The following is a 113,117-nucleotide window of genomic DNA, read 5'->3' on the forward strand; positions in this document are numbered from 1 at the left end:
AAAGTCTATGGTGCCAACGATCCTGCATTGACTTTCAAGGCAACTGGTTTTGTAAACGAAGATGATGAATCTATCATTTCGGGAACCTTGACCAGAGCAGCCGGAGAAGATGTTGGCGCTTATGCCATCAATCAGGGAACACTTTCAGCTGGTGACAACTACAGCATCGAATTCACAGGGGCTGATTTCAATATCACTACCAAAACTTTGACCGTGATGGCCAATCCAGATCAGAGCAAAGTCTACGGTGCCAACGATCCTGCATTGACTTTCAAGGCAACTGGTTTTGTAAACGAAGATGATGAATCTATCATTTCGGGAACCTTGACCAGGGCAGCCGGAGAAGATGTTGGTGTTTATGCCATCAATCAGGGAACACTTTCAGCTGGTGACAACTACAGCATCGAATTCACAGGTGATGATTTTGTCATCACCCAAAAGGAATTGGCTATAACAGCTGCGGACATTACGAAAACCTACGGTGAAACCATCAATTTCGTAGGAACCGAATTCACTGTTGAAGGGCTTGAGTTTAAAGATGAGGTAAGCAACCTCACCTTGAGTTCAGCAGGTGCGGTAGCCACCGCCCCAATTGGAACCTATCCAATTGTCGGCTCAAATGCCGAGGGTACCGGAATTTCCAATTATAACATCACCTATAAAGATGGACAACTGAATGTTGGCAAAAAGACGCTTGTCATCACTGCCAACAACGGTTCGAAAATTTACGGAGACAGTTATTCATTCAACGGAACTGAATTCACCGTAAGTGGTCTGGTCAATAAAGATGTTGTTACCTCAGCAAGCCTCACTTCAACAGGGGCAGCAGCAACAGCCGGAGCAGGTGTTTATGAAATAGAGTTATACGATGCAGAAGGCTCAGGACTTTATAATTATACTTTGGAATATATCAAAGGCAGTCTTGAAGTAAATCAGAAAGCCATTACAATTTCTGCAGACAACAAATCCAAAGTCTATGGAGAAGTAAATCCAACTTTGACCTTTACATATTCAGGGTTGGTAAACGGAGACAATTCGGTGAGCACCTCTCCTACCCTCACTACAGAAGCAGATTCAGGTTCTGATATAGGTACTTATGCAATTCAAATCTCGGGAGCAGCCGATAACAATTATGACATAGCTTTCGAGAATGGCACTTTGGAAATCACTCCTGCGGATCTGACCATCAAAGCCGACAACAAGCAAAAAGTGTATGGGGAAGAAAACCCTCCCCTCACATTCAGCTTTATCGGACTTGTGAACGGTGATACTGAAACAACTATCACTGCTTCTATCAGCACGGATGCCGCTGCAAACTCCGCAGTTGGGAACTATGACATAAATGTGTCAGGTGCTACGGATTCAAATTATACCATCAGCTTCGAAAACGGGAATCTGGAAATCATTCCGGCTCAATTGATTGTCAGGGCTGAAAACAAAGCCAAAGTCTACGGTGATCCGAATCCTGAATTGACATTTGTCTACACAGGCTTGGTAAATGGAGATCTAGTATCTTCCCAAGCACCTAACATCACGACAATTGCCTCTGAAGATTCCGCTGTAGGATCATATCCTATACTTGTCACAGGTGCTTCCGACACCAACTACGATATCTCTTTTGAGAACGGAATCATGGAGGTCAATCCTGCCACACTCACCATAGTTGCCAACTCAGACCAGTCCAAAATCTTTGGAACTGAAGACCCTACATTGGTATTCCAAGCAAGCGGATTTAAACTGAGTGATGGATTGGAATTGATTGCAGGAGCACTGGAAAGAGAAAAAGGAGAAGCTGTCGGAAAGTATGCCATCAACTCGGGAACGGTGAAGGCTAATGACAATTACATAGTCGAATTCCAGGGAAATGAATTTGAAATCATCCCTGCGAAGATTGAAGCTGTCATCAGTCCGGCTGATGTGGAGACTGCTTGGAACATTGATCCAGAATTGCCTAAAACAATCACTGTAATGACTGAAGACGGAAGGTTTCTGGAACTTGAAGTCATCTGGGATTTGACAAACCTGAATATCCTTGCCCGAGGCGAATATGAAATCAACGGGACAGTTGTCCTGCCTGACGGAATACTCAACGAAGAAAGCCACAAGGGTTCACTTATCGTCAAGGTAATGCCTAAGCCGGCACCTTCAGATGTCATACTCAGCAACAACACCTTCGAAGGTTCCGCAACAGAATTCTTCATCTATGTCGGCGGGATAAGCGTGGTCGATGCTTTCGATGATATCCATGAAATTTCTCTCAAAGGAGCTGAGGGTGACAATAAATACTTCGAAATCATAGACAGAATGCTCTTTTGGAGCAGTGCCGAACAAGTCGAAGGACGTGACATATTCCTTGTGACAGTATCTGTTGCTGATAGAGACGGCAACATCTCCGATAAAGTATTTGAAGTCAAAAGGCTAAGAAAGTCAATATCAGATATCGAAGTGTTTAACAGCTTTACACCAAACGGTGACGGAGTCAATGATGATTGGGGAATCCCGGACTTGAGGTTCTATCATGGTGTTACGATCAGGGTATTTGAAAGAAGCGGTTTCCAGGTCTTTGTCACAAATGATCCTGACCTAAGGTGGGATGGAACTTATAACGGCAAAGAGTTGCCTGTAGGCACATATTATTGGGTACTTGAAATCCAGGAAACAGGGGAAACAAGAAGAGGACTTCTGAACCTTCTAAGAAAATAGTAAGCCAATTACAGAGGGGGAGGAATCCACTCCCTCTTTTCATAAAATCCAACTTGAATTAAAATTTCAACATATACCAACATGGCAAATTTTACCAAAACAATCCTTTTTCTTGCTCTTTCAGTACTCCTCAATTTTGGGGTGACTGCCCAGACCAGAAAATATGTCAGCCAGTTCAGTCTTCTGCAAAACTACTACAACCCTGCCTTGACAGGATATGAAGGCTCCAGTTTCAGGGGTTTCGTCAGAGACCAATGGGCAGGTTTTGAGGGGGCTCCAAAAACCTACTTTGCCTCTGCCGAATTTGACCTGGCAGACTTCAACTCCGCACCTGACCCTATGTCAGCGGGAAAAAACGCAGTGGGTTTCAACCTGATGCATGACAGGTATGGGGCTTTTGTGGATACCGAACTGATGCTGAGCTATGCCTCCAGAATTCAGATTGGCGAAAAAACACATATCCGATTGGGAGCAGGTGTCAATTACAACACTGTCCGACTTGACGGCAGCAACATGACCACAGAGCAGTCAAATGACCCCACCATTTCACAGTATATCCATGGCTTTGCCAACATGCAGGTTCTTGATTTCAATATCGGCATGGCATTGACACACCCCAAGTACTATGTTTCTTATGCCATGCACAATGTCAACCAGGGAGCTCTCAATTCAGGAGATGTATTTATGGACAGAAAAGCTCCTGTATCAGTCGTGCAGGCCGGCTACAGAAGCATGGTGACGGATAATTTCGGAATTGCATCCAACTTTATGTTCCGCTCGCAAAGTGACTTGCCCGATAATATTGAATTCAACCTAAAGGCCATTTTGATGGACAAAATCTGGGTCGGAGCCGGACACAGGGTTGATTATGCCAACAACTTTCAATTTGGCCTGATTCTGCCGGCAGTCCGGATTGGATACGTGTACGAAATGCCAAGCGTCGGGGCCTATCTCCTTCCAAATACCACCCACGAATTCTTGGCCGTTTTCCCAATTTTCAGGAAAAATGTAAGGACATCAAAAGATGAGGTTTTGATCTGGTAATATGGAAATCCAAGTTTTAGATAAAATCTATAGAGCTATAGAAGAAGATAAAATTTATAAGCAGGTTGACCTTAACTTATATGAATTTGCCAAATATCTGCAATTGCCTCAAAGAAAAGTATCTAATCTGATCAATAGGCATTTCAGTACGGGGTTCCCTGCTTTGATTCAGAAACATAGGTTAAAAGAAGCTTTAAGGCGGATTTCGGAAAACCCAAAGGAACTGACCTTAGAAAAAATTGCCCGTGAGTCTGGTTTTTCATCTAGAATTACGTTCTTCAAAACATTCAAAAAAGAAATGGGAATATCGCCAAGTGAATATGTCCAAAAACAAAAAAATCTTACACAAGTCAAAAATAAAAACCCGTAGCTAATCGCCACGGGTTTTTTATGCATAAGTAAACCTTGTTTACTTGGACCTGTCGACTTTGACTTCATCCAATCCACGTTTTTTCAGCAAGGCATCAATTTTCGGTTCAGCACCTCGGAAGTTGACATACATCTTCATCGGATCGTCGGTCCCTCCTCTTTCCAGAATTTCTTTTCTGAATGCCTGTGCTTTGTCTTGATTAAACAACTCTGTTTCTTTGAAAGCTTGGAAAGCGTCTGTATCCAATACTCCTGACCAGATGTAACTGTAGTATCCTGCCGAATATCCACCCGCAAAAATATGCTGAAAATAAGGACTTCTATATCTTGGGATTATTTCATCAATCAAGCCAATCTTATCCATAGAAGCTTCTTCAAACTCATCCGCCCCCTTAGAAATAGCTTCTTTTTGAGTATGGTAATCCATATCCAATAGAGAAGCCGCCAAATATTCTGTTGTTCCGAAACCTTGCCCAAAAGTACCCGACTTTTGAAGTTTTTCGATCAATGCATCAGGGATCACTTCTCCTGTTTCATAATGGAAGGCATACTCTTTCAATACAGATGGCTCAGTAGCCCAGTTTTCCATGATCTGAGAAGGCAATTCCACAAAATCTCTAGGTACAGAAGTACCAGCTAGACTTCTGTACTGCACATTAGACATCAAACCGTGTAAAGCATGTCCAAACTCATGGAAAAAGGTAGTCACTTCGTCAAATGTCAACAAAGCAGGAGCATCTCCCGCTGGTCTTGAAAAATTACAAACAATGGAAATAACCGGTGCTTTTCTTTCTCCTCCTTCCATTTCCTGTCCTCTGTATGATGTCATCCAAGCACCTCCCCTTTTAGAAGCTCTTGGGTGAAAATCCATATACAAGACACCCAAGTGGGTACCATCAGCTTCTTTTACTTCATAGGCTTTGGCATCTGGGTGATAGACAGGGATATTTTCAATCGGCTGGAAAGTAAGTCCCCAAAGTTTGTTTACTACCATAAAGACACCTTCTTGCACTTTGCCAAGAGAAAAATAAGGTTTTACCTCCTGTTCATCCAATTCAAATTTCTGCATTTTCAGCTTTTCCTCATAGTATCTCCAATCCCATGGTTCCAAGTCAAAACTTTCGCCGGAAGCATTGATCATGGCTTGCATTTCAGCACCCTCAGCTTTGGCCTTAGCTAAAGCCGGTGCCCATAGTTGGTTGAGAAGGTTGTAGACATTTTCGGCATTTTTAGCCATTGTCTCTTCCAAGACATAATCAGCATGGGTATCAAAGCCTAACAAATTGGCCTTTTCTCTTCTGAGATTTGCGATATCAATCAGGATTTTTTTGTTGTCGTACTCATTTCCTTGGTCAGCCCTATTTTTATATGCTTCCCAAATTTTCTTTCTCAATTCCCTATTGTCTGCATATTGCAGAAAAGGCATTACGCTTGGATTCTGGAGTGTGAAAAGCCATTTCCCTTCCATATCGGCAGCTTTTGCATCTTCCGCAGCTGTTGATCTCAAAGAGGAAGGCAATCCAGACAAATCAGATTCGTTGTCAATTACCAGTTGGAAATTATTTGTTTCAGCCAATAAATTTTGACCAAACTGAAGTCCTAAAGTAGAAAGTTTACCATTGATTTCTCTTAGCTTTTCTTTATCAGTCTCACTCAAGTTTGCACCATTTCGGACAAAAGCCTTGTACCTTTTTTCCAATAGTTTGTGCTGCTCTTCATTGAGTCCAAGACCATCTTTTTGATCCCAAATTGCTTTTACTCGTTCGAAGAGTTTTTCATTTAAATTGATGTTATCACTGTGCTTTGAGAGTTCAGGCGCCATTTCTCTGGCTATAGCCTGTATTTCATCATTGGTATTTGCCGAATTGAGGTTGTAGAAAACGGTGCTGGTTCGTGCCAACAAGTCCCCAGACCTTTCCATTACTTCAATGGTGTTTTCAAAAGTCGGCTCATCGGAATTTTGGACGATGGCATCTATTTCAGCCTGTTGCTGCTTGATGCCCTCTCTTAAGGCTGGTGCAAAATGCTCGTTTTTGATTTTGTCAAAAGGAGGTACTTCAAATGGGGTGTTGTAAGGTTCGAAGAAAGGGTTCATAGAAGTGGATTCTTCATCTGATTGGCTGCATGAAAAGAGGATACTACCTGCTGCTGCCAAGGTTAAAATTGATTTTCGCATAGATTTAGAATATTTGGGTTTTAGCCCTCAAATATAATGATAATTCATTGTATCAAATAAAACGCCTGCGGAAGGGCTGAGATAACATAGACATCGATCCCAATTCTAAAATATTAAATCTAAAATCTAAAATTAAATTTCAACCATCAATCCAAAACCTCCACAATTACCCTTTGATACCTAGTAAGGACGGGGTAACCATTATCGGAAACCTGGAAAATCACGTGGATAGTTTCTCCCGGACTGGCTTCGTCAGGGACTACAAATGAGGCTTTGGATGTATTTTGGTCCTGAATCTGGATCACTCCATTCATACTTCCTGCCTCCAAATAATGCCACCATACATATTCCAATTCATCACCATCGGGATCTTTTGCTCCTCCTGACAGCTCAACTGTCTCGCCTACCTGGGCTTTGACATTATGGTCATGGTCCAACCATACTTCTGGGGCATGGTTTGCTTCATCATAACTCTTCACTGACCAAGCCGCTCTCGCTGCAAAGTCATGCTGAATTTCTTTGATCCATCGGGTTTGTGGATAGGTAGCATCTGATTCTTCTGAATAAGGGTTAAAATCCGTCACATGCTTGCCATCTTCCCAGCGATTGGGGTTCGACTTGGATTGGACAAACCTACCACCCCACCCTCCATAGGCTGGATTTTCATGACTGCGCAAGCCCACATCCAAGAGGTAGAAAAAAGCCGGGGAATCACCCTCAGAAATAAAATCATATTGCTTTCTGCCAAACTTTTCCATGACTTCAAGATCTCCATGATCATGTTCATCGTCATTCTCAATTTGACGTCCATCACCCCATGTATAATACGCTCCTGCCAAAGGTCCTCTGTCAAAAAGGATATGCTCTTTGAAAAAATCTCCCGAAAGATATTGTCTCAGTTCTTCAGGAACTCTTGTGACCCAAGGATAGGCAAAACACCAAAATTGGTCTGAATTGTAAATCACTTTTACCTCAGGCCAATTGGGTGCAATGTACTTTTCATAAGTGGCATCTTGATCCAAAACGGTATACAAAACGGCCTTGTTTGATACCTTTTGATACACTTCATCCCAATTTTCTTCACCCTTAAATTCCTCTTCTATGGATTTCAGCGCCCTAGCTGCGGTATTGGTTCCACCCCAAATTTGAATATACACTTGTCTGTCATCATCATCCAAAAGCACTTTTTTGATCCAATCAGACCCTTCTGTATCCTTGGCCATTTCTCCTTCAAAGTCTATATTTCCGACCTTTATCAAGTCCATAAGCGCAGTGGGTGAAGGGTATCCGTCAGCATGTTGTTTTAGATTTTCATATACTTCCCCATATTTTCCGATCAAATCCTGCATCCATGTTGTTCCCGGCCACCGCAACTCTGTTCTTTCTCCATACCGCTCAGCAGTAGATGACATCTCTGAGGTAAAGGTTGTGCCCTGACCATCGCCTTTATAATGCCACTGAGAGCTACTGTAGATAAGTCCTTCAACATCAAACTCATTGGTGTAAAACAAAAACCTGATAAAAGAATCAACATCATCTACTTCACCATCTGTAGTAACAATGGTTCTGGGTTTTTCTATTTGGCTTTTTGAAACTTCTTGTTCTTGATTTCCGCAGGCAAACAGTAAAATAGCGATGATCAAAAAACTGAATTGAATATTCTTCATGGCAAGGATTGGTTTAGGGTTGTGGATGAAATCAAATATTAGGATGATAAACAGACCCTCAATATAATACTTCTTCGTAAAATTGATCTTCTACAACAGCTTTTCGATTTTAGATACATACTCAAAATTATGCAGTTCATTATATTTTTATAACCAAAAATACTCTATTAACACTTCTATAAAATTTTTATTCTATCCGATATTTATCTATAAGTCAAAATAAAACAGAAATCTTTTACATTTTAAGCCAAACAAAGTTTCGTACAATGTGTTGATCATAAGTACCAACAAACTAAACCCATGGAAAATTTAGGAAATGCCACCTTTGAAAACTACATCGGTTTTCAAGATGGATTTAACGAAATGGCTTACCAAATGGTAGCTCACGTGTTGACGCTCGGATATGCAGTAATGCTTGCCGGGCTATTTTATTTTGTGTTGACCATCAAAACTGTAGCTCCCAAATACCGGACTTCATCAGTACTTTCAGTGGTGGTAATGGTCTCCGCATTTTTGCTTTTATATGTGCAAGCGAATAATTGGACGGATAGCTTTGTTTTTGATACCGAAAAAGGCAAATACTTCCTAGGTGAGGGGAATGATCTATTCAACAATGGATACAGATACCTCAACTGGTTGATTGATGTTCCAATGTTGCTATTCCAAATCTTATTTGTAGTCACTTTAACCAAATCCAATTTTGGAAGTATTAGAAATCAATTTTGGTTTTCTGGCACAGGAATGATTGTGACAGGTTACATCGGGCAATTTTACGAAGTTACTGATCTTACCATGTTTGCGGTGTGGGGTGCTATTTCTACTATATTCTTCTTTCACATCCTTTGGTTGATGAAAAAGGTGATAGACGAAGGAAAAGAAGGTATCCCATTGAAAGCCCAACAGACGCTACAGTCTATTTGGGTGTTGTTTTTGGTGAGTTGGATGCTTTATCCAGGTGCATATTTGATGCCTCACCTCGCTGGAATCGAAGGTTTATTCTTCAGTGAAATCGGTGTAGTGGCAAGGCAGATTACTTATACCATTGCAGATGTCAGTTCTAAAGTAATTTATGGTATTCTATTGACCAATGTTGCACAGATTATGAGTAAGGAAGAAGGATATATTGAGCATGCCGCTTAAAAGATTTCCCTTATTTTTTAGAATAAAACCACTTTCGAAAGAGAGTGGTTTTTTTTTATAAAAAGCACTCTGTTGATTAAAAATCCATGCTTTACCTAAAATTATATCAATTGAGCAATCCTTCTCACTTTTTCAAAAGCTTAAGTTCTTCTTCATTTTCAATAACAAGCTCATTGTACTGAAGCGTCCAACCAAGGGATTTGGTCAAAATGAAAATATTCGCAAGTTCTGCCATTAAGCGTTCTTGGCTATTTTCCATCATATTGGATTGATCAACTTTTTGACGGATACGCTGGTTTACCGTCGATTTGATTTTGTTATAATCAGCAGCACCAAACTGGTTGAAATATTCTTGAGTAACGTCATAATACTGAATATCAGGATAAATATTGACTACTGGTTCAGGGATTCGCTTTAGGATTACTGTTTTATTTTCTATGTCCAATTCAGTTTCCAACTGCCTGAGATCATATTCAACAGTGACTTTTGCATTGGCCACAACAAGCGCTTTTTTGTCAGACTTAAGGATATTGAGGAAAAGGTTTTGAGAGTTTTTAAAAGTAAAAACCTGTGAAAAATTTCCTTCCGTCACAATCAATTTCCCGACTTGCTCAATTTGCTGTTGGATCAAAGCTGAGCTTTCATCAAGCTCTTCTTTACTTTCTTTTTGACTGAAAAGTACCCAAACTCCAACCAAAACTAAAGCAGCAACTAAGAAGCCAGCAAGAAATCTACTCATAAATAAATGTTGTGATGAAATTTAATAATGTTGAAATGTATAATCCGACCTAAGTATCTGCCTCCAACTGTAGGCCACTTGTCTTTTAAACCGATTTAAAACAAAGTAGTTGGGTTATCCCGACTATTTCTGTAACCATTCGACAACTTTATCCATCCATTTGATTTCTGAAGCTGCATTGTGCAATCCAAAGCCATGTCCACCTGATTCGTAATAGAGTGTCTGAACGCTCACACTATGCTGATTCAAAGCTTTTTCAAAAACATAAGAATTTTGAATGCTTACGCCATCATCTTTAGCATGGATCAAATAAGTAGGTGGAGTATCGCTTGTTACCTGTTTTTCATTGGAGAATTTATCCAAAAGTTCGTTTGGCGGATTTTCTCCCAACAGGTTTTTAACCGAACCACTGTGTCCTACTTCCGGATCAAAACTGATCACAGGATAGACCAAGATCATAAAATCAGGCCTAAGACTAATCTTTTCGGGATTTGGAATAATTTCATCTCCATATCTGACACCAGCAGTAGAAGCCAAATGACCTCCTGCAGAGAAACCTAGAATACCTATCTGATCTGATTTTACATGCCATTCATTAGCATTTTCCCGAACCATTTGAATGGCTCTTTGGGCATCTTGAAGAGGACCTATGGTTTTGTCCTTCATAATTTCATCACTTGGCAAACGGTACTTGAGAACAAAAGCGGCTATCCCTTTTTCCACGAATGCTTCCGCTACATCTGTTCCCTCATGTCCTGCTGCCAAAATCCAATATCCTCCTCCGGGACAAATGATCACTGCTTGTCCTGTAGCTTTTTCCTTCGATGGCAGATATGCGGTCAGAGTAGGAGTGGAAACTTTGCTGATTCTTAAAACGCCGTCTTCACCTATTTCTGATTTTTCCTCATCTGTCCCATCTATAGAATTAGGAATGGACTGGGTTTCGTAAAGTAGATATGAGGTTTGACAAAAGGTGTTTAAAGAAAGTAAACAAAGCAGAACTAATAAAAGAGAATGATTCATCTTGGAATATAATTGAATATGATTGTCCGCAATCATGCCACTAATCAATTAAACGAGGATTTATTGGCAAACGGATACTAATAGATATTGGATATTTATAGATATTGGTTCGAAATCACAGGTTAATTCTATTATTTAGATTTTACTGGTATGAAAGCGGATATATATATAATTGAATTTTGAAAACATCAATATGAAACTATTTGGGAGAATAAAGATTGCAGACCTTCAAGGGCAGTATAGATTTGGAGCTTGACTTGGACCTATTAAGAGTAGAAAATAATGTCCGTGTTTAAAGTCTTGGTGGATAGTCCGGTTTGGATAGATTTTTTAAATATTAGTCTCAATTATTCCTCAACACTACTCTTCTATAACTTGTCAAACTTGGAACTCCATTGTCCTCCACTTCCAAAATGATATGCAACTCCTGACCGGAATTGAGTTGAGGCATCTCAAAAATCAACTCTTCTCCGTAAGGATTGTGAAAATCAAGTTGCCCTGAAAAACCACCCGCTTCACGATATACCCACCACTTATAGCGCAATTGGTCTCCATCAGGATCATGTGAACCTTTTGCAGATATACGAACTGTGTCCCCTGCCTCTGCGGCACCGGTGCCCAGAGCTTTTCCTTCATTTCCATTCAAAACAAGTACCGGATTGTGATTGGCTTCCCTGTAAGTATCCGTAATATTCCAGTCCATTCTAGCCGCAAAATCATGTTGAAAGGCTTTTCGCCATCTCCAAATCGTAGCTTGATTAGAGGTCTCCTTTTTCCCGTCAGGTAAGATGACTTCATCTTGGGTATCTATCGTGGATGTCCAGATTTCAGCTACTTCACCATAGGACTTCAATAGTGAATACCTTCCAGCCCAGCCACCCCATGCGGGGGTTTTGTACCAAGCCAAGCCATTTTGAATCAATCCTAGAAAAGAGGGAGTATCCCCTTCCATGATATATTCCACAGGGAGGTAATGCTCTCCCAAAGGCCCGTGATCATCCCTTATATTTTTCATCAGCCAAGGATTATCTACCAAATCATAATGCAGCATTGGCCCGTTTTTGTACCATTTATCGCCAGCTATCCCTGTCCAAGTAGCCTTGTAATACTCCTTCCAACTGTCTCCTGCACTGGCATCGACAATGTAGAATATTCCCGGGAAATTGTGACGGATCCATTGTCCTGAAAAATCCTGATCTGATATGGCATATACCCGCAACTTGTCTACAAATTTCTTCACCTCATCTTCTGAACGGGTATCTTGCACCTTCCATAGGGCTTGTGCCAGACAGTTGGCTCCTCCCCAGACAGATATCCAAAGAGGTCTCTCATCCGCTTTATCTACCGCCTTGATCAACATTTCTGAACCTGGAGAATCCTTACCTTCCCCTACTCCATCCATACTAAATAAAGGCAAATGCTCAGACACGACGTTCATCAGTTGTTCAACATCCGGATAGTCTTTTGCATGAAGATCAAGCTTGTGTTTGACTTGACCATAGCTGGCAACGAGGGCTTCTATTTTATCTTTTCGCGTCTTATTCCTTAAATGGGTGGAAGTCGTGGCCACGATCCCTTCAATATCATATTCATTGGCATACACCAAAAAACGGACAAGGGACTGTTGGTCATCTGGCTCATTGGTAATGTCAGTCAGGACAAAAACCCGCTGCTTGACAGGCTCTTCAAATTGCAAAGGTGTTTGCGCCAACAATCCTCCTGACAAAATCAAGAGGGTAAAAACTAACAGGGTCTTCATGTTCGTAGGTTATTTTGAGAACATTCAAGTTAATATGATTTTAGCCAAAAAGAAAAATAAGTCAACACCTTCAAAAAGCAAAAATTATTGATTTGTAATACTTTATGGAGAATTTATTAAAACCTATTCATAAAAATCAAGTTTTAAATTGAGTAATAACATAAAACTCCTTAGATTTCTCCGCTCAAAAAACACAAATATTGTTCTTTTGATGATTGACTGTTTAAAAAAATGCCCACAAGGGGCTCTTATCTCAATTTTACTTAAATGAAAAGAAAGTTAACATTTACATTATTTTGTCTGATGGTTTTCTTAGGAGTACATGCCCAAGAAATCACTCCAAATGACAGTACCATCTCCAGCAAAAAGGAGATGAAGGTTGGTATTCGCCTTTCACCATCTCTAAACTTTTTTGATTATGGGGACCTGTCCTTCGCTCAGGTAGCTTCTGACAATAAGGTAGGCTTTGGAGCAGGTGTTGTCTTTGATTGGAAAATATCCGAATACAACCGTGCAAGGCTTGAACCTTATTTTGAAATACAAAATGTGGTCAACGAATCCATAAATCCCAATATTGATGCAGTTACTTCTTTCAACAATTTAGTTTTTGGTTTGGACGTGATTCCATTGGTAATCACTTACGGCGGAAAAATCAAGCCTCAATTGTCATTTGGTGGTTTCGCGAAATACTACCTCACCACATCCCAGGAAACCACCTTCAACGGCAACACTGTCAGCAATTTTGAACCCAACACGAGTAGTCTCCAGTATGGATTCAATTACGGTATCGGTGCTTACATCGGTAAAAGATTAGTGGAATTCAGGTATTACCAATCCCTGAATGATTTTGTGGAAAGCTCCGCAGTACCCAATAGTATCAATCAAGTACAATTAATTCTGGTCTATTAATGAAACGTCTAAAAGCAATTTCCCCGATTATTGCCTTGTTCGTCAGCTTTTCCTGCATGACAGAGAGGGAAGAAGACAACTCTTTTTACTTGAATCAAATCTCAAGAATTCAGGTCAATACTGCCCAGCAGATTTTCTTTTCTGAAAACGTAGAAACGTCCTTGAACTTGGATGTACGTTATTTTGATGAAAGTAACAGGCCTTTATTTGCCAATCAGAACATACCTTATGAGCTGTTTTTGACAGATTCTCTGATTGACTCACCGACTTTGAATCTTTCCCGTCCAGGTAATTATACGCTGAAGGCTGCATTCCCGACCAGAGAGAGGACTTTCAGCAATGGCGTGGAAATCCAAGTCGTGGGTCCGGAGTATATTCAGGAAGTAAGACTGGACTATTCCAATGAAACCAGAAATAGCTTTGCAGTAGCAGAAAACAACACCCTGGATTTCACAGTGAAAGTCTTTGGTCCAGAGGGTGAAATCACCGGGTTGGAGGATCAGATATTTAGAAACCTGGAAATCCAATTGGGCAATCAGTCATTAAACAGATTGGACAATATCAGGATTAGAGAAACCGGATCCTTAGACGTGGTTGCGAAAATATTCGGTGTAGAAAGCAATACGCTAAAAATCGAGTCCAGAGAAGATATCGTTTACCCTATAAAGGAAATGCCTATCATTTTTCATGTATTCTCAAATGGCCCAAATATCAATGCAGCCCAGATGAATGCTGAAATCAATAAACTGAATGCAAATTTTTCTAATGCAACCAGAACAAGCTTCCGAAGCAATGTCAATGCAGTGAATGGTTATTTCAGGTTTAGACTTGCAGACAGAGATCCGGAAGGCAATACACTTTCAACGATAGGATATAATAGAATCGAGGTTTCGTCGGATTTTTCTGATGATAGCCCAGAGTACTTGCAGACAAAGTTTGACGAAATGTGGGACCCTAACCGCTACATCAATGTATTTATAGAAAACATTGGTTTTGCAGCTGGCTATGCCTACTTGCCTACTTTAAGTCAGCCAGCAGTCCCAGGCTTAGCAGTCAATTCAGATGCTGAACCTACTATCAACTACCCTTATTCCATTTCGTTGGATTACCGATTTGCCATAGAACAAAGTAATCCAAACCCGTATGTGCTTGGGCACGAAATGGGTCATTATCTTGGACTTTATCACACTTTTAACGACTGCAATTCCGGTGATTTTGTAGATGACACCAACCCTCACAGTTTGAGCGGTCTCAGCCCCGTTCAAGTTTTCAACAATAACAGAACAAGTTGTCTTGGGGAAAATTTCATTTCTACCAATTTCATGGATTATGTGATAGATGTGGATCATTTCACCTTTGACCAAAGGGAAAGAATGAATGCTGTATACGAGAATGGACTCTTCATCCCAAGGCAAGAAAACCAATCTGCCAGAATGTTACCGCTCCAAAAAGGGATATTGGACAGTAGCATCAAACCTATAATATGTGAATTCTAGGATTGAAGACACGCTTAAAAAGCCTTGCAAATATGAATTGCGAGGCTTTTTCTTATTTTAGGGGATCACTTGAGAAGGCAATGCAAAAATTTATCTTTCGTAGAAGCGGATTTTGGTTGGCTATTTTCTCAGCTTTCGCATTATTTGGATTTTGGCGTTCCTATTTTTCTGTATTGGAAAAAGGACATGACTTTTTTCAGCATTTTCATGGGATCAGCATGAGTATTTGGTGCTTGATGCTCGTGTCACAAGCCCTGCTGATTCGATACAAAAAAAACCAAATTCACCGATACATGGGAAGGGCTTCTTTTATAGTTTTCCCTATAATGATTCTTTCCACATTTCTGATTACTCACCATAGCCTATCCGATACGAATTCATCAGATATGCGCAGCCTATATCAATTGGCCTTGATGTTTAATGCCACTGTAGCGCTTATAGCCATTTATACTATGGGAATCTGGAATAGAAAAAGCCCCCAACTACATGGTAGGTATATGTTCTGCACCATTTTCCCCATGTTCACACCCATTACCGATCGGATTATTTTCAATTACTTAAAACCTTTGGTTCCTTACGCCCCTACCATAGATGGTGGTCCTGTTGTTCCTTTTTATGGTTTTCTACTCGCAGACCTATTGGTGATAGTCTTGGCGATTTGGGATTATAAAAAAACGGGTCGAAAAGATGCTTTTCTTATTGTACTCGGGATTTTAATGCTTTACCATATTTCAGTCTTTACCTTTTACAGGTTTTCCTTTTGGGAAGGTTTCAGTAAGTGGTTTTTGCAATTATAATATTTATCCCAGGTCAAGGTTAAACAAAAACGACAAACTTAATTTAGTTTAATTTTAAATTATTGTTTATCAGTATATTACTGTAACAATATCATCCTACACGGGTATAACTATAGGAAAACCAAAAGTAAACAACCATGAAACAAGTATGTTCGAATTGCAATTATTGGGAGCCTCAGGCGCCAATCGTTGCCAAAAAAGAAAATTACGGAGAGTGCAATAAATTGAGTCACGTCGAATCGAAAATGGACCCTGATTATATCATTCCGGTTTTGAATGATGGAAAACCCTTGGATCCTAACACCAAAAATATAGAATTTATCACTGGTGCTAATTTTGGTTGCAATCAGTTTGCAAGCGCTTAAAGTTTTAACACAACCTACACTCAAAAAAGCCCGGCAATCACCGGGATTTTCTTATTCTTCAAAGTTAAAATCAGTTCCTTTTTTCAGGGTCATGATAATTACGCCGTTTTTACCCTCTTCACCATATTCATCAACAGCAGTAGAACCTTTCAATACCTGCATGCTTTCTATGGAATTGGGGTCTATATCGCTGACGCTAAAAACCTTCTTCTTCTTCCCGTCTTGCTTGATGATATAAATTGGTTGCGCTACACCTGAAGTAGTCACAGATACAACCCCTTTTTTTCCGTCTCCAAAACTATAACCATTAAGTCCTTGGACGCCTGTGACACCTCTTAAGCGAGTCACTGAACCTTTCACCTGATTTAATTCTATTTGCTGACTTTCGGTAAGTTCATTTTTGATTGCCACCAAAGTAGTAAGCTGCTTTTTTTTCAGTTGGTTTTCCAAAGAAAGCACGAGATCCATTTGTTTTTGAACAGCTTCCTGTTCTATTTTTTTGGCTGACAGCATAGTTTTCAGTTTGGAATTGGCGTTTTCCAGATCCCATTTGAGTGTACTGAAATCTCCAGCATTTTGACTATGGATATTTTTAATTTTTTCAGCCTGTTGGTCTGTCAGAGAAATCTTATCTCTGTTTTTCATCACCAAATCCGCAGAGTAAAGGGATTCCTGAAACAAATCCTGGGCATTGCCTTGGGCAATGATCAGAAAGAGACAAATTGAGAGCAATTTTTTCATGGTATATAATAGTTGGTTTAAAATTCCGTCAATAATGAACTGCTGGGAGCTTCCCAAACATCCAAGCTGGATTTGGTTTCGATGACAAAACGCTGTTCCTGATTTTCATCTTCCACAAGGGTGATGATGACCATATCACTTTCAAGTGCATATTCAGTTTCATTGGAAGTCATCAGCCAAAACCCCATCAAGAATGCAGCGGCAATGCCCACAGGTAGCCATTTCCAAATGTTTGAATTGGTTTTCCTTTTATATTTAAACTCAGGGATTTCAAGCCTTTTGTCTTTTTCTTTCCATTCTGAAAAAAACAGCTCCAACTCCTTTTCTTCTATATTATCCCGCTTGTTCATGAGCTTTTTTATTTAGAATCAATGTTTTAAGGTTTTTCTTAGCCCTGTCGTAATGGGTCCTCACTGTACCGATGTGAATCCCCATTACTTCAGCAGATTTTTCCAATGTCAAGCCATGGTAAAACACCAATAGCATTACCTCTCTCTGTTTTTCAGGAAGCATTTGGATTAATTTTTCATGACTACCAACTGTTTCTTCCGGCTCCTCTTCAATTATCAAATCCATACTTTCTTCCAAAGGAAATAAGTGGTTTTCTTTTTTGAAGTTTTCGATTGCAGTATAGCGAATCACTGCAAACAACCATGTCTTGGTACTGGACTGTCCATTAAATCTGGCTTTACCTTCCAGAATCTTCAAGTAGACCTGTTGGAGAATATCCTCCGCCAGGCACGCATCAAAATTACAGCACTGTCTGGCCCAGATATAGGCTTCTGCATGCAGTTCTTTGATAACGTTTTCCAGTTGGTTTGGCTTCATATACACCCATTAGTGTCAAAATTCAGAGGATATATGACAAGAAAGCAAAATATTTTGTACAAAAATAAATAATGTGCTAATCCCAACCTCAGGTAGTATCCCAACTCCATAATTTTTGGGATTTTGTTCAGGTTTTGGTTCATGATTTCGGGATTCACTATACCAGCTAGTGACAATATACCCAAAGCCCCTAAAACCACTGGAGGGTCATAAAGGTAAATTTCATTTTCATGGGCTTCAGGTTGGATAGCAATTGGAAGATATATCCCGTCTTTGATTCTCTTTGGAAGAAAAGAAGATTTGAGACTTTTACTTGAATATGTATTAGTATTTCAAATTAGAGACGGAAACCCTATTAGGTAATTCGAATTCAATTTTTCTGAAATACTTTGCTGATCAATAAATATAAAACACCACAGGCAAGCCATGCCGGAAGGGTAAAAAAGGACAAAAACACCCCATAGTACCAAGCCAATCCAAAGAAGACTGCCATCGGAATCAACCAAGCCAACAATACGGCCCAATTGAATTGAACCTTAAATAAAGCTGCATAATTTTTTTTCAACCCAAATTTTTCTGCCAAATAGTGCTCAAAGAAAATCACTGCACCGACCGGTGCCAATATAAAACCATACACTGCTACAAAATCAAGTAATTTCATGGCAAAGGCGGGAAATAAGCCTGCTATGGTTGCAATCCCACCAGTAACCAAAGTTACCTTGACTGTTGAGCTTTTAGGAAAAATGGCCTGAAAAGCCAACCCAGCCCGGTAAATGGTTGGGTTGGCTGTAGTCCATCCTGCCACTAAAACACAGAGCAAACCTGCCACACCTACCACTTCATAAGCCAAGGGACCGGGGGCAACTGGAGGAACTCCTCCACTTGCAATAATGGCCGCAGCCTCTGGGCTCTTTAAGTAAAGTGCAAACATCAAACACGCCGAAATCCAAGCCATAAAATGACCTACATACATACCTGCTGCTGTCGTCCATCCTACTGAATTTTTATCTGCATAACGCAAAACGGAAAGGTCAGACATCCCCAAATGCATGGCAGCATTACAAAACCAGGCAAAAAAAAGGACATGCCAGAAAGTGAATTTGATCTGCCCTGGAAAAGGCTCTGAACCTTCCCCCCATACAGCCCAAAGACTACTCCAAGAATCTACTCCCAACCGACTGGCTGCTACAATTCCCGCTATGAGAAAAACCGCAATCATAAATGGAGCAGCCCAATTGGAAAATTTCGCCACCGTATCATACCCTCTGGCGGCGACTACCGAGATTACTGCACCTACTCCCAACACTACCAGGACCCAGGACATACTTGTTGGAATCGTATCGGTCAAAGCGGGCATGGGCATATCAAAGGGAATCCCCACCGCTGTGGCAGATACGGTAATCATGGCTCCAGCCAAAAAACAGAATAGCAGTCCATTGGCCAGGTTGTAACCTGTCACCAGTTTCTTACCTGCGATTTTTTCCAATTTATAATATAGCGTCAACCGCTCGGCTGTTGCAATAGGCGTGGTCACATACCTCCAAGTCAGTACAGCCAAAAAATTCCCCAAAAGCAATCCAACAATCAGGTCAAAAGCAGAAACTCCCGCTGTCAGAAACAAGGGGCCAATTACAAACTCTGTCCCCGCTGCATGCTCCCCCGCATACATGCCAAGAAATCTTTTCCAGCTTTTATGATGACTGGAAGGGACAGGTTGGCGTTCAAATTCACCGGAAGTATTTGATACCTCCTGCATAATGGCTTTTTCCATAGGTTGAATTGGGATTGAGTTGAAAAATACAAAAAATCCTTTTGGAAAGGTATCCTGTGTTATCCTGTAAACAGCAAATGAAACAATAGAGAAATCCCTGTTAAATCTGCAACACTCCGTAAAAACCAACACAGATTTATCTTCATTTACGAATAAACTGCTTTTCAATCGCTTCAAGCGTTTTACCTTTGGTTTCTGGCAAGACCATTTTCAAAACAACAAACCCAAGCAAGCAAATTAAACCATATAGCCAAAAATTATTGGCCCATCCCAAGCTTTCCTTGATGGTTGGAAAACTGAAGATCAAGGTGAAATTACCTACCCAATGTGCTAAAGCTGCAATAGACATTGCCGCTCCTCTCACTCTTGCCGGAAAAATTTCTGACAGCACCACCCAAAGCAAAGGAGCCAGGGTGAAAGAATAAAACATCACATTGGCCAATACTAAAAACACCACCACAAAACCCCCTATCTCATGATAAAAGGTCAGCCCAATCAATAGGTACAAAAAAGCCATGGAAGATGTCCCTATCAATAATAACTTCTTTCTTCCAAATTTATCAACGGTAAAAATGGTAATGAATACTGAGAGCACCATGACAGAACCTACGACCACAATATTTAACATCATTTGCTTAAGGCTATAACCCGCAGCCTGAAAAATATCAGCCGCATAGTAAATGACCACATTTACCCCGCTCCATTGTTGTAGAAAGGAAAGAAACACGCCAATACCGATGATTTTCAGGATGTTTTTATGGAACAAGTCCTTAAAATTTACCCGTGAAAGTTTTTCCTTTGAAAGGGTGGTATTTATTTCAGAAATTGATAATTCTGCATAAAACTCTCCACCTATCTTGGTCAATACTTTTTTGGCTTTTTGGACTTCTTTGTTCTTTACCAACCACCTGGCACTTTCAGGTACAAAAAACATCAGGACAAAAAAGAAGAAGGCTGGAATAAACTCTGCTGCAAACATCCACCTCCAAGCATAATTGCCAGCCCAACTTGACGCTATCTGATCAAATGTAGCACTATCCGGTAGCTCTTTATCAATCAAAGAAATCTGCCAGTTGATCACTTGGGCCAATAAAACCCCAATCATCACCAACAACTGGTTGAAAGTAACCAGCATGCCTCTCTTTTCCGGAGGGGCAATCTCAGCTATGTAAAGCGGGGAAAGGTTGAGTGCTATACCCATTGCCACACCTCCCATTATCCTATGAAAATTAAACCACCAAAAACTGTCTGACCATGCCGTGCCAAGCGCAGAGATAGAAAAAAGTAAACCGGAAAAAATCAAAAGTTTTTTCCTACCTAACTTGTCGCTAAGCCAAATGCATAATGTTGCACCTATCATGCAGCCAATTAAGGCAGAACTTGTTCCCCAACCCTGTTGGCTAGGAAGCGTGATGTTAAAATAGGGCTCATAGAAAGGCTTAGCACCTCCGATGACTACCCAATCATACCCGAATAGAAACCCACCCAGGGCAGCGGTCAAACTAATTAACCAAATGTATCTTTGATTGTACTTGATGTCGGTGCCCACAAATCAGAAGTCTAAGCTTAAATTACGTTTTGAGGAATTAATAATTTGGCAGTTTGAAATTAAAGTAATGGTTTTAGAAATTTTTAAGGAAATTATTGGTACAAAATATTTTTATTATCTAGCTTTTAAAAATAATTGGAAAAATATTATTTACAACAGCCTTTTTAAAATATGAAGGACATTCCCACCCATCAACCAAAATATTTACAGAAACTCATTTTTCTCCTGGTCAAACCCTTACTCAGTTTATCCCTTTTTGCTTTGATTGGGTTCAATTGCATTGCACAGGAAGGAGTGACGTGGTTACGATTTGTAGGCTTATCAGGTCCAGGAAAAGATAAACATATTGTCTTGATCAGCGGTGATGATGAATACCGTTCAGAGGAAGGCATGCCCATGCTTGCCAAACTACTTTCCCAACATTATGGATTTACCTGCACTGTCCTATTTCCTATAGATCCTGAAACAGGCCATATTATCCCCTCCTATCAGAATAACATTCCTGGTTTGGAAAATCTTGAAACTGCTGATTTAATGATTTTGCTTACCAGATTTAGAGAATTGCCAGATGAGCAAACCCGATTTTTCCACAATTACCTTATGGCAGGAAAGCCCATTATAGGTTTGCGAACTGCTACTCATGCCTTTCATTATGAAAAAAACAAAAACAGCCCTTACGCAAAATATCATTGGATGGGTAAAGAAGCAGGTTGGGAAGGTGGTTTCGGACAGAAAATTCTTGGAGAAACATGGGTCGCCCATCATGGTGACCATGGTACAGAAGGGGCCAGAGCGCTGATAGATGGACTTTCCCAACAAGAAAAGCATCCCATCCTGAGAGGAATTAAAGATATCTGGGTAGCCTCTGACGTTTATACGGTAAAGAATCTTCCTAAAGAAGCAGAGGTGTTGATTTATGGTGTACCTACTTCGGGAATGACACCAGAATCTCCTATTAACTGGGAGAAGTCTATCATGCCTATGGCCTGGACCAAAGATTACCAGATTGACGGCGGTAAAAAGGGAAGAGTTTTCACCACTACAATGGGAGCTTCGGTAGACCTGATCAATGCTGATTTGAGAAAACTTATCGTAAATGCTGTTTTCTGGGGACTGGATATGCCAGAGAAAATTACAGAGGATATGAATGTATCGATAGTAGGCAAATATGAACCGTCTATGTTCGGTTTCGGAACTTTCCGTGAAGGAATGAAAGTGGAAGATTTTAAGTGATTTAAAGGAGAACTGCGTCATGCTGATCCCGATTCGGGGAAAGCCAATAAATGATAGATTTTAACAGAAATAGAACCCCAAGAGATCCCTCTTGCCTCGGGATGGCAAGAACTCGAAATGAAGAATATACTCATCATGCTTCTCCCGATAGCCATTGGGAGAAGCATCTCTAAAGGTGCAGGAAATGATAGATCTATCCATAAATGGTTCCACTTGAAATCCTTCGTGTCTACCAATGACGGGTTTGTAGGGTAAGTCACACTGAGTGAAGCGAAGAGTCTCCGTCCTTTGACAGTAGGAGATCCTTCACTACGTTCAGGATGACGTTCACCAACTGTCATTCCCTTTCTGTAAATGGCTAATTTTAATTACTCCAGATGACAAAAACTAAGGGTATCGGAATATATAAAAAATTAACAAACCAAAAACAACAATGAACAAAATCGGATTCAATGTCTTGGCTTGGTCGGCAAGCATGTCAGAGGACCTCAAACCAATCTTGGACAGACTGAAAAAGATCGGCTATGATGGGGCTGAATTTTTTGTCGGCTCAGATGATGTAGCAGCTTATAAGCGCATCGGAAAGCATTGCGAAAATATCGGACTGGAAGTCACTACTGTATGCGTGCTTAGCCCTGAGGAAAACCTGGTCAGTCCCGAACTTGACATTCGCCAAAAAGGCCTAGAAAAAATCAAATGGATTATAGACCGTTCCCACGACCTTGGGTCGCAGGTTTTGTGTGGTCCTTTTCATTCGGCATTTGCCACTTTTTCAAAGGCTGCCCCACAGGATATTGAATATGCCCGAAGTGCAGAAATCCTCCACCAAGCAGGTGATTATGCTAAAGAGGCTGGTATCTTATTGACTCCAGAAGCCCTCAACCGGTTTGAATGCTACCTTTGCAATACCATGGAACAACTTTCCCATTTGTTGAAAAACACTAATCATCCCAATGTGAAGGCCATGTTTGATACCCACCATGCGAATATGGAGGAAAAGAAAATGGGAGATGCCATACGCAAGATAGCACCCTACCTTTCCCACTTTCATATCAGTGAAAATGATAGAGGGACACCCGGATCAGGGCATATTCCTTGGGACGAAACTTTTGCCGCTCTGGCTGCCATCAAGTACAAAGGCTGGTTGACCATTGAGGGTTTTACCCGTAACGATCCGGATTTCGCCAATTCTATAGGGGTCTGGAGACAGTTTTCAGAACCATGGGAGATGGCAGAAAATGGATATAAGTTTATAAAGGAAATGGGAGAAAAGCATGGGCTTTAAATTCAAAACATGATCAACCCTGACTTTCCAACCAATCCCTCACTCTCTCATTAAAATCCTCCAGGTTTTCCCAATGAAAAGCATGACCGCTTTCCGGGTAGATATGTAATTTGGAATTGGTGATGGCTGCGGCAACTTCCTTGGTCATCCACAGAGGTGTAAAGACATCTTCCTCTCCACCTAAAACAAAAGTCGGACAAGTAATTTCATTTAACTCCTCAAGCACAGAATGTCCCATACAAGCTTCTGCTTGAGCTTCCAGACCGATCAATGGCTGGGGATTGGGATCCAAGGCTGCATTTTTACGGTCTTCTAGCAGACCGGCATGAATATCCTTATTATCCCAAGAGCGTTTGGAAAAAATCAACAATTGAATGTAAAGGCTGAATTCCTCAGGTTTCAGCCTTGCATACTTTCATGTGTTGAAAAATAGCTTTAGCCGTATTGTCACATCGAGCCCAAGGACACATCAGCACCAACGCTTTAATCCTGCTTGAAAAATGAATTGCCAACTGTTGGGCGATGATACTACCCATTGAGACGCCCACCACCTTTACAACCCCCAAACCAAGGTGATCCAAAACCTCTATGCAATCCTGTGCCATCTGAAGAGAAGTATAGGGCCCAGCAGGTTTATCGGATTTCCCAACTCCCCTGTTGTCTACCAAAATACAGCGAAAGGATTTTGCCCAATGGTCTACATGCTTCTCCCAAACTGATCCCGGTGCAGTGATTCCCATAATCAAGAGCAAAGGTTCTCCTGAGCCTCTTTCTTCAAAGTAGATGTTGATTCCGTTGGTGTTTATTGTTGGCATGTTTTTGTATATTTTTATCTAATTCAAATAATGCGTCTGAGAACTAAAGACTTCGATATTCGAAATTCATCATTCCTTATTCGAAATTAAGAGATGAGTACTACTAATAACATTTAAATCTATAATAACTTTGCCTTGTCACTTCGATCCCGATGGGAGAGAGGTCTGTAGCCCACCTTCATGTCATTCCCCTTTTGTAAATGCCAATTTTCTCCACTTAGAATGACGGCAAACCAAGTTTTGTCCCTCAAAAACATCAATCATCTCACATTTCTCCATATAATATCTCTCCTATACTCTGGGCAGTCTTTGATTCTTGATTTTTACACCTAGTCAGATGTCTCCTGACGTCGACATGACAAGGAGAAGTCTCTTTCATTCTTTTAACTTTTCTGAATACAAACAGCTTTATAGGTGTTGGTTCTTTTTTCTTGGCTCTTGGTTCTTTTTTCTTGGCTCTTGGTTCTTGGTTCTTGGTTCTTGTCTCTCCCTTTTTGCCTCTTGTTTCTAGGTTCTTGGCTCTTGGCTCTCGCCTCTCGCTTCTAAACCAGCCCCGGCACCAAAACCTTATTCACCCACTTCCCATCATGTAGCGTAACAAAATCCGGGTCTTCAAGTGCTTCCTGACCTTCATCCTCGCAGATAATCCAGCCTCCAAACCCAATATCTTTGAGCCATTGGGTAATTCCGAGTAAATCCACTTTTCCATTTCCCATCAGCGTAAACTCAGGATTTCCGTCCCAGTCTTTGTAATGCACATGGTTGATAATAGACTGGTATTCCTTCATTTTGGCAAGAGGATCCATGCCTCCGTTGATGATATGACCCACATCAGGACACCAACCGGTAACGGAAAGATCTAAACTTTCCAGAATCACTTTATAATCTTCCTCTGTTCTGGTAATGGAGGTATGTGGGGAATTGGGATGGAAACTACTTTCGACTCCTTTTTCCTTTGCCCTGCGGGAAACAGTGTTCACTATATCCGTCAGGCTTTTTCTCCTTTGAACCAAGTCATGACGACCCGTTGGAATCTGAACAGTACACAGCACTGAACCCGGAAATCTCTTGAGCAAATCAATGGCATTGTCAGCTACTTTCCGCTCTTCTTCTGTCTCATCTTTCCCATTCCAGTCCAAAGCCAGTGCAACAGCAGCCAATTCAATCCCTTGTTCTTTAAGTTTTTCCTCCAACAAAACCGGATCAGAAAGTTTGCCCATCCATGAAAAAATAGGCTGAATTCCTGTAAAACCTGCTTTGGAAATGATCTCGATCATATGCCCCAATTGATCCTTATAGGTCTCTCCGTTGTTGTTCATATACCAAGTATAAACTTCAGCGCCGAATTTGAATGGAAGGTTTTTCATTTTATGTTTTAAGTTTTTTGCAATTATTTTTTTACCAAGGTTGGCAATAGTCTTTGCACACTTGGATTGATAGTCAAGACCCTTTTTAATGGTGGGAGAGTCGCCCATGTTCGTGTCTTCACGAACATGGATTTACAGTAAGAACAGGTTTTTCATTTCAACTCCTCATCCGGAACAGCCATGGTATGATTGGCCAAGAGCACATACTTCCCTTTCACTTTGGAATATGTTCGCATAAAATGATACGTCACCGGACTTGGTCCTCTGTCCACTACCGTAAATCCACTTACAACTCCTGTTTTTCCCAAAATCACTACAGTTTGGTCACGGGAAACTCTGCCCTTGGTATTATCAGTCTCTCCATCCTGAATCCGCTTTGCCCTGGCTATCACAGCCTCCTTTCCGTCAATCAGACTGGCATGGTTGTGAACCCATATAAAATCCTCAGCCAACAGATTCTCCAAAAACCCCATATTTGACTCCAAAAGTGCTTTTTCCCAGTCAAGATCCAATTCTAAAAGTTTCTGATGGTCAGGTGTCTGTGCTACAGATATGAATGTCAGTAAGCAAAGTATAAAAGAGGTTACGATTGATTTTTTCATGGTTTTTCCCTCATTTAATTATGTATATCCTTATATCGCCGAAGGCATATATCTATTTTATATCGCAAAGCATATATCATTATTATTTCTCCATAGGATGTTCCTTCAACAACTCAGCCGGTGAATAAAACCCCTTCCTATCAGCCACCTTAGCCCTTACTTCTTTTACTTTTTCAGGACTGATAGCAGAGGCCTGATTACCAAAGGAATTTCTCACATAAGTCAATACCGCGGCAATCTCATTATCATTAAGCATTCCCTCATAAGGTGTCATGGGTACTTGACCGGGATATTCCCTACCCAAGACTTCAATAGGCCCCATTAAACCTTTTAACACCAATTTGATAAGCCGTTCCTCACTTCCTAAAACCCATGAAGTACCAACTATTGGGGGGAATAATGATGCCGAAAGTCCCCTTCCATCAGGTTGATGACAGGTACCGCAAAATCCATCTCTATTGTATATTTCTTTGCCGATGTTAAACAACTCCAGGTCTCCACCTGCTAAATTGGATTTAATAGCTTCCTCTTTTTTCTCCCTGACAGTTAAGCCATTGATATGGGCAACCGCAGCCTCGTGGGCGTGAACCATCCAACCATCCAAAGGCATTTTTTCAGCCTCAGACAAAATAGGCAAAGCTTTCTCCCTCTGTAGCCAGGATGCCGCTACGATGGCTTCAAGTCTTACCCTACCGTGTTCGTCTTTAACAGCCTCCATTAATAATTGATCCTGATCTTTGACTTGATGGCCAGTATACCTCAATACCCTCACCGCAGCTGACCTAGCCCTGTAATCCTTGGCTTGAAGTAATTGTCGAAGCAAATCCTGATCGACTTTATTCAATCCCCAAGTCACCCACAATGCTTCTGTCAAATAGTGTTCATACTGGGTATCACTTTGATCCAGATTGGTAGTCCATTTTTTAATAGCTGATGTAACCTCATCAGCATTCCTTCCCCTCAATTCTCTTCTTGTTCTATACCGCGTTCTGAATTCCGGCAGCTTCAAATTACCCAATAGTTCCGGGATACTGGCCTTATCAATTTTGGCTGGAGTTACCAAAGGTCTAGAGGGATAGGTAATCCTGTAAACCCTGCCATGTACGTGGTCACGAAGTGGGTCTCTTGCATTGTGCTGCATGTGACCGATAAGGACATTGTGCCAGTCGATAAAATACAAAGACCCATCAGGAGCAAATTCCATATCCACTGGCCTGAAATTCCTATCTGTCCCTTTTACAATGTCATGTCTGAACTTGGTGGTGAAACCTGTTCCTTCATCTATCATTTGATGTTGTTTCATACCTAAAAATCCGATGGTATTGGCAATCAACATATCGCCTTGCACTTCATCTGGAAAATGCCTGCTGGACACAAATTCCAATCCTGAAGTTGGGCGCACCCTTTGGGATTCTTCTATCAGGTTCTCGGATTTATGAGTGGCTTCCCCATACCTTGGCAAAACAGAACCCGGCATCATCCACCTCACATCAGGACCAGAAGTTTCTGCATAGAAATTCTGACCCCAATCATCAAACGCTATACCCCATGGATTTGGAATTGCCAGTTGTGCGGTTCTTTCCAAATGACTTCTGATAGGATTAAATCTGTAAAAACCCCCGTTGGTTGCCCTTACAGGTCCATAAGAGGTTTCCACATTTGTATGCAAAAACACCCCCTCTCCCATATAAATGGCACCAGACGGATCTGCTGCAAAAGCCGAAATTACATGATGGGTATCATGGTCATCGAAACCGCTAAATATTATTTCAACCTTATCCGCTTTGTCATCACCATCAGAATCTATCAAAATTTTTAAATTTGTGCCTTGTGAAACATACACCCCTTCAGGGGCAATCTCAAAGCCCATAGGCAAATGAAGGCCTTCCGCAAAGATCGTTTGTTTGTCTGCTTTGCCGTCTCCATTTGTATCTTCCAGAATAATGATTTTATCATTTGGTTTACTGTCACCAGGCTTGTAATGCGGGTAACTTGGACAAGTGGCAACCCAAAGCCGTCCCTTATTGTCAAAACTCATCTGAACAGGATTTGCCATATCCGGAAATTCAACCTCAGAAGCAAAAAGCTCTATTTTATATCCTTCAGCAATAGTCAAGGTATTTAGGGCGTCTTCTCCATAAAGATATTCCAAACTCCCATTTTGTTGGGGGTTGAAATTGGTCTGAACGGGAGGTAGCTCTCTTGTATTTTTATCCGCAGCAAGCAAATCCATTTCCTCACCTTTGGCAGCCTTCCATATAGCCTCATCTCTAATTTCAGTCATCTGCCGAATTTTCTCCAATTCAGCAGGGTAGTTGTCAGGCCCAAAAGGCTTATAACGTCTTCCATACACATGGACACCATTTGGCGATTTGTAATCACTGTGCCACATCCAGTTTTTTTCATTGACCATTTTATGAATCAATTGCCGATGCTCCTCAGCATGTGTTTTTACTTTACCAAAAACTTCATCTGCCAATAAAACAGCCAGTTTTTTATATCCTTCCTCATTCATCTGTGAACCATCGATGGTCAAAGGTTCTTTAGATGATTCGTACCATTTTTTAGAAGGTTCAAAAGCATCTACGAAAAGAACTTCATTCTTTTCTGACACTTCTTTAATCGCTTTTGTGTAAAGTGCCAGATTTTCATTTTCCATTTTGCCATCTGGTAAATCCTTCAAAGCAGACAGATTTTCAAAAGCTACAGGTGAAATGATGGCTAGTTTAGGTGAATACTTCCCGTTATATTGTTGGTGAAGTGTGTGTTTGATAAATGCATCCAACTCAGCTTTGAAATTTTCCAGCCCGTCTTTTCCTTGGAAGGACTCATTGTATCCAAAAAATGCCAATATGATATCTGCCTTATGCCTGGTTAACCATTCATCCGGGGATTCAAAATGCCCTTGGCTGTCCGAAAAATTGGCCAGCTCAGTCTGAAACTCTTCAGCTCCTGGAAAAGCCCAAGGAGATTCTCTGCCAGAATGAGGACGGAAACCTGGGGTATTGCCTCCATCACACATGTTGCGGATATACAATAAACTATCCGGATATCTGACATGCAATTCCGTTTCAAAAAGTCCATAATTCATCATTCTTGATCCCAGATTATTCCCTACAAGCATGATGTGGTTCTCTTTACTAAAGTCGATTGTATCTCTTTGGCTGCACTGAAAGAAAATGATGGAAATAACAATGCTCACCAGAATGGTCAGTAATCTGTTTACAGAGTATCTGAAGGTATTCTTCATTATTTTGGGTTAGAAAGTAAGGCTTTGGTATAATTTCACTATTGACGACGCCATATTCATTAAATATTGCTCTTAATCTTCATATGACCCATCCTGTAGTATACTGCATGAGCTGCAATCAATTGGTTTTGGAATTTAAGTAGAAACCATTAAATCGAAAAGACATTGAGGGCTAAGGGTTAAAAAAAGAGCTGTAAGGACTCTTGATGCTATATAATGCTATAGCTTAAACACTATTTTATTTCAACCTTCAAATAAAGAATTTATAGATGAATAGAAACAGCACAGGTATGTACAGGATAGTTATTTACAGAAATCTTATGATTATTAAGTAATTAATCAATTATCTCCTCCCCCCTAAAATGGACTTAAATAACCGATAATGTTAGAAAATTTCTGGTTTTGGCAATTCCTCGGTAGACTTCATCCAATGGTGGTCCACTTTCCGATTGGACTATTGATTTTTGCTGCTTTGCTGGAGCTTTTTACTATTGGAAAATATGATTCCAAACTCAGGCCTGGAATCAACGCACTTATTCTTGGGGGTACCCTTTCAGCATTAATTGCAGCATTTTTTGGATGGCAACTTGCAACTAACGAGAATATTTCAGGAGAATTATTGGAAAAACACCAACTTTTTGGTTTTACCACTGTGGTAATTAGTTTGTTTTTACTTTGGATTTGGAGCCGAATAGAACTGAAAAACAAACAACAGAACATCAAATTCTATCGGATAATCCTTTTTGTCAGCACTTTGGGTATTGTGATCACCGGACACTTAGGGGCTTCCCTGACACATGGAGAAGATTTCCTAAGCAGTACCTTACCTTGGAATATGGATAATTCTCCCTACCAACCTGGAAATTTTGATTTGGCCCATTATGATTTGGAAGAAGGTTTACTTCGTCCAGATGCTGAATTGAAATTAATCGGCGAAGTAAGGACCATTTTTGCGCATAACTGTTACAAATGCCATAGTGGTGCTAAGACCGAAGGAGATTTAAGGTTAGATACCAAAGATCATGTATTTAAAGGAGGAGAATCAGGGGAGGTTATCCTTGTTGGGAGCCCTCAAGAAAGTGAGTTGATAAGAAGGATTACACTACCACAAAACCATAAAGATATAATGCCCGCCAAAGGCAGGCCCCTAAGTAATGAAGAAATTGCAATTCTCACTCTTTGGGTAGAAAAAGGAGCTCCCTGGCCGGAAAATGCAAGCATCCCAAGTATTTACAGGGTAGCTGAGCTAGCGCCTAGAAAACCCAAATTACCCAAAAACTCGATTGGACTGGAAAATCCAGTTGATTTATTTGTAGATGATTATTTTCAAAAAAAAGGTCTAGAATGGCCCCAAAGCATCGATGATAGAACATTTCTAAGAAGGGTATATTTTGACCTTGTTGGGTTAATACCTACCCAAGAAGACTCTGAAAAATTTTTAAAAGAACAAATACCGGAAAAACGATTGGCAGTCATCGAAGACCTTCTGCATAGAAATGATGATTATGCCATGCACTGGCTTACCTTTTGGAATGATATTTTAAGAAATGATTATACCGGAACAGGATACATTACAAACGGCAGGTATAATATCACAGATTGGCTCTACCAATCCCTTCATAAAAACAAACCTTATGATGTTTTTGTCAAAGAGCTGCTCAATCCTGATGAAAAGTCCAAAGGATTTATTGAAGGCATTCGCTGGCGTGGTACTGTCAATGCCAGTCAAAGAACAGAAATGCAGGCTGCACAAAATGTAGGTCAGGTAATATTGGGGCTTAACCTCAAATGTGCCTCCTGTCATGATAGTTTTATTTCAGATTGGAAACTGGATCAGGCCTATGCTTTCGCCAATATTTTTGCTGATACAACTTTGGAGGTGAGTCGGTGTGAACAGCCAACCGGGGAATTTGCTTCCACCAAAATTCTTTGGGAAGAGTTGGGAGAAATTGACAGTCTGGGTACCCGAGCGGAGAAACTCAGACAACTTTCTGAAAACCTTGTTCAGCCAGCCAATGGCAGAATGTACAGGACCATAGTCAACCGTATCTGGAAACAAATGATGGGAAGGGGAATCGTGGAACCTGTAGACGAGATGGACAATCTCCCTTGGAGTCAAGACTTATTGGACTGGTTGGCTTCTGAGTTTGTGGATAGTGGTTATGATGTCAAAGCATTGATTCACCAAATTGCCACTTCCAAAATATACCAGTCGGCTTCTTCAGGAATAAAAAGCCCTGATTTACTCCAATCTGAGGATTACGTATTTACAGGAATGACCAGAAGAAGGTTGACAGCAGAGCAGTTTTCAGATGCTGTTAGTCAGGTAATCCATCCTGTATTTGATAAGCAAGAACAAAAATACAACCCTTTTGAATTGGCTAAAATTGAGCAAGCCAAACCAGGATTTGTACGGGCTTCTTTGGTAGCCAACAATGGATTCCTTACCGCCCTTGGAAGACCCAATAGGGAAATTGTGGCTACAAGTAGAGATTCTCAGGCAAACTTACTCCAAGCCCTTGAATTGACCAACGGAGAAAAACTGTTCGAAGTACTTGAAAAAGGGGCCATTCTTTGGAAAGAAAAACATGTCCGAGGAGATATCATCTCAGAGGAATTTTACAAGGAAATACTCTTAAGAAAGCCTTCCCAGAAAGAATTGCAAATAGCCAAAGCAGCATTGGGTGAAACACCAACGACAGAACAAATTCAGGATTTTTTTTGGGCGGTATTATTACTTCCGGAATTTCAGATAATTTACTAAACGAAAAATCAACCATCTAAAGCCACATGATACATCAGTTGAAAAGGAGGGATTTTTTAAAGAAAACAAGTGCCGCTGCGATGGCAACCATGGCAATGGGAGCTCCTTTTTCAGGGCTGCTATCATCCTGTCAATCAAATCACAGCCTTCCTTCAACAGCAGACACTGTCATATTGCTTTTTATGGCAGGTGGAATGGCTCATACAGAAACCTTTGATCCAAAAAAACACACACCCTTCCGGAAAGGGATGAACTCGAGTGAAATACTCTCTACTTTCCCATCTGTGCCCACAATACTAGACGACATAAATTTCTCCCAAGGCTTGGAATCTATCGGCAAAATCATGGACCGAGGCACATTGATAAGGTCTTACATAGCAGCAGATTTGGGTCATATCCTACATACCAGACATCAATATCATTGGCATACCTGCTATGAACCACCCCAATCGGTAGTTGTCCCTCACATCGGGTCTTGGATAGCCAAAGAATTAGGCGCACTAAACCCTGTAATTCCTCCTTTTATCAATATAGGGCAAAGGTTTACTGTTGGAGAAGGAGAAGAACTTAAAGCTTTCCACAGTGCCGGTTTTCTAGGTTCTGAATTTGGTCCGTTTCTGATACCCGATCCCACATCAGGCCTGGAAAGTGTTCGTCCTCCTGTCGGCATGTCATTGGAGCGTTTTGAATCCAGAAACCAACTTTACCAAAATTTAATAGAGGGAAGTGCCATGGGAGAATATGGGAGCGATTACCAGAAAGAATCTCTCAAAAGATCTATGGAGCAAGCTTATATCCTTTTGAATTCTCCAGAAGCAAAAGCTTTTGACTTAAGCCAGGAACCCAAAGAAAGTTATGATATTTATAACACGGGAAAATTTGGATTAGGCTGCCTTTTAGCAAAAAGATTGACCGAACAGGGAGCTAGGTTTATCAGTGTCACCACCGAATACGAGCCATTTTTTGGCTGGGACACCCATGACAATGGCCATACGAGATTGAAAGACATGAAAAAATTAATAGATGCCCCTATTGCTCAATTGATCAAGGATTTGGATGAAAGTGGCAGACTGGAGAGGACGCTAGTGATTGTTGCCAGTGAATTCAGCAGGGATATGCTGACCGAAGGGAGACCTGATCTTAAAGTTCTGGATCAGGTAGATGTTCCGGAAATCGTAGAGGATATGAAAAACTATGGTATGCATAGGCATTTTACTGATGGTTGTTCTATCCTGATGTTTGGAGGAGGAATAAAAAGAGGACATGTATATGGTAAAACAGCTGACGAAAGACCTTGTAAAACAATAGAGAAACCAATCAAAATAGACAGTATTCATCAAACCATTTATCATGCTCTAGGAATTCCATCAGACACCCATTATATGATAGAAAAAAGGCCATTTTATACTACACCAGATGGAATTGGCAAGGTGGAACATGAACTATTGAAAACCTGAACAATCATCTAAATTCAACCTAACAATATCCAGACAACCTAAAAACGATGTTACCCAAAAACTTTAATTTAAAACCAATTATCCTCTTGCTGACTTTAAGCTTTCTTTTTTCATGTGAAAAAAAGCAAGCAGACAGCACTGCTATCAATCCAAAAATAGCAAAACTTAAACTACCGGCAGGCTTTGAAGCTGAGCACTTGTATAGTCCTGGAGAAAACGAACAGGGTTCCTGGGTGGGTGTAACTTTTGACGACAAAGGTCGGATGATCGCAACAGACCAATATGGAGCACTTTATAGACTTGAGATCCCCGAAATAGGTGCTGATGAAATCAAGCCAAAAGTAGAAAAACTCAAGGTAGGGACGGATGAATCAAAACTGGGAATGGGTTATGCTCAGGGTGTATTATTTGCGTTCAACAGTCTGTATGTAATGGTCAATCACAATGCTAATGAAGCTTTTGATAAAGGCACAGGGCTTTACCGTCTTCAGGATACCAATGGGGATGATCAATATGACAAAATCACCTTGATTAAATCTCTAAAAGGAGAACCAGGTGAGCACGGTCCTCACAGTATGGTGCTATCGCCTGACAAACAATCAATATACCTAGTGGCTGGAAATCATGTGGATGTACCTGAAATGGATGCCTATAGACTTCCCCGGGTATGGGAAGAAGACAACATTTTTCCCCTGATCAAGGATCCAAGAGGCCATGCTAACAACCGGATGGCACCTGGCGGCTGGATCGCCAAGATCGACCCCGAAGGAAAAGAATGGGAATTAATCAGTGCTGGTTTTAGAAATGCTTATGATATAGCGTTTAACGAGGCCGGTGATTTATTTACCTATGATTCAGACATGGAATGGGATTTTGGTATGCCTTGGTACAGACCTACACGGATTTGTCATGTCGTCAGTGGCAGTGAATTTGGATGGAGAACAGGAAATCAAAAGTGGTCTCCAGAATATCCTGACAATTTACCCGCAATATTGAATATTGGTCAGGGTTCGCCCACCAATGTAATGTTTGGGACAGGATCTGATTTCCCGGAAAAATACAGAAAAGCCCTTTTTGCTTTTGATTGGAGTTTTGGAATTATATACGCTGTTTTTCTGGAGCCTTCAGGAGCTACTTATTCAGCTACTGCAGAGGAATTTTTATCAGGTTCACCGCTCCCGCTTACCGACGGGGCTATTGGACCTGATGGAGCCATGTATTTTATGACTGGCGGAAGAAGATTGGAATCTGATGTATATAGGATTTATTACACTGGAAAAACAGATGATGATCAATCCATCGGCAATGCATCAGCTTTACCGGAAGCCCATCAGATAAGAAGAACACTGGAAACATACCACAGCGGTGGGCCAAGAGAAGGGGCTGTAGAAACAGCTTGGTCTTTTCTGAATCATGAAGATAGATTTATTCAATATGCTGCCAGAATCGCTTTAGAGCACCAACCTGTAAAAGAATGGCAAGAAAGGGCACTAAATGAAAAAGTGCCAAGTACACTGATACAATCTATGATTGCCCTTATCCGCCATGGAGAAAAAAATCTTCAACCCAGAATTTTGGAAGCACTCGTGTCCGTGGATTTTAAGCAACTTTCTTCTTCAGATCAATTGAATCTTGTAAGGGCCGTTGAACTGAGTCTATTCAGACAGGGTATGCCTTCCAATTCCATGAAGGATCAATTGGCAGGGCTTTTAAATCCCAGTTTTCCATCTGGAGATAACAATCTAGACAGGTCTTTGAGTAAGGTCCTAGTCCATATAGACGCTCCCGAAGCGGTTGAAAAGATCGTGGCTCAACTTAGGTCAGCCAAGGATGATTTGGAATACCAAAAGGCTTTTACTTCTTCCTCTGACCTGATCTTAAGAAATCCACAATATGGCCTTGACATTGCGGACATGTTGGCCAACGTGCCTCCTGCACAACAATCGTATTATGCCACTGTCTTAGGTGCTGCCAAAGTAGGTTGGACTCCGGAATTAAGAGAAGAGTATTTCACCTGGATTCATGATGCATTTCAATACAAAGGCGGAAGGAGTTATGTGGGATTCATCGACAGAGCAAGAAAAATGGCTTTGAATAAAGTCAGCTCTTCTGATTTTGATTTATATAATGAAATGTCAGGTGCCGGCTTGCTATCAGGCAGTGGAAATGAATTGGTAGTTTCAGATGTTCAGCCACAGGGACCGGGAAGGAATTGGAAAGTTGAGGAGGCTTTGTCTTTAATGGATGATCTCAAAGGCAGAGATCTTGTTCAAGGTAAAGCCATGTATGCTGCTACCTTATGTCAATCATGCCATACCATGAAAGGAGAAGGAGGTATAGTAGGCCCAGATTTGACACAATTGGGCACCCGCTTTTCTATAAAAGACATTTTGGAATCGGCCATCAACCCCAATGCTGTAATCAGCGACCAATATGCTGCTACCATATTTTACATATCTGATGGCAGTTCCATTTTGGGAAAACTGACCAGTGAAGACAAGGAAAAATACTACATCTCACAAAACCCTTTTGACCCCCAAACCATCCGGGAAATTCCCAAAAAAGAGGTGACTGGCAAAAAACTTTCAGATATTTCTGTTATGATGCCTGGATTAATCAACCGACTCAATGAAGAAGAATTGAAAGACCTGATGGCTTACCTGATCTCAGGAGGTAATCCTGGTCATGAGGTTTATCAGGATTAACGAAGATTGGAGAAAAAAGCAAATAATTGACTTTATGAAAAAGATCAAATCTTTTAAAACCATATCCATTGCTCTTCTCATCGGAATTGTTGGATGTGTGAAAAACCAAGATTCAGAAGAAACTTATTCCAAAGCTGAGCTTCCAGAGGACAATGGGTTTGTGTCCATTTTTGATGGTAAAACCCTTGACGGATGGGAAGGAGATGCAGACATTTGGAGGGTTGAGGATGGATTTCTTGTTGGCGAATTGACTCCTGAATCTAACTTAGAATCAAATACCTTTTTGATTTGGAAAGGCGGAGAACCTGAGAATTTTGAGCTGAAGACTGATTTCAAAATCACCATTGATGGGAACTCCGGAATCAACTATAGGAGTGATAGACTGGAAAACATTCCTTTTGCACTGAGAGGCTATCAAGCTGATATTGATGGCAAAAACACCTATACCGGACAGAATTATGAAGAAAGGAAAAGGACAACTCTTGCATACAGAGGTCAAGGGACGACCATTAACCCACAAGAACCTCCAGGAGAAATCAGGGATTTTGTCGAAAAAAATGCATGGCGTGGTCTTGAGCTGACGGAAGAGTTGGGTGATCGGGATTCTTTGAGGATGCTTATTCGCTCAGAGGACTGGAATCAAATGCACCTCGTCATAGAAGGAAATGTTCTCAAACACTATGTCAATGGGGTTTTGATGAGCGTAGTCACAGATAAAGATCAAATCAACAGAGAAACAAAAGGACTATTAGGACTACAGGTGCATGTTGGCCCACCAATGAAAGTGATGTTTAAAAATATTGAATTGAAAAGTCTTTAAAATCAATAAACAACAAACCATTAACCAAAATAACCAGCTACATGAGTGAGGCAAAAAAGGCATTAGAACAAGGAGAGGGAATACTAAGATTGGCCCCGGCATGGGTACCCAGGTCTTTTTGTGTCCCCGGCAGAAGAATAAAATTGCACCCAGATGATTATTATGTTTTGGGAGGTGAGAGAGGAGGCATTGACGAAAGATGGCTTTCCTCTACTACTCCGGCCCAAAATGGCCCCTTGACCGGAAAAAATGAAGGTTTAAGTCATATCGTGTTTCAAAATGGCTCAGAAGAAAAACTGTTTTTATTAAAAGATGCTATCGAAGAATTACAGGGCGAAATTATCGGCGAAAGGATTTGGAACACATACAAAAGCTGGCCCATGTATTCTAAATTTTTTGACAATATGGGTCCTCTCCCCCACCATATCCATCACAGTGATGAATATGCAGCAATGACCGGACAGAAAGGAAAACCTGAAGCTTATTATTTCCCTCCACAACTCAATAATCATGGAGGAGATTTTCCTTACACTTTTTTTGGTATCGCTCCAGGAACTACCAAAGAACAGATCAAAGAATGTCTCTTGAATTTCAATAAAGGAGATAACAAAATCACGAATTTTTCACAGGCCTTTAAATTGGAACCTGGAACGGGATGGGATGTGCCTCCTGGTATGCTCCATGCGCCGGGAAGTCTGTGCACTTACGAACCCCAAAAAGCATCTGACATTTTTGCCATGTACCAATCATTAGTGAATGAAGCCATTATACCGGAAGAATTATTATGGAATGGCACCCCCGAGGACCGCAAAGGTGATTTTGATTTGCTGGTGGAAGTGATCGATTGGGAACTTAACACCAACCCAAACATTCTCGAAACCAGGTTTATGGCGCCGAAACCAGTCACTGGAATAGAAAAGATGAAAGCTGAAGGATACCTTGAGAATTGGATTTGTTATCGGTCTGATGACTTCAGCGCCAAGGAACTGACCATCCTACCTGGTCAAACCGTCACCATCACAGACAATGCTGCCTACGGAATGATCATGATGCAGGGTCATGGCAAAATGGGGGTATGGGATGTAGAAACACCAGCATTGATCCGTTATGGACAACTCACCTATGATGAGTTCTTCGTTTCAGAAAAAGCAGCTAAAGCTGGAGTAACCATAAGCAATCATTCCAAAACAGACCCTATCGTCATGTTGAAGCACTTCGGACCAAATAATCCGGATTTGGAAGTAGAAAAATAGAAATGAGAAACGAGAAACGAGACGATAGATTCAAGAGACAAGAATCAAGAGGAGTTGAATAGGGTGAAAACAAGGTGTTTCTTGCGCAAAAATGCCGCAGGCATGACCGAAATAATAGCCCAGCAATTTATTGCCGGGGTTAAAGATCAAAAGTGAGTTTCTAAAGTGCCATCGGCACGGACGATATCAGACAATCAAAAAGTGTCAATAGTAGATTTTAGAATTGGGTCAAGGAGGAAGGGATATAGAAGGAAGGTTTTTGTATAAATTATGGTCAATTCCATGACCAATATCCCAGTATCTAAATATCCAAATATCACAATGAAGGCCTTTTACCAATTAACTAATAACTCAATAACCAAAAACAACCATGTCAACAAACAATTTTCCCAAAATTCATAATGCAACCTGGCCTGGAATTGTAGGCAAAGGTCCTGATTCTGAACCTGTCATTCCTTTCGATACTCTATTGGAAATGACCGCTGCGGCCGAAGTAAATGGCGTGAAATTCGACGGTGTAGATATTGGGTTGCTTGACCCGCATATCAACATTGACATGTCAGATGACGATATCAAAAAATTAGCCGATAAGGTCAGTAAATACAAGCTAAAAATAGGCTCTCTTGTAGCTCCCATTTGGGCAGGATCAGCTATGGGTAGTGCAGAACAAAGAAAGACTTTTGTAGATATGGTAAAGAAATCCTGCGCCATTGGTAAGCGGCTGAATGAACTAGGGGTCCGTGACTATGGAATCGTACGAATCGATTCAGCTTCCGGAGTTTCGGACTGGTCAAAAGATCCAGTAGGTAATAGCAAAATAATTGCCCAGACATTTCAGGAAGCATGCGATGTGGCAGCAGACTTCGGAGAAAGACTGGCTGCTGAAGGTGAAATTTGCTGGGGAGGCATGCATAGCTGGAAACATATGGTGCAACTCTTAGAAATGGTCGATAGAAAAAACATTGGTTTTCAAGCCGACATGTCACATACTTTCCTATACACTATGGGATATAATGCCCCTGAGCATAGGATACTTCCAGCGGATTTTGACCATAATGACAGAGAAGCCATCAAATCTGCCCTGAAGACCGTTACCGACGCACTTCGCCCATGGACCATTGATTTTCACGTTGCCCAAAATGATGGTTCTGTTTTTGGGTCCGGTTCCCATGACAAAACAGGACGTCATTGTCAAGCCTCTGACCCTAACGGACTACTAGATATATCCCATGACGCCGGTTATTGGCTGAGGGATGAAAAGGGCAACCTTACCAAAGCCATGAACCACATTTGCTGGGATGGCTGCATGTTTCCCAATGCTGTCATGGAAAAGCAAGAAACCTGGAATGAAATCCTTGCTGCTTTGATCAAGGTGCGTGATGCACATGGATGGGAAATTTAGTAGGAAGCCAGAAGTTGGAAGTATGAAGTTCTGAAGCCAAAGCTTGTCTCTATGAATATCGGGGAATTTAGCCCACCTAGGGTACCTGAGAATAGAGCCAAGAAAAATGGTAAAACTACTTATCTCGTCTCATATATCAAGTTTGCCTGCCAAAATGCAGGTCTGAAATCTTAAGTCTAAAATCTTAAATTTAAAATTTAACCATGAGCAATAAAAAACAAATACGAATCGGACTGATAGGTACTGGTCTGATGGGGAGAATCCATACCAATGCCTACAAAAGAATACCGGATTTTTTTCCTGAGTTTGAATACACCCCAGTCCTACAAGCTGTTTGCGCCCGGAGGGAAGACAAAGTCAAAGCTTTTAAAGACCAATGGGGTTATGCTTCCTTTGAGACAGATTGGAAAAAACTCATAGCAAGAGACGATATTGACGCTGTGGACATCTGCACGCCTAATGATACCCATGCTGAGATTGCTATTGCTGCTGCCGAATCTGGAAAAATGATTTTATGTGAGAAACCCCTTTCCAGAACATTAGAAGAAGGTGAGGCAATGCTCAAAGCTGTAGAAAAAGCAGGTGTGAAAAACACAGTCTGGTACAATTATAGGAGAATGCCAGCTGTCACCCTCGCCAAGCAACTCATAGATTCAGGAAAATTGGGAAAAATCTTCCATTACAGGGCCAATTTCCTTCAAGATTGGACCATCAATCCTGATCTTCCGCAAGGTGGCGACGCGCTTTGGAGATTAGACGTGGATGCGGCAGGATCCGGTGTCACAGGAGATTTACTTGCTCATTGCATTGATACCGCCATGTGGATTAATGGGGGCATCAGGGACGTTTCCGCCATGACAGAAACTTTTATCAAGGAAAGGGTCCATCAGGGAAGTGGAAAAGTGCAGAAAGTGGGTATTGATGACGCATGCCTTTTCCATTGCCATTTCGATAATGGTTCATTGGGCCTCTTTGAGGCTACCAGATATGCACGGGGACATAAAGCATTATATACCTTTGAAATCAATGGAGAACATGCCTCCATTCGATGGGACCTACACGACATGAATTGGCTGGAAATTTTTGAACACAAAGATGAATCACAGGTAAGAGGGTGGAGAAAAGTTCATATTACCGAAGGAGAACAACCTTATATGAACAGATGGTGGATACCGGGAACCTCCATTGGATATGAACATTCATTTATTCACCAGGCAGCTGATTTTTTCCTAAGTTTACAAACTGGAGCCCCTTGTGCACCTACCTTTCAGGATGCTTTCGAAACCCAAAAAGTATGTCAAGCAGTACTTGATTCAGCAGCATCAAGAAGCTGGAAAGATACAGGTGTAAATTGGGAAAAATAAAGTTGATTAATATTTAAAGCAACCTCCTGGCAGTAGGTTGCTTTAAATATTATAAATAACCGCTGCTTTGCCAGAAGGACCAATTCACAAATCAATTAACTGTTTGTGAACAATGCTTACAAGTAACTAAATGACAAGAAAAAGAAGATAATATGCTTAGTGATAAAAATGTATGATGTTTTTTATAAAGATTCCCTCACAATTACCTGAAATTCGTTTTTGATATTTCTCCCCTCTTTATTCAGGATCATCTTTGCACAGAGTTTCCCCATCGCACTAAAATCTGTACTCATTACTGTAATTCCCTTTTGCAGAACCTCCTTAAGCGGGGTTTCATTATAAGAAAGAATGCCTAAATTCTTTCCAATCTCAAGATTGGTAGCCTGTCTGGCTTTTTTGATCAAATTCACCAAATCACTTTCCTCAATAATCACATAGGCTTCCTCTTCTTTTAAATTGAGATCCGGACCAATTTCAGAGATGATTTGAAATTCAAAACCTTCCTCCACTGCAAATTTTTTAAAACCCAACAAAATATCTTCTGGATATGGATAATTTGCATGAAAAGGAAATACTAAAATCAGTTTTCGGTACTTTGATAATTTTGTTTTCAATTGGGTAAGTGCCTGATAAATATCCTGTTTGAAATCCTGATATACACTACCAAAATTCCTTTCAATTTCTTCCAATTGTTGATCCAGAAGAATAAGCTTTTCTTTGGGTAACTTTCTGATCAAATCCAATGCTTTTTCTTCAGAATCCTTTTTGAAATGAGGCATGATGATATAATAGTCAAAAATTTCCTTTTGCTGCTCAAGGATTTTTTTAAAAAGGGCATATTCGCAATGGTATACCTGAAAAACAATCTCCGCTCGGTCCTCCAATTGAGTCACTAGAGAATTGTAGATTTCCTTTTTATATGCGCTGAGTTTATTGAATAAAAGCAAGATTCTAAACTTGGAAAGGTCCGAATTGTGACTAATGTAATACCCTTTCCCCCTGACTGATTGAATTATCCCCTGTTTTTTGAGAATTGTATAGGCCTTTTCCACTGTATCTCTGGAAAGGTAGTATTCCGTACTTAAGCTGTTGATAGAAGGGATTTTATCTCCATACTGCAATATTTCCGCACTAATCAAAGACTTAATAGCTTTGACCACTTGGATATATTTGGGCACACTAGAGTTTTCGTCAATCGGTAAATCCAGGTTCATGGAATGGGATTTTTTGGGTTAGTAACGTTAGTATAATTCATTTTCAAAACCAAATAAATCCTTTCTAACACCATGCGGGACACAGTATACTACAGGACAGCATGAAGGTTTAATAAGGTTATATTTGGATACAAGAAAAGGCAGATGACCATCGAAAAACCAAGTATAAACACATGAAAGAAACAACTCAAACCTTCAACCACGTCTCCTACCTATGGGACGAAGAAAAAGCAAAATCCCTAGGAAATGACCAAGTCGAATTATTGATATACCGATCCAATATCCTTGGAGCAGATTTGAGAATCACCAACTATGGCGGAGGAAATACTTCTTGTAAAACGATGGAAAAAGATCCTTTGACTGGTAAAGAAGTAGAAGTAATGTGGGTCAAAGGTTCAGGTGGGGATATCGGCACCTTGACCAAATCTGGATTGGCTGGACTATATGTAGACAAACTACGTGCCCTGGAAGGCGTCTACAAAGGAATTGAGCAGGAAGATGAAATGGTAGGGCTTTTCAATCATTGTATCTATGATCTGGATTCAAAAGCTCCATCAATTGATACTCCTTTGCATGCTTATTTGCCTTTCAAGCATATTGACCATTTGCATCCAGATGCAGCGATAGCCATTGCAGCATCAAAGGATGGTGAAAAAATCACAAAAGATTTATTTGACGGGCAAATTGCTTGGGTTCCTTGGCAAAGACCTGGCTTTGATTTAGGCCTACAATTGAGGGATGCCTTGGAGGCCAATCCGGGAATCCGTGGCATTATGCTGGGCGGACACGGCCTTTTTACTTGGGGAGATACGGCTTACGAATGCTATATCAATAGCCTTGAAGTAATTGAAAAAGCATCCTCTTACCTGGAAGAAAACTATGGTAAGAAAAGACCAGTTTTTGGTGGTGATAAGATTCAATCGTTAGACCCAAACAAGAGACTTGAACAAGCTGCCAAAATAGCCCCATTGTTGAGAGGTTTGGCCTCAAGTTACAACCGCATGGTTGGAACTTTCAACGACTCCGACACCGTACTTCAGTTTATCAATTCCAATGATTTGGATAAATTGGCCCCTTTGGGTACTTCCTGTCCTGACCATTTTCTTAGGACAAAAATCGCTCCTCTGGTTTTGGACATCCCTGCAGACCAGGATTTGTCCAATCTGAATGCTTTGCAAAGTCATATTGAAAAGCTTTTTGCACAATACAGGGAAGGATATAAAGACTATTACGAAAAACATAAACGAAGCAACAGCCCGGCCATGCGGGATCCGAATCCGGTCATTATCCTTTGGCCTGGTGTGGGTATGTTTTCTTATGCCAAAGACAAACAGACCTCGCGGGTAGCTTCCGAATTCTACATCAATGCCATCAATGTAATGCGCGGCGCAGAAGCGGTTTCAGAATATGTCTCACTTCCTTTACAGGAAGCTTTTGATATTGAATATTGGTTGCTCGAAGAGGCCAAGCTCCAAAGGATGCCAAAGGAAAAATCACTTTCTAGAAAAGTCGCATTGATTACAGGAAGTGCCGGAGGGATTGGAAAAGCCATTGCTGATAAATTTGCCGCAGAGGGTGCTTGTGTTGTGCTGACTGATATAGATGAGGACAGGTTGAAAACAGCCCGAAAAGATTTTGGAAAAGACACCGCCATCGGTGTAAAACTCGATGTGCTGGATAATGACACTATTGCTCAAGCCTATGCAGCAGCCTGTTTGGCCTTCGGCGGGGTTGACATCATCGTCAACTGTGCCGGATTGGCCATCAGCAAAACCTTGACTGACACAACCGAGGCAGATTGGGACTTGCTCAATGATGTATTGGTCAAAGGCCAGTTCAAGGTCTCCCAAGCGGGGGTCGCTGTATTGAGAGCACAAGGACATGGGGGTGACATCATCAATATCGCTTCCAAAAACGCTTTGGTTTCCGGACCAAACAATGTGGCCTATGGAACTGCCAAAGCTGCTCAAGTTCACATGTCAAGATTATTGGCTGCAGAACTCGGACCGGACAAAATCCGCGTCAATGTGGTCAATCCCGATGCTGTGATCGAAGGATCCAAAATCTGGGAAGGCAAATGGGCTGAAGGAAGGGCCAAGGCTTATGGTATTTCGGTCGAAGAATTACCCGCACATTACGCAAAAAGAACATTGCTGAATGAAATCATCAGTACTGAAGATATTGCAAACGGGGTATTTGCTTTTGTGGGTGGGTTGCTAAAAAAGTCAACTGGAAACATACTGAATGTGGATGGAGGAGTTGCCGCTGCTTTTGTGAGGTAAGGCGCAGAGAATAATTGCCACAAAGACTCGAAGGCACAAAGGAATAGATTGTTTAAGAAAAAACATTCAATTTCATCAAAGACTTTACCTTGTCATCTCGAGTTTTTAAAATTTGGCATTTACAGAAAGGGAATGACAGTTGGTCCTCCGTCATTCTGATCCCTACAAACCTGTCCTTGTCACTTCGAGTGAAGCGAGAAGTTTAATTACCTTAGCAGAGGTGACAGATTTCTCCCTACGGTCGAAATGACAAGGAAAAGCCTTTATTAATATTATTCCTTAAATTCAATTCCAAACCAAATCTCACTTTGTGCCTTAGCGCCTTTGTGGCCCAATACCATGAAAATAACCACCGACCATATACAAATCTCCAACAAACCGTTGGAAGTAAGCCATGCCCGGGAGTTCAACTTCCTTGCTGAAAATCTGGAGAAAAAAGGATTGAATGTAGAAGCTTTAATCCAAAAATTACGAGACTTTCAGATTGCCATCCCCTCTTGGGCATTGGGAACTGGAGGCACTCGTTTTGGCAGATTTTCGGGCGGTGGTGAACCTTCCACCCTGATCCAAAAAATCCAGGATGTTGGGATTCTTCATGCCCTCAACCGGTCCAGTGATTCGATCTCGCTGCATATTCCATGGGATATTCCCCAAGATTATGAGGCTATCAGGCAAGCTGCAGCTGAGGTAGAAATTGGTTTTGATGCGGTCAACTCCAATACATTTCAGGATCAAACTGACCAATCACTTTCTTATAAATTTGGGTCTCTGGCCAACTCTGACAAAAGTATCAGAGAACTGGCTATAGCACACAATCAAGAGGTGATACAGATCGGAGAAAAACTGGGTTCCAAAGCCCTGACAGTTTGGTTGGCAGATGGAAGTTCTTTTCCTGGTCAGCACAGTTTTCGCAAAGCCCTGCAAAACACCCACGAATCCCTTCAAGAGATTTACCAATCGCTTCCAGGTGATTGGAATATGCTATTGGAGTACAAACCTTACGAGCCGTATTTTTACACTACTGTAATACCCGATTGGGGCACCTCATTTTTGTTGGCCAATAAACTGGGAGATAAGGCTTACACCTTAGTAGACTTGGGGCATCATCTACCCAACACCAATATCGAGCAGATTGTGGCTACCCTGATGACAGAAGGCAAACTGGGTGGCTTTCACTTCAATGACTCCAAATACGGAGATGATGACCTGACAGTAGGCAGTATCAAACCTTACCAACTTTTCCTGATTTTCAATGAACTGGTGATGGGTTTTGAAGAAACTTCAAATCCTTCCCCGGCCTGGATGATTGATGCCAGCCACAATTTAAAGGATCCGATGGAAGACCTTCTGCAGTCAGTTGAAGCCATCAAGCTGGCTTATGCCCAGGCTTTGATAGTGGATCGAAAAGCCCTGGAGGCAGTGCAGGATGAACAAGATTTAGGTCAGGGGCAGGAAATATTACAGGATGCTTTTCGCACTGACCTAAGGCCCTTGGTAAGGGAATCCATCCGCCAAAGCGGAGGAGCCATTTCCCCTATCCAAACCTACAAGGGTCTGAAAGTGAGAGAGTCCCAGATCAAAGAAAGAGGAAAAGACAGTAAAGCCAGCGGACTATAACATGGAGCCCATCAAGGTAACAGCCATATTCGACATCGGAAGGACCAACAAAAAATTCTTTTTGTTTGACCAAGACTTCAAGGAAGTTTATAAAGTCTACCATAGGCTTGATTTTATTGAAGATGAGGATGGAGAAGCATGTGAATCCATTGCAGCACTGACCAAATGGGTCAAACAAACACTCAAAGAGGCCCTGGCATTGCCAGGTTTTCTGATCACCAAACTCAATTTCACGACCTACGGTGCCTCTTTTGTACACATTGACCAAATGGGCAATCCTGTAGCACCTTTGTACAATTACCTGAAAGAATATCCCGAGGAAATATTGGGGCAGTTTTATGCCAAATATGGTCCTGAAGAAAAATTCAGCAGGGAAACCTCCTCCCCTGCTTTGGCCATGTTGAATTCAGGGCTACAACTTTACTGGCTGAAATATGCCAAACCCGAAACATTCAAGAAAATCCATCGGAGTTTACATCTGCCCCAATACCTGTCTTTTCTATTTACCGGAAAGGCAGTTTCCGAATATACGAGTATAGGTTGCCATACCGGACTTTGGGATTTTGGGAAAGGAACCTATCATGATTGGGTCAACAAAGAAGGGATCAACCAAATCCTTCCCGAGGTGGTGGATACCACTACCAGTTTCGCAAAGACCTTTGACAAACATAGTATGCGTGTTGGGGTTGGAGTGCATGACTCCTCTGCCGCTTTATTGTCCTACCTTCAAAGCAATGAGCAACCTTTTGCCCTGCTGTCCACAGGTACCTGGGCGATTAGCATCAACCCATTCAATTCTTCTGCCCTGACTACGGAGGAATTGAGACAGGATTGCCTGCATTTCCTTAATAAGGAAGGCAGACCGATTAAAATAAGTCGGTTGTTTATAGGTGAGGAACATAAAGTGCAGATTGAAAAACTCTATGCGTTCTTTGGCCTTGAAAAAGGATATTATAAGGCTTTAGCTTTTAAAAAGAACCGGTTCCAAAAAGCCAAATCAATCACCCAAAAAAGATTCAGGTTTGAATACCTGAAACCTGAGGTCTATGGTATTGCACAAGCCAATGAAACGGATTGGAAAGGTTTTACCGACTTTGAAGATGCCTACTACAGTTTTATCCATGAACTTACTGAACTGCAAGTGGCATCCCTAAACCTCGTCTTAAAGGATACCAATGTCCAGAAACTCTATATCGATGGCGGCTTCAATGCCAATCCGATTTTTGTGGAAATGTTAAGGAACAAGTTACACGGAATCAACATTGAAACTACGGACTTTGCGTTAGGGACGGCACTGGGGGCAGGGATGTTGGTGAATTAAACTTCTAAATATCATCTGCGGGAAAAAATAACTGCAGAATTCATATTAATTTTGCGATTTGAGCTTTTTAGCTTTCAATAAAAATACGGCCCCATCAAGCTGAAAATTTATCGCGTAAGGCTATTTCCCCCACAAATCAATGCCATGGAGAATTTTCAACTCAAGCCGGTTGGTCAAAAAACTCTGATATGCTGAAGGATCATCCAAATCCAGCTTGTTTCCATCGCAGTAATACTGGGATTGGTTGGTAGAACTCATCAATGAAGATTGAATTTCAATTACCTCTCTGGAATTGTATTGGTACAAAATGATTCCACTTAATGAATCAAATTTAATTTCCTCAAACTTTGCTTGTAACCAAGGTAAATCACTAATATGATCTATGCTTTCACATTCCAATAAAATGTCCCCATTCAAATCATCGTTGGTGCAAGAAATAAACCAGAGACAAGACCAAAGAACAATCATTACTTTCCATAAATTTGTTTTCATAATAATGGAATTTGATATTTAAGATCAACTACACTTCATTTAAAGAAAAATTGTAAAGCCAATCTTTAGACCCAGGGTATTTTGGGTATTCTTAAAATTGTCCTCCTGTTCTTTAAGATTGGTAGAATTATAACTCGCGACCAAGTCCACTGAACTCTTTTCTCCCAGCAGGATAGCGACTCCAAGCCCACCGCCAATACTGGAAACCGAATATCTGGTTTCAGAATCAGCACCAAAGACCTCTGCTTTCTGATTTCTTGTGCCAAATAAGGAACTGAGTTCTGCAAAAGGCAAAATCTTCCCTTTCGGAATATAGTACCGAACAAATGGCCCTGCCCCAAAGGAATTTATTTTAGAATCGATATTGAAGTCTGAAGTGGTAGTATTTGTCGAATTGGTGTGGGATATAGCAAAGTCAATCCCTGCAGCAAAATGGTCAAAGAAAAAATAACCTGCTTTGGGCGAAAAAATGAAACTGGTCTGCCTGTTGGTGATTGTGGTTCCATCTTCAAACTCAAATGTTGAAGAGGTGAATGCTGTACTCATCAGGTAACTTCCATCACTGATTCCCAAGGTAGTTCCTGCACCTACCAAAAACTTTCCCTTTTCTGTCTGAGCGGCTAAAGAAAAACCACACAAAAGACCTAAAATAACTAAAACTGCTTTTTTCATAATATTGAGATCATAGTTAAAACTAATATTAATTATTATGTATATCCGCTTTAATACCAGTAGAATCTAATTTATAGAATTAACCTCTGATTTCGAACCAATATCAATAAGTATCCAATATCTATTAGTATCACTTTACAAAAAAACTCTCGTTTAATTGATTAGTGGCATAATTTCGGATAATCATATTAATTATTACACTCATCTTCTAAACCATTGTCCGGCAACCACAAAAACCACCGCACCTATTAAAGTTACAAAAATACCCAAACTGTCATTTAAAGCTGGTTTGTCTAGCCAAATGGCTATGAAATACCCAGCTATGATGACTGCCCCCATGATAAAAAATCCAAACATCATAAAAGTAGGAAAGCCATTTTCCTTTACATTTTCTTTTTCTCTCTGGGACAGGGTACTATAACCTGCAATTAAATTCGGGAATAGTTTTACCAAAATACCGATCCCCATAAAAATTAAGGCAATATATATGTTCTTCATGATTGGTGTTTCTAGTTATGGAAGTTATAATTGAAAGATAGCAATTCAATGCATTAATAACAAGAGATTTAGTTTGATCAATAGAGCCTAACTTGCGGGCAAAGAGTATTATAAAATTAGGGTTGAGATCGAAGCTGTAGCGTAAATCCCGAGAGCAAGGCGATTCGGGATAAAGTAGATATATGAGGGGTAACTAAGAATATTTTTACTTTTTATACTTTTAGAAATGTTTAGGGAAAGATATATTTTGTTTCAAGCTTCTTTAAATTATTTTTTTTTGGCAAATTTTATGAAAATTATACCCTTGATAAATAGGACTAAAGCTTACTAAGGCAAATGATAGCAATCAGAAAAGCAGCACCCACAGAATACAACCAAATATGGGAAATCATCAGACAGGTAATCGATGGGGGTGACACTATTGCATTTAGTCCCGACAGTTCTAGGGAGAAGATGTTGGCATTTTGGTGTGGAGCGGACAAGCATACCTATGTTGCCTGTATAAATGGTGAAGTGGTCGGGACTTTATTTCTCAAAGACAATCAACCTGACTTGGGGTCCCACATCGCCAATGCCGGGTATCTGACCTTGCCATCTGCAAGGGGAAAAGGAGTAGGTATGGCAATGGGAGAATTCTCATTGGTAGAAGCCAGGCGGCTTGGCTATCAAGCCATGCAGTTTAACATTGTGGTGAAAAGTAATCAAGGAGCTGTAAGGTTGTGGGAGAAATTGGGATTTAAAATCATTGGGGAAATTCCGGAAGCCTTTAACCATTTGCAATTAGGAATGACGAATGCTTATATCATGTATCAGAAACTTTGATGGAAATCAATACTATTTTTCAAAAAATCAGATTTTTTATGGGATCTGTTTCGGGGGATAGAAGGATATTTTTTGGCGAGGTTAATTTTTCAGATTTATTGGTAGAAAATAAGAGTGAAATCCAAAAAATCAGGCGTATTATTTAGAACGTAATCTAAAATTTAGGCGTAATATTTAGATTATAATCGAAAATTTAGGCGTATTTTTTCGATTACGATTTAAAATTCAGTATCTTCAATCTTCAATTTCGCAACAATGATTACCAGAACTCTAGACGAAAAAATCATATCTTCCTGCTTCAAAGGTAAAACCATTTTACTGCTTGGACCAAGACAAGTAGGAAAAACAACACTTCTTAAAGAAATTGTAAAACAAATAAATGTTCCTTCTATCTGGTTCAATGCTGATGAAGCGGATATTTTGGAAGCCTTTACTTCAGCGATCACCAGTACCCAATTGATCCAGCTTATTGGGACCAACAACAAATTGGTCATCATAGATGAGGCGCAACAGATTCCCGAAATCGGCAAAAAACTTAAACTCATTTTTGACAATAGGCCTGACATACAGATCATCGCGACAGGATCTTCGGCCTTTGATCTTCAAAACCAAACTGCTGAACCATTAACGGGTAGGAAAAAAACCTTTCATCTTTACCCTATTAGCTTCAAAGAAACAGTAAACCATACCTCCCTGATTGAGGCCAAAAGACTGTTGGACTCAAGGTTGGTTTATGGATTTTATCCTGAGGTAGTAAACAATCCCGGGAATGAAAAGGAGATCTTGATAGAAATAGCCCAAAGTTATCTTTACAAAGACGTATTGCAAATAGACAACATCCGAAAACCAAGCCATATCGAAAAACTATTGAAGGCATTGGCTTTTCAGGTTGGAAGTGAAGTTAGTTACCATGAATTGGCCCAAATCGTAGGAAATATAGATACAACCACTGTAGAAAAATACCTTGACTTATTGGAAAAAGCCTTTGTCATTTTCAAGCTCCCCGCATTTAGTCGCAATCAAAGGAATGAAATCAAGAAGGGCAAGAAATACTACTTTTATGATAACGGGATACGCAATGTCCTCATCAGTAATTTTTCGCTTCCTGAAATTCGCCAGGACAAAGGGGCTATGTGGGAAAATTTCCTGATTTCTGAAAGATTAAAGCAAAATGCGTACAATCAAAAGTTTGTCAACTCCTACTTTTGGCGCACCCATGACAAAGCAGAAATTGACTACATCGAAGAGGCGGACGGTATCCTATATGCCTTTGAATTCAAATGGAAAGATCAGAAAGTAAGATTTCCGGCATCTTTTCTCCAATCCTATCCGGAACATCAGACGGCAGTGGTCAATAGAAAGAAATTTGAGGAATTTGTTGGGGTATAGAATTTTGTTGCATCCACTAAAAGAATTTAATTCTCAAATCCATTAGCTCACTTCAACCTTAAAATTCCAATCACCGGATTGGCTTCTTCTTTCCCATTTTCCATAAACTGTCCCGTTTTTACATAATAGAAAAGATCTCTTTCCGGAATCAAAGACCGTAACATAACAATCTCTCCTACTTCGTCTAAAAAGCCACCTTTCACATTGAGCGTTTTACCATCTGATTTGCGGTGCAGCATCATGTGGATTTCACTTTTTCCTTGGTAGTAATGCGAACTGATATAAGCGTTTGAATGCACCATATTGGCAATATAATATGCCTTGAAGCCCCGGTCATCTATATGAGGTTTTGGAAAATTCAACTTGGCAAATGGGGTCAACGATTTTCCCTCCAATAAGTAAAGGGTATCCCGCAAATAGGATTCATTGGTAGTGACTGGTGTATAGATAAAGACATCATTACCGATCTTACTGATATAATCACTATACCCAAGCCTGGAAGCCGTTAATTTCTCCATCACTACTTTTCTCATTGGCAACGTGTCCACAATCTCAAGCGATTCACTTAGCTTGTAAAGATAAGTCTCATTGGCAACCCCTGCTTCCACCACATTTCCATATTCCTGATTGACTGCGTAAAAATCATCCTCGATGACCTTTAAATACTCTATAAAAAGATTCAAATTTTTCTCCTCTAAAAACTCGAAATCCCGTGAAAAAACCAGGATTTTTCTCATGGAGATCACATAAATTTTTCCGGAATTCTGGTCCATACTTAATGTTGTCGCATATTTATATTCACCGGGACCATCTCCCTTTGTCCCGAGTGGCTGGACAAAGTTTCCCTCATGGTCAAAAATCAAAACCCGACTATCTATTGTCGACAAAATCAAATAATCATCAAGTAATAAGATATCCTTAATCGAAGTAATCAAAGCCTGTGGATGAGTTTCCAATGGAATCACGACAATTGAATCGGACAATTCAGAAAGAGAGATGTCCGTGCTGACATTTTTAGGGATTTCAATCGAAAGGATGCCATCATCATTTTGGGCTGTTGAACAGCCAAAAATCATGATGATGAAAACGATCCAAACTTTAAAAATGTGTTTATGCATATTTTTTAAATTGAAGAAAAGGTTCATAGTTATTTTAACAACCTCTTCAATACCAATATCTATAAATATCCAACCCGCCTCTCGGAGGGCAGGTTTCAATAAATATCTCAATAATCAGATTTCTAGGATCTTTTGTCTTCTGGCAGAAAATCATATAGTTCACTTTAACTGCACTACCCCAATCACCGGATTTGCTTCTTCAATGGTCGCATCTTGGTATTCTACACTTTTGACAAAATAAAAAATGTCATTGGCCAAGTCCAGCGGGTATAGTATTAAAGGTTCTCCATCCTCATCCAAAACGCCTCCATTGAGGTTATAGCCTTTGGAACTTCGTTTATCATACAAAAACATCATCTTTTCCCATTCAATGGTATACTCTGCGATCAAATAATTGGCAGAATACATGATATTATGCAAAAGCAATGTCTGATAACCCCTATCATTTATAGGGCTTTCCTTCATTGACTGCGGCCTTTCAAATTTCAGTCTTAGATAAGGGATAAACTTCTTATCTACAAAACGGTATAATGTGTCCCTGATCATATTTTCAGAAGTAAGCACTGATTTGTAAAGAAATACTCCTTCTCCATTATCTGAAAAATAGTGCCTGTATGGATAGCCACCTATTTCGACTTGATGTAACAAGACTGTTCGAAAAGGAAGGGTATCCAACACGTCCAAGTCTGAATTCAGTTCAATAAGATTGGTCTGATTGGCAAAACCATCATCTACAGGAATTCCAATTTCCTCAGTCATGATAAATGGTGTTTGCTTAATAAGCTCCACATAATTGACAAACATTCGGAATGACTTTTCCTCCAAAAATTCCCCTTCTTTGTTGTAAACCATTATTTTCTTTCCAGAAGCTATATAGACCAAACCTTTCTCGGAATCCAGAGTCATAGAAGTTATGATGCCATATTCTCCCGGACCACTACCTTGATTACCAAAACGACCAACAAACTTACCCTCCCTGTTAAATACTGAAATTTTGCTGTCACCAACGTAAAATTTATCATCAAGTAGCTTGACCTCTTTGATATAACCGAGCAAGGCACCCTCCACCGTTTCCAACTGAATTCTTTCTACCGACTTGGCAATGTCCTCAAGGTAAATTTCATCATCAAACTTCTCGGGAACAGGGATTTGAATCAGGTCGGATTTGGGTTCTTCTGAACAAGCGAAGTATCCAGATAGGAGGACTATCAAACAAAAAAACTTGGCACGTGCAAAAAATTGGTTGACCATATTTTAATTATTTGATTCTTTATAGCAGAAAATGAGTCATGATTTTCCCTTATTGACAATTTCTTAGTCAATTTACCAATTGTATAGTTTTAATTCAAGAAGTTTTGTCCACTTTTTAAATGAGATAGAATTGAGGGTTTTGTGTAGGCCTTTTATTTGAATTATGAATTCAAGCCTCATCCGATTCCTTCATAAAAATGAAGTTTACCACATTTATTCAAAGAAAAAAGTATGATTGAACACACTTTTTCCTTTGAAAAAGTATAAACCGGATTTGAAAAGAGTGAAAATTTCTTGATTTTTTTTTCAAAAAAATTTTTCAAGTAATTTTTGAAACTGATAGATTAGATGAAAAATGAAAAGACTTCTTTTTACAATTACTTTGTCTATTTTGGCATTTACAGTTAAGGGCCAAAGCATGTTTGGTTTACCAGCCATAGATGGCCCTTATATGGACAGGGGGTTTAATCTATTCTTGGTCTTGCCATCATTTATGACTTCCTCCCATAGTAATATCAACCGACTTTTGGTTGAAAACGGTTATCCTTACATCCCAAGAGGCAGCCTAAATTATGGATTGGGAATGAGCTATAGATGGAATAGGATTGAGCCTAGCTTTGATTTTGCGATTGGAAATCAACTGAGAAGCAATCCAGCTCTGGGTTCAGAATTACTCAGAAGGCCAATCAATTTCAACTTGAATCTGAATTACATATTGTTCAGATGGGATTATATGACAATTGGGCCATTTGTTGGACTTGGTTTGACAGAAACCAATTTAATTCTCTCCAAACCATCTACAGATAATGATTTCGGTTCTATACTGGCCAACCCAAGTACCACAGTGAACATCAATCATGTTTCAGACGGGTTATTGGCCGGTTTTTCGGTGGCTGTTCAAGGGCTCAAACAAGAAGCTACTGGCATATTCAGATTAAAATTTGCTTATAGGATACCTTTCAATGAAGGTTATACTTGGGAATCAAATTTCTCCAACTTTAGCAGAACTCCTTTGGACAATTTCCCTTACTTCTTTATCCAGTTTGAAATGGGAGTAGGTGGCAATTGGAAAAAGGGTGATCCATGGATGGATAGGTATTGAATGAATTCAACTAAGGGAAAGCACAGGTTAATTATAGCCTGCGCTTTCTTTTTTACAGATACCTTACACCACAGGATAATCAATCCCCGATATTTTTTGATATTCAAAATTCCAAAAATGCGGAATGAGTATTTTGGTATAGATAGAAAGATATTGATGGATACCAAAATGATATTGGTGGATATTAAAAAAGATATTGATAGATACTAAATGATACTAGTGGATACCTGGCCTCTGGGAGGCAGGTAAAATAACCCTAGAATCAATCATAACACCCAAGATCTAGAACCAACCTGCCAAAAGATGGCAGGCAGGTATCAATGAATATCTAATATTCACCAATATCAATACCAATAATATGTATCTTAGAGAATCATGAATTTCAATAAAAATATAGGATTATTCATCCCCTGCTACGTCGACCAATTCTACCCCAAGGTAGCCATTGCCACCATGGAACTTCTGGAAAAATTGGGTTGCAAAGTCACCTACCCCATGGCACAGACTTGCTGTGGGCAGCCCATGGCGAATGCAGGATACGAAAGGGGAACCGTCGGGACAACGAAACACTTTTTGGAAACCTTCCGCGATTTTGACTACGTCGTGGCACCATCGGGAAGTTGTGTACTGCACATCAAGGAACATGTCCCTGCCGTACCTGGAATGGAAAAGGAACAAAAGGCCATTCAGGATAAAACCTTTGAGTTGACGGAGTTTTTGACGGATGTGCTCAAAGTGGAAAACATCAAAGGTTCCTTCCCACATAAAGTTGGTTTCCACTCCTCCTGTCACGGCCACCGGGGGTTGCGCTTGGGGTCCTGTTCAGAACGTAACGAGCCATTTTTTAGCAAAGGCAAACAACTTTTGGAGCAGTTGGAGGGTTTGGAATGGGTGGAACTGACCCGGAAAGACGAATGCTGCGGATTTGGGGGGACTTTCGCAGTCACCGAAGAAGCACTTTCTGTACAGATGGGAAAAGACCGATTGGAAGACCATTTAGTCCATGGCGTAGAAGTTCTGACAGGCGGAGACATGTCATGCATCATGCACCTGGAAGGAATCGCTCGTAGAAACAAACATCCACTACAATTCAAACACATCGCAGAAATACTAAATGAAGCTATCTCATGAGCCACCCTGCCAAAGCATCGGAATTTTTGGAAGACAGTGCCAAATCCAAATGGCATGATGAGACGCTATGGTTTGTCCGGGACAAGCGTGACACCATCAGCAAGAGCATTCCCGAATGGGAGCAGTTGAGGGAGCTTGCTTCCCAAATCAAAGACAATGTGCTGTCCAATTTGGACAGTTACCTTGTTGAATTTGAAAAAAAGGCCAAAGCCAACAACATCCATATACATTGGGCCAAAGATGCGGAAGAACATAATCAAATTGTCCTAAGCATCCTGCAACAACACCGTTGCAAGGCCATCGTCAAAAGCAAATCCATCCTGACAGAAGAATGCCATCTCAATCCTTTTTTGGAAGAAAATGGCGTAGAGGTAGTGGACACAGACCTGGGTGAGCGCATTGTGCAATTCCTTAACCAACCACCTAGCCATATTGTCCTTCCAGCCATTCATCTGAAGAAAAGGGATATATCAGAGATTTTCCACGAAAAGCTACAAACCGAAAAAGGCAACGAAGACCCCACTTACCTCACCCATGCTGCAAGGGTTCATCTCAGGGAAAAATTCCTTGGAGCGAAAGTCGCCATTACAGGGGTCAATTTCGGTGTGGCAGAAACAGGAGAATTTGTGGTCTGCACCAATGAAGGCAATGCCGATATGGGTGTTCATTTGGCTGACGTTCATATTGCCTGCATGGGCATAGAAAAAATCATCCCCAGAAGAAAAGACCTTGGGGTTTTTCTTCGCCTATTGGCACGATCCGCCACAGGTCAACCCATTACCAATTACAATTCACATTTCCGCTCCCCAGCACAAGGCAAGCAAATCCATATTGTCTTGTTGGACAATGGTCGAACCACTCAATTGGGACGTGAAAAATTCAAAAACTCATTGAAATGCATACGTTGTGGAGCCTGCATGAATACCTGTCCTATATATCGTAGAAGCGGAGGCTACAGCTATGGTTCAGTGGTACCCGGCCCGATAGGCTCCATCCTATCTCCGGGATTAGATTTGAAAAAACACAGTTCGCTCCCATTTGCCTCCACCCTTTGCGGATCTTGTACTGATGTCTGTCCGGTCAAGATCAACATCCACGAGCAACTCTATGAATGGAGGCAGGAAATCACAAAGGACCAGGGTACCAATGCCAAAAGTATTTCCATGAAAATTGCCAATGGTATTTTTGCTGTTCCATTCGCTTACAAAGTTAGCGGTGCCATTATGCGGGGAGCCTTGAAAATCCTCCCTGACAGCATTACCTATTCGGGATTGAACACTTGGGGCAAGCAGCGTGATCTGCCCGAAACACCAAAAGAAACATTTAAAGAATGGTATAAAAAGAACAGGTCATGAGTAGTAGAGATAGTATTTTAGCAAAAATAAAAGCCATTCCAACTGAAAAAAAACCATTGCCTGAAATCCCTGATTTTGAATTGAATATCAATTTAAAAGAGGCCTTTATTCAATCCATAAAAGGAAATAAAGGAGAGGTGATCGATCAAGCTCAACTGAATGAGTTTCTGGAAATCAACCGATTTACCAAAATCATTGATCTTTCCAAATCCTTTCAGGACTTAGGCACATTGGATTTACCACAAGATGCCCATGATTTGGCAGACGTGGAAGTGGCCATTATCAAAGGACAATTTGGAGTAGCGGAGAACGGTGCGATTTGGCTGACCGATGAAAATATGGGGTTAAGGGCATTGCCATTTATCACAGAGCACTTGGTGATAGTCTTGGACGAAAAATCTCTCGTGGACAATATGCATGCCGCCTACTACAAAATCGGAAACCAACCATCCGGGTTTGGGCTGTTTCTTGCCGGCCCTTCCAAAACCGCAGATATCGAGCAATCCTTGGTGATTGGAGCGCATGGGGCGAAGAGTTTACAGGTAGTTTTGACCAACCTTTGAGGTCTTTTCAAACCTCGAAGATTCTGTTTTTTTCACGCAGCGAGCGCCAAGAGGTTCGCAACGATCACAACGAGGGATATACTTTAAATGCGGATTTATTTTTTTCGCTGCGAGCGCTGCGTTTATCGTTGCGTCCGTTGCGTGAAACCTTTACTTATTTCACTTTTAGGCCTTCGGGGTTCTGAACTCCAACTATCGGGGCTCAAAGGTCAGGTGGCTGCCAACCTTTGAGGTTTTTTTCAAACCTCGAAGTTTTTGATTTTAATTTGGCCGGAAAGATTGCTGGAGATATGCTCCGCGATATCGAAGTAAAACGGAGATCCCGAAAGCGAAGCGATTCGGGATAAATTGATATATGCTTTCGGCGATATAATATCCAGCATCATGGCAGGTTTCTCATAGGTTCAATTCAACCGATTCAAATTGATGGAGTTCCTGAACCTGTCCAGGTCCTGTGACCGCTTTTCCAAATTTTGGCAAGAAGCAAATTACAACTTCGTCTATTTAAACAAGATTGACAGGACTGAATGGGACAACCTATATAGAAAGCTCATCCTAGAAGTACAGGAAACTGAAAATGATTATGAATATTACCGTCTGCTTCAAAGATTCTGCTCATTTTTAAAAGATGGACACACCAATGTGTATTTTCCACGAAACATTTCCGAAAACATATCATCAACAGAATTTGGAGAGTTCAACATCCAACTTTCGAATATCGAAGGAAAAGCTATTGTAACGGGAGTCAATAAAGGAAAGAAAGAGGAGATACCCATTGGTTCTGAGATTGTCAAAGTGAATGGCCTAAAAACCAGAGTGTACTTAACAGAAAAAGTCATCCCCAATATTTCCTCATCTACTGAGCATATTTTGGAAGATTGGGGGACCCAATATCTTCTTGAAGGCTATATGGGTACTAGGTATGAGATAGAATTTTTACTTCTTGATCAAAAAGTCAAAAACGTGACATTAACCATAGAAAAATCTGAAGAAGAAATTTTCCCAACCAAATTCAGAAGAGATCCTTTTGAATTAAAGTGGATAGATAAGGATATTGCCTACATTGCTTTAAACACTTTTTCTACATGGGAAACATCCGGTGCTTTTTACGAAAACAGCACTGAGCTCCAAAAAGCAAAAAAACTGATAATTGATTTAAGAGAAAATGGAGGAGGCGACACACCTATCGGATTGGTGATTTTCCAATCTTTGACCAATGACACCTTGATGTACGGGTCCAAAAGTTTCAGTAGAAAACATATTCCGACATTCAAAGCCTGGGGCAGGTACTTAAATGAAAATGCAATTCAAGGGAGTCCGGATGCAAAGAAGAATTATTTTGCATTTAAAGACAAGTTATTTTATGAATTCCCTTACTATCCGGACACCGTAAGTAAGGAGGATCAAAATCTCCTTAAAAATCAAAGGATTGTAGTGCCTACAGTGATTTTGATTGGTCACAATATCGCATCGGCGGCAGAGGATTTCTTGATTTTTGCAGATAAACAGAGCCACATGACCAAAATTGGAGAACCAACTTTCGGCAGCACTGGACAACCCTATTCTTTTGAATTGCCCGGAGGCGGGTCCTGTAGAATATGTACCAAGGAGGATACCTATCCGGATGGAAGAGAGTTTGTTGGAATTGGGATCCAGCCTGATATATTGGTAAGTAAATCCTTAGAGGATTACCTGACTGATAAAGATCCTGTTATGGAAAAAGCAATAGAATTTTTAAAGTCTAAATGATCAACCCTTTTGAATGTAACTCTCAAGTGCTTTGACATAAGCTTCAAAAGCCTCAATCCCTTTTTTGGTGATTTTACAGGTAGTTAAAGGGTAATTATTTTTGAAACTTTTATTGACAATCAAATACCCCGCTTTTTTCAATTTTGTTACTTGAACGCTTAGATTGCCAGCTGTAGCATCGGTTTTCTCTTTGATGTAAGTGAATTCAGCCTCATTCCTATTCAATAGAATAGACATGACCGCCAAGCGCAGCTGATTGTGCAATAAGGGATCAAGGTCTTTAAATTCCATCTATTTTTTCTGCATCAAATGTGCTGGCAGTACAAAACTCATGAAAACAGCTGCCACAAGCAAAATCAATTGAAATTGGAAAACCAGAAAAAAAGCAACCCCTCCAATAACCAAACTTATGAATCCGCCAATAATTAGCCACTTATACTCCAAAGCTGTTCCTGTAGCAAATGCGGCTACTCCATACAAGATCATAAAAAATGGATAAACCGCATGCCAACCTATAGCAAAGCCTCCTGCTACCACACATAAAATCCCAAACAGCATACCTATCCAAATCCCTTTGAGAACCCTAGCTGCCCAACTCCGAGAAGAATTTCCGCTATGCTTTTGTCTCATGTAGCCGAAATTTACCAAGCCCAATACGGGCATCAAGAGCCATGAAACATATGGATGCTCAAATCCAACTATATACCCAAGCACATAATGTGATAATCCGGCAATGATCACTCCATAACCCCAAAGAAAATACAGAAACTTTTCTTCATAAACCTGGTACTTCGTTGCTTCGATCATAGACCGGATAAGCTGAATACTTTGGGATTCATTCCACTCTGATGACTGATTCATTATTTTTCAATTTTGGATAGTAACATTTCAAAACTTGGGTACCATACTTCCCCATTTGGAGAAAACTCTCCTGACTCGCTCCATCTACCTTTTTCATCAAGCTTTATAAAATAGCGGATTTTACCATTGGGTAATTCAAAACCCCACTCAAAAAACTTGTCGCCTTTTTCCTTAAAATAGGCTTTGGTTTTTTCGCCGGTAGCTAACCAACTCTGCATTTCATATTCTTGCTTTCCTTCATCAAATGTAACCAATCCCACCGCATTGAAAACCATTTCATTTTCCTGATACCCTTTCCCTTCCATAAAAAGCATCTTTTCTCCCATTCTCAATTCAACCGATTCAAATTGATGGAGTTCCTGAACCTGTCCAGGTCCTGTGACCGCTTTGGCTTGGCCTTCCCATTCACCCAAAAGAAAATCAAGCTTTTTAATAGCCTCCTGCGAGGAAACTTGCCCAATGACCAGTGAAGAGATCATCAGCATAATTGAAGTTAAAATTGTTGCTTTCATATCTATAAAGTAGTTTATTTTATAAACCAAATATAAATGAATTTGAGAATTAAAAAAATATTGCTGATTATTTTCCATGAGGTTAAGAACCGAAGTCACCTTTAAATTTGAATCTTAATTTTTATTTATGCCCGGTTTCATACCAGTAGAATCAATAAAACAGAATACCCTGTGATTTCGAAAAGACTTGAGGTCTTTTCGAAAATTAAATAAAGATATTTTTGTCCTTAATTATATAAAGGATATATTTGTCTTCTATTATAAAAACAGACATGTTCTCTAAAGCCTGCAAATATGCCATCAATGCGATGATCTATATCGCCTCCCTCCCAAAAGGAAATCAACGGGCGGGACTAAAGGACATTGCAACTGCCATCAACTCTCCTGAGGCCTTTACAGCAAAAATCCTTCAGTCATTGGTCAAGGATGATTTGCTCAATTCAGTAAAAGGGCCTCATGGTGGATTTGCCATCTGTGGTAATCCATCCGAGATCTACCTGGCCCAACTAGTCGAGAGCATTGATGGTAACATCTTATTAACAGGCTGCGCATTAGGCTTGAAAAAATGCTCCGAAGACCATCCATGTCCCGTTCATTATAAATTCAAGGCCATAAGGGAACATCTCGCAGGAATGCTACTTACTACAAGTCTTTCAGACGTTGCAGACAGGGTAAATACAGGGATAAGCTTTTTAAAGCACTAAAAAAAATTTGAATTAATAAAAGATAATTAAGTCTTAAATAAACAAATCATGGAAACCATAGCAAAGAGAAAAGTGGGCGGAATAGTGGCCGAAAACTTCAGAACCGCTAAAGTATTTACGGAGTACGGTATAGACTTCTGCTGCAAAGGCGGAATCAGCTTAGAAGCAGCTTGTGAAAAACACGGGGTCTCAATAGACAAGCTTATCAAGGACCTGAATGAAGTGGCAGTTCTGGCTGAGTCAGTCAAATACACAGACATGGGTATGAGTGAATTAATTGACCATATTGTAAATACACACCATGCTTTTGTAGAAAAAAGCATTCCAACACTTAAGTCCTATTTGCTAAAACTTGCTGAAGTTCATGGTGACCGCCACCCCGAACTGCTTAAAATAAGAGACCTTTTTTTGGAGGCATCAGATGGCCTGACCGCTCATATGAAAAAAGAAGAGCTTATTCTATTTCCTTTTATCAAGGCAATGCAGGCCGCAGATGATAATGGGTTCCCTCTCTCACAACCTCATTTTGGCCATATAGACAATCCTATCAGCATGATGGAACATGAGCATGATACTGAAGGAGAAAGATTCAGGCAGATGTCCGAATTGAGCAATGCCTACACTACTCCTACGGATGGCTGTCAGACATACCGAGTGGCATTTGCGATGCTTTCGGAATTTGAGGAAGATTTACACACACATATCCATTTGGAAAATAACATCCTCTTCCCGAAAGCTAAGGAATTGTACAACAGCATGAATAACCGTTAAATTGATGAAAACCGTCCTTTCTCCACATCCGGAAATAGACACTCCTGACTCAGTAGTGCATTTGGCCAAAACATGGATGAGTTGGGCGGTTTTCTTTTTCTTGATAGCCTCTCTTTTCGGGTTACTGTTGCGCTCATTTCAAATCGGACTTGTTCCTGATTTTTTTGATTTTATACATATCCTACACGCCCATTCACATATTGCACTACTAGGATGGGGGTATTTGTTGGTCAGCGGAATGATGGTTTTTCTCTATGTTAAGGATTCGAGGAGATTAAAGACTTATAGGATACTGTTAACTGTCACAGTAATCGCCAACCTTGGAATGATGCTAAGTTTCCCTTTTCAGGGTTACGGTCTTTACAGCATTATTTTTTCAACTTTACATCTTTTGATTTCATATGCCTTCGCTTATCATTTTCTAAGGGACTTGAAAAAAACCACCCAAAACACGGATACACGACTTCTTCGTTGGGCTGTGATTTGGATGGTTGTTTCATCTTTAGGCCTTTGGGCGATTGCACCGATTGGAGCCATCTTGGGCAAAACCCATCATTTGTATCATCTCAGTGTACAGTGGTTTCTCCATTTTCAATTAAACGGCTGGTTTGTTTATGGACTTTTGGGCATGATAATATTTTTCCTCAAAAAGAGTAAAATCGGCCTCCTCTTTTCTTCAACTAAACAAACCCTTCTTAATCTTTCCCTCCTGCTCACCTTTTCTTCTACCATATATTCCAGCATAGCTTGGGAAACTTTTTATTACCTCAATGTTTTGGGAGTGATCCTGCAGGGATTCGTTTATTATTGGCTACTATTTCCTGCCTTCAAACTTTTTTTAACCAAATTCAACTACACCAAAAATTGGACAGATTGGGTGATTTTTCTAGGGATAATCAGTTTGGGCATTAAGGCCTTGATCCAAATGCTTTTGATAATTCCGAATGTGTTAGAAGTGTCTCATCATATCCGAAGTTTCGTGGTAGGATTTATCCACCTTGTGTTGTTGGGTGCGATTACCTTTGGAATTGGAGGCCTAGCCGTTCAAAAAAAGCTTATGCCAGCAAACCCAACTTCCCAGCGGGGTTGGTGGATACTAGCTTTAGGTTTTACAAGTTCTGAGCTTATACTTTTTATACAGGGCACAATGATTTGGGGCCAATTCGGCAGTATTCCGTATTATTTCAGTTTGATATTTCTTTCTTCGACACTTTTCCCAATAGGCTTAGGCATGATTTTCGTTTCTTTTTGGTTAAAAAAGGGTTATCAAACCTTGGAAAATACCCCATTTCTAAAATAACCAAACTTCGGAATCATGAAAAACCAAATACATCGTCACCTCAAAATCCTATTTGCAGCTTTCACCTTATGGCTTCTCCCGGCGCTCTCAAATGCCCAAAAACAACCTGATATCCCCATGCCACGTGGACCTGTAGACCTATCAGAAACCAGTAACCTGATCATCTTTATCGTCATTCCTGCGATTATCATCATTGTATTTTTGATTTTTAGAAATAGGATCAAAAGAATCAGAGAGGAGAAAAAAGAGAGGATGAACAATGAGAAAAAGAATAAAGAGTCATAATTTTTGAAGTATTGTCAATCCAGACAAGCTTAATTACGTGTTATACAAATCTTTGAGCGTCTTTTAGGATTGAAATCTAAAGTAGTCTGTTTTTTATTTTAGCCAAAAAACACTTGTGTAGTATTCTAGCACTAGATTTGACTAGATCAACACATGCAAATACAAACACTGAAATTCTCGATTGCCTGGGTACTATGCCTGATGATAATATGGGGTTGCGCCAGAAATCCAGTCACAGGCAGAAGGCAGCTCGTATTCATGTCCACGGCTCAGGAAATTGCAATGGGAAAAGAATCAGATCCACAAATCATGGCATTTTTTGGCAAATACGAAGATGAACAGCTGCAACAGTTTATCACAGAAAAGGGACTTGAAATGGCCGCAATTTCTCATAGACCTAATCTGGAATATGAGTTCAAAATTGTAGACTCCCCGGTTATCAATGCCTTTGCTGTACCAGGCGGTTTTGTATATTTCACGCGTGGCATCATGGCCCATTTCAATAACGAAGCAGAGTTTGCAGGTGTATTGGGTCATGAAATCGGCCATATCACTGCCCGGCATTCAGTCATCAGGCAACGCAATCAGATGCTGGGTCAGATAGGTTTGATTGCAGGGGTGATTTTTGTCCCTGAAATATCACAATTCGTAGAACCGCTTTCACAGGGAATGCAATTGGCTTTACTGAGTTTTGGAAGAGACGACGAGCGGGAATCAGACAAACTTGGGGTAGAATATTCCTCAAAAATCGGCTATGATGCTGTAGAAATGGCTGGTTTTTTTAGAACCTTGGAAAAACAGCAAGCAAACTCAGGAGGTAATGACATCCCTGACTTCCTATCAACACACCCCTCCCCTTCCGAACGAAATGTCACTGTCGCAAGAATGGCAGGAGAATGGCAAGAAAAATTAAACCTCAATGACCCCACAATCAATCGCAATAGCTATCTGCAGCGCATTGACGGTTTGATAATTGGAGAAGACCCCAACCAAGGATTTATAGAAAGTGATGTATTTTACCACCCTGTTTTGAAATTTCAGTTTCCTATTCCCAAAGACTGGAGTATCCAAAACTCGCCTCAGCAAGTCCAAATGGCTCCAAAAAGTGGTGATGCCTTGTTGATGCTTACCTTGGCTCAGGGAAATTCACTAGACGAAGCCGGTAGAAGTCTGCTGGAACAGTACAAGCTTGAAGCAGTAGAGTCCAACAAAGTCACCCGTAATGACATGGAGACCTTGGTCATCTTAGCGGACCAAAAACAGGAACAGGGTACCGTAAGAGTCTTGATAACTTTGATCAATTTTGAAGGTAATATTTACAACCTTATGGGCATTGGTGAAATTTCCAAGTTCCCTACTTATAGAAGCCTGATGGAATCCACGATGAGAAATTTTGCGGAACTCAGGGACTCAGAGAAACTAAACCGTCAACCTGATGTCATCCGAATCAAAACAGTTCCTAGAATGATGGCTCTTGAGGAGGCGTTGAAAACTTTCTCAATGCCGGAGAACCGATTTGAAGAAATTGCCTTGCTAAATGGCATGTTATTAACAGACGAAATCCCACAGAACACATTGATCAAAGTAATTGAAAGAAAGTAAAATATCAGCGCCTCCTATTGACGATTTTCAGCTAAACCAATTAATATTATTAATTGTCCGCAATCATGTCACTAATCAGTTAAACTATGGTTTTTTGTCAAATGGATATTATTGGATACCGGCCCTCTGGAAGGCAGGCTGGATCCACAACGGCCAAGTTATTTATTGATATTGGTTCTAAATCACAAGTTAATTCTTGTTTATAGATTCTGCTGGCATGAAAGCGGATAATCATAAATTCTATTTTTCAATTCTCTTCTCCAGCTTTAATCTGCGGTATTTTGAGTTGACAGAAACAGAGACTAGCCCTATTACCAAACCTAGGTTAAGCACCTTTGATCTTTTTTTTCTCAATAGACTTAAAATGGCCCAAACTGGGCAATAAATGTTACTGTTTACTTAGATGGGAATTTAGATCCTTCCAAAAAACCCTCATAAACAGCAAGTAAGCTGTTAAAGCTTCCCCCTCAGTTAATGGCTTAGCTTTTGGATAATTATTATAAATAATTTTAAACTATAAATCATAAGGCTATGAATGAGCACAGAAAAGAAGGTCAAGTAACAAAAGAGATTGAAAAAAGAACCGCACAAATACCATCAGACATGTTTTTATGGTCTTCGGTTTCTGCAATGGGAGTATCACTAATTTTAAAAGTGATGGGTAAAAGCAAGATGTCCCTATTTGTAGGACAGTGGGCATCTCCTTTTTTGCTATTTGGAATTTACAACAAGATTGTAAAAACTGAAGGGTCAGATAAAAACAGTTAAATGACTAAATCATGTAAGGGGTAATGCGTTCGTTTCAAGAACCCTTTACATGATTTTAACTTTAATTCACTTTTTAATGCTATAGAGATTGAAATCCAATACTTTTTAAATTTTAATCCAGAACAGCTGTTTTTGCGAGAATTGCTAAGAATTCATTCCTATTGCTTTTTGCTTAAACCAAATTTTGGAAATCCCCCAAGCTTGCAGCACTACAAAGAACGCTTATTGACGCAATCACCCCAATGATTTACAATTATCTCATTTTTAAAGATAAAAAGTAACTATTCTTAGTTCAATCAGTTTTCTTTTTGAACCAAATATTATTATTTATCATGAAAATTATACTAAACCACTTATTCCGAGGTAAAATTAATTTTATTTTACTCGGATTATTGGCAGTTTCAGTAGCATGTAATGATGACGATGAACCAGATCCAATTACAACAGAGCCTGAAGGACAGACAATTGTTGACATTGCCTCAGCAAATGATGACTTTTCTACCTTGGTAAGCGCCGTCGTTGAGGCGAATCTTGCAGAAACCTTAACTAGTTCAGGACCATTTACCGTATTTGCTCCAAACAACGATGCATTCACTAGTTTTTTAGACGAAAATAACCTTACTGCAGAAGAACTTCTTAACAATGAAGGTTTGGCTGATATACTATCATATCATGTAGTAGCAGCTGAGGTACCTTCCAGTGATGTCCAAGCCGGACCAGTAAATACAGTGGCCGATAGGAACTTCTATGTAAGTGTAGCACCCGACAATTCTATTTGGATCAATGGGAATACCCAAATTATCCAAACAGATATCAATGCCTCAAATGGCGTGATACATGTATTGAACAATGTGATAGTAGCTCCTTCCAGCAATATTGCGGAAATCGCCATAGCTTCCACGGAAGCATCTGAGCCTCAGTTCACCCAGTTGGTAGCCGCTTTGGTAAGGGCCGAATTGGTAGAAGCTGTAAGTGGTGGAGTGGATGATAACCTTACGGTTTTTGCACCTACTGATGCTGCCTTTGAAAATCTATATGAAACGTTGGGTGTGAGCAACATAGATGAAATTCCGTTGGCAACCCTTCGTGATGTTTTATTATATCATGTTGTTCCATCTAGAGAGTTCTCACAGGATTTGAGGCAAGACGCAGCACTGCCAACGCTTCTTGATGGAGCATCATTGACAGTAGATTTGGCTAATTTACAAATCAATGACGCTGGATTGGTTGACACAGACTTGAATATCCATGCTACGAATGGCGTAATTCATGCCATAGACAGGGTATTGCTACCAGAAATGGAAGCCAGTGCTGAAGTATCAGCAACAATTACCCTGGATAATGTAGGTGCTTCATCATACGTCATCACCTCTATTGACGGTGAGGGCGCATCAGGTGAATTAGATACAGACAATACTTCAATCACTTTACAAAGTGGGTTGAGATATACATTTGTAAATGAAGGAGGGTCAAACCACCCCCTTGATTTCAGAGACAGTGATGGAAACATCCTGTTGGCACAGGGTGATCAAGAAGGGACTTTTGAAAATGACGCAAACGTAGCCTTTGAGGTGGACGGTGCAAATGTAACATTCACATTAACAGCTGACCTCGCAGAAGAACTGGCTGTTTATAGATGCACCGCCCATGCAGCCATGGAAGGTGAAATAGTTATTGTAGATTAGAAAGAGAGTTGATTGTGTTTAGTAGTGGGATTTGAATTTAACCATTCAAATCCCTCTTTTTTTGATTTAAAAACAAGGTTGAATCTCCTCCGGTTTTTTTGAAAGGACAATCTCATTTAGGATTATCCGCAATCATACCACTAACCTAATTTCATAAAATCAAACTTCATTTTTATACCAACTTAAGAAAGGGGGGGCTCAATAACTTGAGGATAACATATCAAGTACCTGTGAATATCTGAAAGCTAAAAAAATAAAATACTGATGATAAATTCTGCCATAAGGGAAATACAAAATTTCCTTTGATGTGTTTATCAAATCAGAGATTACAATTCCATATATAAATAACTGAAGTACAATTTTACTATTGAAATCTTTGGCTCTATACTAATCCAAAAACTCCTTCCCCTTCTCCCCATCTTTTGTTGCAAACAATATCGAGGATCCTGTACCCATCCCTATTACAGAGCGCATGGCTTTTTCTGGCTCTAAATCCAATAGCCTTAATTGAGAGATTGGGACGTGGTAAATATTGCCATTCATGGGATTAGGTGCTGTCGGTACAAAAACTGTGTATAAATCCTTTGTTACAATCTCAGTCACAAAACCTGTCATCAGTACACCTGTATTATAGGGGTCAACCAATACAACTTGGCTAAATGGCATTTTCTTAAGGCCCGTAAATTGGGCTATTGTTTCCTGCAAGGTAGAATACAAAGGAATATGCAGTAAATAATTATTCTCGAAACTTTTAAAGGACCTTTTGCCTCTGGCATTTCTCATGACCAAGCCAATAATAAATATTAATGCAACAAGTATCAATAAGGACAACAATTTGATAATTAAAGCATGTGATTCTGAATTTTGATCCAATAGGGCGCTTATTGGGGCTACTAAATTGAAGACAAATTTGAATATCAAGGAAAGTAAAAACAATATGATGATGGTTGGCAAAACTAAAAGTAATCCATTCATCAATGTTTTGATAAAGAATGACTGGGACCATAATTTATCAGTAGAGGTACCTTTCTCTTTCTGTAAAAACGTCGTATTTCTCATTTAATTTATTTCAGGTTTATAGCAAGGCTAACTAGACACATTGCCTTTCATATCCTGATAGCAAAATACATACCCACTTACACGGTTTAGCTGCAGAGAAAGATAATGGTCTCGTAAAGGCCATAGGCGGCATCAATTAATCGAATTTCAGCAAAAAAATTCTTCGTGATTTTTTGATGACTTTTGATTCTTATTCCATATTCAAAAAATCAGTTGCCCTCTATAAAAGGTCTTCGTAATTGAGGGAAACACTTCATTTTTAAGAAGAAATCCCATTTTCAGAAAATAATTTCAACCTGTGAATTAAATCTGTTCTGTTTTGGGCTTCAGTTTTTATAAAAATATTCTTAAGGTGCGTTTTTATGGTGTTTTCACTTACAAAAAGCTGATTAGCGATTTCTTGATTTGACAAACCCAATTCCAATTGCTCTATGACATCCATTTCTCTCTCTGTCAAAGGAGTAGGAAGTTTTATGTTGATTACATTAAAATCAATGAAATTTCTATTCCTGATTATAAAAAATGACAATCTTTTTGTTGGTAATGTGTTATTCATGACTCATTTGTTTTTGGTGGTTCAAAAATCATAACTGAATCTATATAAATAACACGGACAGCCCCTAGCCATTGGGAACAACCTGCATGTAATGTTGAAGAAGTGTAAAAAAATGTAAAGCTGGTAAAAAATGAAGCTGGCACGTAAATTTAATCCTCCAACTTTAGAAATCTTGCATATAAATTATTGGACGTTTCTCTGTAAACTAATTCTAAAATCAATTCATCTTTGGTTACTTTTATAAGCCTATATGCAGTGGAGCCAATTTTATCATAGTAATTGATAACTATTTTATCCCCCTCTAAATAAAATAAACCTTTCAGAATAATTATCTACACTCAGCAGGTACGGAAGCTGATTGTATTAACTTTTGTCCACCTACGACCATTTTTGTCCGCCGCAGTCCTAAAATTTACTTGGAAAAGCAATTTGAGGGTATGTATTTAAAGGTTTGAACTGGCATGAAAATAGAAATAATTAGTTCCAAATTAAATAGCCAACGCTTGTCATCAATTACCTAATCCAAACGTAGCTTGAAAAATTTTCTATAACTTTTCATACCATGTTCAAAAACTACATCAAAATTCTGTTTCGACAACTTTTTAAAAACAAAGCATATTCCATCATCAATATCGGAGGATTGGCCATTGGAATAACTGCGGTTTTGCTGATTTTGATTTATGTGAAATTTGAAAAAAGCTATGATGGTGATTTAACCCATTCAGAGCATCTCTATCGCGTCAATCTCACATCGCTTTCAGAAGGCAATTTGGTTGAAAATAGCAGTAGGACATCACCTGCAATGGGAAGTTTGTTCAAAGAAGAAATACCGGCTGTTTCAGAGTTTAGCAGGGTAGTGATTCTGGGTGAAGTTATCGCCGGTCATGAAGAAGAGTTTGTAAGAGAAGAGAATATCTTTTTGGCAGATGCTGCATATGTAGATTTTTTTGATTTGAAAGTTCTGAGTGGAGACCCTAACCTTATTCAGGAACCCTTGAAAGCCATGATTTCAGATGAGGTCTCTGGTAAAATTTTTGGGAAAACAGATCCGATTGGGAAAATGCTCGAAATCAACAGTACAAATTTCGACGGTACTGTAGAATTTGAAATTATTGGACTTTATGAATCCCCACAAGAAAACAGACACCTCAAACCCGAAATATTGATTTCCTACGCTTCTTTGTATCATTTTGTAGGAAAAGAAATAGATCAATCCTTTGATTGGTTGAATCTGTATACCTTTTTAAAATTGGAAAGTCACCAGGATATTTCTGAACTTGATGCCCAACTGAATGCATCTTTGTTAATACACCATGGTGAGAAATTAAAAAGTGCCCAAACCGAATGGCAGGTCAATCTTCAGCCAGTTACGGAAATCCATACCGGTACAACCACCATGGGAGAGTATGAAAAAGGCATTGACGGAAAAAAACTTCAGTATTTTATATGGATTGCTGCATTTGTATTGTTGATGGTATTCCTGAACAGTATCAATATTGCCAATGCAAAAGCAATGAATAGATCAAAGGAAATAGGCGTTCGAAAGGTTTCAGGAAGCAGCAAGAAACAGTTGTTTTTTCAGTTTATGATGGAATCTTTAGCCATTAATCTGATCGCAGTTATGCTTGCCACTTTGATTATAATCCTTATTGGAAATCAGCTGGTTTCACTTTTAAATTTAAACTTACCGGAGTCCACATTTTCCTTAGCGGCTAATTACCCCACCCTGTTATTTTTATGGATAATCGGGACACTCGTTTCAGGTATATATCCAGCTCTGGTACTCACCTCTTTTTCTCCGGCACAGGCCTTGAAAGGCACCCTGAAATTCAAATTGAAAACAGCATTTGCAAGGCCCTTGCTTATTTCCCAGTTAGTCTTTTGTCTGATAATCCTTTCAGGAATAATGACAGTCTATTTCCAATTGAACCATATGCGTCAGCAGGAATTGGGAATTGCTTTGGTAGATAAAATCGTGGTCCGTTCTCCTATGCTTTTTGTTGATGGCAGTGGGAATTACCAAGAGCAGATCCAACAGCATTTCGGACAGGTCCCAGGGGTTAAAAACGTGGCTGTGACCAATGAAATTCCAGGCAATGAAGTGTATTGGCGTTCCGATCAGTTTTATAAGGAAGGAGGATCCAAAAACGGAATCATGTACACCATGCTGAATGTAGGAGACAAATACTTTGATGTATTTGAAATTGGTCTAAAAGCAGGAAGGTATTTCAATACCGCTTTGGAAGACGGTTCTGAAGCCATTATCAATGAAAAGGCTCGGGAATCTCTAGGTTTCTTGACGAATAATGACGCCATTGGCTATAAATTGATGTATGGTGGATTTGGAGAACCTCAGGGAGTTGAAATCGTGGGAGTGGTTGACAATTATCGCCAACAGGGAGTCAATATAGCTGTAAACCCTATGGTCTTGAACTATTCATCAGGAGATCTCAACTATTATATTGTCGATGTAGAAAAAGGCTTGATGGCACAGACATTACCTAAGCTTGAAGCAAGTTTTCAAACAAATTTCCCAACTTCTCCTTTTGAGTATTATTTTTTGGACGAGCATTTTGACAAACAATATAAAAGTGAACAGCAGTTTGTCCAGTTATTCAGCTTAGCTGCATTGGTGGCTATTTTTATCGCAGTCATGGGTATCATAGGTGTGACTACGCAGCTGATTATACAGCGAAATAAAGAAGTCAGTATCCGTAAGATTCTCGGAGCCTCCTACAAAGAAGTATTCTACCTGATTTCAAAAGAATACCTGACTTGGTTGGGAGTTTGTTTTGTCGTGGGAATACCGCTCTCCTATTTACTGTTTTCAGGATGGCTGGACAATTTCCTTACGAGAATAACTTTGGAGTGGTGGTTTTATATCCTTCCCTCCTTAGCAGTAACAGTGATTTTCATCAGTGCCACATTATTTCAGACTATAAAAGTATCCTTGGTCAATCCCGCAGAAACCTTGAAAAGTGAGTAGGGAAACTTGTATCACTTGTAAAAGTACAAATAAAAATACTTGGGATGTGTCCACGTAAACCATAACTGCCGCACCCTAGTAAATACATCTCTTTTTCTTTTTAGCAATTAGCCAGGTTCTCAAAGATAAAATCTCCCTTATCTGAAAAGCTTATCGAATGTTAAAAAAATCGAATTACAAGTTCGTTGTGTTAAAAAGGCGTAATTTCAAATTACATGAAGTGCCTACTCCATTCCACACCCAACCGAGGAATTAAACCCTATAAAAAAACCTAACTCACATATTTTCGGTAAGTTAGGTTTTGATTTCGCAGAGAGGAAGGGAAATGAACCCTGCCTTTAACTAAATGACTTTCAGATTTTTACAAATAAAACAAAGCTAATACTCACCGAATGACTCACCAAATTTTTAATCAGTATACTTGTTCTAAATTTAGATAAATAAAGTCATAAATTAAAAAACTTTTATATTATTTTGTTTTAAATATTATGTATATCCGCAATGACACCAGTAGCCAGATTTAAGTTTAACAGCTTGTGACAATTGTTTTGTAGAAACTTTTCAATTAGCGTTATTGTATCCATTGATAAGGCTTAGGTTTTTCTACAATTCCTGCCCGTACAGGATTCTGATGAATTTAATTCATTCTACTCTAGATCATTTCCGGTCGATAAAGTTCAATGGCATGGTTTTCATGCGTCCAATACTGCATTTCCCCAGATTTTTAATTAAATTCGGATAGTAATTAAAAATCTTCTTCAACCATTCCTTTCTTCTTTCCTGTGGATTTTCCAGTATCATTTTGAGCAATTTCTTACTTGTGAACTTCTTAAAATTCCTTTCCCATTCTGACAATTTCCCATCCTTTACATACTCGGCAGCCTGCTACAAAATGAACCTTCTAAAAAAGATTTTCAAAGTTAACAGTATTGAATAGAGTAACATTAAATCTAGTTGATTATTCATTCCATAGAAAAATAAAGCCTATACAAAACCTCTCTTTAGTTATTACTGGGGTATTATGGATTATCATTCTACCATTATTATTCTTAAAAAATCCATCACTATCAAGAATAGCTGCTTATCTTATGCTATTCAGCATTATGCCTATTTCAATTTTCCTTATATTATCCATCCCTTTTCTATTCAAAAAAAAAGTTGGAAAAGCGTTACTTAAAAATGATAGGTTGATAATAAATGAAGATTCTTATAGTCTAGTTCGGGTTGAATTCAAGTTGAATATAAATCAGTCTGAGTGGGCCGATTCTACAAAAACCATAGATCAAAAGCTTAAATCCTTGCCTAAATGGGGTAACTACATCTACATTGATCCCAACAATGAATTCGAGTTTGAACCCCATCGAGATATTCACTATTTCATCAATTCTATTACTGTTAATGGATATGAAAAAAGGTCAGCACTTATGGTTAAAACTACTGACCTTTTTAAAAGTATTATGTCAATGCTCTGGGCGGCTTCTTAGATAGATGCAAAAATGTTAAAAATACAAACCACCGAAAAAATAATGGTTAAAACTCTTATTGCCTTTGAAGCTTTTTCTCCATTCTTCTCAACCCACCGAGAATATTGTTCTTGTTTCTCTTCTTTTACTTTGTATTTCCCTTTGCTATAGGAATAAAAAAACCACATCAAACCATCAAAAATCAGAGCTAATAAAATTTGAATCAATACCACCATTATTCCAAGCCTTTTTGTATTGCATCCTTATAGGGACGTATTATTTGCCAACCAGCATTGCCAATATCTTTCATCCTCATAAAAGTTTACAACCGGGACGAGTTGGGCAAAAAGGTGGGTACTTCAGGAGCGGTTATCGGTCGCTATGAGCGTGGTGAGATCACGCCTTCTGTGGAGATTGCTAAGAAAATGGCGGATGACTTAGAAGTGTCTTTGGATTTCTTGATTGGGGCTACTGATCTACAGCTCGATAAAAAAATGTTCTATCGCCTGGAACTCCTAGATAAAGTCAGTTCCGATGAAAAAAGCCGTATCCTTCATGTAATGGACTCATTGCTCCGGGATGCCCAGTCAATGGTCACACATAAAAAATTGGCGATATAAAAAAAGCCCTACATCTCTGCAAGGCTTTGTAGTTTTCCTGTGATTCCTAACTCTACAAGCTCATACTATCGTCTCTGTAAAAGACATATTTTTGCCCCTTATCCTGAAAATTCAATCCCAATGAGTCCTTTGTCACAAATTCGATTTTTACTGGATACGCCATTTCTTTATCGGGGCTATTGAATAAGAAGTAATTTAAACCTTCGCTAAGAGTGTAATCGCCACCTTCAATATCCAAACTTTCAACATCATAGTAAATCGTGTATAATCCACCCAAACCTGATTCAAATGTAAGGTCAATACCCTCAAGAGGAATTTCTTCATTCTTAGCACGATTTGACCATGATCCATTAGTCAATTCCAATACATCTGGTAAGCTAGATTCAACGTTTCGTCTAATCAGGTTATGCTCCAAGCCAAAGTCAGATCCCAAGAATAAACCACCAACATAATCACTCGTTTGATTGGTGATAAGAATGAAATTCTCATCAACTCCTTGCATCCTTAGGTAGTGAACATCTTTAACCTTAAAGTATTCCCAACCGAGAATCTGTGAGTTTAGCTCAAGATCATCCTTCCCATAAACCCATAATGCCGTTCCATCAATTAAGAAGTCCAAATAGGATTCTGAAAGTCCTTTAGAATAATTGATATATTCACTTTCCACATCCCAAACCCCTTCGATCAAACCTGCTTTATTCTTATCCAAAATCGACTCACTAATCAAGTCATTCAATGGAAGTAGTTTCAATCTACCTTCCTTCGAGTTTACTATTAGACTATCATCAAAAATTCTGAGATTATTAATCTGACTGTTAATCTTCTCCAAGGATAAAACATTGCCATTTCTTGTCCAAGAAAAGCTTTCAAACCGATTAGCATAGGAGATATTCAATACGTCCTCATCAAACTCAAACAAAAATGGTGAATCCATATTCTGGATTGAAACATTAATCCATCTGGTATTTACAATCTTCCTTTCTGTCGAGCTAGAGCTACCAATAAAAAAAACAACTAACACAATTAATCCGCACCTACTCATAATTACTTCCCTCTGTTTCTTAAATTTTCAAGATGAACCGCTTTTCTTGCATAATAGTAGTTATCTAAAAATGTATTCCTTGAGTCAATTGATCCGAAAAATATATGAGCTATCTCGGAAGATCCCCCTGTTAATGCAATTGCCGGCCCACTTGGGCCAGTACCATATGTATTCAGGTTGTTATAAAGTTTCATGCCATCAACTAAATGACCATTCTTTGTAGTATATAAATAATGAGCGATGACACCTTTCGCATTTAATTTACCACTAATCTTATCTGTACCGCTTGCTATATGTTGTCCTAAATCATAGGTAGACGGTACTCAATCTTTTCTTGGCAATCCTGTAGCTGGATCAATAAAATGCGGTTTATCTTCTTTAATCCATTGAACAAAAGCATCATACCTGGCTAGTGAACTCTAAGTCTTAGAAACACCAGTTGCAAACTCACTTACCCCCCGATTGCGCACCCATATCCCCAAAACCACCTGCACCAAACAAATATGGGCTTCCGAAATATTTTCTGTTCAGTACTGTGCCCGATTCAGCTACATAGGTCTCTGTATATCCTCCCAATACCTGCCTGCTTTCTCCTGAGCCTGTACTGAATTCGATATAACCTGTATTGATATGGAAATGAACTCATATTAATATTAAACTCGGATTGAAATAATTCAATAAATCTATCATTGTCTTCTGAAAGAGTTTTGAGATTATTTAATTCTGTATCGTAGCTAATATCCTTAACTCCAAAAACCTCATTTATCAATGATTTAAGCTTAATGAAATCTTTATTGCTATCCATAATTACTTATTCTGCAAGTGCTGAAACTGTCCAACTCCAATAACTCTTCCAGATGGAATAATAAAATTCCTATTGTAGAAGGTTGCCTTATCTAAAGTATCCCTTTGTCTTAAACATCAAATTCTTTTCAATCTATCCTTAACATCTGTCGGCAAATTGACTAAAAAGTCACTTTCCATACCTTTCAAAATCTCTCTAATATCTGACTCTGCTTTTAATACCGAATAATTTTTGTCGATTTCCTTAAAGCCATGCTTGATTGCATCGCAGTAAAAATCTAATAAATTATAGACTAAATTCAAATCCCCCTGTTTGAAATCTTTTTCATGTTTAATTGAAATATGATAGATTTCATCATCAACATCAAAGGAATAGTCTCGATTACCTTTCTGAAATTCTTCTGACCATGCCAATGTTTTTTCTAACAAAGACCTTAGTTCTGTAATGAATTGATCCATTATCGCCTTACTTAAAATCTTTTCCAAAAGTCCCCTTGATCTCCTGGTTTCACCTGCCAAGGTCTGTGCCTACCTATTCCTCCTGGTCCTCGTCTATGGTAATGTAAACCATTTCTTAAGTCCAAATCAATTCTAAAATTCTTGCCTGTCTTAAATAGTGTAGTACCTCGCATTGAAGAATTTGACAACATCCTTACGCTTCCAATCCCTACACCAGACCCCGTATAAACTCCCCTTGTAATAGCTATCTCTAAAGCTTTTTCAGTACCAAACCCAAGATCATATCCCATTTCATAAGCTGACATATTTGGGATATTTTGTATGTAGTTGATGGTTCCGTCAGCCATTTGAGCTCGCATCATCATACCCTGAGGGCAAGTTTGACAGCCCAACATTGCCATATCAAGCATTCCCTGCCCCAAATATTTCCAACCTTGTGTTGTGCCTAAACTGGCAAAGAAATCTACAGTACTTCCAATACCTGCTCCAAAGCCATCAACAAAACCACTTCCGAAATTTCCTGTGGAAGTGATATTCTTCGTGCTTCCATCTGAATATTCTACGTACCTGTGAATCCTACTTGTTCTTTCTCCCTTTTCATTTACACTGTAATTCATACCCAGCCAGACGGCATCCTTTCCTTCAGAATATGTCCCACTAAAACTGACTGAACCCGTAGAATTATCGGAATCATAAGTCCCATACCCATCACTCCACTCAAACATCCCGTCCGGATCGATAAACTTCACCGGATTGTTGAAGCCATACCTGTATGGTGTCCAACCGGGGGCAAGCTCTGCCAACGGATCCACAACCCCCCATCTACCAATCGTCGGATCGTACATCCTAGCCCCATAATCAAGGAGATTTACTCTGGTTTAATTGATTGGGCTCAGTTATAATTTTTATTCCCTTTTTCGCAAATACCTTTCGATAAAGTTTTCTTGAAAATTCTCAAAAGCAATGCTATCTATTCTTAAATCAAAATAACCTTCTGATAATATAATTTTATTTAGAATAAATTCCTCATGCTCAGATTTAAGAATTAGTGAAGAATCTGAAATTTGTACTATTTCCCAGTTTTTTGAACGTCCATTGCTATTGGTAAATATCTTTATGGAGTCATCATAAACTCTATATTTATACTCGATTGGTCCATACGCTTCGTGATTAAACACAAATTCTCGCTCGTTAATATATATTTCAAAATAAGTGGAATCTTCTTGAGTTGCCCACCAAGCTCCCAAAAGCAGATTTTCCGAAATTTTTGAAGAACACCCAAATAAAATCAGAATAAAGAATATCAAATACCTTAAATCAATCATAGGCCCATACCATTAAATAAAGTTTGAGAGAAGTTCTTAAATAAGCTCCAGTCGTTAAACCGTATGGTTCAAATATTGCTTCTTCTTTCATCAAAAAAACCTATTAACCTTATTTCGTGGGGATTGTTTTATAGAATAAATAATAATAATATTAATATTAAAAAGCCTATTAAAACAGGAGCAAATGCAATAAATCCATTATACACTTTCGGCTTTGACTTTTCTAAATAAGAAAACTTAGTTCTATTAGACTTAAAGTTTTCTATTTTATATTTTTTTTGAATAATAAAAATTGATAAAACATGCCCAATTATCAGAAATGAAGCCAAAGGAATATTTAAATTATTTCTAAAAATAAATATCAAAGGAACAAGAAAAAGCATGCTCGTCAAAGTCATATAAAGGATTGCCCATTCTAAGGGATCGTGCCTTTCTTCTTTTTTGAAAAAAGAATACGAGTTAAAGAGCAAATAATTATATATGTATTTCATAAAATTCCACATTGGATTTATTTTAACCAGTTATCTATATTGCCTGCAACATCAACTCCAGCCATTTCTAAACCAAATCTTGTAACTCCATAAGCTACTCCACAAACAGGGCAGAAAATCCCTACAACAGCCATTGTTGCATCTGCACCTGCCATTGACCATGCACCAGTAGTCCCTTTTTCGATAGCTTCATTTACAGATAATACAACACCTACTGTAGCAACAGCACCACCTAATCCTCTTATCATTTTTGAGGATTGCTTTAAAGCATGCCTACCTTTTTCGACTGGTGTATTTTTTAATTTTTTAGCGGTTTTTGCTTCTTGATTAAACAAATATCCTTCTGACGCTAGCAGCATACCTGTCCACGCATTTCTGGAAAGCTCTCTTCCTGACATGCCTGCACTAAGTGTTTCAGGACAATTGCAACCATCCCCCCCCATATCTCCAAACCCACCGGCACCAAACAAATATGGGCTCCCGAAATATTTCCTGTTCAGAACAGTGCCCGATTCAGCTACATAGGTCTCTGTATATCCTCCCAATACCTGCCTATTATCACCAGTGCCTGTACTGAATTCGATATAATCTGTGTTGATGGTTCTATCGATGTAGGAACCGCTGAAACTGATTGCGCCTGTTGAATTTTTCGAATCCTGTGTAGAATAACCGTCAGAATACTCAAACATCCCGTCCGGATCGATAAACTTCACCGGATTGTTGAAACCATACCTGTAAGGTGTCCAGCCAGGTGCAAGCTCAGCCATGGGATCTACAACACTCCATCGACTCCGATTGCGATCGGGACAGGGTTATAAGTCCTTGCCCCGTAATCGTAGATATTGATGTCATTGTCGGTAATATGCTCCTTAGCATTATAAAGATAACGGTTCTTTTTAATTCCTCCATACTGGTATCCCAAACCTTCCAATTCTACTCCCCAGGGGTCATAATGCGTTTCCTGCACTATTATCGGTCCTGTACTTTGTATACTGAACTGGTCAAACCAGACATCATCTGAAGTCTCCCCCGAAAGCTTTCGGGGAAGGTATGCCTTTATAATAGATGCAATCTCCACCTAGATCATTCGCCAAACTTCACCCAGAAGAGGTTAATCCCCAGTATAATAGTTTTTTATGCTTAATAATTTTTGAAGTTTACCAATCCTTTAATCGGATATCGCATCTGAGAAATATGATTTAATAAGGTGTTTATCTGTAAAAAATCAGTACGAATAATAATATTATTATTGCTAAAAGAGACATTCTAAACATCAATTTCCAACTAAATTTATTCCAAGGTATTAATGGCATAATAACATTTTTTTTAAAGTTGTAGATTATTTTGAGAGTTATTGCCGAATTCCCTATAAAATTCCTCAGGAATATATATAGGTATTAGTATTGGCCACCTAATTGCTTTTTCTAAGAAAAATGTTTCAAAAATACTTATGGCAGCAACTCCTATTTGCTTTCGTTTATTTTCATCTTTAAGTAATGGGAAACCTTCTTGTAAATCATGCCCCATATGTGTATCCCAAAAATTAAAAGATTTATTTTTTGAATTCCAATCCTTATCTACCCAGAAAGGCTTTCCTCTTTTATCTGACATTTGGTACCATGTGACGCTTCCTACATTTTTTGAAACCCCCATATAACCATACCCACCATTTTCTGACCTGGCTATTTCAGATGGGTGTTTGGAATCTCTCTTTTTTTTGTCATCCTGACAACACTCAGCTTTAATTTTAGCTCTTCTAGCACCTTCTTCCTTTAACTCATTATATATATTATTAGCCCTCTCTACCACTATTTTGGCATTGGATTTACCAGTACCTGAACTACCTTCTATATCAGATCGGTATCCCACATCTTCGGTATGACTCCAAACCTGACTCATCTCGATCTGTTCTCCGTACCCTCCTGTCACATACTCAAACATCCCATCAGGATCAATAAACTTCACCGGATTGTTGAAGCCATACCTGTATGGTGTCCAGCCAGGTGCAAGCTCAGCCATGGGATCTACAACATTCCATCGACTCCTGATAACTAGAGATGATAAGCTTCTCCCATAACTAAAAGTAATTCTTAAAAATTGGAATTGCAAAGTCATTGTGATAGTAAGGGGTAGTTACAAACTACGCCTAGCACCTATGCCATACTTCACCAAGAGGGGGAACAACAAGGCTTTGAACTCAAACCCATCAAAGGCAGCCACCACTATTATCAGCCCCCGGGTTCAGGAAAGATCACCGTGGTACCCCTGCACAAAAAAGACCTGCCCAAGGGCACTTTCTTCGCTATCTTCAAACAGGCTGGGATTGATAAAAATGAACTGTAAGTAAAAAGCCCCTGAGTGATCAGAGGCCTTCGTTAATTTTCTTTAATTACCATGGGTTTAAATGTTTTGAAAGGGTAATACCCGAAAAAATTAATAATCCAGTTGAACCAAGAAATAAAACAGCTGCTAACAATGAGTACTGCCATTTTCCTTTATTCCTGTTTCGCTGATTATAGGAGTTAATTATTTCTTTCATCCTGTCGGATTTCTTGAAATACCTATCAGTCATGTAACCATTAAATATTGCAAATGGTATTACTAATGCAATTATCCATTTATTCTGGGGAAATTTGAGATTAAATATCAAAAAAATGAAAAGTATCAAACTCATAAATGCAAAGAAAGTAACCATAGAAACAAGAAAACTCGCTCTTTCCATTACGTAAGAGTCCCTTTTAGATATCATACAATAGAAAGAATAGAATATTAAATCGTACATAATAAATTATTTCGGTCCGTTATTCACTGGTCTATAGCCCCAATTAGAATCAATCCAATCACTTCCTCCGGCTATTGACCAAATTCCATATCCAATAACACCAACTGCCACTACTGGTGAAGCAACAGTTCCAAACACAGCCACAGCACCTACCCCCAATACTGTAACCCCAACATCCACCCAAGTATAGGTATTATCATTCCCAGTCGCTAACTCATAGCCTGCTACAAATGCAGTCGTACCATAACCAGCACGGCCAATTACTTTTCCGTACTTAACCAAGCCAGTATATTTTGCTTTATCTGCTATCCTAACGGCGTTGCCTCCTTTTGTTAATTCCTGATAGGCTACAGCACCTCCAAACTCAAAGTTTCCCCGTACAATATTTGCTGCATTAAGACCTGTTACTATTCCTGCGTTATAATATTCACCCGAATCCCCCCCCCATTGATCACCCATATCTCCAAACCCACCGGCACCAAACAAATATGGGCTTCCGAAATATTTTCTGTTCAGTACAGTGCCCGATTCAGCTACATAGGTCTCTGTATATCCTCCCAATACCTGCCTATTATCACCTGTACCTGTACTGAATTCCATATAATCTGTATTGATGGTTCGTTCGATGTAGGAACCGCTGAAACTGATTGAGCCTGTTGAATTTTTCGAATCCTGTGTAGAATAACCGTCAGAATACTCAAACATCCCGTCCGGATCAATAAACTTCACCGGATTGTTGAAGCCATACCTGTAAGGTGTCCAGCCAGGTGCAAGCTCAGCCATTGGGTCAACAACACTCCATCGACTCCCGATAGCTACCGGGACAGGGTTAAAGTCCTGGCCCCGTAGTCATAGATATTGATGTCATTGTCGGTGATCTATCCAACCCTGCACGCTGGCTCCTCACTAAAACAGTCCACGGGACTGTTTCTTTACGTTCGGCCCTCATTATAAAGATAACGGTTCTTTTTAATTCCTCCATACTGGTATCCCAAACCTTCCAATTCAACTCCCCAGGGGTCATAATGCGTTTCCTGCACTATTATCGGTCCTGTACTTTGTATACTGAACTGGTCAAACCAGACATTATCTGAAGTCTCCCCCGAAAGCTTTCGGGGAAGGTATGCTTCTATATATCCGTCCTTGGGAATATCGATCTGTTTGATCAGTTCCTCGTGTCTGTTTCTTGCCTTTTTGCTGAGGACTCACCCCGCGACCTGGCCCCAAGCTAAAACAGTCCACCGGACTGTTTCTTAACGCTTGGTTCTCTTGTTCATATAGAACAGAATCCGAATCATACAGTGCATATGCCATGTAGGCTTCCGGCACGGGTTTCTGCTGAAGTTCTGCAATGACTAGGGCTACCACATTGGCTATGGCCAGTTCGTTGGTTCCAGCAGACCTCAGGTTCTGCCCGAATTCTGTCAGCTGCGGGATAAGTTTCCTGTCCATTCCTGTTCTGAAAAAACTGGCAGGTAAGAGCTTCAGCTTCTTTGGTTCCACATACTTCCCGAAGACAGATAGGTCAATATGGTCTCCCATCTGAACTTCCTGGATCCTTAGGGGGCCAAGGATCCTGTTCCGGTCGGCATTCAGCCAGGCTGTGGCATAGCCACCCGGGGTCTTGTTATGTTCCCCGGCTCCCTGACGTGTTTCCCTGATATTCTGAAAGTGTTTTTCTTCTTCCTCTGCATTCACCGGCTCCATAGTCGCAGTCATCACTGTGCTTATCGGAGCCCTGATTACCTGTCTTACACTTCCGAGGTGGTCTTTGACAAAGAACTCATAATGGAATTCATTTCCCTCTACCACGACCCTTCCCTCTTCATGCAGTATATGGTCCAACTCTCCGTTTTCAAACACAAACTCCCCTATATAATCACGGGTACGGTTCAAGGTGACGGACTGATAAAGCCTTTCGGTCAGTTTATTCCCAAGGGCATCATAGTCATTTTCAATACTCCCTATGGTGGTGGTGAATGTATACTTGGAAGGAAGGTTGAGATGGTTGTATTCTATGGAAGCCAACAGCCGGTCCATATCTGATGTCTGGTTCCCATTGGCATCATATGCATATTTCAAAGAACCATTTGGATGTGGCTTAAAATCCTTCGCCAGATGATTTTCATATGTTCAAAAAAAATAGCCAGTCACATAATTCTTTTAAAATCTTTTCCATCACATTCATTTGATTCTGGATCATATGAGGAAAAACCCAATGAAAGACAAGGGATGGAAGCCCAATCCGGGAAGGCTTCCCTTGGAAAACCCTGATTGGGCTTCCAGGCTTGCGCAGCCTTGGATTTCAGATGGTTTTTCCTAAAGTTTCAGAAATCAAATGAAGCTGGATTGATTCTAATATTACCGATTTGTATATTTCTGCAGAGCGATTTTTATCCATCTTAAGTCTGACCGGTTTTTTAAATCGAAATATCCGAGTCCCGAGGATATTGCTCCAAACTTTCAAAATGGAAAGCAGGGGATTGGCGTAGACAATCCTACATCTAGCTAACTGCAGCACAGCAGTTCCCAATTTCCCTGATCTTGATAATGACAGTTTATTGAAAAGACCGGATTTAAATCCATGTCATATTCATTTGCCTAACTTCTTCTTTAAAGCCAGCATATCCTCGCTGATCTTGACATCAAGTATCTTTGCATAGTGCTGGGTCTGCTTGAGGGATTTGTGTCCCAAAAGTTTGGAGACTGTTTCAATGGGTACTCCATTGCTCAAAGTGACTGTAGTAGCAAAGGTGTGACGGGCTGTATGGAAAGTCAGGTCTTTTTGGATGCCACAAAGATCAGCTATTTCTTTAAGGTAGGCGTTCATTTTCTGGTTGCTTGGCACAGGCAAAACAGAGTCATCATGATTACATTTTGGGTTTTCTTTATATTTTTCAATTATCCCTAAAGCAACGGGCAATATTGGAATCCTTACAGGTGAATCTGTCTTTTTTCTTTTGGTCTCTATCCACTTTTCATTGTCAACCCCTACTATGACCTGGCTTCTCTTAAGGTTTTTGACATCAATGTAAGCAAGACCAGTGTAGCAGCTGAAAAGAAATATATCCCGTACATGGTCCAATCTTTCAATGGTGAAGATTTTCTCAGAAATAGAACCCAGCTCATCTTTAGACAATACTTCCCTATTGACTTCTCTTTTCACCATCTTAAAATTCTGAAAGGGATCCCTAACAAGCCAGCCTTTCTTAACGCAGGAAAGAACTATCTTTTTAAAATTGGCCAGGTATTTAACCGTGGTGTTATGGGCACATCCTCTCACAGTTTTCAGCCAGAATGAATATTGGCTGATAAAATCATAATCAAGCTTTTTCAGCTCAATATCATCCATCTGATACTTCCACTTGATAAATGCTTTGGTATGGTCATAGGAAGTCCTGTAGCGCTCCATGGTTCCGGCTGCGAACTCTTTCCCCACCAAGGCTTCCATTTCTTCGTTATGCTTTTGGAAAATTTCAAGGATCAACTTCCGGTCTTCCGTGTTTCCATGCAATACGTTTTTTATACTTTTGGCAGTTATCTCCTTGTCGTTGTCCAAGAGATATTTTCTGGCCTGCAATACTTTCATCTGCATTGAATCCAGATAGGCATTGATCTGTTTGGCTTTTTCGGTCTTGCCCAAGACTCTTCCGGAGTCAGAATTCCATTTTTCAGCTTCTAGGGCAATTTTGGTTGATATTTCAGCCCGTTGCCCTTCGACAGTAATTCTGGCATAAATACAACTGTTCTTCCCCTTATTCTTTCGGGAAGATTTAAGATAATACAGGAAATTGAATGACTTTTCGATCATAATGACACACTTTAAAGGTTTAAGTTAAACTTTGGTGAGTCATTCGGCAAGATGTTCATCTCTGAAACATGTTGACAATCAATATTTTACAACGCATTCGGTGAGTCATTTTCTCAAACAAATATGACTCACCGAATTGGAGCAATTAATTTTGTCAATTCTTGCAATTTTTGGTGATTTTGACACCAAAACGCAAAAAAGCCTGTATCGATGAAATACAGGCTTTTAATGATGAAATTTGTAAAATTGAATTAAAAATCGTTGTTTTTAGCCTTTAAAGGCCTATTTTTTTAATTTTCCGAGCTGAATTTAAAACTTAAAATCGTTCATTATGATAGATTTTGAAAGCTTTGAAAACTAAACTTGCAGAGAGGAAGGGATTCGAACCCTCGATACCCTTGCGGGTATACACGCTTTCCAGGCGTGCTCCTTCAACCACTCGGACACCTCTCTGTGTCAAACGGAGTGCAAAGAAATAAATTAATTGATGCCCAAGCAAACTAATTCTGAAAAAATCATCCTATTGATATTCCTGTAAGTGACATCTCTCCGGCAAGTGGTTCTACAAGTTTCCTCCTGACCTCTGATTCCTTCTTTTCATTACCCAATAGAAACATCATCTTGGTCACTGCTGCTTCGGTGGTAATGTCTCCTCCACTCAATACACCTATTCTTAAAAGGTCTTTGCTGGTTTCATACCGACCTTGAATTACCCTGCCACCGTTGCATTGGGAGACATTGAGAATGATAATTCCTTTTTCAATAGCCCTTTCCAAACAAGATAAAAACCATTTTTCACTTGGACTGTTTCCAGATCCATAAGTTTCCAATACCACGCCCCTAAGCCCTTTTGTCGCAAAACAAGAATCCAGCACCCTAGATGTAATGCCAGGAAAAAGCTTGATGATCATCACATTATTGTCAAGCTGGGAAAAATACTCCAGTTTCTTCCCTTCTTCATATGGCCGAATCGCTGCATAATTGTAATCGATCACAATGCCTGATTCCGCTAAAGGCGGATAATTCTCTGATTCGAAAGCGTCAAAGTGCACACTCTGAACTTTCTTGGACCTGTTGCCTCTAAGCAGCATATGGTTGAAAAAAATACAGACCTCCGGTACTATTGGTTTGCCATTTGCCTTGGCAGTAGCAATTTCCAATGCTGTCATCAGGTTTTCCCTTGCGTCTGACCGCATAGCTGAAATCGGCAACTGGGCTCCTGTAAACACCACCGGCTTGCTCAAACCCTTCAGAATAAAACTCAACATTGATGCTGAATAAGCCATAGTATCTGTTCCATGCAAAATTACATAGCCGTCGTAGCTGTCATAGTTTTCATAGATGATGTAAGCCATATCCACCCAATGATGCAGATTTACATTTGAGGAGTCGATAGGTTCAGGAAATGAAATTACCGTGATGGCAACGTTCATATTGGTCAGGTTAGGGATTTTTTCTAAAATCTGCCCAAAATTAAAAGGAACCAAAGCACCTGTTCTGTCATTAGCCATCCCCAATGTACCCCCCGTATAGATGATTAATACTGAGGAAGTAATCTCACTTTTGGCTACAGTATTCAGTCTGACTATTTTGTAATTCATCTTTCGAAATGGTGAAAAATCCTCTGTGAATTGTTTTGTGTTACTTCTGATACGACCTCCAAGGGGACATCCGCCAACTCGGCTATGCGCTGTGCTATCAAGGGAATGTATTCTGGAGAATTTCTTTTGCCTCTGTGGGGAACAGGTGCAAGGTAAGGACCATCAGTTTCCAAAACCAAATGATCAAGACCAAGTTCAGGTATCACCTTATCCAATCCTCCATTTTTGAATGTTGCAACACCACCAATTCCTAACAAAAAGCCCAATTCAATGATTTGCTTGGCTTGTTCCAGGTTTCCTGAAAAACAATGAAAGATCCCTCTTAGATCCTCACTTTTCTCTTCCTGCATGATAGCAATGGTTTCATCCATGGATTCCCGGCAATGCAGGATTATAGGCCATCTCTTTTGCTTCGCCCATTGACTCTGTATTCTGAGTGCTTCTTTTTGTTGCTCAAAAAAGGTCTTGTCCCAATAAAGGTCTAGACCTGTCTCTCCAATGCCTGCAAACTCTCGCTTGTCTATCCAGTCCTCCATGACGTACAAGGCTTTTTCAAAGTCCTTCTTAACATCGCAGGGATGCAGACCCATCATGGGTATGCATACATCAGGGTATTTCAGTTCTGCTTCCAACATGGCATCTATGGACTCCAAGTCTATATTGGGCATATAAATCTTATCTACCCTCAACTCCTGAGCATGTCTGATGACATCGTCCCTATCGCTATCGTACTTGTTCGAATATATATGTGCGTGTGTATCTGTAAACTTCATCCGTATTTCCTTCCTTTCCAATCCGTTTTGGCAGGCCAAAAATAATAAACTATCGTGGACCAAGAGGTAATCATATAATATATTTCAAAAAGGAGTAAATGCCTGATTTTTAATTTTGAGCTTGTTTTCGAAGCAAAACCATAAACAAACAGCCCCTGAATTAGCACTTTAAGCAACCAAATCAGAATTGATTCAAAAGGATGTAAAAAAAGCAAAATCAACATCGCAGGAAAAAACATAACCTGAAAGCCTAAAAGCAATTTCCAAGACCATGGCAGGGCCATAGCACCTGCCATCCAGCGCTTTCTTTGGGACAATAAACCAGGGAAATTTTTTTGCCCTTGCGTGGAAATCAAGTTGCCCGATGTCACCTGATGAACATGCTCAAAACCCCGTTTATTGATCTGTCGGGCCATTTCAAAATCTTCTGTAAGGGAAAAAGGAATACCCTCAAATCCTCCTACTGCATCATAAGCTTCTTTTGTAATCAACATATTGTTGCCCATTGAGGTGAGGTTCAAACCTATATCCGACATGCTTTTGACCATTCCCAAAGTCAGCCACCAATCTATCTCTTGCATCTTTGCAAACCAATGCTTGCCTTCAACCCTGGTAATTCCTGTCACCAAAGCCGCGCCTGAGGTCATTTGTGCAGCCACCATAGACTTGATCCAATTTGTATGGGGCCTGCAATCTGCATCTGTAAACAGTAACACCTCTCCTCTTGCATACTTGGCCATTTGAGACAAGGCACTCGCTTTTCCATTGAGTCCAGAAATGGTTTTTTCTATGTTGAGGAATTTCACATCAAACCCCATTTTATCAATACAAGACTTTATAATGATTTCTGTTTGGTCTGTACTTCCATCATTACCCAAGATCAACTGAAGTTTATCCTGAGGATAATCAAGCTTTGAAATGGCTTCCAAACATGATTGAATATTTGACTCTTCATTTCTGCTAGGGATTAGAACACTTACCTTGGGCCAATGTTTCTGCTCAGGTTTGATGTATAACTTAAAATTGTACCTAATCAATAAAAAAAGAAGAACATCCTGCACCATTAAACCCAATACAAAAATCAAAGCGAGGATACTCATAACAATCCCGTTTGAAATCCTTGCGCCTGTATATGATCCAAGTAGGGAGGTAAAACTTCCCTGATGGTCTGGGCTGTTTTTTCCTGATCGTGAAAAAGTACAATAGAACCATTTCTGCTGTATTTTATTGTCTTATCCAGACATTTTTGAACAGGTTGACCAGGATCATAATCTCCAGAGAGCACGTCCCACATCACGATTTGATAGCGGTCTTGTAGTATTTTTTGTTGTTTTTTGGTGATTCGGCCGTAAGGTGGTCTGAATAGATTTGATTCAGCACCAAGCGTCTCTTTCAATATGGTATCGCAAGCACTGATACTTTCCAAATAGTCTGAAACCGAGCAGCGGAAACCGTTGAGGTGATGAAATGTATGGTTGCCTATTTGGTGACCAGCCTTAAAGACTTCTTTAGCAAGGCTTGGATTTTTTTTCACGTTGTCGCCTACCATAAAAAAAGTTGCTTTTTGACCTCTTTTCCCAAGTTCCTCTAGAACAAACTCTGTAACACCAAGCACAGGGCCATCATCAAAAGTGAGGTATATGCTTTTTTCTCCACGATCTTTATTCCAAAGCATACCAGGGTAAAGCATCGGGACAATGAAAGGCACATGGTGAAGCAAAACCATGTCTACTTGAATCTTAAGCTCAACAAAGTCACATCATCTCGCTGCTGACCACCAGCTGAGTAGTTTTTCAGTTCCTCAAAGAAACTCTCATGAAAATAATGAGGATCCACGCACAGGTTATTTTTCACAAACTGATTGAAGCGAAGGTCTCCATACTCTTCTTCCTCCAAGTTGAAACTCTCCGTCAAGCCGTCTGTGTACAAGTGAATAGTGAAGCCTTTCAGGTGCTGTCTTCTCCCCACCTCCATAAAAGGCAATTCTTCAAACGCCCCCAAAATAGTGGTACCTGCACCCAAGGATTCACTCCTTTTCTCCCCTTCCCAGCATAACACCGGTGGATTATGTCCAGCATTGATATAGATAAGTTCCCTTTTCTTATAATGGTAATGTCCCAAAAAGAAAGTGATAAACTTTTCACCTTTGGTATTGTCAAAAATCGTAAAATTCAATTGTTCGACAATCATCTTGAGGTCAGAGCTGCTTCTGAGCAATGTCCTCAGCGCTGCCTGAAAATTAGACATCAATAAAGCGGCGGGCATTCCTTTCCCTGAAACATCTGCAATACAGAAAAACACCTCATCGTCGGATTTTCTAATAAGGTCATAGTAATCTCCCCCCACCGTAGAATGAGGCACATAAGTCACTTTTGCCTTCAACTTATCCGTATTAGGCAGCTCAGAAGGGAAGAGCATACGCTGCACATTTGAAGCGATTTCCACCTCTTTTTTGAGTCTTTCCTGCTCCAACTGCCTTTTGGCAAACCTTTTGTTTTCCAAGGCTACAACCATGATATTGGTCAGTGCTTGGGTGAAATTCAGATCCAACTCTTCGGTTTCATCTTTCTTTTTAAGAAAAAGAATAGCCAACATTTTATCTTTGTGAAACACCGGGAGGTAATTTTCCAATTCCCCAAAAGAAAAGCCAGGGCCTACTTGAATATTCAACTTGCCTTCATCCTTGTCAAAACTTACATTTTGATCAGGAATAAACTCAGGTATCTGACTTTTGACACCATGGCTGATTTTCTTTTCATATTGGTCTTGATTGACCATATAGAGCAAAATCGACCGTATATTCAAATGCACCAGACAAGTGAACTTAAAAATATCCAAGAGCACTGAAGAAGGCTTGTTCTCATTGATAGCCTGGGTGATTTCCAGAAGCGCTTTGAGCTCCAGTTCTTTTTTCTGATATGCTACTGTAGTAGATGTCACATTAAATGGCGTTGTGTTCCATCAGGCCTTTTTTGGTGGCGAGATAATACAATTCTTTTCCTTTTTCCTGAAAATCAACCTGATCAAAAATCTCCGCATCGGGTGCTGTGAGGCATTTGATATAGGTTTTTTGGTGTAGAGAGCTCAATGTTTCCAAAAGCTTGGAATCCTCCCAAGCCAATGTCTCTTTCAAATAGCTGTAATGCTGAACAAAATAAAGCTCATCCAATAAATCAAACTCCTCTTCGGTCATTTTATTTCTTTTTCGATCCCTAAATTACGGCTTATCCAAAGAATTTCTTCCTTTCCAATCAAATTTTCCTAAAAGTGCTCCAAATACTACCCTCATCACATAGATAGGATGAAAAATGCTGGTCAAGTTAACCGACCACCTAGGTTGATTGATAGAGAATGAACCCAACACAAAGGATAAACTCCAATACTCTGATATCATTTTTGCGCCCCACAAAAAACAAAAAACTATGACCCCCTGTTTTCCTTGGCTAAGCAAAACAAAACTACTGAGAAAAATTAACTGAAACAGCACGGGCAATATAGAAGAGAAGGAATGAATAGCGCTTTGATGGAGCTTCCATTTAGATGCCCATCTTACTTTTTGGGAAAATAACCTTGACCAACTTGCCTGAGCTTTGGTAAGCACCAGGACCTCTTCTTCTTTGATATATCTGACTGATTCCACCCCGAAATGCCTTATGACTTTTTTCAATAGAAACTCATCATCTCCAGACATTATGTGCTCATTTCCAATATATCCATCTACTTCTAAGAAGGCAGATTTTCGGTAGGCAAGGTTAGCACCACTGCACATCAAAGGCTTGCGCAAAGCAAAGCCTGTATGTGTAGCCAACAAAACGCTAGCCCACTCTATCTGTTGGAATCTCCTTAAAAAATCCGTTCCACCCTCACTAATGACCGGCCCTGCCACAAGTTGTACTTCTTTTTCAATAAAAGATGAAACCATCAAATCCACCCAAAATACTGGGAGATCACAATCAGCATCAGTGGTAAGAATTATTTCACTACATGCATGTTGAATTCCTGTATGAAGTGCTGATTTTTTACCGATTCCCTGTGCATGCAGTATTTCAAATGACATGTCTACCTCATTTGTTTGAGCAAGCAGTTTTGAAAGGATAAAAACCGAATCGTCTTCTGAGCAATCATTGACAAAAAGCACCTGAAGGGGCCGGTAATTCAAAGCTCGAACTGAGCGGTAAATACTCGGTAAGTTTTCAGCTTCATTTCTAAACGGAATGATCACAGTAACCATTTCAGAAGGCCCTTTAAGTTGAATTGGTCTTTGACTTTTTTCCCAAATGGCCTTCATCCTGCCCAAAAGAACTGGATAAAGTATCGCCAGCAAAAAGTAAATTGTTAGCATGAATTGGTTTAACTTGCGTTGATGAGTAAAGTAGACAAAAAAGAAGCAAAGGAAAAAATAATTCTTGGAATAGACCCGGGCACCAACATCATGGGCTATGGTTTGATCCTTGTGGAAGGAAAGCAATACAAGCCACTACAGTATGGGGTCATTCACTTAAAAAAGTATACTACTCACGAACTCAAGCTCAAAAAGATTTTTGAAAGGATTACAGGACTTATTGATGAGTTCCACCCGGATGCAGTAGCATTGGAAGCCCCTTTCTATGGGCAAAATGTACAGTCCATGTTGAAACTTGGCCGTGCACAGGGCGTGGCTATGGCTGCTGCTCTTGCCCGGGAAATCGCAATTGTTGAGTACTCACCTAAAAAAGTAAAGCAGTCCGTCACCGGCAACGGAAATGCGTCTAAAGAACAAGTGGCTGCTATGCTGAAGACTTTGTTGAATATTGAAGAATTGCCAAAATTATTGGATGCTACTGATGCTTTGGCAGTAGCAGTCTGCCACCATTTTCACGATGGCAGACTTCAGGCTAGAGGCCGCACTGCCGGCTGGAAGTCATTCTTGGAAGAAAACCCCAACAGGATTAAGGGTTAGAAATTCCTATTTACTGAAAAATGGAATACCCTGCTTTTGACATTGGTATCAAAATAATTGAGGTCAATCAACCCAAAATCGTAACCCACTTGAATACCCACTCCATTGTATATTTCATAAGCAACTCCTAGCACAGCAGCCAAATCATATCCCCTGATAGTGCTTGTAGCCCTAGATACTCCATCAGGACCTTCAAATCTCCTTGCAGCCAATACTGAAGCCTGCGGACCAGCAAAGACATTCAACTTCTCCGTAACACCATATCTCACCACAACAGGCACATCGATATAACTCAACCTGTCATTGACAGCTTCTACATCAGATTTGATTCCCTTTTGGGAAAAATAAAGGCCCGGCTCAACTTTGATCTTGTCCATAAGTTCGAAACCGTAGTATGCTCCTGCACGAAATGCCACACGGGAGTCGAAACTGTATCCATTCAAATTGGCTACATTGATTCCAGTCCTTAATCCAACTTGTGCAAATAAGTTTTGCGTAGTCATTAAGCCGAAAATGACAAAAGAAAGCAATAATAGTTTTTTCATGTTCATTGAATAATTTTATTTAATTTGTTTCAGATAGTTTAGTATTCAGGGCAAACATGTTCTTCAACCCTTTCTTTAAAAAACATTGAGTAAATTAACAGAAACCCTTAATAACTTTTTGGATTTAGATGAAAAATCTTTGCAGGCTTTTTTAGAAAATGGTCATATCCTTAAAATATCAAAGTCTAAAAAACTTATAGAGGAAGGAGAGGTCAGTGAGTTTTTGTTTTTTATCCAAAAGGGCAGTGTCAGAAGTTACTACTTTAGGGATGACAAAGACATTACCATCAGCTTCAGTCTTGAGGGGGAATTCATCACCTCTATGTCCAGTTTTATTACACAAACTCCTTCTTATGAAAACATTGAAGCCATGGAGGATTGCGAAATGTGGTGTATCAGTCATAAGTCCTTGATGGACTTGTTTGAGGAGTATCATGATCTTGAAAGGGCTTATAGATTACTTTTGGAACAATATTACATCAGACTGGAGGAACACCTTATATTTTCAAAATTCAAAAATGCTCGGGAAAGGTACGAGGAGTTAATTCAATATAAACCGGAGATCATTCAAAAAGCAAGTGTGGGACAAATAGCTTCCTTTTTAGATATGAGTATAGAAACCCTAAGCAGAATTAGGGCAAGCCTTTGATTTTTTGATATTTATCAAATGACAATTACCTGTCAATTCGATAAATTTGACATATGCCATAAACCAAGCAACTATGAAAACTAAACCCTGCTACTCGTTTTTGTCAATTTTGCTCTTAATATCGGGCATTTTGGTTTCCTGTAATGACAGTAGTTCAGAAATGACCTATGACTCCAGTAAACTTACTCGTGCTAGTCAGGACGAGGTAGATCAGGTTGTAGAAGCCTTCGTCATGGCAAAAGACGGAGACATCATTGAAATCCCTGCAGGTTTTTACAATTTGAAGACGCAGTTGATTTTGGATAATAAAAACAACATCACCATCAAAGGTGCCGGAATGGCTGAAACGGTGCTTTCATTCAGGGAATTGAGGTCAGGTGGAGAAGGAGTAAAGCTTGTTGGTAACAATGTGAAAATCCAAGACCTGAGTATTGAGGATGCTCCCGGTGACGGCATCAAAAGCCAGCATAGCGATGGCATCACCTTTAGGCGAATCAATGTAACCTGGACCAATGGCGACAAGTCGAAAAACGGAACCTATGCCATTTATCCTGTCCAGTGCAAAAATGTCATGATTGATGAATGCATTGCTTCCCATTCCAAAGATGCAGGTATCTATGTGGGGCAATCTGAAAACATCATTGTCAAAAATTCACTGGCCTTTGGGAATGTAGCCGGAATTGAGATCGAAAATTCAGATAATGCTGAAGTATTTGGCAACGTTGCAAGAGACAACTCAGGTGGCATTCTGGTGTTTAACCTACCCGGACTTCCCAAAGCTGAGGGCCGTGGCACCAAAATCTATGACAACGACATCATTTCAAACAATCATGTCAACTTTGCTATGCCACTCAGTGAGGAACCAAATGGCAATACTGTGACCATGATTCCTCCCGGTTCTGGAATCATCCTCTTAGCCGCCAAAGATGTGGAAATCTACAATAACCGAATACACAAAAACAAAACAGTGGGTGTAGCGATATCCAACTACCACATTACAGGCTTCCCTTCCGAGGCGCCCAATTGGTCTCCATTTACGTCCAACATTTACGTCCACGGTAATGACTACCAAAGAACTATGAAAATACCGGATCTTTCTAAAGAGTTTGGTCAGCTGATCTCTGTATACAATGCACATGGCAAAGGCAAAACCCAGGATATTGTGTATGATGGCTTTTGGGACAAAAGCCTAAGCGCAGATATCAATACCAACCCGATGAAAATCTGTATTCAGGAAAATGGGATGGAAAAATTACACTTTACACTTTTTGACCTTTGGGAGGGTGAAGAGAATATCAAGGCATCAAAAGATTATGCGCCTTTTCAATGTAAAATCGAAATCAAGACAGACGTCAATCCTATAGCCAATTTATAAAAAATGAAAAAGTGTTTTAATTGGTATAGTATATTCTTGCTTTATGGTGTTTTTGCGGCTTGTTCTAGCGATCCCAAAAAAGAATCTCCAGGGGAAGCAGAAATAACCTACGAAAACTGGGAAGCTCCTGAAGTAGAACTTTCCACTTTGGACTTTGACCAAATGCCATTCAAAAATCTTTCTGATTACGGCTTTTTCAAGGGAAAAATAAGAGAGATGAAAGCAGCAGATGGTGTAATGATCTATGAACCCGCTTCATCTCTATTTACTGACTATGCCCACAAAAGCAGGTACATCTGGATGCCTGATGGACAGCATGCAGCAATCAATGATGATATGGAAGGAACTATGGCCTTTCCCGACCGGACGGTATTGATCAAAAATTTTTATTATCCGGCAGATTTCAATAAACCAGAAGAAAACATCAGGATGATAGAAACCAGGCTGATGATCAGAAGAAATGGTATTTGGGAAGCTTATCCCTATGTGTGGAACAATGAACAGACTGATGCCTCATACAAGGTAGTAGGAGCCGAAATCCCTGTAAAATGGAAGGACGAAAAAGGAGAATCACAAATCATCAATTATATTGTCCCCAACAAAAACCAATGTAAAAGTTGTCATAATGTCAATGAAGAAATGGCTCCGATTGGTGTAAAAGCCAAGCACCTCAATCATCCATTTGCATACAGTTCAGGAAATCAAAACCAATTGGTAAAATGGGAAGAGGTAGGATATCTTAAAGAAATGGGCAGTATCGAAAATCTCCCTTCGGTGGTCAATTACACTGACCAAAGTCAGGGTCTTAACCTTAGGGCGATGGCATATCTGGACATCAATTGTGCACATTGTCATAGGGCCGAGGGGCCTGCTAGTACATCAGGTCTGTTTCTCAATTATGAAGAAAGAGACCACATGAAATTGGGAGTTTTTAAAACACCAGTAGCCGCTGGTTTCGGTGCAGGTTCATTTAAGTTTGCTATTTATCCTGGAAAAGCAGATGAATCCATTTTGACTTTTAGAATGGGAACCAATCAAGTAGGAGCGGCAATGCCTGAGATTGGAAGGGTAAGTGTACATGAAGAAGGACTGCAATTGATCAAAGATTGGATCAATGAAATGGATGAAAAAACGTTGAAAAATCAAAAGGCCCAATTAAAATAACTGAGCCTTTTTAAATAAATATGATTAAGATTTTAGAAGGTCAAACCTACCGAAAGTTGAAATCCTCTGTTGTATGCATTTGAATTACTGTTTTTAAATACCGGAGCCATTCCATAATTGTATGAACCCTGCACATTCAATCCCTTGGGGAGATTATAACCCAGTCCAACAACTACACCATAATCCGTTTCTCTAACATTATCGGAATCAAAGCTTACAGTAGAACCAAATAAGTCGCCTTCAAAAGTAGATGAAGTCAGAAATGAGATCTGTGGCCCTGCAAAGATATTTAATCCTTCAGTCAGGTAAGCCCTAGCCAAAATCGGAACGTCTATGTAATTCAAATTCGCCCTGGAATTGAGAAAGTCATCATTTCTGGTTCCTTTCATGGAATAATACGCACCTGGTTCTATGGCAAAAGATTGTCCAAGAAAGATCGTGGAGTAAAGACCTAAATGAAATCCTGTTCTATTGGTGTAATTGTCTTCTGAGATATCTCCACCACCAAAGGTGAAAAAATTACCTCCTCCACGGACACCAAGACCACCTCTTCCCTCATTGCTGGATTGCGAATTAGCATTGACTGCAAACAGTGCCATTACAGCGAAAATCATTGTTAACTTTTTCATAATTTAATAGTTGGTTTGGCCTCAAAAAGGCCAATACTATGCCAAAAACCAACTTTATATACATCAGAAAAGCTAAACCCTTGTCGCTCAACAGCTATTCACTGACAACTTTATCCACATAACTGGAATTGAGAATACTTAGAGCACCCATGTATTTGAGGCCAAACTTCACCACATCCCCAACTTGATACTTTTTGGGATTTACTCCTAAATTAAGTATCAGCATATCTGAACTTGCGCCTAAAATCTCAAATTCACCATCTTCAGGAATTAAGTATTTGGGATCAACATCAAGCAATCCAATGTCTAGAATGGCTCTAAATGAAGACCTTCCATACAACTCCTCATCAATTTCTATCACCTCTCCTTGTGGATTGGCCGCTAGGGTACCACTGGGCAAAAGTGGCTTTTCCTGCATTTCGATAATTTCAGCAAATAGGGTAAAAACATCCCCATGCATCCCCTCAATAATTTTCTCTTCAAACAAATCAACTCCGAAAAACAAAGTCTCCCCTACCCTGAAGTGATTTACTCCTTTTGGCAATTGCTTGTGTAACATGAGTGGTATGGTCACAGAAGTACCTGCCGATACCCAGGGTATTTCTTTGTTAAATTTCAATTCAATGATTTGCTTGTAAAGCGACAATTGTATCAACTTATCAGAAGACGGCATGACACCATTCAGGCAGTTGAGGTTGGTGCCAAGACCGATTACATCGATATTTGGCAAATCAAAAATCTTTGCATAAAAATCAACCAAATGGTCTCCCATGACACCTTCTCTTAGGTCTCCTGTCTCCACCATAATGATGATTTTATGCGTCTTGCCTTGTTTTACCGCTTCATCAGAAATCCATTTGATGGTGGTCAATTCACTATTAAGACTTACATCTGTATACTTGACCATCTTGTCTATGTTTCTTTTAGAAACCGGCTTGATGTATACAGTTTGGATATCTGGGTTGATTTCTTTGACTTTCGCCAAGTTGCTGATCCTCGAGTCATGAATCTCATTCACCCCGAGGTCAATCAATTCTCCTATAAACTTCCTGTTTCCACATAAAATCTTAGAAACCACACCCCAGGATATTTCACTTTCATCAAACATCCCTTTGAGGTAATGGAAGTTTTCTCTGAGTTTGGTTCTATTTAGTGTAAAGTAAGCCATATTATTTTTTTAGTCTCATTTCTAGGTATTTGTTAGTAAAACCTAGTTTTTCATAAAGTATCTTAGCTGGGTTGTCAGGTTCTACATGTAGTGCTATATCTCCATTGGCCAGCTCAATGGCAGTTTGCATTATTTTTTTCCCTACACCTTTCCCTCTTTGTGATGCATTGACAGCAATGTACACTAAGATATTTTCCGGAATATAACCCGACATTCCTGTCTTGTTGATGACTACAGCACCTACGATACTATCATCTTCTCGTGCCAAAACCGCAAAACCACCCTTGTCCACTGCCTGATCTAAAGCATAATCGAGACATTTCATGATGTCCGCATGTGGATCTCCATATTGATCAAGGTGCTCAAAAAGAAAATCAGCGATCTCCTTTTTTTGCAAATAGGTAGCTTGATCTATTGCCGAAAGTGTTTCTATTTTAAGCATAAACTTTATTTTTATTTTGTTTTTTCTTATCAGATATATAATAAACAAGCAAATACATTGCTAAAGAAGTAAATAGTCCGAAAAAATTTGGATCAAGACCTAATGGCAGGTTCAACTCCATTGCACCCAAAGTAGCTGTGACAGTTCCGCCTGAAATCATGGCAGCTACCGCAGCCCAAGGGCTTCTCTTTTCTGTAAACAAGCCAAAGAGTATTGGAACCAATAATCCTGACACCATAAAAGCATAGCTGTAAAGCATCAATTCCAACACATTGGTCATTTGCATGCTTACTGCCAATGCTAAGATACCCAAAATCAGGGTGAAAAGCTGGCTAAATCGAATTTGATACTTTTCGGGTTTTGCATTCAGCCACTTTCCAAATATATCTGTCGACAAATTGCCCGAAGCTGCCATCAGGCACGAATCCGCTGTTGACAAGACCGCAGAAAAGTAAGCCGCCATCATCAGCCCCAAGATCCCCGGAGGTAAAATCGTCCTGAGCAAAATGGGTAGTCCCATTTCAGGGTCTAAGGTATCCAAGTCAATAATCAATAATCCCTGTTCAAAAGCTACTTTGGAAAGCAAACCTAAACCCACTCCCATAAAGGCCATAATAGGCCATTCAAATAGTCCTGCAATAAACCAAGCTTTCTTGGCCGACTTTTCATCTCTACTGGCAAAAATCCTTTGGTAAAGGGTCATGCCTATAAACCAAATAGGCAATATTGTAATCCCCCAATTGGCAAGGTCTTGCCACCTCAAATTAGTCAGGGAAAAATACTCATCTGGAAGCGTGGCTCTTATGCTTTCCCATCCACCAACATGATAATAGGCAACGGGAAGTCCAATAAAAATAAAACCCAACATGAGAATGATCCACTGCACCGTATCTGTATAAATAACCGCTTTCAGGCCACCCAACACTGTGTATACCACTGCTATCACCCCCATGATAACCAAAGCTTGGGTCAGACTGAGTTCAAGGAAAGTCCCTGAAGCCAGCTTTGCTCCAGCCAATAGCTGAGAAGAGGTAAAACCTAAATAACCTACCATGGAAATAATGGCAGCTACTATCCCTACTTTTTTGTCGAACAGGTGTTGAAAGATTTGAGGGAAGGTGTAGAAATTAGCAAAAGCCTTGTCTGACTTAACCCGTGGAATCAAAAAAACTGCTGCCAGCCAAGCCCCTAATAAACCTGTGAAAAGCATCCAACTACCTGATAGCCCCATCACAAATCCTAGACCACCTAAGCCAACAGAGAAGCCACCGCCCACATCTGTAGCCACGACTGAAAGGCCAATATGCCAGCTGCCTATACTTCTCCCACCGACATAATAGTCATCCTGGCTTTTGTTTTGGTTCATAAAATAATAACCAACGCCAAGCATGGCCACCATGTAGCCCACAAAAATCCCCAGATCAATAAGATGCATTCCTTAGTAAATATCTAATCAAATAAATTTTTTAAATTATAGTAATTTTTAAAGATACGAATATTTGATTTGGTCTAAAAACGAGAAACTATCTAATTTATCCGATATAAGAATATTGAAGAATTAAATACGAATAGGCACAAAAAAAGCCGGACTAGCCGGCTTTTAAAACTAAAACTTATTTAAATTATGCGTCTGTTTCTTTGTTTTTAAGTCACAAGTCTGTTTATCTTATTCCTTGTCTCAGAGCAATATCCATCAATAGACAATATCAACTACTATTAGATTGGTCAATTTGGTTTGTTGCCTACTGACAGAAACGCTGACATACAAATAGTGATTTTATACATTTTCAGAACTTACAGATGCAGCAAAGTACTCTCTGTTCATTCTTGCAATATTGCTCAGGCTGATTCCTTTAGGACATTCTGCAGAACAAGCTCCTGTATTGGTACAAGCGCCAAATCCTTCAGAATCCATTTGTGCAATCATCTTTTCAGCTCTTTCTTTCCTCTCTACCTGTCCTTGTGGGAGCATGGCAAGCTGAGAAATCTTAGCTGATGTAAAGAGCATTGCAGAGGCATTTTTACAAGCAGCCACACAGGCACCACAACCGATGCAGGTTGCTGCATCAAATGCTTCATCAGCAATTCTTTTAGGAATAGGGATTTCATTTGCATCAGGCACACCGCCGGTATTGACCGAAACGTAGCCCCCAGCTTGGATAATTCTATCGAAGGAGGATCTATCTACTACTAAATCTTTTACCACAGGAAATGCAGTTGCTCTCCAAGGTTCGATAGTAATGGTCTCCCCGTCATTGAAAGACCTCATGTGCAACTGACACGTAGTCGTTTGCAAAGGCCCGTGAGGTTTGCCATTGATATGCAATGAACACATACCACAGATACCTTCTCTACAATCATGGTCAAAATGAACTGGATCTTCTCCTTTATCGGACAATTGTTCATTAAGCACATCCAACATTTCCAAAAATGACATGTCTTTGGATATATCGGTTACTTTATAATCTTTAAATCCTCCTTTATCGGATATATTTTTCTGTCTCCAGATTTTCAAAGTTAAATTCATAGCTCTTACGAGTTTAAATGCTTTTGATTACTTATAACTTCTTTGGGTCAACTTCACATTTTCAAATACAAGAGGCTCTTTCACAAGCTCTTCTTCTTGCCCTTCACCCAAGTATTTCCATGCAGCGACATACGCGAAATTCTCATCATCTCGCAATGCCTCTCCTTCAGGAGTCTGATACTCTTCTCTAAAGTGACCGCCACATGATTCATTTCTATGCAAAGCATCATCTACCATCAACTCACCAAGTTCGATGAAGTCTGCAACCCTATGCGCTTTTTCGAGCGATTGATTGAGCTCTTCATTATCTCCTAGTACTCTGACATTAGACCAAAACTCTTTTTTCAATTCCTTGATCATACCTTTGGCTTTTGTCAAACCTTCGGCAGTTCTGGCCATTCCACAGTAATCCCACATGATTTTACCCAATCTCTTATGGAAGTGATCTACTGTTTTTTCTCCTTTTATATTCAGTAATTTCTGAATTCTATCTTTTACTTCTTTCTCTGCTTTTTGGAACTCAGGATGATCTGTCGACACTTTGTCATATCCAGCCTGAGCCAAGTAATCACCAACAGTGTAAGGCACTACAAAGTAACCATCAGCTAGACCTTGCATAAGCGCAGAAGCTCCAAGTCTATTGGCCCCATGATCAGAGAAATTTGCTTCTCCCAAAGCATAAAGCCCCGGAATATTCGTCATGAGGTTGTAATCTACCCAAAGACCACCCATTGTATAATGCACGGCAGGATAAATCATCATTGGTAACTTATAAGGATTGTCACCGGTGATTTGCTGATACATGTCGAAAAGGTTGCCATATTTGGCTCTAATCAAATCTTCACCGTCTCTTGCGATAGCATCTCTGAAATCCAAGAATACAGCTTCTCCTGTTTCATTCACGCCTCTACCTTCGTCACAAGCATACTTGGCATTTCTAGAGGCCACATCTCTAGGAACCAAATTACCAAAGGAAGGATATTTTCTTTCCAAGAAGTAATCCCTATCTTCTTCCTTAATTTCGTTGGCAGTAATCTGGCCTTTCCTAAGTTTTTCAGCCATTTCGACTGTTGCAGGTACCCATACTCTACCATCATTTCTAAGTGATTCAGACATCAAAGTCAATTTAGACTGATGATCCCCTGAAACAGGAATACAAGTTGGGTGAATCTGAGTATAGCACGGGTTTGCCATCAAAGCTCCTTTTTTGTGAGCCCTCCAAGCGGCAGTTACATTGGATCCCATGGCGTTGGTAGAAAGGTAAAATACGTTTCCATAACCCCCTGAACACAGTAATACGGCATGTGCAGAATGAGATTCAACAGCACCAGTGATGAGGTTACGTGTTATTATCCCACGGGCTTTTCCATCCACGGTCACCACATCCATCAGCTCAGTTCTCGGGTAGAGCTTCACTTTACCGTTGGCTACCTGTCTACTCAAGGCAGAATAAGCACCCAATAGAAGTTGCTGACCCGTCTGACCCCTGGCATAAAAAGTCCTGGACACTTGTGCTCCACCAAAAGAACGGTTGGCCAACAAACCTCCATATTCTCTAGCAAAAGGAACTCCTTGGGCCACACATTGATCAATTATATTTACGGATACTTCAGCAAGTCTGAAAACATTTGCTTCTCTTGCTCTGTAGTCACCACCTTTGATGGTATCGTAAAAAAGTCTGTACACAGAATCACCATCATTCTGGTAATTTTTTGCAGCATTGATTCCACCTTGTGCAGCAATACTATGCGCTCTTCTTGGGCTGTCTTGGAAACAAAATGCTTTCACATTATAGCCAAGCTCTGCCAAGGAAGCCGCAGCGGAAGCTCCGGCCAGGCCAGTTCCTACTACGATAACTTCATATTTCCTCTTGTTAGCCGGATTTACCAGCTTTACGTTAAATTTATGTTTGGTCCATTTTTCTGCCAATGGGCCATCAGGTATTTTAGAATCTAGTATCATCTAACTGAAATTTAAATTTCCACATTCATTAATTTATCCCTACAAAGTCTGAATGTACATGACAATCGGAATAAGGGCGAACAGTGCTGGAATGACAATCGAAAAGATGGATCCTACCTTTTTGATCAAAGGTGAATATTTCACGTGATTGAGACCAAGCGTCTGGAAGGCACTTGCAAAACCATGCGAAAGATGAAAACCTAAGAATCCCATAGCAACTACATATACGATTACATATAGTATGTTGGAATATGCCTCTGATATGATTGCAAATCCATTTTTATATGTGATACCGTCATAGACTATCGTTGGTATTTCCCCAAATTTAAATTCATACCAAAATCCTCTTAGATGTATAATTAAGAACAGTAATATTACCGTACCTAAAATACCCATGTTTCTGGATGCCCAAGTACTATTAGTAGAAGCATTACTAACAGCATAACTTACTGGCCTCGCTTTTTTATTAGTTTTGGTCAATAAGATAGCCCAAATAACGTGAATCAGGATAAATGCAAAATTCCCAATTGAAACAACCTTAATAAGCGGATTGTTTGCCATAGTCTCTGCATAAATATTAAATGATTCACCTTCATCCGGTAGTAGAAGCTGGAGGTTACCTGCTAAATGTACTACCAAAAATAATATTAGAAACAATCCGGTGAGGGCCATCAATAGTTTCTTGCCCAGGGTGCTATTCAAGGTTTTAGTTACCCAACTCATATACTTTATTTAAGTGTTCGTTGATTATAGGTTTATTAAACTTTGGGGCCAAATTTACATTTGGAAAGCTTAGTAAACAATCCGAACACAAACGATTGAACTTATTTTAAAACGTTCTAAATAGACTGTTTTCTATCGATTATTTCTTTAATTGAATTCACATCTTAACCAACTGTACAAATTTATTGTTTGCTTTAAAGAAAATAATTTCGACTTGAATTAGTTAAATTCGTATAACTTGTACAGCAAAGCCAAGAGTTCATGAAAATCAGATATTTACTTTTAATTTTCTTTTGCCTCTTCCTATCAGCGGTCCAACAATCTTACGCCACCCATATTCGCGCAGGTGAAATCATCGCAGAAAGAGTCAGCACAACAGCCCTCACCTATAAAATCACAGTCGTGGGCTACACCGATACGAGATCAACTGTGGTATTGGGACCCGGTGATATCAACTTTGGAGATGGAAGGGAAACAAGATTAAATACAGAATCAGAGTTTTCAACGGTTGAAAATCTGGGCAATCAAATTGAAAAAACAACTTTTGTAATTGAACACACTTATCAGGGCCCTGGACAGTATACAATTTGGTTTAGGGAATTTAACCGGAATGCCAATACGCTTAATATGGACAATTCGGTAGATACTCCATTTTATGTGGAAACCATGATTACCATTGATCCATTTATAGGCATTAATAATTCACCGGTTTTAACGATTCCACCAGTCGATAACGGCGGTGTAAACGTAAGGTATATCCATAACCCTGGTGCATATGATCCGGATGGAGACAGTTTGGCTTATTTTTTCGATGAAATCACCGTAAGACCAAAGCAAGGTTTTCAAAGATTTGTCAACAATTACAGAAGCCCTGGGTCCGGCGAGTTTTCTTTTAATAGAGAGGACGGTTCAGGTAATCCATTTATAGAAATCGATCCGATTACTGGTGATTTGATATGGGATGCTCCTGGCCTTGCAGGACAATACAACATTGCATTCCAGGTACAGGAATGGCGTAGAATCGGAGGAGAATACCGTCTTATTGGTTATGTGATCAGGGATATGCAGATCATTATTGAGAATACCAATAATCAAAGACCTGAGCTTATACTTCCTCCAGACCTCTGTGTAGTAGCTGGTACTAAAATAGAGGAAATTATTCAGGGTTCTGACCCGGATGGAGACCCTATACGGATAGAAATCTTTGGAGAACCAATGGAAATAAATACCTCACCTGCTTCCTACAACCCTATGGCGGTATTTCAATCTAGCCCTGGAATTGTTGACTTCGAGTGGCAAACAGTCTGTGGTCATGTAAGAGAAAGAGATTACGAAGTGAGAGTAAGAATCACCGATCAGCCTAGGTCAGGCCCTGCATTGGTAGATATCCGAACGTGGCGTATAAAGGTCGTTGGCCCCCCTCCTGTATTCAATGAAGTAGAGCAACAACAAGGTCGATCAGCAAGCCTTGAGTGGGATCCTTACACCTGTGCCACAAGTGCAGAAAGTATGCAAGTCTGGCGAAGGCTCAATTCCGATCCTTATGAACCTGATTCTTGCGAAACAGGTATAAGGGCTGGTTATGAGCTTGTAGGAACTACCGATATGGGTACCTTTAATTTTTTAGACGATAATAACGGAGAAGGACTTGCTCCGGGGAATACCTATTGCTATAGATTAGTGGCTGCATTCCCAGTTCCAAGATTGGGAGAAAGTATAGTTTCTGAGGAAATATGCATCACAGTAGATGTGGATGTCCCATTGATCACAAATGTAAGCGTAGAAGAAACCGATACAGAAACCGGTGAAATATTCATCCGCTGGACCCCACCTTATGACATTGACAGGGAACAATTCCCCGGACCTTTTACCTATGAACTACTGAGAAATACAGGCTTTACGGGCAATCAAAACAGGGTTTCAGTAATTTCAACCTCAGATACCTCATTTACAGACACAGGACTGAATACTGAAAACCTGGTCTATAATTACAAGGTGATTTTGAAGGAAAACAACACCACTATAGACAGTTCAAGTTCAGCCTCATCAGTGAGGTTATCCCCCACCATCATCAACGAAGCTATTGAGCTGAATTGGGAATTCAATGTACCTTGGAACAATACAATTCAGGAGTTTCGACATGAAGTCTACAGGAACCGAACCGATGCAGATGCATTGGATGAAGATACATTTGAGCTGATTGCTGAAGTTGATGTGACCACAGCTGGTTTCAATTACTTTGATGATGGCAGTCACAATGGAGTCACCCTAAAAAGAGATACCGAATATTGCTATTATGTCATTACCAAAGGTGCCTACAACATCGACCAATTAGAATATCCACTTGAAAACAAATCTCAGGTAGTCTGTGCAAGACCTGACGATGATAGCTTGCCCTGTCCTCCTGTATTGACCTTCGAGGGTCCTGATTGTGCAGAGTTTTTACAGGATAAAACCTGCAGCTTCAATTCATTTGAACACAACCTAAGCTGGGAGCCTGACTTCTCAGGGTCCTGTGATGATGAATTGAACAATTTCAGGTTGTATTTCACACCTGATGGAGAAGAAGGACAATTCAATCTTGTTGGCACTTATTCTCCTTTCGAATTACAGGCTACTATTACCAATCTTCCAAACTACAGAGGCTGCTATTACATTACCGCAGTCGATAGGTCAGGAAATGAAAGTGACCCTAGCAACATCGTCTGCGTGGACAACTGTCCATATTATGAACTCCCTAATGCCTTCACTCCAAATGGAGACGGTATCAATGAAACGTTCATGGCATTTGACAACCCATTTGCCCAATGTCCAAGATTTGTGACGGGGGTAGAGATTTTCATTGTAAACAGATGGGGAGTTGAAGTATTCCGATACAACAGCTTAAACTCCAGTGAAAATGACATTTTCATTAGATGGGATGGAAGGGATAAAAACGGTAATGACCTTCCTGCAGGCACTTATTTCTACAGCGGCACTGTTTTGTTTGATGTTTTGGATCCCTCGCTACAGCAGCAAAAATTAAAAGGAACTATTCAAGTCATCAGATGAGAGTACAAGACAAGTATGATATAGTGATGTTTGATGGGGTTTGTAATCTTTGTAATGATGCTGTAGACTTTATCATGCTTCGTGACAAAAATGACAAATTCAAATTTGGGGCTTTGCAAGAGGATACTTCAAAAGAAATTCTGAAGGAATACAAAGTAAAAGAAGGTTATTTGGATTCCATTATATTGATAAAAGGAGATAATATATTTTATAAGAGCCGGGCAGCTTTGGAAATTGCTAAAAACCTAAGTGGACTCTGGCCTATGACTTTTGCTTTTATCATCATTCCTTCATTTATCCGAGACCCTATTTACGACTGGATAGCTAGAAATAGGTACAAATGGTTTGGAAAAAGAGAGACGTGCAGGTTTCCCTCCGAAGAAGAAAGGGCGAAATTTCTTGAAGGCAGGTAAAAATTCATTAATTTGAATTTCATTTTGAAAAACCCAGGATATGGATATAGAAAAAGTTTTTGAAAACAATGAAACCTGGATAAGCCAAAGGCTCAAAAATAATCCTGATTATTTTAAGAATTTAGCTAAAGGTCAGAATCCAGATATTTTATACATCGGTTGTTCTGATTCTAGGGTTACTGCAGAAGATCTTATGGGAGTAAATCCAGGAGATGTTTTTGTGCATAGAAATATAGCAAACATGGTCATAAGTATCGACCTCAATGCCATGTCAGTACTAAACTATGCCGTCGACAACCTGGAAGTAGACCATGTAGTGGTTTGCGGACATTATTTTTGTGGAGGAGTCAAAGCGGCAATGCAGTCCGCTGACTTGGGAATCCTCAATCCTTGGCTAAGGAATATCAGAGATGTGTATCGTCTACATAAAGATGAGCTGAATAAAATCTCTGATGAGAATGAAAGGTACAACAGACTTGTTGAATTAAATGTGCAAGAGCAGTGCATCAATCTGCTAAAAACAGCAGTCGTACAGAAAGCTGTAAGGAAAAGAGGAATGAGAGTTCATGGATGGGTTTTTGATGTTTCTACAGGAAAACTAATCGATTTAAAAATCGATTTTAAATCAATTCTGAAAGAAATCACAGAGATTTATGACCTAGGTGTATGATGTGATAAGTATAACTTCAAAATTAGCGTCCTCCTAAGAGGCCGCTTTTTTTTTGATATATTTGCACAAAACTCAAATAATTAAAAAATGACAAAGGCATATATCTTCCCGGGACAGGGAGCCCAATTCTCCGGAATGGGAAAGGACCTATATGAAAGCAATGAAAATGCGAAGGTTTTATTTGAAAAAGCCAATGAAATTTTAGGCTTTAGGATTTCAGACATCATGTTTTCGGGTTCTGATGAAGAACTAAAACAAACAAAAGTTACCCAACCCGCTATTTTCCTACATTCGGTTATTTTAGCCAAAACCACGCCTAACTTCCAACCTGATATGGTAGCAGGACATTCACTAGGTGAATTTTCAGCATTGGTCGCAAACGGCACATTGGCTTTTGAAGATGGTTTGAAATTAGTCTATCAAAGAGCATTGGCCATGCAGGAAGCATGTGAAATCAATCCCTCTGGTATGGCTGCAATTTTAGGTCTTGAAGATCAAAAAGTGGAAGAAATCTGTAATTCAATTGACAGTCAAATAGTAGTAGCCGCAAATTACAACTGCCCTGGTCAATTGGTGATTTCAGGATCAAACGAAGGTATTACAATAGCATGCGAGAGAATGAAAGAAGCAGGTGCGAAAAGAGCATTACCCTTACCTGTAGGAGGTGCGTTTCATTCTCCATTGATGGAACCTGCAAGAGAAAAACTTGAAAAAGCAATTCAAGAAACCACTTTCAGTTCTCCTATTTGTCCTGTCTATCAAAACGTCAGCACAACAGCGGTAAGTGATGTGGAAGAAATCAAAAAGAACCTAATTGCACAATTAACAGCGCCAGTGAAATGGACCCAATCCGTACAAAATATGGTCAAGGATGGCGCTACCTTGTTCATAGAATGTGGTCCCGGAAAGGTACTTCAGGGATTGGTTAAAAAAATTCACAAAGAAGCTGAAGCTACAAGTATATAATTCCATCAAGCCCGGACATCATTCCGGGCTTTTTTGATATTTAATCACCTTGGAGTGGTCATCACAAGCCTCCAAAAGTTGTACTTGGTTTTTTCCCAAAATTGGATGAATGAAATCTGGAATAACCTCTACCAAGGGTTCCAATACAAATTTCCTTTTTGATATATGTGGGTGTGGAATTATCAAACCAGGTTCCTGAATAATATTTTCCCCAAAATAGAGAATATCAATATCCATAGTCCTATCTCCCCACTTCTCTAACCTTTCCCTTCCACAGCTTGATTCAATTTCCCAAATCGCATTTAGAATTTGTCGCGGTTTCTGATCTGTCTGAAACACTAAAACCTGATTGAGGTAATTTCCAGTTGACATTCCTCCCCATGCCTCAGTTTCGAAAATGGAGGAAGACGTTGTACTTATTCCAAATATTTTGTCCAGCTGCATCCTTGCATTTTGGATCAAAGCAAGCCTATCTCCCAAGTTACCCCCAACTATAAGTATTAGTTTTTCCATATCTCCTAAAACAATCGCTAAACTTAATTAAAAAAGCGGTATTTTTAAGGCAAATTTAAAATCACTAAATATGAGATTCTTAGGAAATGTACTAGCTGTGATAGTCGGCTTACTGATTTTTTCAGTTATGAGCTTTTTTATATTTGCAGGCTTAATCGCCATCATCTCTACCTCTGAAGATGATGTGACTGTCAAAAACAATACTGTCCTCGTAATGGACTTGGAAGGAAGGGTTTTAGTAGAGAGAACCAATGAGGATGACCCTTCTTTTTCTAGCTTAAGTCTTTTTGGTGGAGTACCAACAGTAGGACTATCCAATTTGAAAAGGGCTATAGAAACAGCCAAAGAAAATGATGATGTGAAAGGTATTTACCTAAAAGCAGGTACTTTTTCTGCTGGACAGGCCAATATGAAAGAGTTACGGGATGAACTTATTGCGTTTAAAAATGCCGGCAAATTCATATTGAGCTACGGTGAATATTATTCAGAAAACGGATACTACTTAAGTAGTGTCGCTGATGAGGTTTACCTCAACCCAGCAGGCCTGATGGAGTACAACGGATTCGCTTCTGAGATTATTTTCTTTTCAGGTCTATTCAAAAAACTGGAGATAAAACCAGAAGTATTTAGGGTTGGTGATTTCAAAAGTGCTGTTGAGCCTTTCCTTTTGGAGGAAATGAGTGAAGAAAACCGCTTACAAACAGAATCTTTTTTGAACGACCTCAACCAACTTGCAATAAATGAAGTAGCTATTAGCAGGGGCTTGGAACCGGAGCGGGTTATGGAAATCAATTCAAAAATGCTCATTAGAAGAGTTAATGATGCAGTAGAACTCAATATGATCGATGGTTTGTATTATGAGGATCAGGTATTGGATGTAATCAGGCAAAAACTTGAAATAGAGGAAGATGGAAAAATTCCTACTATCAATATCACCAAAATGAATAAAGCTGCAAAATCAAAAAACAGGACATCAAAAAATAGAATTGCTGTCATAGTAGCCGAAGGGGAAATTGTAAGTGGTGAAATGGAAGGAATGATTGGTTCAGAGGAATTTGCAAAAGAAATCAGTAAGGCAAGGAAGAACAAGGATATCAAGGCTATAGTATTGCGTATCAATTCTCCAGGAGGATCAGCTCTGGCTTCAGAGGTGATGTGGAGAGAAATTGATAAGGCCAGAAAAGAAAAACCAGTAATTGCCTCAATGGGTGATGTAGCTGCCTCAGGTGGCTATTACTTGGCCGCAGCGGCAGATACCATCGTGGCTCAACCCAATACCATTACCGGTTCTATTGGGATTTTTGCACTTTGGTTTAATGCAGAAGGGCTCTTGAAAAACAAGCTTGGCATCACGACTGATGTAGCAAAAACCGGAGAATTTTCTGATTTTTTAAGTCCTACAAGACAGCTTTCGGAGACAGAGCGAAGTATTTTCCAAGGATTTGTAGAAGATGGATATGACTTATTCCTAGATAGAGTGGCTACTGGTAGAGACCGTTCCAAAGAAGAAATCATGTCAGTGGCTTCAGGTAGGGTTTGGTCAGGAAATCAAGCCTTAGAAAATGGTCTGGTCGATGTTCTGGGGAATTTAGAAAATGCCATCGAGATAGCTGCAGAAAAAGCCGGTGTTTCCGATGATTACAGAACGGTTTACTATCCACAAACAAAGCCGTGGTTTGAGCGCTTTATGAGTCAATTTTCAAATGAAGTACAAGCGAGAATAGGACTTCAACAATACGGCCCCCTTTCCCCTTATGTCAATGAGCTGGAAAAACTTAAGAGAATGGAGGGTCTTATGCTGAGAATGCCATATGACATTAAAGTAAAGTAAGGGGATTTCCCTTACCTTACTTTTTTTGAAGGAGTATCTTCCAAGCTTCAGCTGCAAAACCTTCTTCAAGCTTTTCTTTTGCCAAGCTATGTAAATGAAAAATATAGCTTTCCTCGTCATTTTGAAAACGCAATTTGAACTCTTGAATAACAGGATGCTGAGCATACTCTTCCAATTCAGCAGCAGAAGGCAACTTTTCCACATTACCTAACCTTCCAAGGTTATTCCCCGTGAGCACCAAACTATTTCGTATTTCAGCAGGGATTTCATCTACCCCTACACCTTTGTTTCTAAGAGGTTTAGGGATTTCAAAAAGGGCATTCCCATTTGCCCTACAATACCAATCCCCACCCATTCTGGAAACAGCATCAAGTTTAAATGGATTGATTTTACCATTTTGATCCAGGATTTCTTCCTGTACATGGACCATTAAGACTTCACATATCACCAAATTGGCAGCTCCTCCCTCTTCTCCTATTGGCAATACCTGCAGTACTTTACATTCAAAAGCTGCAGGTGCTTCTTTGACTCTGGGAGGCTTGACCACTAAAGACTTTTCTTCGGTAAGACCTGCCTTCACAAACTCATTCACTCCTTTATCATATTCTGTACTTGCAAGTGACATCTGTTCCACCATTGGATAATTCACTATGTTAATAACCACCTCCGGCACCTCTAAAACATTATCAAGGCTATGCTTCGTAGTATTATCTCTTACCCTTCTTGATGGCGAGAATACCAAAACAGGTGGATTGGATCCGAAAACATTGAAAAAACTAAATGGACTCAAATTGACATTTCCTTCAGCATCAATGGTACTGGCAAAAGCTATTGGCCTTGGTGCAATGGATCCTAGCAAATAACCATGTAATTCAGCTGTACTTACTCCTTGTGGGTCTATTGATTTCATACTTGTTGGTTCTACATTAATTAAATGGCTTAGAAGCTGATTTATGTTTGTCTAAATTAAGGACTTCATTCAGATAAATCATTATAAAAAACAGCATTTCAAGAGTCTTGTTTAAAAGCTTTATTGGTCTGTATTGTTTACTTTATCTTCAATAAACCTCTATTAAGTCAAACTGCAAAGGTCGCTACTAATGATATACGCTGGGATAATCCGGATGATGAAGGAAGTCTTTGAGAAGGTCGAAAATCGTCATTCGTAAATCTTAATTCTGATTTCCCCCAAACGCAAAAAACCCTTTGGATCGCTCCAAAGGGTCTGTATAAATGAGGCGGCGACCTACTCTCCCGGGTGTAACCCCAGTACCATCGGCGCTGCAGGGCTTAACTTCTCTGTTCGGGATGGGAAGAGGTG

The 113,117-nt window shown here is 39.9% G+C and carries 102 protein-coding genes, 1 tRNA gene, 1 rRNA gene and 1 pseudogene; 49 read left to right on the forward strand and 56 right to left on the reverse strand.

Going from position 1 to position 113,117, the window contains the following annotated elements; all coding sequences use genetic code 11:
* The 3 genes from CLW00_RS11630 to CLW00_RS11640 form a co-directional block, all read left to right on the forward strand.
* Window positions 1–2,703, forward strand: a 2,703-nt coding sequence (locus CLW00_RS11630; RefSeq protein WP_146131412.1) for an MBG domain-containing protein, incomplete at its 5' end; no start/stop codon positions are given.
* Window positions 2,704–2,784: 81 nt separating this feature from the next.
* Complete coding sequence (locus CLW00_RS11635) at window positions 2,785–3,747, forward strand: PorP/SprF family type IX secretion system membrane protein (RefSeq protein ID WP_106133855.1); 963 nt, start codon at window positions 2,785–2,787, stop codon at window positions 3,745–3,747.
* A gap of 1 nt (window position 3,748) precedes the next feature.
* On the forward strand, window positions 3,749–4,117 hold the full coding sequence (locus tag CLW00_RS11640) for a helix-turn-helix domain-containing protein (protein ID WP_106133856.1): 369 nt from the start codon (window positions 3,749–3,751) through the stop codon (window positions 4,115–4,117).
* Between the two features lie 39 nt (window positions 4,118–4,156).
* On the opposite strand, the gene CLW00_RS11645 is transcribed toward CLW00_RS11640, so the two are convergent.
* On the reverse strand, window positions 4,157–6,292 hold the full coding sequence (locus tag CLW00_RS11645; protein ID WP_106133857.1) for a M3 family metallopeptidase: 2,136 nt from the start codon (window positions 6,290–6,292) through the stop codon (window positions 4,157–4,159).
* Between the two features lie 146 nt (window positions 6,293–6,438).
* Complete coding sequence (locus tag CLW00_RS11650; protein WP_106133858.1) at window positions 6,439–7,959, reverse strand: DUF1593 domain-containing protein; 1,521 nt, start codon at window positions 7,957–7,959, stop codon at window positions 6,439–6,441.
* 300 nt (window positions 7,960–8,259) lie between these two features.
* Between CLW00_RS11650 and CLW00_RS11655 the strand changes: the two genes are divergently transcribed.
* Complete coding sequence (locus tag CLW00_RS11655; RefSeq protein ID WP_106133859.1) at window positions 8,260–9,099, forward strand: bacteriorhodopsin; 840 nt, start codon at window positions 8,260–8,262, stop codon at window positions 9,097–9,099.
* A 124-nt stretch (window positions 9,100–9,223) separates the two neighbouring features.
* Here CLW00_RS11655 and CLW00_RS11660 read toward each other — a convergent pair whose 3' ends face one another.
* The 3 genes from CLW00_RS11660 to CLW00_RS11670 all read right to left on the reverse strand — a co-directional run bounded on the left by CLW00_RS11660 (window position 9,224) and on the right by CLW00_RS11670 (window position 12,620).
* Window positions 9,224–9,838, reverse strand: coding sequence for a DUF4230 domain-containing protein (locus CLW00_RS11660; RefSeq protein WP_106133860.1), 615 nt, complete (start codon window positions 9,836–9,838; stop codon window positions 9,224–9,226).
* A gap of 123 nt (window positions 9,839–9,961) precedes the next feature.
* Window positions 9,962–10,861 carry an alpha/beta hydrolase gene (locus CLW00_RS11665; protein ID WP_106133964.1) on the reverse strand — a complete coding sequence of 300 codons (900 nt, stop codon included), beginning with the start codon at window positions 10,859–10,861 and terminating at the stop codon, window positions 9,962–9,964.
* Window positions 10,862–11,204: 343 nt separating this feature from the next.
* Window positions 11,205–12,620 carry a DUF1593 domain-containing protein gene (locus CLW00_RS11670; protein ID WP_106133861.1) on the reverse strand — a complete coding sequence of 472 codons (1,416 nt, stop codon included), beginning with the start codon at window positions 12,618–12,620 and terminating at the stop codon, window positions 11,205–11,207.
* A 267-nt stretch (window positions 12,621–12,887) separates the two neighbouring features.
* Between CLW00_RS11670 and CLW00_RS11675 the strand changes: the two genes are divergently transcribed.
* The 4 genes from CLW00_RS11675 (at window position 12,888) to CLW00_RS21270 (ending at window position 16,187) form a co-directional block, all read left to right on the forward strand.
* Window positions 12,888–13,529: a PorT family protein gene (locus tag CLW00_RS11675; protein WP_146131413.1), complete on the forward strand. Its 642-nt coding sequence runs from the start codon at window positions 12,888–12,890 to the stop codon at window positions 13,527–13,529.
* Window positions 13,529–15,025 (forward strand): M43 family zinc metalloprotease, encoded by a 1,497-nt coding sequence (locus CLW00_RS11680; RefSeq protein ID WP_106133863.1) that lies wholly within the window; start codon window positions 13,529–13,531, stop codon window positions 15,023–15,025. The genes CLW00_RS11675 and CLW00_RS11680 overlap by 1 nt, the downstream gene beginning before the upstream one ends.
* A gap of 80 nt (window positions 15,026–15,105) precedes the next feature.
* Window positions 15,106–15,822 (forward strand): hypothetical protein, encoded by a 717-nt coding sequence (locus CLW00_RS11685; protein ID WP_146131414.1) that lies wholly within the window; start codon window positions 15,106–15,108, stop codon window positions 15,820–15,822.
* Between the two features lie 137 nt (window positions 15,823–15,959).
* A complete protein-coding gene (locus CLW00_RS21270) occupies window positions 15,960–16,187 on the forward strand; it encodes a hypothetical protein (protein WP_146131415.1) in 228 nt (75 codons plus the stop codon).
* A 51-nt stretch (window positions 16,188–16,238) separates the two neighbouring features.
* On the opposite strand, the gene CLW00_RS11690 is transcribed toward CLW00_RS21270, so the two are convergent.
* From CLW00_RS11690 to CLW00_RS11715, 5 genes are all read right to left on the reverse strand, one after another.
* The gene (locus tag CLW00_RS11690) at window positions 16,239–16,928 is read right to left on the reverse strand and encodes a Spy/CpxP family protein refolding chaperone (protein ID WP_106133865.1); all 690 of its coding nucleotides are present in this window, start codon (window positions 16,926–16,928) and stop codon (window positions 16,239–16,241) included.
* Between the two features lie 17 nt (window positions 16,929–16,945).
* Window positions 16,946–17,278, reverse strand: a complete 333-nt coding sequence (locus CLW00_RS11695) for a hypothetical protein (protein ID WP_106133866.1) — start codon at window positions 17,276–17,278, stop codon at window positions 16,946–16,948.
* Window positions 17,262–17,756, reverse strand: coding sequence for an RNA polymerase sigma factor (locus CLW00_RS11700; protein WP_106133867.1), 495 nt, complete (start codon window positions 17,754–17,756; stop codon window positions 17,262–17,264). Before CLW00_RS11700 ends, CLW00_RS11695 begins: the two co-directional genes overlap by 17 nt.
* Window positions 17,757–18,126: 370 nt before the next feature.
* Window positions 18,127–19,527 (reverse strand): purine-cytosine permease family protein, encoded by a 1,401-nt coding sequence (locus tag CLW00_RS11710; protein WP_106133965.1) that lies wholly within the window; start codon window positions 19,525–19,527, stop codon window positions 18,127–18,129.
* A gap of 142 nt (window positions 19,528–19,669) precedes the next feature.
* The gene (locus tag CLW00_RS11715; RefSeq protein ID WP_106133869.1) at window positions 19,670–21,076 is read right to left on the reverse strand and encodes a sugar porter family MFS transporter; all 1,407 of its coding nucleotides are present in this window, start codon (window positions 21,074–21,076) and stop codon (window positions 19,670–19,672) included.
* Window positions 21,077–21,247: 171 nt separating this feature from the next.
* Between CLW00_RS11715 and CLW00_RS11725 the strand changes: the two genes are divergently transcribed.
* The 3 genes from CLW00_RS11725 to CLW00_RS11735 all read left to right on the forward strand — a co-directional run bounded on the left by CLW00_RS11725 (window position 21,248) and on the right by CLW00_RS11735 (window position 23,594).
* A complete protein-coding gene (locus CLW00_RS11725; RefSeq protein ID WP_106133871.1) occupies window positions 21,248–22,309 on the forward strand; it encodes a ThuA domain-containing protein in 1,062 nt (353 codons plus the stop codon).
* 117 nt (window positions 22,310–22,426) lie between these two features.
* A complete protein-coding gene (locus tag CLW00_RS21530) occupies window positions 22,427–22,564 on the forward strand; it encodes a hypothetical protein (protein WP_211300191.1) in 138 nt (45 codons plus the stop codon).
* A 178-nt stretch (window positions 22,565–22,742) separates the two neighbouring features.
* Window positions 22,743–23,594 (forward strand): sugar phosphate isomerase/epimerase family protein, encoded by an 852-nt coding sequence (locus CLW00_RS11735; RefSeq protein WP_106133873.1) that lies wholly within the window; start codon window positions 22,743–22,745, stop codon window positions 23,592–23,594.
* A 13-nt stretch (window positions 23,595–23,607) separates the two neighbouring features.
* On the opposite strand, the gene CLW00_RS21660 is transcribed toward CLW00_RS11735, so the two are convergent.
* The 5 genes from CLW00_RS21660 to CLW00_RS11755 form a co-directional block, all read right to left on the reverse strand.
* The gene (locus CLW00_RS21660) at window positions 23,608–23,961 is read right to left on the reverse strand and encodes an alpha/beta fold hydrolase (protein WP_245917251.1); all 354 of its coding nucleotides are present in this window, start codon (window positions 23,959–23,961) and stop codon (window positions 23,608–23,610) included.
* A gap of 25 nt (window positions 23,962–23,986) precedes the next feature.
* A complete protein-coding gene (locus CLW00_RS21665; RefSeq protein WP_245917253.1) occupies window positions 23,987–24,409 on the reverse strand; it encodes an alpha/beta fold hydrolase in 423 nt (140 codons plus the stop codon).
* Between the two features lie 542 nt (window positions 24,410–24,951).
* Complete coding sequence (locus CLW00_RS11745) at window positions 24,952–25,776, reverse strand: sugar phosphate isomerase/epimerase family protein (RefSeq protein WP_245917255.1); 825 nt, start codon at window positions 25,774–25,776, stop codon at window positions 24,952–24,954.
* Between the two features lie 152 nt (window positions 25,777–25,928).
* Window positions 25,929–26,378, reverse strand: a complete 450-nt coding sequence (locus CLW00_RS11750; protein WP_106133874.1) for a nuclear transport factor 2 family protein — start codon at window positions 26,376–26,378, stop codon at window positions 25,929–25,931.
* Between the two features lie 82 nt (window positions 26,379–26,460).
* The gene (locus CLW00_RS11755) at window positions 26,461–29,628 is read right to left on the reverse strand and encodes a PVC-type heme-binding CxxCH protein (protein ID WP_106133875.1); all 3,168 of its coding nucleotides are present in this window, start codon (window positions 29,626–29,628) and stop codon (window positions 26,461–26,463) included.
* Window positions 29,629–30,010: 382 nt separating this feature from the next.
* Between CLW00_RS11755 and CLW00_RS11760 the strand changes: the two genes are divergently transcribed.
* The 8 genes from CLW00_RS11760 to CLW00_RS11790 all read left to right on the forward strand — a co-directional run bounded on the left by CLW00_RS11760 (window position 30,011) and on the right by CLW00_RS11790 (window position 41,393).
* A complete protein-coding gene (locus tag CLW00_RS11760) occupies window positions 30,011–32,392 on the forward strand; it encodes a DUF1549 domain-containing protein (RefSeq protein ID WP_170073216.1) in 2,382 nt (793 codons plus the stop codon).
* Window positions 32,393–32,418: 26 nt separating this feature from the next.
* Window positions 32,419–33,849 (forward strand): DUF1501 domain-containing protein, encoded by a 1,431-nt coding sequence (locus tag CLW00_RS11765; protein ID WP_106133877.1) that lies wholly within the window; start codon window positions 32,419–32,421, stop codon window positions 33,847–33,849.
* A 47-nt stretch (window positions 33,850–33,896) separates the two neighbouring features.
* Entirely contained in the window at window positions 33,897–36,554 is a 2,658-nt protein-coding gene (locus tag CLW00_RS11770) for a c-type cytochrome (RefSeq protein WP_106133878.1), read from the forward strand.
* 34 nt (window positions 36,555–36,588) lie between these two features.
* Window positions 36,589–37,374, forward strand: coding sequence for a 3-keto-disaccharide hydrolase (locus CLW00_RS11775; protein WP_106133967.1), 786 nt, complete (start codon window positions 36,589–36,591; stop codon window positions 37,372–37,374).
* A gap of 41 nt (window positions 37,375–37,415) precedes the next feature.
* Entirely contained in the window at window positions 37,416–38,627 is a 1,212-nt protein-coding gene (locus CLW00_RS11780; protein WP_106133879.1) for a cupin domain-containing protein, read from the forward strand.
* A 370-nt stretch (window positions 38,628–38,997) separates the two neighbouring features.
* Window positions 38,998–40,029 carry a sugar phosphate isomerase/epimerase family protein gene (locus CLW00_RS11785; RefSeq protein WP_106133880.1) on the forward strand — a complete coding sequence of 344 codons (1,032 nt, stop codon included), beginning with the start codon at window positions 38,998–39,000 and terminating at the stop codon, window positions 40,027–40,029.
* A gap of 51 nt (window positions 40,030–40,080) precedes the next feature.
* Complete coding sequence (locus CLW00_RS21750) at window positions 40,081–40,203, forward strand: hypothetical protein (protein WP_281257431.1); 123 nt, start codon at window positions 40,081–40,083, stop codon at window positions 40,201–40,203.
* 29 nt (window positions 40,204–40,232) lie between these two features.
* Complete coding sequence (locus CLW00_RS11790) at window positions 40,233–41,393, forward strand: Gfo/Idh/MocA family protein (protein ID WP_106133881.1); 1,161 nt, start codon at window positions 40,233–40,235, stop codon at window positions 41,391–41,393.
* 182 nt (window positions 41,394–41,575) lie between these two features.
* Here the strand turns inward: CLW00_RS11790 and CLW00_RS11795 are convergent, their stop codons facing one another.
* Complete coding sequence (locus tag CLW00_RS11795; protein WP_106133882.1) at window positions 41,576–42,607, reverse strand: GntR family transcriptional regulator; 1,032 nt, start codon at window positions 42,605–42,607, stop codon at window positions 41,576–41,578.
* 173 nt (window positions 42,608–42,780) lie between these two features.
* On the opposite strand from CLW00_RS11795, the gene CLW00_RS11800 reads away from it, so the two are divergent.
* The 3 genes from CLW00_RS11800 (at window position 42,781) to CLW00_RS11810 (ending at window position 47,827) form a co-directional block, all read left to right on the forward strand.
* Window positions 42,781–44,889: a bifunctional aldolase/short-chain dehydrogenase gene (locus CLW00_RS11800; protein ID WP_106133883.1), complete on the forward strand. Its 2,109-nt coding sequence runs from the start codon at window positions 42,781–42,783 to the stop codon at window positions 44,887–44,889.
* Window positions 44,890–45,228: 339 nt separating this feature from the next.
* Window positions 45,229–46,506 (forward strand): sugar isomerase, encoded by a 1,278-nt coding sequence (locus CLW00_RS11805; RefSeq protein WP_106133884.1) that lies wholly within the window; start codon window positions 45,229–45,231, stop codon window positions 46,504–46,506.
* Between the two features lies 1 nt (window position 46,507).
* On the forward strand, window positions 46,508–47,827 hold the full coding sequence (locus CLW00_RS11810; protein WP_106133885.1) for an FGGY-family carbohydrate kinase: 1,320 nt from the start codon (window positions 46,508–46,510) through the stop codon (window positions 47,825–47,827).
* A gap of 120 nt (window positions 47,828–47,947) precedes the next feature.
* Here CLW00_RS11810 and CLW00_RS11815 read toward each other — a convergent pair whose 3' ends face one another.
* The 3 genes from CLW00_RS11815 to CLW00_RS11825 form a co-directional block, all read right to left on the reverse strand.
* Window positions 47,948–48,319, reverse strand: coding sequence for a hypothetical protein (locus CLW00_RS11815; protein WP_245917257.1), 372 nt, complete (start codon window positions 48,317–48,319; stop codon window positions 47,948–47,950).
* Between the two features lie 39 nt (window positions 48,320–48,358).
* Window positions 48,359–48,991 carry an outer membrane beta-barrel protein gene (locus tag CLW00_RS11820; protein WP_106133886.1) on the reverse strand — a complete coding sequence of 211 codons (633 nt, stop codon included), beginning with the start codon at window positions 48,989–48,991 and terminating at the stop codon, window positions 48,359–48,361.
* A gap of 201 nt (window positions 48,992–49,192) precedes the next feature.
* The gene (locus CLW00_RS11825) at window positions 49,193–49,489 is read right to left on the reverse strand and encodes a DUF3784 domain-containing protein (protein WP_106133887.1); all 297 of its coding nucleotides are present in this window, start codon (window positions 49,487–49,489) and stop codon (window positions 49,193–49,195) included.
* 336 nt (window positions 49,490–49,825) lie between these two features.
* Here CLW00_RS11825 and CLW00_RS11830 point away from each other — a divergent pair, with 336 nt between their 5' ends.
* Window positions 49,826–50,311, forward strand: coding sequence for a GNAT family N-acetyltransferase (locus CLW00_RS11830; protein ID WP_106133888.1), 486 nt, complete (start codon window positions 49,826–49,828; stop codon window positions 50,309–50,311).
* A 255-nt stretch (window positions 50,312–50,566) separates the two neighbouring features.
* Complete coding sequence (locus CLW00_RS11835) at window positions 50,567–51,700, forward strand: ATP-binding protein (RefSeq protein ID WP_106133889.1); 1,134 nt, start codon at window positions 50,567–50,569, stop codon at window positions 51,698–51,700.
* Window positions 51,701–51,747: 47 nt separating this feature from the next.
* Here the strand turns inward: CLW00_RS11835 and CLW00_RS11840 are convergent, their stop codons facing one another.
* Together CLW00_RS11840 and CLW00_RS11845 are read right to left on the reverse strand one after the other, a co-directional pair.
* Entirely contained in the window at window positions 51,748–52,818 is a 1,071-nt protein-coding gene (locus tag CLW00_RS11840) for a 6-bladed beta-propeller (RefSeq protein WP_170073217.1), read from the reverse strand.
* 159 nt (window positions 52,819–52,977) lie between these two features.
* Window positions 52,978–54,069, reverse strand: a complete 1,092-nt coding sequence (locus CLW00_RS11845) for a 6-bladed beta-propeller (protein WP_106133891.1) — start codon at window positions 54,067–54,069, stop codon at window positions 52,978–52,980.
* Between the two features lie 355 nt (window positions 54,070–54,424).
* Here CLW00_RS11845 and CLW00_RS11850 point away from each other — a divergent pair, with 355 nt between their 5' ends.
* The 5 genes from CLW00_RS11850 to CLW00_RS11875 all read left to right on the forward strand — a co-directional run bounded on the left by CLW00_RS11850 (window position 54,425) and on the right by CLW00_RS11875 (window position 59,969).
* Complete coding sequence (locus CLW00_RS11850) at window positions 54,425–55,171, forward strand: hypothetical protein (RefSeq protein ID WP_106133892.1); 747 nt, start codon at window positions 54,425–54,427, stop codon at window positions 55,169–55,171.
* Between the two features lie 375 nt (window positions 55,172–55,546).
* Window positions 55,547–56,302 carry a (Fe-S)-binding protein gene (locus tag CLW00_RS11860; RefSeq protein WP_106133894.1) on the forward strand — a complete coding sequence of 252 codons (756 nt, stop codon included), beginning with the start codon at window positions 55,547–55,549 and terminating at the stop codon, window positions 56,300–56,302.
* Window positions 56,299–57,657, forward strand: a complete 1,359-nt coding sequence (locus CLW00_RS11865) for a lactate utilization protein B (RefSeq protein ID WP_106133895.1) — start codon at window positions 56,299–56,301, stop codon at window positions 57,655–57,657. The genes CLW00_RS11860 and CLW00_RS11865 overlap by 4 nt, the downstream gene beginning before the upstream one ends.
* Window positions 57,654–58,220 (forward strand): LutC/YkgG family protein, encoded by a 567-nt coding sequence (locus CLW00_RS11870; RefSeq protein WP_106133896.1) that lies wholly within the window; start codon window positions 57,654–57,656, stop codon window positions 58,218–58,220. The genes CLW00_RS11865 and CLW00_RS11870 overlap by 4 nt, the downstream gene beginning before the upstream one ends.
* 426 nt (window positions 58,221–58,646) lie before the next feature.
* Window positions 58,647–59,969, forward strand: coding sequence for a S41 family peptidase (locus tag CLW00_RS11875; protein WP_106133897.1), 1,323 nt, complete (start codon window positions 58,647–58,649; stop codon window positions 59,967–59,969).
* On the opposite strand, the gene CLW00_RS11880 is transcribed toward CLW00_RS11875, so the two are convergent.
* Genes CLW00_RS11880 through CLW00_RS11890 form a run of 3 tightly spaced genes read right to left on the reverse strand, consistent with a single transcriptional unit; the run spans window position 59,970 to window position 61,342 of the window.
* Window positions 59,970–60,260 (reverse strand): winged helix-turn-helix domain-containing protein, encoded by a 291-nt coding sequence (locus tag CLW00_RS11880; protein WP_106133898.1) that lies wholly within the window; start codon window positions 60,258–60,260, stop codon window positions 59,970–59,972.
* Entirely contained in the window at window positions 60,261–60,830 is a 570-nt protein-coding gene (locus CLW00_RS11885) for a hypothetical protein (RefSeq protein WP_106133899.1), read from the reverse strand.
* Entirely contained in the window at window positions 60,830–61,342 is a 513-nt protein-coding gene (locus CLW00_RS11890) for a DUF1579 family protein (RefSeq protein WP_170073218.1), read from the reverse strand. The genes CLW00_RS11885 and CLW00_RS11890 overlap by 1 nt, the downstream gene beginning before the upstream one ends.
* A gap of 272 nt (window positions 61,343–61,614) precedes the next feature.
* On the opposite strand from CLW00_RS11890, the gene CLW00_RS11895 reads away from it, so the two are divergent.
* The 7 genes from CLW00_RS11895 (at window position 61,615) to CLW00_RS11925 (ending at window position 68,457) form a co-directional block, all read left to right on the forward strand.
* Window positions 61,615–62,046 carry an RrF2 family transcriptional regulator gene (locus CLW00_RS11895; protein WP_106133901.1) on the forward strand — a complete coding sequence of 144 codons (432 nt, stop codon included), beginning with the start codon at window positions 61,615–61,617 and terminating at the stop codon, window positions 62,044–62,046.
* Window positions 62,047–62,094: 48 nt separating this feature from the next.
* On the forward strand, window positions 62,095–62,817 hold the full coding sequence (ric, locus tag CLW00_RS11900; protein WP_211300192.1) for an iron-sulfur cluster repair di-iron protein: 723 nt from the start codon (window positions 62,095–62,097) through the stop codon (window positions 62,815–62,817).
* 4 nt (window positions 62,818–62,821) lie between these two features.
* A complete protein-coding gene (locus CLW00_RS11905; RefSeq protein WP_106133902.1) occupies window positions 62,822–64,117 on the forward strand; it encodes a hypothetical protein in 1,296 nt (431 codons plus the stop codon).
* A 15-nt stretch (window positions 64,118–64,132) separates the two neighbouring features.
* Window positions 64,133–64,402, forward strand: coding sequence for a hypothetical protein (locus CLW00_RS11910; protein ID WP_106133903.1), 270 nt, complete (start codon window positions 64,133–64,135; stop codon window positions 64,400–64,402).
* Between the two features lie 153 nt (window positions 64,403–64,555).
* The gene (locus tag CLW00_RS11915; RefSeq protein ID WP_106133904.1) at window positions 64,556–66,004 is read left to right on the forward strand and encodes a M48 family metalloprotease; all 1,449 of its coding nucleotides are present in this window, start codon (window positions 64,556–64,558) and stop codon (window positions 66,002–66,004) included.
* A 531-nt stretch (window positions 66,005–66,535) separates the two neighbouring features.
* Window positions 66,536–66,772, forward strand: coding sequence for a hypothetical protein (locus tag CLW00_RS11920; protein WP_106133905.1), 237 nt, complete (start codon window positions 66,536–66,538; stop codon window positions 66,770–66,772).
* Between the two features lie 332 nt (window positions 66,773–67,104).
* Entirely contained in the window at window positions 67,105–68,457 is a 1,353-nt protein-coding gene (locus tag CLW00_RS11925; protein WP_106133906.1) for a fasciclin domain-containing protein, read from the forward strand.
* A 387-nt stretch (window positions 68,458–68,844) separates the two neighbouring features.
* Here the strand turns inward: CLW00_RS11925 and CLW00_RS11930 are convergent, their stop codons facing one another.
* A complete protein-coding gene (locus tag CLW00_RS11930; protein WP_106133907.1) occupies window positions 68,845–69,516 on the reverse strand; it encodes a DUF502 domain-containing protein in 672 nt (223 codons plus the stop codon).
* Window positions 69,517–69,775: 259 nt separating this feature from the next.
* On the reverse strand, window positions 69,776–70,072 hold the full coding sequence (locus CLW00_RS11935) for a response regulator transcription factor (protein WP_106133908.1): 297 nt from the start codon (window positions 70,070–70,072) through the stop codon (window positions 69,776–69,778).
* A 562-nt stretch (window positions 70,073–70,634) separates the two neighbouring features.
* Between CLW00_RS11935 and CLW00_RS11940 the strand changes: the two genes are divergently transcribed.
* From CLW00_RS11940 to CLW00_RS11960, 3 genes are all read left to right on the forward strand, one after another.
* Complete coding sequence (locus CLW00_RS11940; protein ID WP_106133909.1) at window positions 70,635–73,058, forward strand: ABC transporter permease; 2,424 nt, start codon at window positions 70,635–70,637, stop codon at window positions 73,056–73,058.
* Between the two features lie 929 nt (window positions 73,059–73,987).
* The gene (locus tag CLW00_RS11950) at window positions 73,988–74,542 is read left to right on the forward strand and encodes a hypothetical protein (RefSeq protein ID WP_106133911.1); all 555 of its coding nucleotides are present in this window, start codon (window positions 73,988–73,990) and stop codon (window positions 74,540–74,542) included.
* Window positions 74,543–74,814: 272 nt separating this feature from the next.
* Window positions 74,815–75,141, forward strand: coding sequence for a helix-turn-helix domain-containing protein (locus tag CLW00_RS11960; protein WP_245917259.1), 327 nt, complete (start codon window positions 74,815–74,817; stop codon window positions 75,139–75,141).
* Between the two features lie 52 nt (window positions 75,142–75,193).
* Here CLW00_RS11960 and CLW00_RS11965 read toward each other — a convergent pair whose 3' ends face one another.
* The 7 genes and pseudogenes from CLW00_RS11965 to CLW00_RS12010 all read right to left on the reverse strand — a co-directional run bounded on the left by CLW00_RS11965 (window position 75,194) and on the right by CLW00_RS12010 (window position 81,281).
* Complete coding sequence (locus CLW00_RS11965) at window positions 75,194–76,075, reverse strand: hypothetical protein (RefSeq protein WP_146131418.1); 882 nt, start codon at window positions 76,073–76,075, stop codon at window positions 75,194–75,196.
* A 1,029-nt stretch (window positions 76,076–77,104) separates the two neighbouring features.
* Window positions 77,105–77,446 (reverse strand): hypothetical protein, encoded by a 342-nt coding sequence (locus tag CLW00_RS11980; protein WP_106133917.1) that lies wholly within the window; start codon window positions 77,444–77,446, stop codon window positions 77,105–77,107.
* Window positions 77,447–77,457: 11 nt separating this feature from the next.
* A pseudogene (locus CLW00_RS11985) lies at window positions 77,458–78,303 on the reverse strand (RHS repeat-associated core domain-containing protein); the annotation flags it as partial.
* A 48-nt stretch (window positions 78,304–78,351) separates the two neighbouring features.
* Window positions 78,352–78,771 carry a hypothetical protein gene (locus CLW00_RS11990; RefSeq protein WP_106133919.1) on the reverse strand — a complete coding sequence of 140 codons (420 nt, stop codon included), beginning with the start codon at window positions 78,769–78,771 and terminating at the stop codon, window positions 78,352–78,354.
* 508 nt (window positions 78,772–79,279) lie between these two features.
* Window positions 79,280–80,029, reverse strand: a complete 750-nt coding sequence (locus CLW00_RS12000; protein WP_106133921.1) for a hypothetical protein — start codon at window positions 80,027–80,029, stop codon at window positions 79,280–79,282.
* Between the two features lie 5 nt (window positions 80,030–80,034).
* A complete protein-coding gene (locus CLW00_RS12005) occupies window positions 80,035–80,340 on the reverse strand; it encodes a hypothetical protein (protein WP_106133922.1) in 306 nt (101 codons plus the stop codon).
* A 248-nt stretch (window positions 80,341–80,588) separates the two neighbouring features.
* Window positions 80,589–81,281: a hypothetical protein gene (locus CLW00_RS12010; protein ID WP_146131419.1), complete on the reverse strand. Its 693-nt coding sequence runs from the start codon at window positions 81,279–81,281 to the stop codon at window positions 80,589–80,591.
* Between the two features lie 141 nt (window positions 81,282–81,422).
* On the opposite strand from CLW00_RS12010, the gene CLW00_RS12015 reads away from it, so the two are divergent.
* Window positions 81,423–81,605, forward strand: coding sequence for a type II toxin-antitoxin system HicA family toxin (locus CLW00_RS12015; protein WP_106133924.1), 183 nt, complete (start codon window positions 81,423–81,425; stop codon window positions 81,603–81,605).
* A 46-nt stretch (window positions 81,606–81,651) separates the two neighbouring features.
* Here CLW00_RS12015 and CLW00_RS21535 read toward each other — a convergent pair whose 3' ends face one another.
* The 12 genes from CLW00_RS21535 to CLW00_RS12075 form a co-directional block, all read right to left on the reverse strand.
* Complete coding sequence (locus tag CLW00_RS21535) at window positions 81,652–82,044, reverse strand: hypothetical protein (protein WP_211300193.1); 393 nt, start codon at window positions 82,042–82,044, stop codon at window positions 81,652–81,654.
* Between the two features lie 6 nt (window positions 82,045–82,050).
* On the reverse strand, window positions 82,051–82,827 hold the full coding sequence (locus CLW00_RS12025) for a hypothetical protein (RefSeq protein ID WP_106133926.1): 777 nt from the start codon (window positions 82,825–82,827) through the stop codon (window positions 82,051–82,053).
* A 303-nt stretch (window positions 82,828–83,130) separates the two neighbouring features.
* Window positions 83,131–84,126, reverse strand: a complete 996-nt coding sequence (locus CLW00_RS12030; protein ID WP_106133927.1) for a hypothetical protein — start codon at window positions 84,124–84,126, stop codon at window positions 83,131–83,133.
* A 511-nt stretch (window positions 84,127–84,637) separates the two neighbouring features.
* Window positions 84,638–85,855 carry a site-specific integrase gene (locus CLW00_RS12035; RefSeq protein ID WP_106133928.1) on the reverse strand — a complete coding sequence of 406 codons (1,218 nt, stop codon included), beginning with the start codon at window positions 85,853–85,855 and terminating at the stop codon, window positions 84,638–84,640.
* A gap of 366 nt (window positions 85,856–86,221) precedes the next feature.
* Window positions 86,222–86,308, reverse strand: a tRNA-Ser gene (locus CLW00_RS12040).
* A 62-nt stretch (window positions 86,309–86,370) separates the two neighbouring features.
* Entirely contained in the window at window positions 86,371–87,456 is a 1,086-nt protein-coding gene (locus CLW00_RS12045) for an asparaginase (protein ID WP_106133929.1), read from the reverse strand.
* Window positions 87,453–88,229 carry a TatD family hydrolase gene (locus tag CLW00_RS12050; protein ID WP_106133930.1) on the reverse strand — a complete coding sequence of 259 codons (777 nt, stop codon included), beginning with the start codon at window positions 88,227–88,229 and terminating at the stop codon, window positions 87,453–87,455. Before CLW00_RS12050 ends, CLW00_RS12045 begins: the two co-directional genes overlap by 4 nt.
* Window positions 88,226–89,329, reverse strand: coding sequence for a glycosyltransferase (locus tag CLW00_RS12055; protein ID WP_106133931.1), 1,104 nt, complete (start codon window positions 89,327–89,329; stop codon window positions 88,226–88,228). Before CLW00_RS12055 ends, CLW00_RS12050 begins: the two co-directional genes overlap by 4 nt.
* Window positions 89,326–89,955 (reverse strand): polysaccharide deacetylase family protein, encoded by a 630-nt coding sequence (locus tag CLW00_RS12060; RefSeq protein WP_106133932.1) that lies wholly within the window; start codon window positions 89,953–89,955, stop codon window positions 89,326–89,328. The genes CLW00_RS12055 and CLW00_RS12060 overlap by 4 nt, the downstream gene beginning before the upstream one ends.
* 2 nt (window positions 89,956–89,957) lie before the next feature.
* Window positions 89,958–91,169, reverse strand: coding sequence for a PP2C family protein-serine/threonine phosphatase (locus tag CLW00_RS12065; protein ID WP_106133933.1), 1,212 nt, complete (start codon window positions 91,167–91,169; stop codon window positions 89,958–89,960).
* 1 nt (window position 91,170) lies between these two features.
* Window positions 91,171–91,422, reverse strand: coding sequence for a hypothetical protein (locus tag CLW00_RS12070; RefSeq protein ID WP_106133934.1), 252 nt, complete (start codon window positions 91,420–91,422; stop codon window positions 91,171–91,173).
* A 24-nt stretch (window positions 91,423–91,446) separates the two neighbouring features.
* Entirely contained in the window at window positions 91,447–92,571 is a 1,125-nt protein-coding gene (locus CLW00_RS12075; protein ID WP_106133935.1) for a glycosyltransferase, read from the reverse strand.
* 21 nt (window positions 92,572–92,592) lie between these two features.
* On the opposite strand from CLW00_RS12075, the gene ruvC reads away from it, so the two are divergent.
* Window positions 92,593–93,168: a crossover junction endodeoxyribonuclease RuvC gene (ruvC, locus tag CLW00_RS12080; protein WP_106133936.1), complete on the forward strand. Its 576-nt coding sequence runs from the start codon at window positions 92,593–92,595 to the stop codon at window positions 93,166–93,168.
* Here the strand turns inward: ruvC and CLW00_RS12085 are convergent.
* On the reverse strand, window positions 93,165–93,713 hold the full coding sequence (locus tag CLW00_RS12085) for a porin family protein (protein ID WP_170073219.1): 549 nt from the start codon (window positions 93,711–93,713) through the stop codon (window positions 93,165–93,167). The two genes, ruvC and CLW00_RS12085, sit on opposite strands and share 4 nt — an antisense overlap.
* 85 nt (window positions 93,714–93,798) lie before the next feature.
* Between CLW00_RS12085 and CLW00_RS12090 the strand changes: the two genes are divergently transcribed.
* The 3 genes from CLW00_RS12090 to CLW00_RS12100 all read left to right on the forward strand — a co-directional run bounded on the left by CLW00_RS12090 (window position 93,799) and on the right by CLW00_RS12100 (window position 96,901).
* The gene (locus tag CLW00_RS12090) at window positions 93,799–94,362 is read left to right on the forward strand and encodes a Crp/Fnr family transcriptional regulator (RefSeq protein WP_106133938.1); all 564 of its coding nucleotides are present in this window, start codon (window positions 93,799–93,801) and stop codon (window positions 94,360–94,362) included.
* Window positions 94,363–94,435: 73 nt separating this feature from the next.
* Complete coding sequence (locus CLW00_RS12095) at window positions 94,436–95,737, forward strand: parallel beta-helix domain-containing protein (RefSeq protein WP_106133939.1); 1,302 nt, start codon at window positions 94,436–94,438, stop codon at window positions 95,735–95,737.
* 3 nt (window positions 95,738–95,740) lie between these two features.
* Complete coding sequence (locus CLW00_RS12100; protein ID WP_106133940.1) at window positions 95,741–96,901, forward strand: SO2930 family diheme c-type cytochrome; 1,161 nt, start codon at window positions 95,741–95,743, stop codon at window positions 96,899–96,901.
* 32 nt (window positions 96,902–96,933) lie between these two features.
* Here the strand turns inward: CLW00_RS12100 and CLW00_RS12105 are convergent, their stop codons facing one another.
* From CLW00_RS12105 to CLW00_RS12135, 7 genes are all read right to left on the reverse strand, one after another.
* Complete coding sequence (locus tag CLW00_RS12105) at window positions 96,934–97,530, reverse strand: porin family protein (protein WP_106133941.1); 597 nt, start codon at window positions 97,528–97,530, stop codon at window positions 96,934–96,936.
* A 94-nt stretch (window positions 97,531–97,624) separates the two neighbouring features.
* Window positions 97,625–98,698: an alanine racemase gene (locus CLW00_RS12110; protein ID WP_106133942.1), complete on the reverse strand. Its 1,074-nt coding sequence runs from the start codon at window positions 98,696–98,698 to the stop codon at window positions 97,625–97,627.
* Window position 98,699: 1 nt separating this feature from the next.
* The gene (locus CLW00_RS12115; RefSeq protein WP_106133969.1) at window positions 98,700–99,140 is read right to left on the reverse strand and encodes a GNAT family N-acetyltransferase; all 441 of its coding nucleotides are present in this window, start codon (window positions 99,138–99,140) and stop codon (window positions 98,700–98,702) included.
* Complete coding sequence (locus tag CLW00_RS12120; RefSeq protein ID WP_106133943.1) at window positions 99,133–100,575, reverse strand: sodium:solute symporter family protein; 1,443 nt, start codon at window positions 100,573–100,575, stop codon at window positions 99,133–99,135. The genes CLW00_RS12115 and CLW00_RS12120 overlap by 8 nt, the downstream gene beginning before the upstream one ends.
* A 342-nt stretch (window positions 100,576–100,917) precedes the next feature.
* Window positions 100,918–101,667 carry a succinate dehydrogenase/fumarate reductase iron-sulfur subunit gene (locus CLW00_RS12125; protein ID WP_106133944.1) on the reverse strand — a complete coding sequence of 250 codons (750 nt, stop codon included), beginning with the start codon at window positions 101,665–101,667 and terminating at the stop codon, window positions 100,918–100,920.
* 27 nt (window positions 101,668–101,694) lie between these two features.
* A complete protein-coding gene (locus CLW00_RS12130) occupies window positions 101,695–103,629 on the reverse strand; it encodes a fumarate reductase/succinate dehydrogenase flavoprotein subunit (protein ID WP_106133945.1) in 1,935 nt (644 codons plus the stop codon).
* Between the two features lie 39 nt (window positions 103,630–103,668).
* Window positions 103,669–104,352, reverse strand: a complete 684-nt coding sequence (locus CLW00_RS12135; protein ID WP_106133946.1) for a succinate dehydrogenase cytochrome b subunit — start codon at window positions 104,350–104,352, stop codon at window positions 103,669–103,671.
* 261 nt (window positions 104,353–104,613) lie between these two features.
* On the opposite strand from CLW00_RS12135, the gene CLW00_RS12140 reads away from it, so the two are divergent.
* From CLW00_RS12140 to fabD, 4 genes are all read left to right on the forward strand, one after another.
* Complete coding sequence (locus CLW00_RS12140) at window positions 104,614–107,403, forward strand: T9SS type B sorting domain-containing protein (RefSeq protein WP_106133947.1); 2,790 nt, start codon at window positions 104,614–104,616, stop codon at window positions 107,401–107,403.
* Window positions 107,400–107,816, forward strand: a complete 417-nt coding sequence (locus tag CLW00_RS12145; protein ID WP_106133948.1) for a thiol-disulfide oxidoreductase DCC family protein — start codon at window positions 107,400–107,402, stop codon at window positions 107,814–107,816. The genes CLW00_RS12140 and CLW00_RS12145 overlap by 4 nt, the downstream gene beginning before the upstream one ends.
* 40 nt (window positions 107,817–107,856) lie before the next feature.
* The gene (locus CLW00_RS12150) at window positions 107,857–108,486 is read left to right on the forward strand and encodes a carbonic anhydrase (RefSeq protein WP_106133949.1); all 630 of its coding nucleotides are present in this window, start codon (window positions 107,857–107,859) and stop codon (window positions 108,484–108,486) included.
* A gap of 87 nt (window positions 108,487–108,573) precedes the next feature.
* Entirely contained in the window at window positions 108,574–109,452 is an 879-nt protein-coding gene (gene fabD, locus CLW00_RS12155; protein ID WP_106133950.1) for an ACP S-malonyltransferase, read from the forward strand.
* A gap of 18 nt (window positions 109,453–109,470) precedes the next feature.
* On the opposite strand, the gene folK is transcribed toward fabD, so the two are convergent.
* The gene (gene folK, locus CLW00_RS12160; protein ID WP_106133951.1) at window positions 109,471–109,965 is read right to left on the reverse strand and encodes a 2-amino-4-hydroxy-6-hydroxymethyldihydropteridine diphosphokinase; all 495 of its coding nucleotides are present in this window, start codon (window positions 109,963–109,965) and stop codon (window positions 109,471–109,473) included.
* 70 nt (window positions 109,966–110,035) lie between these two features.
* On the opposite strand from folK, the gene sppA reads away from it, so the two are divergent.
* Window positions 110,036–111,796 carry a signal peptide peptidase SppA gene (sppA, locus tag CLW00_RS12165; protein ID WP_106133952.1) on the forward strand — a complete coding sequence of 587 codons (1,761 nt, stop codon included), beginning with the start codon at window positions 110,036–110,038 and terminating at the stop codon, window positions 111,794–111,796.
* Between the two features lie 16 nt (window positions 111,797–111,812).
* On the opposite strand, the gene CLW00_RS12170 is transcribed toward sppA, so the two are convergent.
* The gene (locus tag CLW00_RS12170) at window positions 111,813–112,706 is read right to left on the reverse strand and encodes a flavin reductase family protein (RefSeq protein ID WP_106133953.1); all 894 of its coding nucleotides are present in this window, start codon (window positions 112,704–112,706) and stop codon (window positions 111,813–111,815) included.
* A gap of 323 nt (window positions 112,707–113,029) precedes the next feature.
* A 5S ribosomal RNA gene (gene rrf, locus CLW00_RS12175) occupies window positions 113,030–113,117 on the reverse strand; the annotation flags it as partial.

Source organism: Mongoliibacter ruber (assembly GCF_003003005.1).
Lineage (GTDB): Bacteria > Bacteroidota > Bacteroidia > Cytophagales > Cyclobacteriaceae > Mongoliibacter > Mongoliibacter ruber.

Bases quoted from the DNA above. Each gene is read 5' to 3' on its own strand.
- CLW00_RS11710 (WP_106133965.1), bottom strand. From the start codon at position 19,527: ATGGAAAAAGCCATTATGCAGGAGGTATCAAATACTTCCGGTGAATTT.
- CLW00_RS12085 (WP_170073219.1), bottom strand. From the start codon at position 93,713: ATGAAAAAACTATTATTGCTTTCTTTTGTCATTTTCGGCTTAATGACT.
- CLW00_RS11810 (WP_106133885.1), top strand. From the start codon at position 46,508: ATGGAGCCCATCAAGGTAACAGCCATATTCGACATCGGAAGGACCAAC.
- CLW00_RS11695 (WP_106133866.1), bottom strand. From the start codon at position 17,278: ATGAACAAGCGGGATAATATAGAAGAAAAGGAGTTGGAGCTGTTTTTT.
- CLW00_RS11765 (WP_106133877.1), top strand. From the start codon at position 32,419: ATGATACATCAGTTGAAAAGGAGGGATTTTTTAAAGAAAACAAGTGCC.
- CLW00_RS12150 (WP_106133949.1), top strand. From the start codon at position 107,857: ATGGATATAGAAAAAGTTTTTGAAAACAATGAAACCTGGATAAGCCAA.
- CLW00_RS11965 (WP_146131418.1), bottom strand. From the start codon at position 76,075: ATGGATTCACCATTTTTGTTTGAGTTTGATGAGGACGTATTGAATATC.
- CLW00_RS11850 (WP_106133892.1), top strand. From the start codon at position 54,425: ATGAAAAGACTTCTTTTTACAATTACTTTGTCTATTTTGGCATTTACA.
- CLW00_RS11725 (WP_106133871.1), top strand. From the start codon at position 21,248: ATGAAGGACATTCCCACCCATCAACCAAAATATTTACAGAAACTCATT.
- folK (WP_106133951.1), bottom strand. From the start codon at position 109,965: ATGGAAAAACTAATACTTATAGTTGGGGGTAACTTGGGAGATAGGCTT.
- CLW00_RS11645 (WP_106133857.1), bottom strand. From the start codon at position 6,292: ATGCGAAAATCAATTTTAACCTTGGCAGCAGCAGGTAGTATCCTCTTT.
- CLW00_RS11905 (WP_106133902.1), top strand. From the start codon at position 62,822: ATGAAAACCGTCCTTTCTCCACATCCGGAAATAGACACTCCTGACTCA.
- CLW00_RS11865 (WP_106133895.1), top strand. From the start codon at position 56,299: ATGAGCCACCCTGCCAAAGCATCGGAATTTTTGGAAGACAGTGCCAAA.
- CLW00_RS11670 (WP_106133861.1), bottom strand. From the start codon at position 12,620: ATGAAGACCCTGTTAGTTTTTACCCTCTTGATTTTGTCAGGAGGATTG.
- CLW00_RS11825 (WP_106133887.1), bottom strand. From the start codon at position 49,489: ATGAAGAACATATATATTGCCTTAATTTTTATGGGGATCGGTATTTTG.
- CLW00_RS11875 (WP_106133897.1), top strand. From the start codon at position 58,647: ATGGAGTTCCTGAACCTGTCCAGGTCCTGTGACCGCTTTTCCAAATTT.
- CLW00_RS11800 (WP_106133883.1), top strand. From the start codon at position 42,781: ATGAAAGAAACAACTCAAACCTTCAACCACGTCTCCTACCTATGGGAC.
- CLW00_RS12115 (WP_106133969.1), bottom strand. From the start codon at position 99,140: ATGCTTAAAATAGAAACACTTTCGGCAATAGATCAAGCTACCTATTTG.
- CLW00_RS11830 (WP_106133888.1), top strand. From the start codon at position 49,826: ATGATAGCAATCAGAAAAGCAGCACCCACAGAATACAACCAAATATGG.
- CLW00_RS12055 (WP_106133931.1), bottom strand. From the start codon at position 89,329: ATGAGTATCCTCGCTTTGATTTTTGTATTGGGTTTAATGGTGCAGGAT.
- CLW00_RS12140 (WP_106133947.1), top strand. From the start codon at position 104,614: ATGAAAATCAGATATTTACTTTTAATTTTCTTTTGCCTCTTCCTATCA.
- CLW00_RS11745 (WP_245917255.1), bottom strand. From the start codon at position 25,776: ATGAAAAACCTTCCATTCAAATTCGGCGCTGAAGTTTATACTTGGTAT.
- CLW00_RS11820 (WP_106133886.1), bottom strand. From the start codon at position 48,991: ATGAAAAAAGCAGTTTTAGTTATTTTAGGTCTTTTGTGTGGTTTTTCT.
- CLW00_RS12105 (WP_106133941.1), bottom strand. From the start codon at position 97,530: ATGAAAAAGTTAACAATGATTTTCGCTGTAATGGCACTGTTTGCAGTC.
- CLW00_RS12095 (WP_106133939.1), top strand. From the start codon at position 94,436: ATGAAAACTAAACCCTGCTACTCGTTTTTGTCAATTTTGCTCTTAATA.
- CLW00_RS21530 (WP_211300191.1), top strand. From the start codon at position 22,427: ATGAAGAATATACTCATCATGCTTCTCCCGATAGCCATTGGGAGAAGC.
- CLW00_RS12060 (WP_106133932.1), bottom strand. From the start codon at position 89,955: ATGGTTTTGCTTCACCATGTGCCTTTCATTGTCCCGATGCTTTACCCT.
- CLW00_RS12120 (WP_106133943.1), bottom strand. From the start codon at position 100,575: ATGCATCTTATTGATCTGGGGATTTTTGTGGGCTACATGGTGGCCATG.
- CLW00_RS11660 (WP_106133860.1), bottom strand. From the start codon at position 9,838: ATGAGTAGATTTCTTGCTGGCTTCTTAGTTGCTGCTTTAGTTTTGGTT.
- CLW00_RS11655 (WP_106133859.1), top strand. From the start codon at position 8,260: ATGGAAAATTTAGGAAATGCCACCTTTGAAAACTACATCGGTTTTCAA.
- CLW00_RS21535 (WP_211300193.1), bottom strand. From the start codon at position 82,044: ATGTACGATTTAATATTCTATTCTTTCTATTGTATGATATCTAAAAGG.
- CLW00_RS12070 (WP_106133934.1), bottom strand. From the start codon at position 91,422: ATGACCGAAGAGGAGTTTGATTTATTGGATGAGCTTTATTTTGTTCAG.
- CLW00_RS11930 (WP_106133907.1), bottom strand. From the start codon at position 69,516: ATGAGAAATACGACGTTTTTACAGAAAGAGAAAGGTACCTCTACTGAT.
- CLW00_RS12100 (WP_106133940.1), top strand. From the start codon at position 95,741: ATGAAAAAGTGTTTTAATTGGTATAGTATATTCTTGCTTTATGGTGTT.
- CLW00_RS11835 (WP_106133889.1), top strand. From the start codon at position 50,567: ATGATTACCAGAACTCTAGACGAAAAAATCATATCTTCCTGCTTCAAA.
- CLW00_RS11925 (WP_106133906.1), top strand. From the start codon at position 67,105: ATGAAAATTATACTAAACCACTTATTCCGAGGTAAAATTAATTTTATT.
- CLW00_RS11880 (WP_106133898.1), bottom strand. From the start codon at position 60,260: ATGGAATTTAAAGACCTTGATCCCTTATTGCACAATCAGCTGCGCTTG.
- CLW00_RS21665 (WP_245917253.1), bottom strand. From the start codon at position 24,409: ATGCCAACAATAAACACCAACGGAATCAACATCTACTTTGAAGAAAGA.
- CLW00_RS11815 (WP_245917257.1), bottom strand. From the start codon at position 48,319: ATGAAAACAAATTTATGGAAAGTAATGATTGTTCTTTGGTCTTGTCTC.
- CLW00_RS11895 (WP_106133901.1), top strand. From the start codon at position 61,615: ATGTTCTCTAAAGCCTGCAAATATGCCATCAATGCGATGATCTATATC.
- CLW00_RS11775 (WP_106133967.1), top strand. From the start codon at position 36,589: ATGAAAAAGATCAAATCTTTTAAAACCATATCCATTGCTCTTCTCATC.
- CLW00_RS12170 (WP_106133953.1), bottom strand. From the start codon at position 112,706: ATGAAATCAATAGACCCACAAGGAGTAAGTACAGCTGAATTACATGGT.
- CLW00_RS12135 (WP_106133946.1), bottom strand. From the start codon at position 104,352: ATGAGTTGGGTAACTAAAACCTTGAATAGCACCCTGGGCAAGAAACTA.
- CLW00_RS11760 (WP_170073216.1), top strand. From the start codon at position 30,011: ATGTTAGAAAATTTCTGGTTTTGGCAATTCCTCGGTAGACTTCATCCA.
- CLW00_RS12145 (WP_106133948.1), top strand. From the start codon at position 107,400: ATGAGAGTACAAGACAAGTATGATATAGTGATGTTTGATGGGGTTTGT.
- CLW00_RS11845 (WP_106133891.1), bottom strand. From the start codon at position 54,069: ATGGTCAACCAATTTTTTGCACGTGCCAAGTTTTTTTGTTTGATAGTC.
- CLW00_RS12130 (WP_106133945.1), bottom strand. From the start codon at position 103,629: ATGATACTAGATTCTAAAATACCTGATGGCCCATTGGCAGAAAAATGG.
- CLW00_RS11980 (WP_106133917.1), bottom strand. From the start codon at position 77,446: ATGGATCAATTCATTACAGAACTAAGGTCTTTGTTAGAAAAAACATTG.
- CLW00_RS11685 (WP_146131414.1), top strand. From the start codon at position 15,106: ATGCAAAAATTTATCTTTCGTAGAAGCGGATTTTGGTTGGCTATTTTC.
- CLW00_RS12125 (WP_106133944.1), bottom strand. From the start codon at position 101,667: ATGAATTTAACTTTGAAAATCTGGAGACAGAAAAATATATCCGATAAA.
- sppA (WP_106133952.1), top strand. From the start codon at position 110,036: ATGAGATTCTTAGGAAATGTACTAGCTGTGATAGTCGGCTTACTGATT.
- CLW00_RS12035 (WP_106133928.1), bottom strand. From the start codon at position 85,855: ATGATCGAAAAGTCATTCAATTTCCTGTATTATCTTAAATCTTCCCGA.
- CLW00_RS11870 (WP_106133896.1), top strand. From the start codon at position 57,654: ATGAGTAGTAGAGATAGTATTTTAGCAAAAATAAAAGCCATTCCAACT.
- CLW00_RS11770 (WP_106133878.1), top strand. From the start codon at position 33,897: ATGTTACCCAAAAACTTTAATTTAAAACCAATTATCCTCTTGCTGACT.
- CLW00_RS11885 (WP_106133899.1), bottom strand. From the start codon at position 60,830: ATGAATCAGTCATCAGAGTGGAATGAATCCCAAAGTATTCAGCTTATC.
- ric (WP_211300192.1), top strand. From the start codon at position 62,095: ATGGAAACCATAGCAAAGAGAAAAGTGGGCGGAATAGTGGCCGAAAAC.
- CLW00_RS11755 (WP_106133875.1), bottom strand. From the start codon at position 29,628: ATGAAGAATACCTTCAGATACTCTGTAAACAGATTACTGACCATTCTG.
- CLW00_RS11690 (WP_106133865.1), bottom strand. From the start codon at position 16,928: ATGAAAAAATTGCTCTCAATTTGTCTCTTTCTGATCATTGCCCAAGGC.
- CLW00_RS11990 (WP_106133919.1), bottom strand. From the start codon at position 78,771: ATGATTGATTTAAGGTATTTGATATTCTTTATTCTGATTTTATTTGGG.
- CLW00_RS12010 (WP_146131419.1), bottom strand. From the start codon at position 81,281: ATGGCTGAGCTTGCACCTGGCTGGACACCATACAGGTATGGCTTCAAC.
- CLW00_RS12110 (WP_106133942.1), bottom strand. From the start codon at position 98,698: ATGGCTTACTTTACACTAAATAGAACCAAACTCAGAGAAAACTTCCAT.
- CLW00_RS12025 (WP_106133926.1), bottom strand. From the start codon at position 82,827: ATGGCTGAGCTTGCACCTGGCTGGACACCTTACAGGTATGGCTTCAAC.
- ruvC (WP_106133936.1), top strand. From the start codon at position 92,593: ATGAGTAAAGTAGACAAAAAAGAAGCAAAGGAAAAAATAATTCTTGGA.
- CLW00_RS11750 (WP_106133874.1), bottom strand. From the start codon at position 26,378: ATGAAAAAATCAATCGTAACCTCTTTTATACTTTGCTTACTGACATTC.
- CLW00_RS11860 (WP_106133894.1), top strand. From the start codon at position 55,547: ATGAATTTCAATAAAAATATAGGATTATTCATCCCCTGCTACGTCGAC.
- CLW00_RS11675 (WP_146131413.1), top strand. From the start codon at position 12,888: ATGAAAAGAAAGTTAACATTTACATTATTTTGTCTGATGGTTTTCTTA.
- CLW00_RS12050 (WP_106133930.1), bottom strand. From the start codon at position 88,229: ATGAAGTTTACAGATACACACGCACATATATATTCGAACAAGTACGAT.
- CLW00_RS11780 (WP_106133879.1), top strand. From the start codon at position 37,416: ATGAGTGAGGCAAAAAAGGCATTAGAACAAGGAGAGGGAATACTAAGA.
- CLW00_RS12045 (WP_106133929.1), bottom strand. From the start codon at position 87,456: ATGAATTACAAAATAGTCAGACTGAATACTGTAGCCAAAAGTGAGATT.
- CLW00_RS11700 (WP_106133867.1), bottom strand. From the start codon at position 17,756: ATGAAGCCAAACCAACTGGAAAACGTTATCAAAGAACTGCATGCAGAA.
- CLW00_RS12000 (WP_106133921.1), bottom strand. From the start codon at position 80,029: ATGGCTGAGCTTGCACCTGGCTGGACACCTTACAGGTATGGTTTCAAC.
- CLW00_RS11795 (WP_106133882.1), bottom strand. From the start codon at position 42,607: ATGAACCTGGATTTACCGATTGACGAAAACTCTAGTGTGCCCAAATAT.
- CLW00_RS11650 (WP_106133858.1), bottom strand. From the start codon at position 7,959: ATGAAGAATATTCAATTCAGTTTTTTGATCATCGCTATTTTACTGTTT.
- CLW00_RS11910 (WP_106133903.1), top strand. From the start codon at position 64,133: ATGAAAAACCAAATACATCGTCACCTCAAAATCCTATTTGCAGCTTTC.
- CLW00_RS11785 (WP_106133880.1), top strand. From the start codon at position 38,998: ATGTCAACAAACAATTTTCCCAAAATTCATAATGCAACCTGGCCTGGA.
- CLW00_RS11680 (WP_106133863.1), top strand. From the start codon at position 13,529: ATGAAACGTCTAAAAGCAATTTCCCCGATTATTGCCTTGTTCGTCAGC.
- CLW00_RS11890 (WP_170073218.1), bottom strand. From the start codon at position 61,342: ATGAAAGCAACAATTTTAACTTCAATTATGCTGATGATCTCTTCACTG.
- CLW00_RS12075 (WP_106133935.1), bottom strand. From the start codon at position 92,571: ATGCTAACAATTTACTTTTTGCTGGCGATACTTTATCCAGTTCTTTTG.
- CLW00_RS11790 (WP_106133881.1), top strand. From the start codon at position 40,233: ATGAGCAATAAAAAACAAATACGAATCGGACTGATAGGTACTGGTCTG.
- CLW00_RS11935 (WP_106133908.1), bottom strand. From the start codon at position 70,072: ATGAATAACACATTACCAACAAAAAGATTGTCATTTTTTATAATCAGG.
- CLW00_RS11735 (WP_106133873.1), top strand. From the start codon at position 22,743: ATGAACAAAATCGGATTCAATGTCTTGGCTTGGTCGGCAAGCATGTCA.
- fabD (WP_106133950.1), top strand. From the start codon at position 108,574: ATGACAAAGGCATATATCTTCCCGGGACAGGGAGCCCAATTCTCCGGA.
- CLW00_RS11920 (WP_106133905.1), top strand. From the start codon at position 66,536: ATGAATGAGCACAGAAAAGAAGGTCAAGTAACAAAAGAGATTGAAAAA.
- CLW00_RS11940 (WP_106133909.1), top strand. From the start codon at position 70,635: ATGTTCAAAAACTACATCAAAATTCTGTTTCGACAACTTTTTAAAAAC.
- CLW00_RS11915 (WP_106133904.1), top strand. From the start codon at position 64,556: ATGCAAATACAAACACTGAAATTCTCGATTGCCTGGGTACTATGCCTG.
- CLW00_RS11840 (WP_170073217.1), bottom strand. From the start codon at position 52,818: ATGCATAAACACATTTTTAAAGTTTGGATCGTTTTCATCATCATGATT.
- CLW00_RS21270 (WP_146131415.1), top strand. From the start codon at position 15,960: ATGAAACAAGTATGTTCGAATTGCAATTATTGGGAGCCTCAGGCGCCA.
- CLW00_RS11635 (WP_106133855.1), top strand. From the start codon at position 2,785: ATGGCAAATTTTACCAAAACAATCCTTTTTCTTGCTCTTTCAGTACTC.
- CLW00_RS11640 (WP_106133856.1), top strand. From the start codon at position 3,749: ATGGAAATCCAAGTTTTAGATAAAATCTATAGAGCTATAGAAGAAGAT.
- CLW00_RS11665 (WP_106133964.1), bottom strand. From the start codon at position 10,861: ATGAATCATTCTCTTTTATTAGTTCTGCTTTGTTTACTTTCTTTAAAC.
- CLW00_RS11805 (WP_106133884.1), top strand. From the start codon at position 45,229: ATGAAAATAACCACCGACCATATACAAATCTCCAACAAACCGTTGGAA.
- CLW00_RS21750 (WP_281257431.1), top strand. From the start codon at position 40,081: ATGAATATCGGGGAATTTAGCCCACCTAGGGTACCTGAGAATAGAGCC.